This window comes from Marinobacter profundi (genome assembly GCF_002744715.1).
Classification (GTDB): Bacteria; Pseudomonadota; Gammaproteobacteria; order Pseudomonadales; family Oleiphilaceae; genus Marinobacter; species Marinobacter profundi.
The window spans coordinates 1-101,204 of the sequence record NZ_KZ319376.1 but is presented as its reverse complement, the minus strand read 5'-3'; the positions used below and the strand labels follow the sequence as shown (position 1 = coordinate 101,204).

Sequence of the window (101,204 nt, the reverse complement as noted above, 5' to 3'; positions counted from 1 at the left end):
ATTTGCCGGTTAAAACCAAGATCGGCAAAAATCAGCGCTTATTCAGACCTTCCCTAGGCCGGGAGTTCATTAGGCTGCAAATATCGAAAGCCATAGAACGCTATCGATCTGAACTGGAACAGAAATCGGCAACGTTAAAGACCGAGCTCTCAATTTACGCCCATGAACAAAACGTTGGCCTATCTCGCCTAGACGAGCAACGCTCCAAAGCAATACAAAAAATATACGGGTTGGCCATGAGGTGGCACGATGTTTATATGGAGATATGCCAACCCGATGAGCCAAGCTTTCCGACGGCAGAGATGAAGCTGCAAAAATACTACAATTGGTCTACGAATCTCGTTAAAGCTGCTGAAGATATCTCCGTTGAGTCCAGAGATTCGGCAATTTTCTTTCAGCAAGACAGTTACGCCGTGATAGCCAATTTTGGTATGGCAGCAATGGATCTTAGCTGCGAGTTCTACGACAACACCTTTGGCAAGGTAGATATGTCTAAAGATCCTGATTACAACGTGCTCTTTCCTATGATTGAGCAAGAACGAAGATCTCTAGCAAGCACCTCACAGGAAGAATTCAAGCAATTGCGAGATCTTCTCGTCGCAGAGTTCCGGAAACTGATGAAAGCTGAAAGGGAGCCAAAAGTCGGCCAATGAGCTTTTCAGCTAACAATCACAGGCACGGCGACGTCTACTACATTGCGGCTTCGCCTCCATTCCGCAGCCGCGCGTGCTGTTGGCGTTAGAGGTTTTCATGAAACATTGGCGCACAGAATGGATGGCTACAAAATCGAATATTGCGCTGAAACTAGCGCAGGGAGACTGTGGCGCCGGGTATGCTGAGTCAGTAATTATTCTATGTTCCGCTATCAGCGCTGTTGCCGCTGAGCTTTGGCCAGGTAAAAGAAAGGACAGAGCAAGATTCATTGAATTAATAGTGCATAGCACACCAAGCTCAGGCCGTCTGGTCAGTGTTCCACTTCTGCTTGAAATTTTGAAAGGTGAAGGGCGTACTCAGGAAATTCAGTTGTTGAACGATCAACTTGGGCGGTTCCAAGAAACTCGGGTTTTAACTAGTGAAGATATTGATTTAAAAGAAGAAGAGGTATTCGCCTCGGTACCGAACCTTTCCTTGAAAGCGGTGCGTTCTTGTAGTTACGCGAACCTTCTATACGATGAAATTCGGTCCTCATACGTTCACCAGTATGATCCTGGTAATCGGGCAAACCCTTGGCCAATGTCTTCCCGAAAGACATCTCCAGCTAGCTACGTGAACGTATTAAATAGACCGCGTGAAATACATTTTCATGTTGAGTGGCTTGCGAATATTGCCCATCAGGCAGCCGTATTTGCAGACGGCTTACCGAGTGTGCCGTTAACAGATCCTGATTCTTGGTGGATACACGGTGAACCCGGCAACCTCTAACAAGTGGGTGAAGCTGACCGGTACTACGCTGCGCTTCGCACCGGCAGCTTACCCAAGGCGTTAATTGCCAAGGAGAGGTATGGCTATCAGCTTTCAGGTGAATCATCCCATTACCACTGACCAGTTCATCGGTTTGTTGGAGAGTTCGACCCTTGGGGAGCGTCGGCCAATTCACGATCGAGACTGTATGGAAGGGATGATATCCAACTCCAATCTCGTCGTAAGCGCCTGGGATGATGATTTGTTGGTCGGCATCGCTCGCAGTGTCACGGATTTTCACTATGCCTGCTACCTGTCAGATTTGGCGGTTCATCAGAACTATCAAAGATCAGGAATAGGCAAACGATTACAGTCACTGACCCAGGAGCAACTGGGGCCGCTCTGCAAATTGATACTCATCGCAGCACCTGCAGCCAATTCGTACTATGGTCACATTGGTTACACGCACAATGATCGCTGCTGGGTTCTTGATGCTGGGGTGACCATTGGCAATTAACAAGGCCAGGCACGCGACGTCTACTACATTGCGGCTTCGCCTCCATTCCGTAGCCGCGCATGCTGGCTGGCGTTAAATTCAGGGAGGAAACGCAAACATGGAGAAAGTTGTCACAGGCCTGCTGGTGCTCGTAGGCATTATTCATCTCTTGCCCGTTTCTGGGGTTCTGGGCGTGGAGCGGCTGGCCGCTTTGTATGGCGTTTCCCTGGGTGAGCCCAATATTGAAATCCTGATGCGCCACCGGGCCATCCTATTCGGGCTTCTCGGTCTGTTCCTGGTGTATGCAGCANCGCGATTGCGTGGTCAGTTGGCGGGTACAATGAGTCCGTTCGCAAGGTCGTCATCGCAGACATTATCGCCATCGTGGCGCTCATTGCTGCAGGGGTAATCCGTGTCGTCGGCCGCAACCAAATTTAACAAGGCGCATCAATACGCGGCCTGCGGCCGCGCCTCCATTCCAAGGGCGCCGTTGTGCGCTGGCGTTAGGACAGATACATGCGAAATGAAGACCGAACTTTCTGCAAAGACTGTCACTTTCAGCTTGATGAAGCGTTAGCAGCTAACAAAAATTATTCATGTCCGAGCTGTGGTTCAACGGAAAGATATATAAATATGTCGATTTTTGAAGGAGTTAATCTCTACGACTCATGGGGTGCTCAGTCCAAAGATCCCAAGTATCCCGGAAAAAGAAAAGTTCGGTGGGAAACGTTCGTTGGGTGGCAACGGAGCCATAAATTACAAAGCATGGTTCATAAAACGAGAACTATCGACCGTGACAACGATACGTACCAAGAAATTGTGACGGATCCAAAAACCGGAGAGATTATTCACCGTTGTGAAGAGCCGCTCTCCAAACACTTTGGCCATGGCTCAGCAAAGTCGAAGTCCTAACAATCGGCTGTTGTCGCCCCTGCGGGGCTGGGACGGCCTTTCCGCCGCTTCGCGGCTACAAGCCCGCCCCAAAGGCGGGCGTTAGGCATAAATAAGGATGAACCGTGAAAATTGAGAAAATTAGGATAAAAAATTGGAGATCATTAAAGGCGCAGGAACTCCAAGCACAAGATCTAATGGTGATTATTGGGCAAAACAACCACGGCAAATCCAATTTATTGTCTTCGATACTATTTTTCTTCGGAGAGATAAAACATCATGATCTAGATTTTCACCGTGGCTCTACAGAACTATATGTGGAGCTGCAATTCGGGAATCTTGATGATACGGACAAAACAACATTCAAAAAATACCTTACTTCCGAAGGAAAGATTCTAGTCAGGAAAACCGCTTTCCTAGGAGGTAGCTTTGAATATCGAGGCTACATAGAAAATCCTTCCGAAGAGTGGCTGCAAGAGGCGAATGCCAACGCATATACGAAGAGAGAGTTAGCAAATAGCCTACCTTTTCATCCGTTTCTCCCTGACGCTGGTAGACTTACAAAGCAAAATATCATCGACGCGCAAGCCGCTTATATTGCTCAAAACAGAGATGACATCAATTTTAGTTTCGAGCTAGAACATACAAACTTTCTAGGGCTTAAGTCAGTAGCTACGGGTATTTTTGGTGAAGTGTATTTTATTCCGGCGGTAAAAGAGGCGTCTGATGACTTCACATCGAAGGATTCAAGTGTTTTTGGAAAAATGTATGCCGATGTTGTAGCTTTGATGTCAGAGCACAATGATGACTGGAAAATAACGAAAGAAAATCTCGGTAAACTTTTTGCAACGTTGAACAAAAAAGATGTCGATGGAAATGACAATCTAGATCGCCCACAACAACTTTCAGAATTTGAAGAAGAATTAGCTGTCGAACTGATTTCATGGGGAGCTAGGGTCGAAGTTGAAGTAAGCCCTCCTGATATTGAAAGCGTTTTTAAAGCGAATACACAAGTCTGGATTGATGATGGCGTAAGAACAGACATTAAAAGAAAAGGTCATGGCTTGCAGCGAGCGTTAACCGTTGCACTTATACAAGTAGTAGCAAAAAGAGCAATTGCCGCCGCCGCGAATGATGTTGATGAAAATAATCGCGCAAGAAAAGTTTCTAACTCAAGATTCTTTATCTTTGAAGAGCCTGAATTGTATTTGCACCCCCAAGCACAAAGATCACTTTTCGACTCATTTGCTGGCTTGTCTGAATCTGGCAGTCAAGTAATTCTATGTACTCATTCAAGCGGATTGATCGATGTTGAAAGATACAAATCCATCTACATTGCAACGAAAGAAAATGGCTCCGACGAAACTAAAGTAAAGCAATGTACCGATGATTTGTTCGAGGGCGACTCCAAGAAGGATTTCAATTTGTCGTATTGGATAAATCCGGATCGAGGTGAGCTTTTTTTTGCTAGCAAGGTTGTCCTGCTTGAAGGCGCTACAGAAAAAACAATTTTTCCTCTTTTAGCCAGAGAGCTAGGAGCGTTTAGATATGATTACACCCTCATCGATTGCGGCTCAAAGGATAATATTCCACTATATATCAAGCTGTTGAATAAGTTCCAGATTCCATATGTGGCCGTTTATGACCGTGACCATCAAGCGCATAAAAGTGCAGACGCGATTGCCTCGGCGGATACGTCTACTCAAAAGATTGAATCTGAAATCAACGCGAATACGGGATCTTCAATTGTGTTGATTAATGATATTGAAGAAGAGTTAGGGCTTCCAAATGGGGGAAGCAGCAAGCCTTATGTGGCATTGAATCATATAACTTCAGAGGGGTTCACGATAAGTGAATCAATGAAAACAAAAATTCGGAGAGTGTATGATGCTCAAGCCTAACAAAGCGCTGCTGTCGGACAAATTTTCCGCTGCGCTCCAAATTTGCCGCAGAGCGCGGCGTTATGCCGGACCAACTTAGACTAAGGAGTTGACTGAAAATTGGCTGATGAAGTCCAGTGGCTTACCCCCTCAGTAGTTGTGCCCGCTGTATCAGTGCTTGTGGCCTCCGTAATTGTGCCCTTGTTGCTGCACTGGCTTAGGGGCCGCCGTGAGCAAGCAGCTCGCGTGTTTGAGGTGAGGCGTGAAGTTTACAGTCAGTACTTCAAGAAGTATGAAGAGGCCGCTGTTGCCGTTGGCAATGATTATGAAGAATTTTCACAGGTCACGTTGAAGCAAGAGTTCTATAAGCTTCTGCAAGCCGGTAATTCGCCGGAAGCTGTCGTGGCTTTCCAGTCTGCTGTCGGAGAATTCCCTCACAAGATTCAAGATGCTCATAGGCGCGCAACCGAAGAGACAACCGTAGTGAAAATTCTGGGATCTACCGAGCTTCTAAAGCTGACCCAGGAATTCGAGGAACTCAATCACGAAATTCTTAAGATGAGTTCAAAGTGGCTAGCGGAACTCCAGGAAACACTATCCAACCCCGATATGGAGGGGCCTGTGGCGAAGGAGATGCAGCGTAAAGGCCGGGATGCCGCAGAGTTAAAAGAAAAAATTATTGCTCAGATGCGCGCAGAGCTGGGTGTTGGTAAATAAGCTATGGCATAACAAACCGCTGTTGCCGGACAATTTTTCCGCCGCTTCGCGGCTTCAAAATTGCCGCAAAGCTTCGCGTTAAATGCCGGTGATAGCCAGTTTCAAAGCTCCAACAATCTGGTCTCTGAAATGTGAGAGGGAGCCAACAGGGCTCTTGAGATGTTTTTCAGGCACGGAGGAAATTTGTGGAGTTAACAGCAGCAGCTCCTGATCGGCAAAGCTGATTTCCGGAGTGAGCCCTTGCATGGCTTCGCCACCGAAGGCATAACGGTTGCCCAAAGGGATAACAATGCGAGTTGCCAAATCGCTCAGAAGGCTGCTTTGAATATCCACAAGGTAAGGGTAGTGAGCCTTGCTGATTTTGCTCGGGTTGGGGTACACATCGAACTGTGCCATCAGAACTCTCTGAATTCGTCGCCGAAGCATCCATGTTGTTCGACGAAATCGTTGTAGCTTTTTATCGCAGCGCGATTTTCTTCAACCCATTGTGCGGCTTCGTGTTTCGAAAGCTCTTCTTTCAGAGCTCGTTCCAGGGTGGCAGACAAGTTAATGTTCAGTTCCCGGGTTCTACGCAGAAGATCGCTATTGATTGAGAGGTTTGTTGCTTTTTTGGGGGCGGCTGAATTATAGAGTTCGGCCATGAGGGCCCCCAGGTAGATGTTTAATGCACAGTTTGATGTTATGCGCATGGTAATGCGCATGCAAGCCTTTAACCAATTGCTGTTGTCGGCCGTGGGTGCGCTGGCGCTCCGGCACGCGGCAAAGCCAAGTTTTTAGAAGAACGCCAAGGAAGCGGAATGAATACATTTGAGATTCTTGTTGAGAATATTCGGTCTTTCCTAGAAAAAACGGTTGGAGCCAATCCGAACTCGCTAGAAGATCAGGCGTGGGCCAAAAAACCGTGAACAATATCGTATCCAATCGCGATGAATCTGCCTCCACCCAAATATCAACTGTGGAAGCTATTGCTAAAGTTTTTGGGGTTTCAACAGCGCAGCTGATGAGTCAGGATTTGGGGTCAACATCTGCTATGGACTTACCTCAGTCCAGCAAATCACATCGCCGGGATTTTGACTGGCATCAAGACGCCTCCAGTGCCGTGTTCTAGACTGACTCCAAGGTTCTAATTTCCAATCAGGAGCAAACCAATGACCCTTGAAAAACACGATCTGTTGCACGAGATTCCCGAGTCCCGCGAGGCGATCCACGCACTGAAGACCGGCAGTGAGCACTTTGCCCGGCTGTTCGATGAGTATCACGAGCTGGATCATGAAATTCATCGCATCGAAACGGGAGTCGAGTCCACCTCTGACGAGTACCTGGAGACACGCAAGAAAGCGCGGCTGAACCTCAAGGATCAGCTGTACGCGATGATTCGTGAATACGAGGCGGCGATGGCTAGCTAATACGCTGGCACCAGGCCGGGGGCTTAGGGGTACTGGCATACCCAAAGCCCCCGTGCCCGGGCTGTTTCAGGAAAGCCGGGCGACCATCCCGACCGGCAGTCGCTTGAGCAGGAAACCCAGGGGAGTCCAGGGCCAGCCCGGTACAAAGGCTTCGGCGGGCTCTTTCTCGATGGCGGCCACCAACGCCCGGCAGCCGGTTTCCAGGTCCACCCGGAACGGTGCGTTGCGAACCTCCCGGTTGATGTCGGTGAGGATATAACCCGGGAACAGGGTGGACACCTTGATGGGGGTGTTCATCACGTCCATGCGGATACCCTCCGCCAGGTTGGCGAGGCCGGCCTTGCTGGCGGCATAGACCGACATGGCGCCCCGAAATCCCCGCACCGCGCTCACCGACGAGATGGCGACCAGATGGCCGCTGTTTTGTTGGCGGAAGATCTCCATGGCGGCTTCGCACTGGGCCAGGGCCGCCACAAAGTTGGTCTCTGCGGTCTGGCGGTTGGCGTCAAAATTACCCGTACCAATCGGGGCGCCTTTGCCAATACCGGCGTTGACGATGACCCGGTCGAGCCCCCCCAGGTCATCGCGAAAGGCGCGGAATACCTCGAACACCTGCTCATGGTCGCACACGTCCAGCGGGCGGACGCATACCCGGATCTGGGGATAGCGGTTTTCCAGTTCTGCCTTGAGGGCATCGAGCTGGTCAGTACGGCGGGCGCACAGGGCGAGGTTGCAGCCGCGTTTGGCGAACTCGCGGGCCATGCCCTCGCCAAGGCCGGAGCTGGCGCCGGTAATCAGCAGGTTCTTGCGCATCGTTAACTCCTGAATGGGTCATTCCCGAATCGTTCACGATTGACTGGATCGCTCGTGGATACGGCTCAGATTGCAAAGCCGCCGAGTTTGGTTTCCAGGTACTCTTCGATCCCCTCGGCAGCACCTTCCCGCCCGAGGCCACTGTTCTTCATGCCACCAAAAGGCGCCGCAGCGCTGGTCGGGTTGATGTCATTGATGCCGATGATGCCGAAATCGAGCGCCTCAAAGGCACGCATGGCGGTGGCCAGGTTGTTGCTGTATACATACGCCGCCAGGCCATACTCGGTGTCGTTGGCCATCGCCAGCACATCGTCCTCCGAGCGGTAGCTGATCACCGGGGCGACCGGACCGAAGGTTTCTTCCCGGTAGATCCGCATGTCGGCGGTGACGCCGGCCAGCACGGTGGGGGCGTAAAAGCAGCCGTTTGCCAGCTCACCTTCCGACAGGCGTTTGCCACCGCTGGCAATCCGGGCACCTTTGCTGACGGCATCCTGCACCTGATTATCCACCTTCTGAATGGCCCGTTCATTGATCAGTGGGCCGATGCCGGTCCCGTCGGCCAGGCCATTGCCGACAACCAGACGATTGACCCGGCTGGTCAGTTCCGTGAGGAAAGGTTCGAGCTGATCTTCATGGACAAAGATCCGGTTCGGGCTGATGCAGGCCTGGCCGGTATTTAGAAACTTGACCAGCGCCAGCCCCTTGGCGGCGTGGACGGGGTCAGCATCGGGGAACACGATCGCCGGCGCATGGCCGCCGAGCTCCATGGAGACCCGCTTCATGTTCGCGGCGGCAAGGGCATTGAGTTGCCGGCCGACGGCGGTGGAGCCGGTAAAGGTGAGTTTGCGGACCCGGGGGTCGCGGCAGAATGCCTCACCCACCGGTGCCGGGTCGCTGACGGTCAGCAGGTTCACCACCCCGGGCGGAAAGCCCGCTTCCTCGAAGATCTCCACCATGGCCCGGGCGCACAGGGGGGTGCTCTCCGCCGGCTTGAGAATTACCGTGCAACCGGCGGCCAGGGCCGGTGCCAGCTTGCGGGTAATCATCGAGACCGGGTAGTTCCAGGGCGTGATGGCACCCACTACACCCACCGGTACTTTCTGTACCATGAAGCGCTGATTGTCCCGCGCAGAGGGAATGCTGTGGCCGTAAACCCGTTTGGCTTCCTCGGCAAACCACAGCAGGAAGTCGGCGCCATACTGGACCTCATTGAGGGACGCCTTCAGGGGTTTGCCCTGCTCGCGGGTCATCAGCTCGGCCAGTTCCCGCTTGCGACGGATCATCAGTTCCCAGGCCCGGTACAGCAGTTGGGCACGGTGGTAGGCCGTGGTTTTGCGCCACTCGGCAAAAGCCGCTTCGGCCCCGGCGATGGCGGCTTCGATGTCGCTGTCGGTACAGTCCGGCACTTCGCCGATGGTCTCGCCGGTGGCCGGGTTGGTCACCGGGAATACGGCGCGGTCGGTTAGCCATTGACCATTGATGTACATGGTATCTCCGTCCTCAGGTTCTGGCAGTGGAAGACCGTCAAAATACCATGTTTGGCGGAGGTGTGGCTGCGTCCGACCCGGTTCCGCGGTAAAAGAGAGGGTGGTCAAAAAACAGTCATGACCGCGTAACCCGGATGGTGAACACTGCAGCGGCAGTATCATTCATTTCACAAGGAGCTTGTTATGAAGTTACGCAGCTGGATCGGGTTAGTGCTGGGGTGTTCGCTGGGATCGATTGTGGCCGCCGCACCGGTGGCCAAGGCGGATGCGGACTGGGTGCCCCGGGGACTTGCCCAGTGGCAGGAAGTAAAACAGGGCGCGGGTGACGGCGCCCGGCAGGTGGATCTCGGGCCGCGGCCACAGTGGCTGGTCGACGATATGGATGAGGGGGCACTGAAGGCGCAGCTGCAGGCCTGCCGCACCCAGAACCTGAAGCCGACGGAATTCTCCATTGGTCACCGCGGTGCTCCGCTCCAGTTCCCGGAGCATACCCTGGAGTCCTATGTGGCCGCGGCCGGCATGGGAGCCGGTATTGTCGAGTGCGATGTGGCATTCACCAAGGACCGGCAGCTGGTCTGCCGCCATGCCCAGAACGATCTGCACACCACCACCAACATCGTCACCATTCCCGAACTCAACGCGAAATGCACCCAGCCCTTTGTCCCGGCGGATCCGGCCAGTGGTACGCCGGCGCAGGCGGAGTGTCGCACCAGCGATATCACCCTGGCCGAGTTCAAATCGCTGCAGGGCAAGATGGATGCCTTCAACCCGATGGCCACCACGCCGGAAGCCTACATTGGCGGCACCGCCGATTGGCGCACGGATCTGTACGCCAGTCGCGGCACCCTGCTCACTCATCGCGAGAGCATCGAGCTGATGCGCACGCTGGGCGTGAAGTTCACACCGGAGCTGAAAACCCCGGTTGAAGAGATGCCGTACGAAGGCGACTACAGTCAACAGGACTATGCCCGACAGATGATCCAGGATTACATCGACGCCGGGGTGAAGCCGGAGGATGTCTGGCCACAATCCTTTAACCTGGCGGACGTGCTGTTCTGGGTGAACGAGATGCCCCGGTTTGGCCGTCAGGCGGTGTTCCTCGACGAATCCGCCCATACCCCGGAGAACAGTTCCCTGGCCTTTATGGAGAGCCTGAAAGCTCAGGGGGTAAATATCCTGGCGCCGGCCATCTGGAAGATGCTGACCCTGGATGGTCACCAGCAGATCGTGCCCTCCGACTATGCCCTGAACGCCCGCGCCGCCGGCCTCGACCTGATCGCCTGGTCGATGGAGCGCAGTGGCCCGCTGGCCAACGGTGGCGGCTGGTACTACCAGAGTGTCAGCGATGCCATTAACAACGACGGTGACATGTTGACGGTGATCGACGTGCTGGCCCGGGAGGTCGGGGTGATCGGCATTTTCTCCGACTGGCCGGCGACCACCACGTTCTATGCCAACTGCATGGGGTTGGTGAGCAGTCGCTGAGCTAAGCGTTGCCGGAAGCTCCAGATTCGAACGTTCTGAGCGCGAATTTGGCGCTTCCCGGCACCTGCCGAGGAGAGATGTTGTCCGGATGGTTCACCACGGCACAGGGACTAATCCTGAGCTTCTGTCAGATTTCTTTACAGGCTCTTTAATACCCGTCAGCCTTTTGGGAACCCTTTCAGGCAGATACCGATCTGGCACTGAATATGCTGCCTCCATGACAGTCCCCGCCCTTGTTCAGGGAGATCACTGTCATGGGTCCGCTTGCCTCGTCTTTTCTGTTCCGATTCCGTTGGTCTGTCTGCAGTTTTCCGCTCCTGCTGTTATGGACGACTGCCATCCTGCTGCTTCCGGCACGTCTGCCGGCTGCCGAGTTGCTGGTTTCGCTGGCGCCTGATCGCAGCGCCCCCCAGAGTCTGGACGCGGCCCCGCTGACGGATCTGGCGTACATCTTTGTTGCCGGTGCGGATAACCTTGACCAGGTGCGTTTCGATCTCGATGGCAGCGAGGTTAAAACCGAGAATCAGCCGCCCTGGGATTTTGCTGGTACCACTCCGGATGATCTGGCGATCGGCTATGACACCCGCAACCTGGTGGATGGCAACTACCAGGTCCGCGCCCGGCTGTATCAGGGCGGGGTGCTGGTCGAGACCTTGCAGGGGCTGATGCAGGTGGCCAACCAGCCGCCGCCCGCGCCTGGTGGTGACGCCGCCCAGCTCCATATGGGCTGGCAGGATGATCCGGCCAGTTCGCTGGCGATCGTCTGGTTCAGCCCTCTGGCCACAACACCGGCTGCGGTAAGCTACCGTCGCGCGGGGACCACGGCCTGGCTGGAGGCCAGTGGTGCGGTGAATCATGTCACGGCGGATGGTCGTTACCTCAAGGTCAGTCTCGGTAACCTGTTGGCGGAGACCGGATATGAGTTCCGCGTTGCGCTGGCGCCGGAGGTCTGGAGTCGGGTCTACCAGGGCCGCACTGCGCCGGCAGCGGGCGCGGCGGATTTTGATGCCGTTTTTGTTGCCGATACCGGGCTGGTCGGCAGGCTGGATGGTTTGGCGACCGGCACGGCCGACGTCATCGCGGCGGTCGCCGCCCGTTCGCCAGACGTCGTGCTGCTGGGCGGTGACTATGCCTATTTCGACACGGACAAGCGCTACGTCACCCTGGAGCGGACCATTGCCGCCTGGTTTGACCAGATGGCGGCGGTGGCAGGGCAGAGCCCGCTGATGCCGGTCTATGGTAACCATGAGGTGCTGCTGGGGGAGGGCTATGACACCTGGGTGCGCTATTTTCCGACACCCGAGGGCTGGAACAACCGTCGCATGTACAGCTTCGATGCGGGTGACATCCACTTTGTTGCCATTTTCGGACTGAACGAATACGAGACCCTGCCCCAGGATGCCCTGGACTGGCTGACCGGCGACCTGGCCGAGGCGACCAGCCGTGGTCAGCGCTGGCTGGTGCCCTACTTCCATGCGGCGCCGTTCTCCGAAGGCACCAACCATTCGTCCGCGTTACCGCTGCGCGGCCAGTTGGGCCCGATCTTCGAAGCCGCCGGCGTTCAGGTGGTGCTTACCGCCCATGACCAGTCCTATGAGCGGACCTTTCCACTGGTCAACGTGCCAGCCGGCAACACGCCAACCTCGGACCTGCGCCACTGCTACGGCCCGGGGGACGGGGTCAGCTGGTTGAAGATCGCGCCCGGCGGCAAGCTGAGCAACATTTCCAAGGACTTCTCGCCATGGAAAACGCCGGAACCGCCATACTGGACGGTGTTCCGTGATAACTCGCTCCATCATTTCGCCCACCTTGCCGTATCTGCCACGGGTACGCTGGATGTGGAGGTGTTCGGTGTTGCGGGGGACGGTTCGCCCCCCCTGCGCATCGACCGGGTCAGGTACTCGGTCAACGGCTGCGAACCGGAACTTGCCGCCCTGCCAGCGCAAGTCTCCTTCAGCGTCGAGCCCGGTGAGGTCGCGAGCCAGCTGCTGCAGGTGGCAAGTCGGGACGGTGCGGCACAGCTCTTCGAGGTTTCCCAGGTGCCGGACTGGCTGTCACTGTCAGTCCTGGGCGGGCTGACCCCGGCCAGCGTCGAGCTGGTAGCGGACAGCACCGGGCTGGCACCCGGGGACTATCGCGGTATCCTCGAGATTGCCGCCGGCGAGGACAATGCCACCTGGCTGCCGGTTAACCTGCGGGTGGGGGGCACCGGCTACGGCCTTTGGGTATCCGACAACCCGCAACGCACCGGAGCGCGGCCGCTGGAAAGCGCCCAGTTGCAGGGTGAGCAGTATGTATTCACCAGCCCGGACACCGACGTCACCCGGGTCCGCTTCTACCTGGATGATGTCAGCGGCACCGGAACGGTGACCAAAACCGAGAACCTCGCACCGTTTGACCTGGCGGGAACGGCGCCTGATGACACCGCGTACCCCTACGATACCGCGGCGCTGGCCGACGGCAATCATGAGCTGGGGGCCCGGCTCACCCTGGCGGGTGGACTGGAGATTCTGGTCGGTGCCGGTTTCGTGGTTGCCAACGATGGACCACAGCTCGCGGTATCACCGGACAGCCTGTTGTTCGAGCTGACGCCACCGCAGATCCTGGCGGAAGCCAGTCTGCAGGTGCAGATGTCGGACGGTGGTGCGGTGGCCGTTGCCAGCCAGACCACTGCCGCCTGGCTGACGGCGGTGCCGGAAACATCGCTAACACCGGAGATCCTCACCGTTGCGGTGGATGCCGGTAATCTGACACCGGGGCAGTACCAGGGCAGCATTATGCTGACGGCAGGCTCTGGTGAGCAGACCACCGTACCGGTGACGCTGATATATGACCTGCCGTCGCCGTACAGCCTGATGGTGAGCCAGTGGCCGGACCGCAGTGCGCCGGTGGCACTCAGCGGCGCACTGCTGGCAGGGGATGTCTATATCTTCGTGCCGGAAATAGCGGGCATCAAGAAAGTCCTGTTCTTCCTCGACGATCCCGACCGCCTGAACAGCCCGCTGAAAGTGGAGAACAATGGCCCGTGGGATTTTGCGGGGACGATCACCAAGCCACCACGGTATGCCTACCCCTTCAGCTTGCAGGGCCTGGTAGGCCAGCACGTGGTCACCGCGGTGGTCAGTGGCGACAGCGGTGAGGAGGTTATTCACGGGGTCTTTGAGGTCAGCCCCTGACGCGGATGGCGGCCCTTTCCGGCAGATGAAATGATTGTAGTTCTTGTTTAACCCCCCGGGGGGCTCATAACCGTTAGGCTGGGTTTCAGTGATCGGCGTGTTTTGCGCCGGTCACGTCCAAGAGAATGGATTTGTGAATGGATTTGCGAATGGATTCGAAGGAACTCAGGAGGATGACAGGTTATGAACCATAAAGTCAGTCTTGCATGTGCCACCGTTCTGTCCGCCGCGGTACTGGCGGCCCCGGGTGCCTGGGCGCAGGGGCGGTCGGCCGGGGATGAATCCGGATTCTTCATCGGCGGCAGTTATGGGGGTTACAAGTCCCACGATGGCGAGTTCAGGGATGAAAACGATTTGCTGGGCCTGTCCGCGGGTTACCAGTTCAATCCCTTTTTCGCCCTGGAGGCAGAGTATCTGGATTTCGGCGAGTTTGGCCGGGACAAGGATGAGATTGCCGGTGAGCTGAAGGGGGTGGCCCTGGGGGTTCGCGGTCGCTTGCCATTGACCGAGACGTTCGGCGTCTATGCCAAGGCCGGTGCGTTCGCGTCGTCGTTTGATGTGGATGCCTTCGATGAGAGCGAAACCTACGATGAGGTCAATCCTTACGTCGGTGCCGGGGTGGATTTCCTGGTGGCTCCGCAACTGACCGCGTTTGCCGAGTACGACCGCTATAACGTGGATATCGACGAGAGTGATTTTAACGGCCAGGTGACCAACGATGGGCCCGCATTCGATACCGCCCGGGTGGGGGTCCGCTTCCAGTTCTGAAGCTGCGACCATTACTGAACCCCGTTAATCACGGAGCTCTCAATAATCATGGAGCTCTCAATAATCAGGGAGCTCTCACCAATCGCTGAACTCTGGATGACCATGCGCCGCAGGCAGTTAAGCCTGCGGCGCATGGTGCCTGCAGGGCGGACCCGCGTTACTGCACCATTTCCTGGTCGCTGAACATGCCGTCAAACAGTGCCGTGGACAGATACCGCTCGGCGGAGTCGGGCAGAATCACTACGATGTTCCGGCCTTTATGCTCGGGCTGCTTGCTCACCCGCACCGCCGCGGCAACCGCTGCACCGCAGGAAATACCACACAGGATGCCTTCTTCCTGCATCAGCCGGTGGGCCATTGCCATGGCCTCGTCGTTGCTGATGGTTTCCACCTGGTCCACCAGGTCCAGGTCGAGGTTCTTCGGCACGAAACCGGCACCAATGCCCTGGATCTTGTGAGGAGCGGGCTTGGGCTGCTCACCGTTGAGCACCTGGGTGATGATCGGCGAGTCGGTGGGTTCGACCGCTACCGTGGTGACGGCCTTGCCGCGGGTCTGTTTGAGATAGCGTGAGACACCGGTCAGCGTGCCACCGGTGCCAACGCCGGCCACGAAAATGTCCACATTACCGTCGGTATCGTTCCAGATCTCCGGGCCGGTGGTGTCTTCGTGGATCCGCGGGTTGGCCGGGTTCTCGAATTGCTGGGGCAGGAAGTGGTTGTCCGGGTCTGCCGCCACCAGTTCCTCGGCTTTGGCAATGGCGCCGGGCATCCCCTTGGCCGGTTCGGTCAGTACCAGCTCGGCACCGAGTGCCTTGAGGACCTTGCGGCGCTCCAGGCTCATGGAGGCGGGCATGGTAAGCACAAGCTTGTAGCCCCGTGCGGCGGCCACGAAGGCCAGTGCGATGCCGGTGTTGCCGCTGGTGGGCTCGACGATGGTCATGCCCGGCTTGAGCAGGCCACGCTTCTCGGCATCCCAGATCATCGCCGCACCGATGCGGCATTTGACCGAGTAGGCAGGGTTGCGGCCTTCAATCTTTGCCCAGATGGTCGCCCCGTCACTGACCCGATTCAGTCGCACCAGCGGGGTGTTGCCGATGGACAGGGAATTGTCGTCGTAAATCCGTGCCATGATGATTCTCCTGAGGTTTTTCGCATCATCATAACACGCACAGCCGCCTTCCAAGACGGCGAATTTACGGTCTGTGGGGCCTCAGCCGAGCTGGCCGCGGAGCCAGGCACTGAGCTGGGACGCGGACATGGCGCCGCTCTGCCGGGCTACTTCGCGACCGCCACGGAACAGGATCAGCGTCGGAATGCTGCGAATGCCATATTGTGCGGCCGCCTGCTGAGCCTGTTCGGTATTGAGCTTGGCGAAGGCCACGGTGCCGGCCCAGTCCCGGGCTGCACTCTGGAACTCCGGTGCCATGGCCTTGCAGGGGCCGCACCAGCTCGCCCAGAAGTCCACCAGTACCGGCAAGTCTGATTTGGCGAGGAAGCCCGCCATGCCGGCATCGGACAGCTCGGCAATATCGCCGCTGGCCAGTGGCTTTTTGCAGGCGCCGCAGTTGGGGCGGTCCTGAAGCCGTGAGGCCGGTACCCGGTTGGCTTTCTGGCAATGAGGGCAGACAATATGGACAAGCTCGGACATGGACGGCGCTCCGCTGAAGGTCTTTATTCCTGGGCAGGTCTTTCTTCCTGAATAGTGTCGCAATGCCGGGATATCAAGCTCGGAACACAAAAGAGGTGTTATGAATCGCAACCCGTCTATCGACTGGACCGCCACACCGGCCGCCGTCTGGCGCCGCCATCGCCAGGGCCTGCGGGCTATCCGCCGGCTCGATCCCATCGGTTGGGGCGACCTGACCGGTATCGAGCGGCAGCAGCTGGAGCTGGCCCGCAATACCGAGCGTTTCCTGGCCGGTGAACCGTCCAATAATGCTTTGCTCTGGGGTGCCCGGGGCACTGGCAAGTCTTCGCTGATCAAGGCACTGCTGAACCGCTACCGGGCCAGTGGGCTGCGGATGATCGAGGTTGACAAGGACGACCTGGTCAACCTGCCGGAAATCGTTGATGACATTGCCGAGCAACCGTTCCGTTTCGTGATCTTCTGCGACGATCTGTCCTTCGAGGTGGGTGAGTCCGGCTACAAGGCGCTGAAGAGCGTATTGGAAGGGTCCCTGGAGCTGCCGCCGGAGAACGTCCGGGTCTATGCCACCTCCAACCGCCGCCACCTGATGCCGGAGTTCATGGAAGACAACCTCAAGAACGAATTGCGTGGTGGTGAGATTCATCCGGGCGAGGCGGTGGAAGAGCAGGTGTCGCTGGCGGACCGCTTCGGTCTGCAGCTGTCGTTCTACGCCTTCCCGCAGGACGTTTACCTGCAGGCCATCGACGCGTTGTTCCCGCAGGTGGCGGACCGGGACGAGCTGCACCGGCAGGCACTGCGGTTTGCGACCAGTCGTGGGGTCCGTAACGGACGTACCGCACAACAGTTCTACCGGCAGTATGCCGGGTCGGCATTCGGCGCCTGAGCCTGAGCCGCCGGTGCTGCCGGCGTGCTACTGGTGCCTGGCCATACGGATGAAGCGGTGATGTACGGCCCGAACGCCCAGGAATACCAGCAGCAGCACCACCGGGATCGACAGTCCGGTCACCAGCGACTTGTCGAAGCTGACACCGCTGTCGTAAAGCGCATCGAGCGCCAGTTTGATCAGGCCTACCAGGTAGTAACTGATGGCCACCACCGAGAAGCCTTCCACAGTGTGTTGCATCATCAGCTGGATCTTGGAACGCCGGTCCATTGAAGTGAGCAGTTGCTGGTTCTGGCTCTGGATGGCCAGTTCTACCCGGGTCCGCATCATGTCCGAGGCCCGGTCGACGCGGCGGGACAGGTCTTCGAGCCGGTCACTGACGGATTCGCAGGTTTTCACCGCCGGCGTCAGCCGCCGGGTCATGAATTCGGTGATGGTCAGGTGGCCGGACAGTTCGTCCTCCCGTAATTCGTCCAGACGGGTCAGCACCAGCTGGTGATAGGCCCGGGTCGCGGAGAAGCGGAAGGTCGAATGGGCACGGAAGGCTTCAATGCGTGCCGCGATGTTGGTCAGCTCGGCGAGGATCTGTTGTTCGTCGATGTCGTGATTGTCCGCCAGGGTCTGGGTGATGACGGCCATCTGCTGGTCCATCTCGTTCAGCGCCGGGGTAATCTGCCGCGCCAGTGGCAGGGCCAGCAGCGACATCAGCCGGTAAGTCTCGATTTCCATCAGCCGCTGGGTCAGCCGGCCAAGCTGGCTGTCGGACAGGCTGTGGTTGAGCACCATGAAACGGCCGAACTGGTCGCTGTGCAAGCGGAAGCTGCCCCATACCCGCGCCTTGCCGTCCTGCGGGTTGCTGCCCACCAGGCGCAGGCCCTCGAAGTAGGGGCGGACCTTGGCGAGGTCCGTGGCCGGGCCGTTGGCGGTGTTTTGCAGGTCGAGGTGAAAAGCGGCAACCACCGTACCCTGCAGGCCTTCCAGCCAGCCATCCGGTAGCGGGCTGATGCCGGTTTCACGGAAGGGCTGGTGGTGGTCCGGCGCGCCCAGGTTGATGAAGGTGTAGGCGGTGAACTCCATGTGGATTTCCCGGCGAACCCGCAGGGTGCCAAAGTTATCCTCGAAGCAGCTGACTTCCTGCTCCGGTGCCGGCACCCCCAGCCGTTCGTGGAGTTCCTGCAGGTGGCGGAACTGCGCCGCCCGCTGCTCATCGGTGGTCAGCAGGGCGATATGGGTGACCTGGGCCGGGCAGGGCAGAACCTGGAATGGCCGCGAGTGCAGCTCGTTATAGAGCTGGTCCCGCAGCGGGTGGAAGGCGAGTTGCGATGATGACTGGTTCAACTGGGGTTCCTCTGTAATCCCGGCCCGGCGACACCCGGTGGTATCAATGCCACCTTAAACGGCGCGACACCTCCGCCGCCAGACGACAATCGACTTACGACCATTGCAGGAGCAGGCATTCTGAAAGATTGCCGCAGGCGCGGCAAGCGGCTGCGTCAGATTGTCCCGGGCAGGGTGACGCGGAACACCACGCCGCCGGCAACATTGCTGGCGCTGACCTGGCCGCCGTGGTGTTCGGCAATCAGCCGCACAATCAGCAGGCCCTGGCCGAGGTGGCCGTCGGCCCCGGTATCACGGATCGACACGAACGGGCTGAAGATTTCACTGGCCAGGTGCTCCGGCAGGCTGGAGCCCTCATTGAACACCGCCAGTTCCCAGGTCGGCGCGCCCCGGCCTGCGGCGGCACTCAGCCGGGTTTCGATCCGGGCGCCGGCGGGGGTGAAGTCCCGCGCGTTATCCACCAGCTTGTCCAGCAACTGGACGATCAGCTCCGGCGAGCCGTGACAGGGGCAGCCATGGTCCGGGCCCTGGTAGCGGATGCGATGGCCGGGATCCAGTTGCTGGTAGGCAGCGGTCGCCTGTGCGATCACCTCGGCCAGATCGAAGGTTTCCTTCTCGGCGTGGTCGAAGCTCTGCTCCAGCCGGGCGGCCTCGCTCATGCCCTGGAGAATCTGGCTGAGTCGGTCGGTGGCACGGCTGGCCCGGTTGATGTAGTTGTTGCGGTCGACCTCGGAGGTGGCATGCCCCAGGTTTTCCAGTGACGACCGGACCACCGCCACGGGGGTTTTCAGCTCGTGGGAGAGCCGGCGGGAGAAACTCTCCAGGTAGCGGTTATAACCCTGCACGCGATCCACCATCTGGGCGAAGTGGCGGCCCAGGTCTGCCAGCTCGTCCCGCCCGCGCACCTTCGGCATTGCGGCGATGATCCGGCCATCGTCATCGACACTGGCGTTCACCGCCCGCTGCAATCGGGTGATGCGCCAGGACAACCAGCTGGCGTAACCGAGCAGGACCAGCATCAGGCCGATGACCAGCAGCGTACTGCGGCTGATTACCCGGCCCAGGGTGTTACCGGACAGGGTCAGCAACTGGTCGAGGGATTGCTCCAGCACCAGCAGGCGGCCCTCCGCCAGAGGTTGACTGACCAGCAGGAAATCACCACCGCCGGCATGCCGGACCAAGCCTTCCCGTGGCAGGTCAGCGGCGGCCATGCGGGTGGCCCGGTCCGGCATGACCGCAGGTTCGGGCTGGTGCCAGCGCACCAGTTGCCGCAAGCCATTGAGCGCAATCTGCTCGACGATCTGCAGCGGACTGAGCAGATCAAACTCCGGAACCGGTTCCTCTGCAGCCCGAGCCGCACGGCCGCGCACCCAGCCCGATGATTCGATGACGGTGGCTTGCTGTCCCCCGGTGAGCTGGCCGGCCAGTTGGCGTTCGAGCCCGGTGATCCGCGACACCAGCAAGGGCTGGCCGGTGGGTAAAGGCTCGCTTACCTGATAGGCACCGTGCGCCGGCGGGTTTGCTGTCAGCTCCCCGGCCCGGGGTGAGAAGATCCGGAGCCCCAGTTGGCTTCCCGCTGGCGGCATGGGGAGTCGGAGTTCCACCTGGTAGCCACCGGCAACGCCCTGCCAGCCGCCGGTTACCCGGTAATCGTCGCGCCAGTCCTGCCCGGGATTGAGGCCGGTTACCGCGCCTGGACCCGAGGTACGGATTGCCCATTCCTCGAGCTGGTCATTCCGCTGCTGTTGGAGCACCAGGTGTTCGTACGGCCGTGCCGGCGCGCCGGGATCGTAGTAGCGGGGTTGTCCGTGAGGCACACGAATCAGCAGGAACAGGTGGCGACCGTCGGTCAGGGCGTGCCATTCGGCTGTGCGGCCGCTGAGTGAGGTTGATTCCTCCTCCTCGTAGCCCGGCCACTCATCGGCATAGCCATCCATCCGCATCGGGTAGGTCACCGGTTGGGCATAGAGCACCGGATGCCCGCCCGGAACCGTCGGAATGCCCGCCAGTGCCGGCCTGGCCTCCGTGGCCATTCGTGCCACCTGGTTGTTCAGCTGGTGGATGGCCTGTTCCCGCAGCGCATTGTCCAGATCGAGCACAAACTGCAGGCCCGCCCAGGGGATCAGCAGCATCAGCAGGCTGGCAATGAGCAGCTGGCGTTTCAGGGTCAAGACTCAGGCCTCACGGGCATTCCAGCGGTAACCCATGCCGTAGGCGGTCTGGATGGCGTCAAAGTTGTCATCGAGCTGCTGGAATTTGCGCCGGATCCGTTTGATATGGGAGGTGACCGTGTTGGCTTCGAGATAGGTGCGGGCGGCTTCCATCAGTTGATCACGGTTGCGCACATGGCCGGGATGCTGGATCAGCGAGTGCAGCATCCAGAATTCGGTGACCGTCAGCTCCACCGGCCGGTCGTCCCAGGCTACGGTCATCCGGTCCAGGTTCAGGGTCAGCCGGCCGCGGCGCAGGATTTCATCCGGTTGCTGCAGGGTTTCAGCCCAGGCATCGGCCCGTCGCAACAGCGCGGTAATCCGGGCCAGCAGGTGATCCAGACTCATATCCTTGGTGACATAGTCATCGGCTCCCAGCCGCAGGCCATGCACGGTGTCCACATCACTGTCCCGCGCGGTGAGGAAAATCATCGGCAGGGTTGCGGACAACTGGCGCAGATCCCGGCACAGGGTAAAACCGCCGTCCGGTTCATCGCCGAGCCCCACATCGATAATGGCAAGGTCCGGCAATCCCGTACGCAGGGCCTGGAAGGCGCTGTGACGGTCGCTGTAGGCGGATACCCGGTACCCGCGTCGTTCCAGGGCATCGCGATAGTTTTCGCGGATGGCCGGCTCGTCTTCAATGAGGGTGATGTGTCGTTTCATGGGGTCCTATTTAAGCACGCTGGCCTACCAGCACAAGTCGGGGACGGGCAATTGCCACAATTGATCATTTTGTTGTGGCCAGTTTGCCCGATTGTGCCACCGGTTGGCCGCTTGGGCAGGCTGAAATACGGCATGTGAAGGCTCACGCCCCCATCCGTCTTTCAGGGAATCCAACCATGTTGCTATCCGTCCTGCTCCCCGCTCCTGATGTTCGTCCGGCACCTGCCGCCCGTCCGTTGTCCCGCCGTCCCCGGCGCTCGTTGCGCTGGGTGGAAGGTGTCAGTGTCTGGCTGGTGATGCTGTTGCTGTTGTTCGTGCACCCGCTCTATGCGGAAGCGGCCGATGAGCCGCGCCCGGAAACCGGCGCCAGCTTTCATTTTCTCAGTGCTGACGGGCGCTGGCAGGCACCGGCCATGGTGCTGACCACGGACTACCGGGTGACAGTCACGGGCATGGTGGCGCAGACCCGCCTGCGCCAGGAGTTTGCCAATACCGGTCGGGAGTGGCGCGAAGGCGTCTTCGTCTTCCCGTTGCCGGCGGATGCCAGTGTCCATGGTCTGACCATGGTGGCCGGCGAACGGCGGATTGTTGGCGAGATCCAGCCCAGGGAAATGGCGCAACGGGCCTACGAGGCGGCGCGGGACCATGGCCAGCAGGCTGCCCGGGTCGATCAACAGCGGCCGAACCTGTTCACCACCCGGCTGGCGAACATACCGCCGGGGGAGTCGGTGACTGTGGAGTTGCAGTATCAGCAGTTGGTCCGCTACCAGTCCGGTGAGTTCGAACTCAGGCTGCCGACCACGCTCACCCCCCGCTATATGCCGGGCCGCCCGGCCAGTAATCCATCGCGCCAGTGGCAGGAGGGCTGGGCGGTTGCCACCACCGAAGTAGCGGATGCCGAGCGGATCAGCCCGTTTACCGTGGCGACCGCCGATGTCGCCGACGCCAGCCATCGTGCCCGGGTAGCGGTGACGGTCAACGCCGGCCTGCCGGTTGCCCGGGTGACCAGCCCCAGCCACGCCCTGACCACGACCTGGAACGGCTCCGCCGTTACCGTCACCCCGACCGAAGAGCTGGTCACCATGGACCGGGATTTTGTCCTCCGCTGGCAGCCGGTGCGCAGTGCGGAACCGGCTGCCGCAGTGTTCCGGGAAACCTGGCAGGGCGAGGAGTACCTGCTGGCCATGCTGGTGCCGGGGCTGGATAACGGCCAGTGGCTGGCTCGGGAGCTGGTGTTTGTGATTGATACCTCCGGCTCGATGGCCGGCGAATCGATCCGTCAGGCCCGCGCCGCGCTGCTGGAGGGGCTGGCCACCCTGACACCCGATGACCGCTTTAACGTGATCCGCTTCGACAGTGAAACCCGCTCCCTGTTCATCGACAGCGTAGCGGCCAGTGCCAACAACCTGGCCCGGGCCCGTCGCTATGTCATGGCCCTCGAGGCGGACGGTGGTACCGAGATGGCGCCGGCGCTGGATGCGGCGCTTGGCAGCGAAGGCACCCCGGGCCTGGTGCGCCAGGTGGTGTTCATCACCGATGGCGCGGTGGGTAACGAGGCAGCGCTGTTTGCCCGCATCCGCAACCAGCTGGGCAACAGTCGCCTGTTCACCGTCGGTATCGGCAGTGCCCCCAATATGCACTTCATGCGCGAGGCGGCACGTTACGGTCGCGGCACCTACACCGCGATTTCCGATCTGGCCACCCTGGCGGAGCCATTGGCCGGACTGTTCGGCAAAATGAAAGCGCCGGTGCTGACTGACCTGCAGGTTCAGTGGCCCGGCGCTGACAGCGGTGAGGCGGTCTTTCCGCGGCGCCCCGGCGACCTGTTTGCCGGCGAGCCTCTGCTCCAGCTGGCGAAGGATAAGGGCGCGAGCGGCGAGCTCATTGTCAGCGGTCGCCTGCCCGATGGCAGCCAGTGGCAGCAACCCCTTGATCTGGACCAGGCTGCGCCGGGCAGTGGCTTGCACCGGTTGTGGGCACGGCACAAGGTCGACAGCCTGCAGGACCAGAACTTCGATGGCCAGGTCAGTGACGCAGTACGGCGGGAAATCACCGGAATTGCCGTACGTCACCAGCTGATGACCCGCTATACCAGCCTGGTGGCGGTGGACAAGAGCCCGGCGCGGCCGTTGGAGGAGGATCTGGTTGCCGAGTCGGTGCCCACCCTGTTACCGGCGGGCAGCACAACCGGAATGCTTCGCTATCCGGCAACCGCGACTGCCGCACCCCTGTTGATCGGCCTGGGCCTGACCGGGCTGATGTTTGCCCTGGCCGCTACGATGTTGCGGCGGAGGGTGTTTCAATGAGCCGGTTGATCCTGTTGTTGCTGGTCGTGTCGGCCGGGGTACTCGGCGCCGGGCTCTGGATACCCTTGAAAGCGCTGGTCGCCCAGGAATTGCTGACGCTGGCCTGGGCGGAGAGTGAGGCCCGTCAGGCGCAGATCCGGCCCTGGCCGTGGGCGGATACCTGGCCGGCGGCCCGGCTGGCCCTGCCTGCCGAGGAACGGCCGATGGTTGTGTTGGCAGGCGCCCATGGCGAAAGCCTGGCATTCGGGCCGGGCCTGGTGGTGGCCGGTGAGCGTGGCCGCGGCCCGGTAGTGATTGCCGGGCACCGTGATACCCACTTCCGCGCCCTGAAAGAGCTGAGCCGGGGCGCGCAGGTAAGGCTGCAGCACCCCGGCGGCCGCTGGCAGGGATTTCAGGTGGTGGGTACGCGGGTGGTCGACAGCCGCTACGAGATGATCAGTACCGCGGACCTTGCCGAAGACGTGCTGTTGCTGGTGACCTGTTACCCGTTTGACAGTGTCGACAGCAATGGCCCCCTGCGCTATGTGGTTGAAGCACGGGAACTGCCACACATTCCGGCAGGCTCGACACCCCTGGTGACTGTTGCCGGGCAGTGATTTTGGCATACACTTGTGCGCCAAATTGATTAAGCAGGGTTGTCCCGATGGGTGTAGTAAGAGAACTTCTGGCCTGGTTGCTGGTACCGGTCATCTGCCTGGTTGCACTGTTTTTTTACCTGGTGCGGCCATTTAACCCGGATAATAACCGGATTCTGGGCTGGTACCTTGCCCGGGCCGGCCGTGGTGTCCTGGGCATGAAGCGTCCCCTGGAGGGGGCGGAAAACATGCCGCGGGACCGCCCCACCGTGGTGATCGCCAATCACCAGTACAATGATGACCTGTTCGTCCTGGGTGATCTGCTGCCGCCCCGTACCGTCACTGTGGGCAAGTCGGCACTGGCCTGGCTGCCGTTTTTCGGCCAGGTGTTCTGGCTGGGTGGCAACGTGATGATCAACCGCGCCCAGTCCCACCGGGCGATTGCAATGATGCAGGTGACCACCGAGGCGATCGCCCGCGATCACAAGAGCCTGTGGGTATTTCCCGAAGGCACCCGCAGCAAGGGACGTGGTTTGCAGAAACTCAAGAAAGGCGCGTTTCACGCCGCGGTTGCTGCCCAGGCACCAATCACCATGGTCTGTGCCGGTGTCTACGACAACCGCCGCCGCGGCTTGCTGGGCGCACGCCGGCCGGTTGCGGTCCGCATCCTGCCGCCGGTCGAAACCCGTGGCCTGACCAATGCCGATATTCCCCGACTGATGGAGCAATGTCGCCAGCAAATGGCAGAGACCATTGCCGATTTGACGGACCAGCATCGCTGACTGTCCGCCAGGTGCTTGAAGCAACTGCGGAAACAGGGCAGTCTTTGGGCGTTGCGGGATGTCCCGCCTCTAATCCGGACTGTGCAGGGAGATGCATATCATGAATCTGATTCTGTTCCTCATTATCGGTGGTGTTGCCGGCTGGCTGGCCGGTCTGATCATGAAAGGCCGCGGCTTCGGTGTGCTGGCCAATGTGGGTATCGGTATTGTCGGCTCCATCATCGGTGGTTTCCTGTTCCGTCTGCTGGGGCTGGCGTCACAGGGTGCGGTGGGTGAACTGGTCACCGCAACGGTAGGGGCCGTGGTATTACTGGCCATCGTCAGCAAGATCAAGAAGGCGTAATCAATGATTGTTCCGATGTCGGCGGTGTTTGCCAGCCTGACGGCACTGCTGTTTCTGGCATTGTCGTTTCGCGTGGTTATGTTCCGTCTCAAGTACCGCAAGGGGATGGGCATCACCGACGACCTGGATTTCCAGGCGGCGGACCGCGCCCAGGCGAACCTGGTGGAGTATGCGCCGTTTGCGCTCATTCTGCTGGCGCTGGGTGAATTGAACGGGGTTGCCAGCCAGTTGGTGTACTGGGTTGGCGTGGCGTTCATTGCCGGGCGGGTGCTGCATGCCTGGGGCATGATCAGTGGTCGTGGTGGGCCACACAAGGCCCGTATGGCAGGAATCCTGCTGACCTGGCTGACCATCCTGGTGATGATTGGCCTGGTATTGTGGAACGTGTTCCAGGTGAACGGCTGACACGTGGTTACAGAGCGGCTCCGGCCACTCTGTAACCGCATCTCCGGTCGGGGCCGGAGGGTTCTGGCTTACTGGGCCCGGGCCATCTGCCGGGCCAGGTATTCGATTTCCAGCCGGCGGTTCGCTGCATGATCTTCCGGACGTGCCAGTGGGCGGGTGCTGCCCCAGCCGGTCACCACTATCCGCGACTCCCGCACCCCTTCGGCCTGCAGCAGTCTGGCTGCGGCACTGGCCCGCAACCGCGACAGGAACGCGTTGTATTCCTCGGCGCCAAAATTGTCGGCATGGCCATGAATGTGCACCGACACATGGGGGTTGGCCCGCAGGTAAGCGGCGTGTTCCCGCAGAATGCTCTCGTCTTCCGGGTTCAACCGGTGTTTGTTGAAACCATAGTGGAATCGCTGTCGATGCGGCTTGCGGGGGGTGTTAGCGGTAACAGCAGCAATCAGCGGGGCGGTTTCCAGGGCGGCAGACTGTGCCAGTAGGTCCGGATTGTCCAGTACGAGTGTCGTCATGTCGGTTTCCTTGCTCACGTGTCCGGTTCTTGTTGTTGTCCCCTCCACTATTGGTGGTCCTCGGGACAACGACAATTGGCTAAAAGTCGATAACGGGTGGCTCCAGCCTCTCGCACAGATTGAATGTCATCTATGTGAACAGCATGTGACAAGGCGGCGCCTTCCGGTTTGCGAGTTACCTCACGTCAGTGAAGCTCAATTCCTATTTGAACGCGAAAAGCTGGCCGCGCTGTGGTAAAAAACGGAGTTTCAGGGACAGATTATGATGAATTGTGACCGCCCATGCTGATTATCCCCGCCGAGAATGCCGTTAACTGGAAGCGCCCGCCCTGGGTAACCCTCGGCTTGATCATGACCTGCCTGCTGGTTTTCCTGTTTTACCAGGGTGGTGACAGCCGGTTGCTGGACCGGGCGGTGGAGCAGTACCTCGACGACGGGCTGCTGGAGCTGGAGGCCCCGGTCTATGAAGACTACCTGAGCCGCGAAATCCGCCTGCAGGGCCGGAGCGACCGGGTTTATGACCTGCAGGCCTTCCAGCAGGCGCGGGAAGGCGGCGAGCCCTTCTGGCTGGCGGTCAGTTTGCTGTCCGACCCGGAGTTCTACCAGTACATGACCGACAACCGTGACTTGCTGCTGGCGCCGGCGCAGCGGGCAGACTGGCTGGCCCGGCGGGTGCCGATCCAGGAGGAGTTGATCGGCCGGCTCAGTGCATTCCGTTTTGGTCTGGTGCCCGCCCGGCTGGACGTGTACACCCTGGTGACCTACCAGTTCCTGCACGGTGGCTGGGGCCACATCATCGGTAACCTGCTGTTTCTCTTTTTGCTGGGATATACCGTGGAGAAGGCCCTCGGGCCAGGGCGGTTCCTGTTGGCGTACCTGGTGTGCGGGGTGCTCTCCGGCCTGGTGTATACCGGGTTTTCCCTGGGTAGCCAGGTGCCGTTGGTAGGTGCCTCCGGCTCGATTTCGGGGCTGATGGGGATGTACGTGGCCATCTACGGCCTGCGCAAGATCCGCTTCTTCTACTTTATCGGCTTCTACTTCAATTACTTCCGCGCGCCCGCGCTGGCGCTGTTGCCGGTCTGGCTGGGTAAGGAAATCTACGATTACTGGTTTGCCGGTGCCACCGGTATTGCCTACATGGCCCATGCCGGCGGGCTACTGGCCGGTGCCGGCCTGGTGTGGTTGTTGGGCAAGAGCTGGTTCCAGGTCCGCGAGTCCTTTTTCGAGCCTGACGAGAGCGCATTGGATGACCGCTTCACTACCGGCTATGCCCAGGCCATGGGCAGCTTGGAACGGATGGAGTTCGAACTGGCCCGGCACCAGTTTGAGGCCCTCAGACAGCATTACCCCGGGCGTCTCATCGTGCTTGAGCATCTCTATCAACTGGCCCGGTTGCGGCCGGACCTGCCGCGGTTCCGCGAACTGGCCCGCGAGCTGATGGCCGAGGCAGCAAATCATCACCAGCCTGAACGGATGGTAGCGGTCTGGCAGGAATATCTCGCTGAGGGGGAATCCTTTACGCCGTTGGAGGCCGAAGATCATAACCGGGTGCTGTTTGCCAGCCTCCGTCATAATGACCTCAAGGCAGCGGAGAAAGCCTTTGAGCGGCTGCGCCAGCTTGGTAACGACGTGCTGACCAGCGAAGCCTGCCGGCTGCTGGCCAGTGAGTTCGACAAGCGCCAGATGTCAGGCCGGGCCCGCTATTACCAACAGCTCATGCAGGCCTGAGCCGGTTTCCCCGGCACCTGTTTTCCCGGGATCTAGTCAACCGCGAAGGTTGCCCGCGGACCTTTCAGTGGTTCCCGGTTACCGGCCTGGGCCAGGTAACTCTCGATCTGGCTGTGCAGCGGGTGACCGGTACAGCGTTTCTGGATGAAGGTGAGGAAGGCGGTCGCTTTCTCCCACTGGCTCAGGCCATTGGCCAGGGTTTGTGCCATCAGCAGGTAGGCAGGAGCCAGCTGGTCGCTGTCCGGAAAGTGCTTGTGAAAGTCCCGCAGCAGGTTGATGACCTGCGCAAAGCGGCCGCGGTGATAGAGCACCCGGGCGCAACTCACCGCCAGGCCGGGATCGTCAAGACGAAAGCCGGTATGTTCGGCCGCGGCGGCCTGCAGCACAGTGGCAATGCCATCGGCGTCGTTACGGCTGGACAGCCAGCCCAACAGGTCCTTGTGGTAGCGGGTCAGCTCGGCGGTGTCATTGCGGGCGGCACACAGCCGGTACAGTTGTTCGAGACGCTGGCCGTTATCCGGGTCCCGGGCGAGCGCATCTTTCAGCAAGACCAGCACCCGGTGGTAGTTGCCGTCCTTGAGGTTCATGTCAATATCGGCGTCCAGACGCAGGCTGCGGTCAGGCTGGCGCTGGCTGGCCGGTCCCTGATCACCGTCCTGCAGGTCGCTGGCGAACCCCAGCTCCTCCTGATACTGGAACAGCAGGTAACCCAGCATGTGGAACAGAATCAGGGTGAAGGTACTGTTGAGAAAGCCGGCCAGCGGCTGTGCCAGCCAGGGCGAGAAATGGTTGACCGCAAATTCCTGGGCGGCACCGGAGGCCACGGTCAGCAGGATCAGGTAGCCATACAGCAGGAAGTAGGGCCAGCCGATCCGCGAGATCAGCAGGGCCAGCTGCATCGGGTTGACCGCTGCCATCACCGAGTGCTCCATGGCCAGAATCATGATGCTGGCAGGCAGTGCCAGCATCAGGAAAGCGACGGCCAGCATGGTCAGAATCGGACCGCCGATCATCGCCGCACTGAATACCAGTCCGCCCATCAGCACAAACACCAGAATCTGCAGGAACACGATTTCGAAGCCGCCCCCGCTGAAGGCGGTGGCTAGCGGGGGCGGAGTCATGTGCCCCTCGGCGGTGCGACTGATTACCGCGTAGGTGTACTTCAGCAGGGCGACCGCCAGCAACAGCGTCACCGCCAGGCCAACGAGGTCCGGCTGCAGCAGCAGCGGCACCAGGGTGCAAATGGCAATCACCGCCAGCGGATCCAGGTGGAACGGGTAGCGGAAGAAGGCGCCCAGCCGGTTCCAGAACGGCACTACGTCGGTGGCGGCACCCAGGTAGCGCATGGCCCGGTTGCAACGGGGACAGAGACCATGGCGCTTGCGGGTATCGGCATCGGGCATGCAGCGGGCACAGTAGTCGATCTGGCACTGGCTGCAATGCCAGCGGGCTGGCTCGGCGGGGTGGTAATGGCAATCGTGTTTCAAGGTTGTCGGTGTCCTGGTCCGTCAGCAGTCAGGGCACAATGATGACAGAAGTACGTGGTAATCGCAGCCGGCACGGAAAAGGGTAGACTAATCTGTGACCGGCTCCGTAATTTCCCTTCAGGTCAGCGAGTTCGGAGGATTCTTGGACCCATCTGCAGACACAGCTCCGGCCCCGGCGGAGCCAGCAAACCGCCCGCGGGAGTATCGGTGGCGGGACATTTTTGCCCTGGCGCTGAGGCACCGGCCGCGCTTGGTGCGGGCGAACCTGCTGGCCATCTGTGCCACCGTGGCCAGCGTGCCCATCCCGCTGCTGTTGCCCGTGCTGGTGGACGAAGTCCTGCTGGCGGCGCCCGGCCCCGTATTACCGGCGATGGACCGGTTGCTACCGGCCGCCTGGCAGCAGCCGGTGGTCTACATCGCGCTGATGGTGCTGGCCGCCCTGCTGCTGCGACTCCTGGCGCTGGCCTTCAACGTGTTGCAGTCGCGGGAATTTGCGAAGATCTCCAAGGACGTCATCTTCCGTATCCGCGCCCGCCTGCTGGGACGCCTGCAGCGGGTGTCCATGGTGGAGTATGAAACCCTGGGGTCCGGTGCGGTGGGCAGCCACCTGGTGACCGACATGGACACCATGGACCAGTTCCTCGGCACCACCATCAGCCGGTTCCTGGTAGCCAGCCTGACGGTGGTCGGCACCGCCGGGGTGCTGCTCTGGGTGCACTGGCAGCTGGCGCTGCTGATCCTGTTATTCAACCCCCTGGTGATCTACACCACCATGCTGATCGGCAAGCGGGTCAAGGAGCTGAAACGGCGGGAAAACAGCGCCTACGAGGTCTTCCAGGGCGCACTGACCGAAACCCTCGATGCCATTCACCAGCTGCGCGCGGCCAATCGCGAAGACCACTATCTGCGCCAGCTGATCGGACGGGCCCGCGATGTGCGGGATCACGCCATCCGCTTCCAGTGGCGCAGCGATGCCGCCACCCGTGCCAGCTTCGCGCTGTTCCAGTTCGGGGTGGATGTGTTCCGTGCCGCCGCGATGATGACGGTTCTGCTGAGTGATCTCAGTATCGGCATGATGTTCGCGATCTTCGGCTACCTGTGGTTCATGCTGACGCCGGTGCAGGAGATGCTCAACATGCAGTACGCCTTCTATGCCGCCAATGCCGCGCTGGGACGGATCAACCGCCTGTTGTCGCTGCGCGAGGAACCACGCTACCCGGCACTGGAGAATCCCTTCCGTGGCCGCCATACGGTGCGCCTGACCCTGCGGGATATCCACTTCTGCTATGACCGCGACGAACCGGTGCTGCAGGGTATCAACCTCGACGTCCGGCCCGGGGAAAAGGTCGCTGTGGTAGGGGCCAGTGGCGGCGGCAAGTCCACCCTGGTGCAGGTGATCCTGGGCATGTACACCCCGCAGCGGGGCGAGGTGCTGATTGACGGGGTGCCGTTGCAGCGCATCGGGCTGCCCTGCCTGCGGGAGCACGTCGCCACGGTGCTGCAGCATCCGGCGCTGTTCAATGACACCATCCGGCAGAACCTCACCCTGGGGCGGGACAAGCCGGACACCGCGCTGTGGGAGGCGCTACGGATTGCCCAGCTTGACCGCACGGTGGCGGAGCTGCCCCGGCAACTGGATACCCTGATCGGCCGGCAGGGAGTGCGGCTGTCCGGAGGTCAGCGCCAGCGCCTGGCGATTGCCCGGATGATCCTGGCGGAGCCGTCGGTGGTGATTCTCGATGAGGCCACCTCGGCACTGGATGCGGAAACCGAGTACCAGCTGCACCGGGCACTGGAAGCCTTTCTCAAGCAGCGCACCACCCTGATCATTGCGCACCGGTTGAGCGCGGTTAAGCAGGCAGACCGTGCCGTGGTGTTCGAAGACGGGCGGATTATCGAAGAGGGCGCCCATGACGAGCTCATTGCCCGCGACGGCCTGTATGCCCAGCTGTATGGCGAGCGCCAGAGCTGATCATTCAGCGGCTGAATAACGAATATAGCCGCGCCCGCGGTTGAACTCCGGCCAAACAGTGCAATAGTTAATACTGGTTTCAGCTCAGTTTGCCTTTGCATCCGTCTGTTGTCCGTCGGTCGCCTGCCTGCAGTCCGGCAGCGGGCGCGGACTGATCCAAAGGCTGCACTACCCGGCCTGACCTTTCGACGGACCATCCAGATGAAGGAGGCACTCCATGTCGCACGACAGTTTGACTACGCTTTCCAGCCTGCAAGCCGGTGGCAGCACCTACCACTACTACAGTCTGCCGCAGGCCGCCGATACCCTTGGCGATATCAGCCGCATGCCGTTTTCCCTCAAGGTATTGCTGGAAAACCTGCTGCGCAACGAAGATGGCATCACCGTTGATCGCAGCCACATCGATGCCATGGCGCAGTGGCTGGACAAGCGCTGTTCCGACACCGAGATCCAGTTTCGGCCGGCGCGGGTGCTGATGCAGGATTTTACCGGGGTGCCCGGCGTGGTGGACCTGGCGGCCATGCGCGAAGCGGTGCAAAAGGCGGGCAAGGATCCCGCGTTGATCAATCCGCTGTCGCCGGTGGACCTGGTGATCGACCATTCGGTGATGGTGGACAAGTACGGCAATCCGGCCGCATTCCGGGACAACGTGGCCATCGAGATGGAGCGTAACCGGGAACGCTACGAATTCCTGCGCTGGGGCCAGCAGGCCTTTGACAACTTCCGCGTGGTGCCGCCGGGTACCGGCATTTGCCACCAGGTCAACCTGGAGTACCTGGGCAAGACCGTCTGGCAGAAGGAGGTGGACGGCAACACCATCGCCTATCCGGACACTCTGGTGGGCACGGATTCCCACACCACCATGATCAATGGTCTGGGCATTCTGGGCTGGGGCGTCGGCGGTATCGAGGCGGAGGCCGCCATGCTGGGGCAGCCAGTGTCGATGCTGATTCCGGAGGTGGTCGGCTTCAAAATGACCGGCAAGCTGCGGGAAGGCATCACCGCCACCGATCTGGTACTGACCGTGGTGGAAATGCTGCGCAAGAAAGGCGTGGTGGGCAAGTTCGTGGAGTTCTACGGCGATGGCCTGCAAGAGATGCCGGTGGCGGACCGCGCCACCATTGCCAATATGGCGCCGGAGTATGGCGCTACCTGTGGCTTCTTCCCGGTGGACGAGCAGACCATTAATTACCTGCGACTGACCGGCCGTGACGAGGCCCAGCTTGAGCTGGTGGAAGCCTACGCCAGGGCCCAGGGCCTGTGGCGTGAGCCGGGCCATGAGCCGGTCTACACCGCCACCCTGGAGCTGGATCTGGGTGAGGTGGAAGCCAGCCTGGCCGGCCCGAAACGGCCCCAGGACCGGGTCGCCTTGAAGAACATGAAGGCCGCCTTCGAGCTGCTGATGGAAACTGCCGAAGGTCCGGCGCAAAGCCAGGAAAGCAAGCTGGAATCCGAAGGCGGCCAGACCGCCGTAGGTGTTGATAACAGCTACCAGCACGCAGCCAGCCAGCCCCTGGAAATGAACGGCGAGAAAACCCGCCTGGACCCCGGTGCGGTAGTGATTGCGGCGATTACATCCTGTACCAATACCTCCAATCCCAGCGTGATGATGGCCGCCGGGTTGATCGCCCGCAAAGCCGTTGAAAAGGGCCTGGCCACCAAACCCTGGGTGAAAACCTCGTTGGCGCCGGGCTCCAAGGTGGTGACCGACTACCTGAAAGTGGCCGGCCTGCAGGATGACCTGGACAAGCTGGGTTTCAACCTGGTGGGTTACGGCTGTACTACCTGTATCGGCAACTCCGGCCCGCTGCCGGATGCAGTGGAAAAAGCCATTACCGACGGCGACCTCACCGTGGCGTCGGTGCTCTCCGGAAACCGCAACTTTGAAGGCCGGGTACACCCGCTGGTTAAAACCAACTGGCTGGCCTCACCACCGTTGGTGGTGGCTTATGCCCTGGCCGGCAACGTGCGGCTGGATCTGACCAAAGACCCGTTGGGGACCGCCAAAGACGGCAAACCGGTGTACCTGAACGACCTCTGGCCCAGCCAGGCGGAGATTGCCGAAGCGGTCGAAAAGGTGAAAACCGACATGTTCCGCAAGGAATACGGCGAGGTGTTCGACGGCGACGACATCTGGAAGTCCATCAAGGTGCCGGAAAGCAAGGTGTACGAGTGGAGCGAGCAATCCACCTACATCCAGCACCCACCGTTCTTCGAGGGCATGGGCGAGCACCCTGAGCCCATCGACGATATCAAGGATGCCAACATCCTGGCCCTGCTGGGCGACTCGGTGACCACCGACCACATCTCCCCGGCCGGCTCGTTCCGGGCCGACACCCCTGCCGGCAAGTACCTGCAGGAACACGGGGTGGCGCCGCAAGACTTCAACTCCTACGGCTCCCGCCGGGGCAATCACGAAGTGATGATGCGGGGCACCTTTGCCAATGTCCGTATCCGAAACGAGATGCTTGACGGCGTGGAAGGCGGTTTCACCCGATTCGTCCCCACCGGTAAGCAGATGACCATCTACGATGCCGCCATGGAGTATCAGGCGCAGGGCATACCGCTGGTGGTGATTGCCGGCAAGGAGTATGGCACTGGCTCCAGCCGGGACTGGGCCGCCAAGGGTACCCGGCTGTTGGGGGTGAAAGCCGTGGTGGCGGAATCCTACGAACGGATCCACCGTTCCAACCTGATCGGTATGGGGGTGATGCCGCTGCAGTTTGCGGCAGGCACGGACCGCCACAGCCTGCGCCTGACCGGAGCGGAAACCATCTCCATCAGCGGGTTGTCCGGTGATATCAGGCCGGGGCAGACGCTGGAAATGACCGTGACCTATGCCGACGGCACGACCACCCGTTGCGAGTTGCTTTCCCGCATCGACACGGCCAATGAGGCCACCTACTTCCGTCATGGTGGCATCCTGCACTACGTTATCCGCGAGATGATCGGGGCTGCCTGAGGCCAGCCCGCGGCGAGCGAAGGGCGCGGCGTGGGGGTCGCGCCCGATACGCGCCCCGGCTTCTATCGCAGACCGCCTTTCAGGTAAGCTTGTGGACACGTCGAGCTTTTTTTGGAGGTCTACACGCCATGACATCCCCGCTGTCCCGGGACGAACTGAAAACCAGGCTGAACCTGGAAACCTCACAGATCTGCTGGCGTGACCTGCAGACCTACTATGCCCGCGGCCATGTGGTGCGGGTGGCTCCCGGCCTGGACCTGCTGGATGTGGGTGCCGAACTGGCGGCGGACAACAAGTCGCAGTTCGAGGCATGGATGGCGGCCGACCAGGTCGGTGAGGTGGCGCCGGAACTGGCGCAGGCCTGGTACGATCGCAACGCCGAGTTGTGGGCGGTCGTGATTGCACCCTGGGTTCTGGTCCAGGACCGGGATGCCCGTGGCCTGCACTGAGCCGGCTGGTCGCGGCCGGGGCCCGCGATGAAGCTGCACTATTTCCATGGCCGCAGCCCGCTTCGTGCCCTGGTGATGATCCGCCAGCAACGGCGGGTCGAGCTGCATATCAAGGCAGTGGGCGATGAAGCCTGGATGGTGGTTGCGCTTAGTGGCATCCATGGCAGCACTGTCGGTCAGCCGGAAAAACACCGCTGCCAGGGACCTTATGGCTCGGTTGCCGGCGCTGAATCCGCCATGCGCCGGCTGGCCGGGTCCCTGATGGGCGAAGGTTTTGAACCCTGCCCCGGGGAACATGTAGTATGGCCGGTTATTGCCCAGCGCCTCGCCCGCATGGTCCGTACAGATGGGGCCATGAGCCGCGGCGACGGACATTTTGATCCCGACCGGTACGAGCCCATCGGCTGACATACCTCGCCTTTTCCCCTGACCGCTAACCCCTGACCCATATTGCTGACTGAGGACTCCATGCTGGCCGGCGCATTGCTGATTCTGGTTCCCCTGTTCCTGGGCTTCGCCCTCGCCCTGGACAACCGCCGGCTGATGTCGGTGATCCATCACAGTGTCGAGGGCCTGGTCTATTTCATCCTGGCGCTGCTGGGCCTCGGCCTGGGCCAGATGGAGCGGTTGTGGGAGCAACTCGGGGCCATGGCCGGGCAGGTCGCCATCCTGGTGTCCACGCTGTTGGTCGCCAACATGGCAGGATTGTGGCTTTGGCATCGCTGGCAACCGATGGTGGTCACCAGGGAGGCCGCCACTGCGCCGGCCAGTTACCAGCGGCTGTTCCTGGCTGCAATCAAACCGTTGTTGGCGGTGGTGGCCGGGGTGCTGGCGGGCTATTTCCTGTTGCCCGCCATTGCCCTGGTGGATCAGCTCGCCACCGGGGCGCTGATGCTGTTGTTGTTCCTCATTGGCCTGCAGTTGCGCAACGCCGGTCTGTCACTGCGCCGGTTGTTGATGAACCGGCAGGGGGTCGGGGTGGCGGCTGCCCTGGTTGGCAGTTCATTGGTCGCCGGCCTGGTGGTGGCGCCTCTGCTGGGGCTGCCCTGGCACGACAGCCTGGCGCTGGCGTCAGGCTTTGGCTGGTACTCGCTGTCCGGTATTGTGATTGGCGATGCCCTTGGCCCGGCCTGGGGTGGGGTAGCTTTTCTCAATGACGTGCTGCGCGAGATCATCGCCCTTGCCATCATCCCGCTCATCATTGGCCGAAGCCCGGCCATGGCGATCGGCTATGGCGGTGCTACTGCCATGGATTTCACCCTGCCGGTCATCCGCAGCAGTGGGGGACTAAGCTGTGTGCCGGTCGCCATCGCCTCGGGCTTCCTGCTGTCGTTTATCTCGCCGGTGCTGATGGGAATGTTCCTGGCCGCCGGTTAGGACTGCAGAAGCCGGACAGATGTGGTAAAAAATGCCGTAATTATGTACGCATTCGGGCAGTGCAGGCAGACAAGAGCGTTACTTGATGGATCGGCGCAGTTTTCTGGAAATCATGATAGCGACAGGCCTGCTCGGCGCCGGGCTTCCCGGCTGTTCTTCGTCACAGCCCCTGCGAATGGGGCTGCATCCCTGGATCGGCTACGAATCCCTCTACCTGGCTGAGGAATTTGGCTGGCTTCCGCAGCGGGTTCGCCTGCTGCATGGTGCCTCGGCCACCGACTCCCTGCAGGGACTGGCGGACGGCCAGTTGGATGCAGCGGCGCTGACCCTGGATGAAATGCTTCGAGCCCGCAACGGGGGCCTTCCGCTGGTGGCCGCGCTGATCATGGATGTGTCTGCCGGCGCCGATGTGCTGATGGTGCATCCGGCTATCAGCCGCTTGCCTGAACTGGCCGGCAAGCGGATCGCAGTCGAACCGTCTGCCCTCGGGGAACTGATGCTGCAGCGTGCGCTGGAGCGGGCAGGCCTGGCGGCCTCTGATATCCAGCGGGTCGACCTGCCGGTCAACCGGCATCTTGAGGCCTGGCAGCAAGGTGCTATCGATGCATCGGTCTGTTACGAGCCGGTGGCGTCGTTGCTGGCGGCAGCCGGCGGTGAGCGGTTGTTTGACAGCCGGCAATTGCCCGACACCATTTTCGATGTGCTGGCGGTCAATGCCGAGCGGGGGGCCAACCGCTCGCAGGACGTCACCGAGCTGATCTTGGCGCACTTTCGCGGCCTGGATCATCTGGTGCGTAATCCTCACGATGCGCTGTATCGGGTGGCGAGCCGTCAACAGGTCAGTGTGGCGGTGGTCCGCCGGTCGCTGGCGGGCATCATGCTGCCGGACCTCGCTGCGAACCACCGCTACCTTGCCGGCGATTCCCGGATCGAACGGGCGGCCAGCCAGATGATCGGGTTGGCGAGTGATTCTGACACTTCGGACGCGAAGGTCGGTGAATTCTATTCGGCCCGCTGGCTGCCGCGGAGGTTGCCATGACCCCGAGGACCGCCCGGTTCCGTTGCCTGGCCCTGGCATTGCTGTTCGGATTGCTGGCGACGGAAGCGTTGGCTGCCCAGGCCCTGAACCTGGGTATCTTCGCCTATCGCCCAACCCAGGTACTTGAAAGCCGGTTCCAGCCGCTGGCGGATTATCTGGGGGCCCAGCTGGGGGTGGAAGTGCGCCTCCACATCCTGACCCAGGAGCAGATGAACGAGGCGCTGGCCCGCAATCAGCTGGACCTGTTTTTTACCAATCCCAGTCATTTCCTGATGATCCGCAGTGAACGCAGCCTGGGCGGTGCCATTGCGACGCTCATCCGGCGGGGGCCGACGGCAAACACCTCCAGTCTTGGCGGGGTTATTCTGGTGCGTGGTGGTGACAGTCGCTATGACTCGCTCAGTGACCTCCGCAATGCCACGATCGCGGTACCGGGGCCGTATTTTCTCGGCGGCTTCCAGACCCAGCTGTTTGAATTCCGGGAGATTGGTATCGACCTGCAGCGCACCGCGCGGCTGCGGGTGCTGGGCAGTCACGACCGGGTGGTGCGGGCGGTGCTTGAGGGGGACGTCAACGCGGGCTTTGTCCGCACCGGCATCATCGAGCAACTGGTGGAGGAGGGGCGCTTGCAGCGGGATGATGTCCGCGTTCTGCACCCCCAGGAACTGGGCGAGTTTCCCTTTGTTGTCTCCACCCGGCTCTACCCGGAATGGCCGTTTGTCGCCTTGCCTCACGTCGACCAGAAACTGGTGCGCCGGCTTGCATCCTCGCTGTTCGCGCTGGCCGAGGATCATCCCGCTGCCCGGGCCGGTGACATTGCGGGCTTCGCACCGCCCGCCGATTACCAGTCGGTGGAGTTGCTGGCCCGCTCCTTGCGGGTGCCGCCCTATGACCGGGTGCCCGCTGTCACCTGGCTGGATGTCCTGCAGCAGTACCGCTACTGGATCTTCGCTGTGGTACTTCTGATCAGTTTACTGGCCCTGACGGCAATCTGGCTCTGGCGCCAGCGCAAGCGCCTGGTGCGGGAACAGCGCAGGCTGTCGGCGATGGTCGAAACCTGGCCCGAGCCCATGCTGATCATTCGCCGCGGGCTGTTTGTCGAGGCCAATTCCGCTGCCTTGCAGCTGCTGGGTTACCACCGTCGGGAGTCGCTGGCCGTGCAGGGCCTCGCGGGCGTATCGCCACCGTTCCAGCCGGATGGCGAGCCCTCGCTGGAGAAAAGCCGGGCCCTGCTGCAGGCAGTGATGGACCAGGGGGTACAGGCCTGTGAGTGGCGCTGCCTGCGCAACGACGCCAGCGAGCTATATGTTGACCTGACGCTGGCGCGGATCGGCCAGCATGACGATGGTGAACCGGCCATCCTCTGCGCTCTCCACGACATCACCCGGCGTAAACGTGCGGAGGCCCAGCAACGGCTGGCCGCAAGTGTGTTTTCCCATGCCCGGGAAGGGATTTTCATCACCGATGTCGAGGGTCGGGTGATCGACATCAACGATGCCTACCAGGTCATCACCGGCTACAACCGTAACCAGTCCATCGGCTCGCTGGTTGAACTGCCCGACGAGGGCGTCAGCGTGTTGATGTATGCCCGTACCCATGGCCGCTGGGTCGGCGAATTCCGCAGCCGGCGGCAGGATGGCGAAGCCTATATCAAGGCGCTGACCATCACCGCGGTGCGGGACGACCGGCAGCGCTTGACCCACTTCGTGGGTATCTTCAGCGACATTACCCGGCTGCGGGAACAGGAAAACCGCCTGACCCGCATGGCCCATTACGATGCGCTGACCGGCCTGCCTAACCGGGTATTGCTGGCCGACCGGATGCAACAGGCCATGGCCCAGGCCCGGCGCCAGGGTTACCGGCTGGCGGTGGCTTACATCGACCTGGACAAGTTCAAACCGGTTAACGACGCCTTTGGCCATGAGGCGGGCGACGAGTTGCTGGTGACCCTGGCCGGGCGGATGCGCACGGCATTGCGGGAACAGGACACCGTGGCGCGCCTGGGCGGGGACGAATTCGTCGCGCTGCTTGTGGACATTCCGGACCGGGCGCTGGGCGAAACGCTGTTGCAGCGTTTGCTGACGGTGATTGGCGAGCCGGTGTGGGTGGCGGGTCACAGTGTACAAGTGTCGGCCAGTATCGGCGTGGCGCTGTATCCGGGCCGGCAGGAGCTGGACGGTGACCAGCTCCTGCGGGAGGCTGACCAGGCCATGTACCACGCCAAACAGCTGGGTCGGAACCGCTACTGGATCACGGCGTCGGACCAGGGCGGTGACGCCTGGTCCCCCTGAGCGTCAGCGGGTGACTTGTGGCCGCAGCCGGGTCGCCTTCAGCCACTGGTGCAGCAGCCGGCGGCTGGCGCTCAGGTCATCCAGCACCGCTTCGCCCTGCGGAATGGAGACGGCGCGCCGTACCATCAGGTTGAGCAGGCCAGCCTTGAGCGCCTGATACACCGGTTCCGCCTCGTCGAGCAGTTGTTCGGGAACGGTGTGCGGGTCCATGGCGGCTGCCAGCAGATCAATGAAGTGCTTCATGTCCGCGGCCAGCGGGCCACCGGCCAGCTCCTGTCCGGCACTGCGCACGGCCAGCAAGTGGCCGGCCAGGGTGACCGCGTCGCTGAGGTAGCGACATGTCCGTACCACCCATGTCAGTTGTTCCACCAGATCGTCCGGCAGCTTCTCGGCACGGACTTTCGCGACGTAATCGGTAATGGCCTGATTGAGTTGCTGACAGGATTCGATCTGGGGCGTCAGCAGGGCGGGCTTCAGGTCTTCCCGATGCAATGCGGCCCGTAGCACACCGTTCACCAGACCGTACAAACGCTTCATTTCCTGACCCAGCGCCGACACCGCGAGCTCCGGGGTGCTGACCAGGGTGTCGTCGAGATGCCGCGGACGGGCGTTGTCTTCTTCGGCACTGCGGAACAGCCGCCCGAGATAGTGGGCGATGCGCGGGGCGAAAGGCAGCATCATGGCGGCCCCGAAAATATTGAACAGGGTATGGAACAGCGCGAGCGAGATCGCCGGGCTGGCCTCCAGCGTCAGCCACCGGGCCAGGGCGTTTACCAGCCACAACATGGCCGGCAGCATGACCAGTGCGATCAGTCCGGTGACCGCGTTGAAGCCGATATGACCCACCGCCAGGCGCCGGGCGTTGGCGGTGGCGCCGATGGTGGCGAACGCGGCGGTTGAGGTGGAGCCCAGGTTGGCGCCGATGACAGCAGCGGCGGCGGACTCCAGTTGCAGCAGGCCACCCGCGGCGGCGGTCAGCACCATGGCGAGCGCAGCGCTGGAGGACTGGGTCACGACGGTGAGGCCAAAGCCGATGCCCAGAAACACCAGGGGATGATACGAATTGGCCAGCAGGGCCTGGGCTTCACTGCCCTGGGCGGCGCTGCCGAAGGTGGACTGCAGCAGTCCCAGCCCGAGGAAAAACAGGCCAAAACCGGCCAGCGACTCTCCCAGAGACTGCAACCGGTGGCTGCCGGCCATCAGCTTCATTGCCACACCTGCGGTGAGGATCGGCAGTGCGACCCGCTCGACGTTGAAACCGAAGCCCACCAGGCTGACCAGCCAGCCGGTCATGGTGGTACCGACATTGGAGCCGAACACCACGCTGAGGGCATGCTTGAGTGACAACAGGCCGGCGTTGACAAAGCCGATGGTGGCGACGGTAACCGCGCCGGAGGACTGCACCACCGCAGTGATCAGTGCCCCGGCTGCCAGGCCCCGCAACGGCGTGCGGGTCCAGTTGCCGAGCAGGTTGCGCAGCTGCGGGCCGGCAAAGGCCTTCAGGCCGTTGGTCATCATTTGCATGGCAAGCAGGAACAGGGCGAGTCCACCCAGTCCCTGGAAGACCAGTGCTGTGGTCATTCGGCGTTTCCCTTTCCCGGTCGCAACGAAGCCGGCGGCATGGGCAGTGGTCAGTTGCTGAAGAAGGTACGGATACTGTTACGGTAGGTCGTGGCGACGACCTCTTCCACCGGCAGTTCCTTGATCTCGGCAATCTTTTCCGCGACAAACGGGATATAGAATGGTGCATTTTCCCTGCCGCGATAGGGTACCGGCGTCAGAAAGGGCGCGTCGGTTTCCAGCAGGATCTGCCCGATCGGGGCCATCCGGACGATGTCGCGGACATTCTCCGCCTTGTTGAACGTGGTGATGCCGTTAAAGCCGAGGCACCAGCCCTGGTCCAGGGCATAGCGGGCCAGGCCCGGTCCGGAGGTGAAGCTGTGGATCACGCCGCGGCGCTGCAGAGGGCCTTCGAACTCCTGCAGGATCGTGATGGTGTCGTCGTCGGCATCACGGCTGTGGATCACCACTGGCCGGTCATGGTCACAGGCAATCTGCAGCTGGCGGCGGAACACCTCGCGCTGGATACCGCGGTCGGCATTGTCGTAGTAGTAATCGAGGCCGATCTCGCCCACTGCGACAATCTTGTCGTCGCCGGCATGGCTGCGGATCTCCGCCTCAACGTCGTCGTTGTACAGCTCCGCATCGTGGGGATGGATGCCCTGGGTGCCGTACAGCCAGTCCGCGGACTGGCTCAGTTCCCGGACCCGCGCCAGGTTGTCGGGAGACACGGCAATGGTAATGACCTTCTCGATATTGACCCGCCGGGTTTCCGCCAGGATGTCTGCCAGCGGCTGGTCCTTGAGATAGTCCAGGTGACAGTGGGTTTCAATGATCGGATGGTCGAAAACCGGAATCTCGCGTTTCTTTCGGCTCATCGGGGTCCTTCGGGTGCTAATCTGGGAATGAATGGCTTGCCGGCAGTTTAACACTTGCCGCCGGGCCAACCCCATACTGCAATGGTAAGGATTTCAACGGATGACGGATAACGGGTTCACCCGGCGCTGGCTGTACGACCCGGCCCGGCCGCGGCTGGCGGATTACCCCACCGAGACCGGCGACCATGGGCTGCCGGTGCTGGAAACGGCCCTGGAACAGATCGGTGAATACCAGCGCCGGCTCTGGGCTAATCGCAACAGGGCTGTCCTGCTGGTGGTTCACGGCCCGGATACCAGTGGCAAGGACAGCCTGATCCGGACCCTGGCGACCTATGTCGACCCCGCCGGCTTTCATGCCTGGTCATTTTCCCGTCCCCAGGGAGCGGAGGAACGCCATGACTTCCTGTGGCGGGTGGTGCCTTACCTGCCCGCCTACGGCGAGATGGTGGCGTTCAACCGTAGTCATCACGAAGCGGTGATGGCGGAGCGGGTGTGGCCGGTGCGGGATCCGCAGAGCTATGACTGGGACGCCCGCTATGCGGCTATCCGGCACTTTGAGCAGCACCTGGTGGCGGAGGGCACCACCATTCTCAAGGTCTGGCTGAACCTGTCGGAAGACGAACACCGGGAGCGTCTGCTGCGACGGCTGGACAAGCCCCGCAAGCGCTGGAAATTCACGGTGGCGGACATTGACGGCTGGGAGCAGCGGTCGCAATACAACCGGTATGCCGAACAGGCCCTGGCGAGGACCCATACCGAGAGCGCACCCTGGCTGGTGGTGCCGGGTGATCACAAGCCCCGGGCCCGGGCCATTGTGGCCCGGATGCTGGCTGACCGGTTGCAGCAGCTGGCCCCGGAGTACCCCGCCGAGGATGCGCAGGTGCTGGCCCATTACCGTCAGCTGCTGGCAGAGCGCGGGGTAGGATAAACGAGAGCAGGATAAACGAGAGCAGGGTGAACGAGAGCAGGGTGAACGAGAGCAGGCTGAACGGGGTCCCGGCGCAGCGCGGGATCCCGCCGGATCCCGCAAGGTACCAGGAACTACGGAGAAGGATTGAGTCATGCACATTGCAGTTGTCGGCGCCGGTGTGGTGGGGATATCCACCGCCTATGAACTGCAGCGCCGGGGTCATCAGGTCACCGTGCTGGAGCGCCATGACGGACCCGGGGAAGAGACCAGCAAGGGCAATGCCGGCCAGCGTTCCTATGGGGTGGTGTATCCCTGGGCCTCGGCGGCGATGGTGCGCAAGGCACTGCCCTGGCTGATCCGTACCGACGGCCCCGTCAAACTGCGGGTGCCGCCGTCTCCCGCGACTGTTCGCTTCCTGCTGGCAACACTGCGCTACGCCTTTGCGCCCGGCGTCTATGGCCTCAACAAGCGTGCCATGCTGCGGCTCGGGATGTTCAGCCGGCAGTGCTTCCTGGCCATCGAAGAGGAGCTTGCCCCGGCGTTCGACGGTGGCCATGGTGGTTTGTTGCACCTTGCCAGCACCCCGCAGGCAATGACGGAGTACCACGATACGGCAGCGCTGCTCACCGAACTGGACATTCCCTGCAGTTTGCTGACGCCGGCCCAGGTGCGGGAAGTGGAGCCGGGGATGACCGGCGAGGGGCCGCTCTATGGCGCGCTGCGTTATGACACCGACGGTACCGGTGACTGCCACCGGTATTGCCGGGCGCTGGCAGCGGCGTGCGAGGCGGGAGGGGCGGCTGTCCGTTACGGTGTCGAAGTGGAGCGGCTGCTGGCCGATGAGCGTCAGGTATACGCGGTGGCGTTGCGCAATCCTGATGGCGGGGCAGAACAGCTGGCGGTCGATGCGGTTGTATTGGCGGCCGGTTGCTGGTCGGGCTCACTGCTGGCGCCGCTGGGCCTGTCGTTGCCGGTCTACCCGGTGAAAGGATACTCGCTGACCGCACCGTTGACTGATCCGGCACGGGCACCGGTGTCTACCGTCCATGATGACAACTACAAGGTGGTATCCACCCGGCTTGGAGACCGGTTGCGGGCCACCGGATTCGTGGAACTGGCGGATTTCCGCCGGGACATTCCGGACAGCCGGTTGGCCACCATCCGCAAGTCGGTGGCGTCGCGCTTTCCCGGCTGTGCTGACCTGGACGCCGCCGAATGCTGGACCGGATTTCGGCCGATGACTCCCGACGGCCCGGCCATTATCGGTCGCGGACCGCGGGAGAACCTCTATCTCAATACCGGCCATGGCACCTTTGGCTGGACCCTGTCAGCCGGCAGCGCTGCGCTGGTTGGCCAGCTTGTTGATGGCGAACCTCCGGCGCTGAACCTGGATGCCTTCCGGCCGGGGCGTTTCCGGGACTGATCCGGCATCTTCAACAGCCAGGCCCGGCGTATGGCCGGGCCTGGTCGGTCAGGCGTCGGGGCTGGCGCGTCGCTGGCTGCCGAACAGCTTCTGGATGACCACAAAGAACAGCGGAATAAAAAAGATGCCGAGGAAGGTGCCCACCAGCATGCCGCCGAGTACCCCGGTACCGATGGCCTGCTGCGCACCGGAGCCGGCTCCGGAGGCGATGGCCAAGGGCAACACACCGAGACCAAAGGCCAGCGACGTCATGATAATGGGGCGCAGCCGGTCGCGGACCGCCCGCATGGTGGCGGCTACCAGTTCCATGCCGCTCTCCAGGTTGGCCTTGGCGAACTCCACAATCAGGATCGCGTTCTTGCTGGTCAGTCCCACGGTGGTCAGCATCGCAACCTGGAAGTAGACATCCTGTTCCATACCGCGCAGGGTGTTGGCCAGCACGGCGCCGAGAATGCCCAGCGGAGCCACCATCAGCACCGCCGTCGGTACCGTCCAGCTCTCGTAGAGGGCGGCCAGGCACAGGAACACGATCAGCAACGAAAGGGTGTACAGCATTGGCGTCTGGTCACCGGCCTGGCGCTCCTGGTAGGACAAGCCGGTCCAGGACACCCCGTAGTTGCCCGGCAGTGTGGCGGCCAGCCGTTCGATTTCGGCCATGGCTTCGCCGGTACTTGTCCCCGGCGCGGCTTCGCCCTGGATCTCCATGGCGGCAATGCCGTTGTAGCGTTCCAGCCGTGGTGAGCCATAGTCCCAATAGGTGGTGGCGAAGGCGGAGAACGGCACCATCTCGCCGGTGGCGTTCTTCACCGACCACTGCAGGAAGTCATCGGGGTTCATCCGGAAGCGGCTGTCAGACTGCAGGTAGACCCGCTTGACCCGGCCCCGGTCCATAAAATCATCGATGTACTGACCGCCCCAGGCCGTCGACAGGGTGGCATTGATCTGGGCAATGGAAAGCCCGAGGGTCGCTGCCCGCTCGACGTCTACGCTGATGCGGAACTGCGGGGTATCTTCCTGACCATTGGGGCGGACCTTGGCCAGCAGCGGGCTCTGGTTGGCGGCGCCCAGCAGCTGGTTACGGGCCGCCACCAGGGCATCGTGACCCTGGTTGCCATTATCCTGCAGGAAGAAGGTGTAGCCCGAGGCGGTGCCCAGTTCCGGCATGGCCGGCGGCGCAAAGCTGAACACCATGGCATCCCGGAGTCCGCCCCAGGCACCCATGGCACGGCCGGCAACCGCCATTACGCCCTCGCTGTCCTCGGTGCGCTCGGCCCAGTCCTTGAGCTTGATGAAGGCAATACCGGCATTTTGTCCCGAGCCGCTGAAGCTGAAGCCCTGCACGGAAAAAATGGATTCCACGGTTTCCGGTTCGTTGGTGAGGAAGTGGTCTTCAATCTGGTAGATGGTTTCCATGGTACGGCCCTGGGTGGCACCGACCGGAGCGGTCACCTGGGTAAACAGCACCCCCTGGTCCTCCTGGGGCAGGAAGGAGCCGGGGAGGCGCAGGAACATATACACCATGACGCCGCACAGCAGGGCAAACAGCAGCATGAAACGGCCGCGCCGGGCCAGGATGCCCTGCACGCCCCGCTGGTAGGTGCTGCTGGTACGCTCGAAGGTGCGGTTGAACCAGCCGAAAAAGCCGCGGGTGCCGTGGTGTTCGCCCTTGTGCAGGGGCTTGAGCATGGTGGCGCACAGGGCCGGGGTCAGCACGATGGCAACCAGCACCGACAGGGCCATGGCGGACACGATGGTGGCCGAGAACTGGCGGTAGATAATGCCGGTGGAGCCGCTGAGAAAGGCCATCGGGACGAAAACGGCTGACAGCACCAGGCCGATGCCCACCAGCGCGCCGGTAATCTGGTCCATGGATTTACGGGTGGCTTCCAGGGGTGACAGGCCCTCTTCGGACATGATCCGTTCGACGTTTTCCACCACCACAATGGCGTCATCCACCAGCAGGCCAATGGCCAGTACCATGGCAAACATGGTGAGCATGTTGATGGAGAAACCGAGCGCCGCCAGCACGCCGAACGTCCCCAGCAGGACAACCGGCACCGCAATGGTGGGGATCAGCGTGGCGCGGAAGTTCTGCAGGAACAGGAACATCACCAGGAACACCAGCACGATGGCCTCGGCCAGGGTCTTGATCACTCCCTTGATGGAGACCTTGACGAATGGTGTGGTGTCAAACGGCACCACGGCCTCCAGACCCTCCGGGAAATAGGGTTTGCGGTCTTCCAGCAGCTCGGCGACGGCCGCAGCGGTTTCCAGGGCGTTGGCGCCGGTGGCGAGAGAGATGGCGACGCCGCTGGCCGGCTGGCCGTTGAAGCGGGTGATGTAATCGTAGTTCTCCGCGCCCAGTTCCACCCGGGCGATGTCGCCGAGCTTGAGGGTTGAGCCGTCGGTGTTGGCACGGATGACGATGTTGCGGAACTGTTCCGGGGTTTGCAGCCGGTCCTGGGCGGTGATGGTGGCGTTGAGTTGCTGATCCTCGATCTGCGGCGTGCCGCCCAACTGGCCTACCGCTACCTGGGCATTCTGCGCCTGAATGGCGCTGATGACTTCGGAGGTGGACAGGCTGAAGGTGTCCAGCTTGAGCGGATTCAGCCAGATGCGCATGGCGTACTTGGCGCCGAACACCTGCACCGTGCCCACCCCGGGCACCCGGCTCAGCGGCTCGGCAAGGTTGGCGCCGACGTAATCGGAGATGTCGGCCCGGGTCATGCTGCCATCAGCAGAGACGAAGCCGACCACCTGCAGGAAGCCACTGGAGGACTTGCTGACCTTTATGCCCTGCTGCTGGACGGTCTGGGGCAGCAGGGGCATGGCCAACTGCAGTTTGTTCTGGACCTGGACCTGGGCGATGTCCGGATCGGTGCCGCTCTCGAAGGTCAGGGTGATCCTCGACTGTCCGGTCCCGGAGCTGTTTGAGGAGAAATAGATCAGCCCATCCAGTCCGGTCATGTTCTGCTCGATCACCTGGGTCACCGAGTCTTCCACCACCTTGGCGGAGGCGCCGGGATAGGTGGCGCGGATCTCCACGGTGGGCGGTGCAATGGTGGGATACATGGACACCGGCAGGGTGAAGATGGCGAGGCCACCGGCCAGCATGATGATAATGGCGATTACCCAGGCGAATACCGGGCGGTCGATAAAGAAACGGGCCATGCCGGTAACCTCAGGAGTTGGTGTCTGACGGAGTGGAAGCCACGACGGTGACCTGAGCGCCGGGGCGGATCTTCTGCAAACCCTCGATGACTACCCGGTCGCCGGCGCCAATGCCGGACTCCACCAGCCAGTCATCGCCGATGGTCTGGCTCACCCGGATGGATTTCTGCTCGATCACGTTGTCACGGTTGACCACCATGACGTAGGTCTGGCCGGTCGGATCCCGCATTACCCCGCGCTGGGGTACCAGGACGCCGTCTGTACGTTCACCGAGGCTGATGACTGCACGCACGTACATGCCCGGCAGCAGCAGGTCGTCCGGGTTTGGCACCTCGGCCCGCAGCGCGAAACTGCCGGTGGTCGGATTGACGGTGACATCGGCAAAGGCCAGGGTGCCCTGGTAGCTGTATTCGCTGCCGTCTTCCAGCAGAAGCGTCACCGGCACGTCATCGGCTGCCGTCAGTTCGCCGGAGGCCAGCTGCTGGCGCAGGCTGAGCCATTCGGTGGCCGACCGGGTGAGGTCGACGTACATCGGGTCGAGCTGCTGGATCGTGGCCAGCGGGCTGGCCTGGTTGGCGGTGACCAGGGCGCCGCGGGTTACCGCGGACTTGCCGATACGGCCACTGATCGGCGCGGTGATGCGGGCGTCGTCCAGGGTGACCTGGGCGCCTTCCAGGGTGGCCTGGGCCACCGCGACGCTGGCTTTGGCCTCAAGATAGGTCGCGGTAAGCTCGTCGTGGTCCTGCTGGCTGATGGCGCCGGTTTGCTTCAGCCGGTCGGCCCGCTCCTTGGTCAGTCGGGCCGATTCCAGGCTGGCCCGGGCACGCTCGAGGGACGCCCGGGCGCTGTTGACCTCGGCCCGGTAGGACGCATCATCCAGCTGGTAGAGGGCCGCACCCGCCTCGACCCTGCCGCCTTCGGTAAACAACCGCTCCTCGATCAGACCGCTGACCTGCGGTCGCACTTCCGCTACCAGGTAGGGGGTGGTGCGACCCGGCAGTTCCCGGCGCAGGGTGACCGGTTCGCTGGTCAGGGTCACCACCGCAACTTGCGGCACCGGCTGGGCCGGTGCGGTGCCGGGGGCTTCGCTGCAGGCCGCCAGTAACGTGGCGCCGAGTACGAGGGGGAACAGAACAGGACGAAACGGAATGGTCATGGCAATCCCTTTGAGCGAAACGGTGGCAGATTGATGCTCGGTTAGCAAAAGCAGATCGGGTAGTTTACATTCATGCATGAATGTATGTAAAATGCTTTTTAGATCAGCACAACTACGAATTGTTTCATAACCCGTCAGGACACCCGTCCGCGGTTAGCTCCCGGCGGGGCGTTGGCAGGAGAAGGTATGGCCAGGCGCAGTAAGGCAGAGGCTCTGGAAACCCGGGAAACCATCCTGGATGCAGCCATCGAAGTGTTCCACCAGCACGGCGTTGCCCGCCCCTCGCTGACCGAGGTGGCCCGCTTGGCGGGGGTTACCCGCGGCGCGGTGTACGGTCACTTTCGCAACAAGGCGGACCTGTTCAATGCACTCTGCGACCGAATCCGGCTGCCGGCCGAGACGCTCTGCGAGGGGCTCGACCGACTGTACGAGGAAGACCCGCTGGCACTGTTGCGGGAGCGCTGGGCGTTCGTGTTCCGTACCCTCAATGACAACCACCAGTGGCGGCAGATCATGGAGATTGTGTTCCATCGCTGCGAGCTGGTTACCGAAAGCGGGGAAATCCGTGAACGTATCCTGCTGTCCCGTGGGGAGGGGGACGAGCACATTGCCCGCCTGCTGAACCGTGCGGTCGAGCTGGGCCAGTTACCGCAACAGCTGAATGTCGCCATTGCGGCGCCACTGCTGCACAGTTCGCTGATCGGTATCCTGGAAGACTGGGTGCTCCAGCCCCGGGATTACAGCCTGGCGGAGGTGGGGCCGGACTATCTGGAAGCCTTGCTGGATATGCTCAGGCTGTCGCCCTCGTTGCAACGGCACCCGGCGCCGTCAGTCTGAGCGGCCCCGCTGCAGCACCCGCTCAATGTTCTGGCACAGGGTGTGGACAAAGCCGACATCGCGGCCATTGAGCAGGGGCAGGCGTTCAAACAACCACTGGGACAGTTTGCCATCTGCCGGGGTATCCAGCTGGGGCAGCAGGGTTTCCAGGCGGGTCCGTAAGGCGCCCAGCCGGGCTCCGTCCTGAACCTCGGCCGCGGTGTCATCGGTCGCCACTGTTTCTGGCCGGTCCGTCAGACCGGACATCTCCCAGGCATAGAGCATCACTGCCTGGGCCAGGTTGAGGGAAGGGTAGCTCACTTTCATGGGAATGCCCGTGAGCAGGTCACACAGGGCCAGTTCGTCGTTGGACAGGCCGCGATCTTCCCGGCCGAAGACCAGCGCGGCTGTCGCCACCGCCTCGCCCTTGCTGACCAGGACCTTACGCAGCTCCCCCGGAGGGTGCCAGTCGGTGCGACTGTGACGGGGTTTGGCCGAGGTGCCGATCAGCAAGTCTACGGAGTTTCTTACCGCCGCCAGATCAGGGAAAATGCGCGCGTTATCCAGCAGGTGCTGACTGCCGTGCGCCAGCCAGCCGGCTTCCGGCCGGGTGTGCTGGTCACTGTTGACCAGCCACAATTCGGCGAAGCCCATGGTGCACAGGGCACGGGCAGCGGCGCCGACGTTTTCGGGTACCTTGGGTTCGATCAGGACAAAGGCCAGTTGCATGACATTACCTCCGCCGCAGAGTGTACACGACACTGCCCGTTCGTTTCACAGCCATTGGTGTGAGCTCGATGGCTGGTTGCGGGCGCACCGGGTGTTCTGGCAGCAGGCACCGTTCACCACGCCCGCCCCGGCGTGGCTGGGCGAAGCGGTGCAGCTGGGGCGCTGGGTCGAGGGCCTGAGTGACAGCGACTGCCAGCAGTTCGAGGATGATCCTGAGCGGTTTGCCATGCTGGCCGCAGAACGACTGCCCTCCTTGCGAGCGCGGGAGGAACTGATCCGCCTGCCGGCGCTGGACGGCCCGCACCTCGCCCTGGCGGAGGTTGACGCAAGGGACATGCCCGGGCGGAAACGGCTGCAGGCGGGCGCGTTTGCCGGCGCCGTGCGCCCGCTGCGCCATGACCTGCTCGACTGGTGTTGTGGCAAAGGGCATCTGGCACGGACCCTGGCACCCTGGACTCCCGGCCGGCTGGATGGGTTTGAGTGGGATCCCGATCTGGTGGCCGACGGCAACCGGCTCGCCCGTGCCACGGGTGCGTCCGTCACCCTGCATGCCCAGGATGTGCTGGCGGAGGACTGCCCGCTGCCTGCAGCTGTCCACGGGGTGGCCCTGCACGCCTGCGGCGACCTGCATCGCCGGCTGATGACCCGGGCAGCCGCAGCCGCTCTGCCCAGGCTGAGTCTGTCACCTTGCTGTTACCACCTGACCGCGAGCGGTACTCACCAGCCCATGTCAGCCCGGGTCCGGCAGCGGTCCGGGCGTTGTTGTCCCGGTCGGGAGGAGTTGCGGCTGGCGGTGCAGGAGACGGTCACCGCGCCGGCGCGAGTGCGGCAACAGACCCTCAAGGTCAGCAGCCGGCGGCTCGGCTTCGATGGGTTGCAGCGTCAGTTGCGTGGCGTTGACGAGTATTTGCCGGTGCCCTCCCACCCGCCGGCACTCAATGCCGGCAGTTTCGCGGATTTCTGTCGCTGGGCCGCGCAACGCAAGGGCCTGACCCTGCCGGAATCACTGATGTTTGACGGCTGGGAGGACTATGGCCGCCGCCGGTGGCACCAGGTCCGGCGCCATCAACTGGTCCGCCACCTGTTTCGTCGACCGCTGGAGCTCTGGCTGGTACTGGATTATGCGCTGTTTCTCGAGGAGCAGGGCTATCGGGTTCGCCTGGGTACCTTCTGTGACCGCAAGCTGACTCCCCGCAACATTCTGCTCGATGCCACCCTGGATCACCGTACCGCCAGTGCCGGCTGATGCCGCCCGGCGGCAGACCCCGGCTGGGTCTGTTCAGGGCTTGCGGTATTCTACGCTCTCGACACAGCCGTCGCGAAAATACACGTAGGTAAGTTCATACAGTTTGTCGTAGTAACGGGTCTGGTAGACCCAGGTTTCCTGGGGCACGGTATGGGTTTCCGGTGGCCGGCCGAAGGCGTTGAGCACGTGGTCGCGGGTCATGCCCCTGACCACCTGGTTGCGGGCAAGGTAGGTGCGCAGGTTGGTGGAATTGATGAACCGGCAGGTGGCCGGACGTTCTGCAGCGGGTTTGCGGCGGTCGGAGTCGTCCGCCGGCGGCGTATCAGGGGCCGGCAAGTTATCCGCCAGGCTGCCACCCACCCGGTTGTCCCGCACGGTTACCGTTTCGGCATCAGCGCCACAGGGCTGGTCGGCGAACACCACGCCGCTGGCGGTCTGGCAACGGTAGATTTCGGCGTTCGCCGGTCCGGGTAATGCTACCAGCATCAGGGCAACGACTGGCAATGCTTGTCTGATCATGGTGACGGTTCCCGCAAGAGCGTAAGAGCAAGCCCTGAAACATGAAAAAAGGCGCCCGCAGGCGCCTTTCCCTTGATCCGGTTGCCGCGGTTACCGGCGAACCTGGATCCGCGCTTCCACGCGGCGGTTTTCGGCACGACCGTCGGCGGTGCCGTTATCGGCGACCGGCTCGGCTTCACCGTAACCCACCGCGGTGACACGATCGCTGGCGACACCGAGGGCATCGGTCAGCCTCGCGGCCACGGCTTCGGCGCGGCGCTGGGACAGCATCTGGTTGTAATCAGCGGCGCCCAGGCTGTCGGTGTGACCGGCGATCTCCACGGAAGTTTCCGGATACTCTTCCATGAAATCGGCCACCCGGCGGATTTCGTCGTCGTAGCGGTCATCGATCACAGAGCTGTTGGTGGGGAAGTTCACTTTCAGCTCAATGGTTTCGATGGTTTCGGCGACCCCTTCACAGCCGGTGTCATCCACGGTAGCGCCAGCGCGGGTATTCGGGCACTGATCACGGCTGTCGACAACGCCATCATTGTCACTGTCGAGTTCGCAGCCCTGACTGTCGACCCGGGCACCCGCGGGTGTTGCGGGGCACTGGTCAAGACGGTCAACGACACCGTCGCTGTCACCGTCCAGTTCACAGCCACTGCTGTCGACCGTTGCGCCCGCCGGGGTGCCCGGACACTGGTCGTTGTTATCCGGAACGCCGTCGTTGTCGGCATCGGCCGGCGCGTCCTTGGTGCCCACGGTGCGACCGAAGGCAAAACTCAGTCCCAGTGAGGCCTGGGTATCGAAGGTGCTCTCGTCGATGCCGTGGAACTCGCGCAGATCCGCACGCAGGGAAATCAGGTCGGAGAGGTTGTAACGCACACCGGCGCCCACGTTGACGCGGGTTTCGTCATGGTTGGTGCCGGAGGTGTTGACCGGGCCGGGGCCGAAATCCGCATGGCCTGCGCCCAGAGCCAGGTAGGGATTCCAGGTTTCATCCGGGGTGCCGAAGTAGTACAGCCCGTCGAGTCGCAGTTCCTCGAACTCGCTGCTGCCGGGCACGTTGTTCTTGCGGTCAATGTCGCCGCGGGTATACACCGCCTCCACCGCCCAGCGGGGCAGGAAGCGGTACTCTACGCCCACGCCGTAAAGGTCGCTTTCGCTGAGATCCCGCTTGTCATCAAAATAGGAATAGGCGGCGAACGGATTGAGATAGATATGCTCCTGGCGTTCTTCGGCCAGTGCCGGTGTTGCGACAGCGGCAGCGAGTGCTGCCAGAGTAATAGGACGCATGACGCTCATGCAGAACCTCCTGTTCATTCGTTTTTTAGGGTGGCTGTGTCTTGCCTGAACGGCTGCACACTATTGTTGTTGGGGTAAGGCTATACGGTTAAGTGTAGATGAACGATCAAAAAAGGAAAAAAGATTCATTAATTTTCAGTTAATTGGCGAGAAGTACAGGTGTGCGCTCTTCTTGCTGAAATTGAGCTGGTCGCCGTTGTCGAAACGGACTTCGAACGAACTCTCGTCTTCGCTGGTCACCGAGCCGGCACCGAAGATCACATGTTTGAGGCGGGGGCGGGCCCAGAGCGGTCCACCGTTGGCGGGCATGGTGTTGCCGCCACTGAGGGTAACCTGTTCACGGGCCGCGTAGCGCAGGCTCACCGGTGTCAGCTGCTCGTCCAGGGTCAGGCTGGCGTCCTCGGGCGAGCGGCGTTCATCGAGCCAGCGTCCGAGGGCGTCAGACAGCGGAAAGCACAGCTCGGACACAAACCGGCTCTGGCCCTGGTCACCCTCCAGGTGCGGCCGGTCGCCCGCGGGCCGGGTGATCAGGTGCAGCTCATTGCGGGTGCGGGTGATGGCGACATAGAGCAGGCGCCGCTCACTTTCCACCAGGGCTCTGAGGTCATCACTCTGGCGCGGGCGGTAGGGCAGGTACTTCTCCAGCAGCCCCGGAATGATGACCCGGGGCCACTCCAGCCCTTTGGTGCGGTGGATAGTGGACAGCAGGACACCGTCCTGCCGGTCCTGGCTGGCCTGCTGGCGGAGGGCTTTCAGGTGGCTGAGGGCACCGGCGGCATCCACGTCGAGACTGGCCAGGTATTGCCGGAAGCCGGCAATGGTATCGATACGCTCATCGGCGCTTTCATGTGTCAGTGCAAGGCTGCGAATGCCTTCGTACAGTTCGGTGTGTTCGGCGTAGAGCCGGATCAGCCCTGCCACCGGGCCATGGTAACCGTCCAGTGTTTCGAGGATCTCGCCGAGTTTCCGCAATTTGCGGGCCGCCATTGGTGCCAGGGCGTCAAAATCCATGGCCAGCAGCCTGGCGCCCCAGTCGCGGTCAAAGTTGGCGAGGAAACGGGCCAGGTTATCCAGCTCGGGCTCCTTCAGACCAACATGGGGAAAGCGCAACAACTGGCGGGCCAGCGCCAGGCGGTCGGTCTCCGGCACCTGCTGCAGCTGGCCGGACACGACCTGTAACAGGCCGGTAATGGCCTGGACCTCACGACTGAACAGGGCGCCCTTGCCGGCGTCGATGCGATAGGGAATCTGCCGTGCCAGCAGTTTCAGCTCGATCGGCACACTCTGGCTCCACACCCGGAACAGAATGGCGGTTTGGGCCAGCGTTTCCCCGGGCTCATCCCGCAGCAGGCCGAGGATGACATCGGCGTCGTTATCCTGTTCGTGCAGGGTGATCGAAGTGGCAGGCGTGGAACTATGGGCATGGCAGAGGACGTCTTTGCGGCCGGTGTTGTGACAGATCAGGTGATCGGCCAGCAGGGCGACCCGATGGCCATAGCGAAAGCTGTAGCTGAGAGTCTGCTCCAGCGGGCTGTCGAACTCGGCGCTGAAACGGCTGAGAATGAACTCCGGGCGGGCCCCGCGGAACTCGTAGATGGTCTGGTCCGGATCACCCACCACGGTAACCCGTGCCCGCTCGCCGGCGACGTAGCGCAACAGCAGGTGCTGGATCTCGTTGGTATCCTGATACTCGTCCACCAGCACCAGGTCCATCTTGTTGGCAATCAGTCGCTGCAGCGGCGGATTCTGGTGAATGGCCATCACCGGCTCGTACAGCATGTCGGCATAGCTGATCCGGCTCTGGGATTTGCGCCACTGTTCGAAGCTGTGGAACAGATCGATCAGGTAGCGGTGCTTGTCGGAATAGCCGAGCTCCTCGAAGACCACATCCACCGGCGACAGACTGGTCTTGACCAGATCGATGAAGCTTACGGCAGTTTCCACAAAATCCTTCTTGTTGCGGCGGATTTCGTCGGCCAGGTCCTCGGGGGCAAGGCGCCGGGTCAGCTGCCAGGCCTGGTAGCTGATTTCCTGCTCGCTGAGGATGCTGTCGGAGAAGGGCGGCAGGTAGCCTTCGCGGATAAACCGCTTGTAGAGCCGCAGTCCCATGGCGTGGTACGTGCGGATTTCCGGCAGCGCCAGCCCGCTGTCGCGGGTGACCTCCCGCAGTTTGCGCTCGAAATCCAGCCGTGCACTGCGGTTGAACATCAACACCAGGATGCGTTGCGGGTCGTGGCCCTGCTCCAGCAGGTAGCGAATGCGCCAGGCCAGGGTCGAGGTCTTGCCGCTGCCGGCCACCGCAGTGATCAGGGCATGTTCGAAGCCGGCAGTGACAATTGCCCGTTGCTCGTCGGTGAGGTAATCGGGGAGCTGGCTGGCCGCCCGGGAGGTCTGGTCGTTTATCATCGCGCTATTGTAATCGGCAACTGGCACCGGGGTAACCCGTCCACCATAATGTCGGGCTGATGGGAAATAACCGGGAAAACAGGGGCTGGCAGATGGGAGTGCGCACGACGGAGAGGCAGTTCACGCCGCCGGATTCCGCCCACTGGTGCCGGTTGCAGCGCCAGCTGACGGCCGCCGGCCAGCGCCGGTTGGTGGTGGTCGCGGGGGAGCGGAGCCTGGCCCTGGCCTGGCTGCAGGCCTTGTTGCCCGCGTTGGCGTTGACCAATGGCCTGTGGACGGGGCCGCAGGCGGATTGCCCGTTGCCGGGGCTGCAACCGGTGCGGCCCGGTGACGGGCGGCAGTGGCTGGGCCGGGAGATTGATCTGCTGGTGTGGGATGGCTGGCAGGGCAATCCGCCGGACAGTCTTGCGGCGTTCAGCGGTACCCTGAAAGCCGGCGGCCTGCTGTTCTGGCTGATGCCGCCGCTGCCTGCCTGGGACCGTTTCGAAGACCCGGATTACCACCGCACCGGCCTGGCTAATGCTGCCACCCATCCTTTTGCCGCCCGGCTGGCCGGTATCCTGGCGAACGATCCACAGGTGATCCGGGTTGAGCTGGGTGTGGGTGCCACCACCTCGCTATCGTTCCCCGGGTTACCGGAGACTCCCTTCGCCGTCGGTCCGACAGCCGGGCAGCGACAGCTGATTGATGACATCGTCCGTCTCGGGCATGGCCGGCGGCGTCGCCCGCTGGTGATTACTGCCGATCGTGGCCGGGGCAAGTCGGCTGCACTGGGAATGGCGGCAGTGCGGCTGCTGCAGGAGGGCCGCAGGCGGATTGTGGTGACGGCGCCATCGCCGGAGGCAGTCGCGACGCTGTTTCACCATGCCCGGATTGCGGCCGCGCAGCCGCAGCCGCAGCGGCCGTCCGATCCGGTCGCACCGGTCCGGCTGCCCGACGGCGCCGTGCTGGAATTTCTGCCGATTGATGTGCTGCTGGCGGAACGGCCCGAGGCTGAACTGGTGATTGTCGATGAGGCGGCCGCGATACCTGCCCCGTTGCTGAAGTCGGTCCTGCTGGGCTGGCCACGGCTGGCCTTTGCTACCACAGTGCATGGCTATGAAGGTTCCGGGCGTGGTTTTGCTATCCGCTTTCGCGGCATTCTGGACCATCACACCCCCCACTGGCGCGGGGTGACCCTGGATGAGCCGGTGCGCTGGGCTGCGGGGGATCCGCTGGAGGCGGTGGTCCGCAAGCTGTTCCTGCTGGATGCCGAATCAGTCCCGGTGGAGCCGGTGGGTAGCAGAATTACAGTGAGCCGCTGGCATCCCGCCGAGGCCAGTGAACGGGAGCGGGCGGAAGCCTTCGGATTGCTGGTGGATGCCCATTACCGGACGTCGCCCGGCGATCTGCGGCAATGGCTGGACGACCCCCACAGTGTCAGCTGGAAGGTGTGCTGCGACGGCCAGTTGGCCGGGGTGCTGTGGGGGACTGTGGAAGGCGGGCTTGATCCCGCACTTGCCGAGCAGGTGATGCTGGGCCGTCGCCGCCTGCGGGGGCAGTTGCTGCCGCAATCGCTGGCCAGCCACAGTGGTTTTGCCGAGGCCGCGACCCTGCGGGTGCTGCGGGTGGTACGCGTTGCCGTGCACGCTGCGGCACGGAACCGCGGGCTGGGCCGGCAACTGGTGGCGGCGGCCCGTGATTACGCCCGCGCCGGGGGGCTGGATGGGATCGGTACCAGCTTCGGTGGCAGTCCACCGCTGGTGCGGTTCTGGCAAGGCTGTGGTCTGGCGCTGGTGCGGCTGGGCATCCAGCGGGAAGCCAGCAGCGGCGAGTACGCGGTGCAGATGCTGGCGGGGCTCCGCCCGCAGGCCAGCGCGTTGACGGACCGGATGGCCTGCCGGCTGGCCGGTCACTGGCCGGTGCTGGTGCCGACCGTCTGGCCCGCGCTTGATCCGGAACTGTTGCTGCTGCTCTCTGCCCGGCTGCCTGCGTCGGCGCCATGGTCGGCCGACGATCAGCGTGACCTGCACAGCTTTGCCACCGGCAGTCGCGGCTTCGAGCTGGTGCTCCCGGTGTTACGCCAGCTGAGCCTGCGCCCGGGCGTGGCGGCTGCGCTGCAACGTCGTAAGGGAAATGAGCTCTGGGTCCGCGGGGTGATGCAGGGGTGGTCCTGGCGGCAACTGCAGGACGCCGGTCTGTGCCGGGGGCGGCGGGATGGTGAGGCGCAGCTGCGGGAACTGGCACGGAACTTTTTGTAACGGTTTTTTACCGTGTCGGCCAGACTTGTGATCCGCTCGCTGTAAATGGCGGCGCTTCCTGCGCAGAATAACCGCACAAAATGATCGAGATACCGTTATGGCCCAAGGATCCGGCGCCCGCGCCCCAATGTTCGTTCTTCTTGCCGTCTCATTAGGTCTTGCGGCCTGTTCCGCGGTGCCGTTGCCGGCCAACCTGAACCCGGCATCGGCAACCCGGGCCGAGACCCCGCTGATGGCGGCGGTCAGTGGCGGCCATATCGATGATGTGCGCAGCCTGGCGGAAAGCGGCGCGGCACTCAATACCCTGACCGAAAGCGGCACCCCGCTGGCCGAAGCGGTACGCCGGGGTGAGGAGCGTATTGCCTGGTACCTGTTAAGCCAGGGCGCTGCGCCGGACCTGGCGGTGGCGGGGCAACCCACGCCACTGATGGTGGCGGCAGAAGCCGGCGCTGGCCGACTGGTGCGGTTGCTGCTGTCGGCGGGCGCGAACGTCAATGTGGTCAGTGCGGAGGGCGCTACCCCGGTCATTCTGGCGGCCCGCAATGGCCACCTTTCGGTGGTCAAGGCATTGCTGTCCGCCGGGGCGAACGTCAATGTCAGTCAGGGCGGACAGTCGCTGTTGATGATGGTGGTGGGCGGCGGCGATTTGCTGACCGCGGAAATGTTGCTGGCCGCCGGCGCGGAGGTGAATTACCGTTCCCCGGATGGCCAGACCGCCCTGGATGTGGCCCGCGCCCGTCGCAATCCGGATCTGGAAATGCTGCTGGTCCAGGCCGGGGCAGAGCTCTGACGCCGGCGTCGCACCAGCCCGGGCAGAGTCTGCTCAGGGCAGGTCCAGGGGAGAGCCGTGTGCCGGCCAGGGCGCAATAAAGTGATCGGCAACCACGTCCGGGGTGACCCCGGACAGCGAGTCGAAGCGCCAGGCGGGCCTGTTATCCCGCTCAATCAGCCGGGCCCGGATGCCCTCGCGGAAGTCCGGGTTGCGGACGCAGTTTGCGGCCACCACCATCTCCATTTCAAAAATGTCTTTCAGTGACATCTGCCGGGCCCGCTCCAGTTGCTCGTGAACCAGCCACAGGCTGGTCGGGCAGGCCTCCCTCAGACCGGTCATGCAGGCCTGCCACCAGGGCGACGGGTCCGCTTCCGCCAGCAGGCTGGCAACCAGTTCCGGCAGGTCACCGCCATGACAGGTGCGGCCGATTGCCTGCTCGCAGCCGGCCAGTTCGCTGGCCGGCAGTGAACGGGCTGCGGGGGTGTCCAGCTGGTTCAGCAGGCGGTACAGCCGGTTGTCATCTGCGGCAACATCACCGCTCCAGCGTTGCTCCTGCAGTTGCGCCAGCAGCGTGTCGCGGCCGTCCTGGTGGACGGCCAGGTCAGCGAGACCGATTCGCAAGGTGTCGGTGGCATTGAGGCGAGCCCCGGTCAGGCCGAGAAACAGTCCGATGCCTTCGGGCAGGCGATTGAGAAACCAGCTGGCGCCGGTATCCGGGAACAGTCCGATGCGGGTTTCCGGCATGGCCACCACGGCATCCGGCGTGATCAGCCGGTAGCGACAACCGGACAGCAAGCCCAGCCCGCCCCCCATGATGATGCCGTGGGCCCAGCCGATCACCGGCTTGGGGTAGCGATGAAGGGTAAAATCAAGCCGGTATTCGCGGCTGAAAAAGTCGGTGGCCCCCCGTCCGTCGCCGGTCGCGGCCATTGCGTTGTACAGCTCGCGCAGATTGCCCCCGGCACAGAACCCCCGTTCGCCATTACCCTGCAACAGTACCAGACAGACCCGGCTGTCAGCGGCCCAGGAGTCAAGCGCGGCCTGGATGCCGTCCACCATGTCGAGGGTCAGTGCGTTCAGGGTAGCGGGTGAGTCGAGAGTGATCACTCCGACCACGCCTTCTCGGCAGTCAAGTTCCTGGACCAGGATGGACATGGTGGCGTCTCCGTGTATCGACCAGCGCTAGGTTGTTTTGCTGATGGCACTTTGTCGCCAACGGCGAATAATTGGAAGAGGACAAACGTCGAAAAGCGACGTATTTCATTACGATTATCAAGTATTGGCCCGGGAAGGCGACTTGATTTATCGCATTTGGCGTTCCCGGACGCTATGTTATAAGGGTGTTCCAAAGTACCGCATGGCCTCGGATCGGGCCGGGTATTCCCAAAAGATGAGAGGGTAGAATCTATGAAAATGAAAAGCTATGCCGTTGCCGGCATCTTTGCTCTGAGTGCGGCGCTGCCGGCACTCGCCACTGCTGCCGACGCCGAGGCCGGTAAGGCCAAGGCGGCTGTATGCGCCGCTTGCCATGGCGCGAATGGCATTGCCCAGATCCCGGGTTATCCCAACCTCGCGGGCCAGAACGAAGCCTACCTGGCGTCGGCCCTGAAGGCCTACCGCGCCAAGCAGCGTAACGGTGGTCAGGCAGCGGTCATGCAGGGCCAGGCTGCTGCGCTGAGTGATGACGACATTGCCAACCTGGCCGCTTACTACGCCAGCCTCCCTGCTGGCGGCAAGTAACCGGTAACCGACAGCGGAGCCGGCGTTACGCCGCTCCGCTGACAATCCGGTAGCTGGGCTGATAGGCGGAGGCGCCCGGTAACTTCATCCGGTTCTGCGCCACAAACGACTGCAGCATCTGTTCCAGCGGCGCCAGCAGGCTGGGATCGCCGGCAATCTCGAACGGCCCCTTCTCGGCAATCTGCCGGATTCCCTGCTCCTTCACGTTACCCGCAACAATACCGCTGAACGCCTTGCGCAAATTGGCCGCAATCAGGTGGGGCGGCTGCTCGCGATGCAGCTCAAGGGCGCGCATGCTCTGGTGGGTCGGCTCGAAGGGCAGCTGGAATACCGGGTCAATCTTCAGCATCCAGTTGTAATGGTAGGCGTCCTGCATGGCGCGCCGGAAGGTTTCCACGTCGACCATCCCCTGCTTCATGGTGCGGGCGACCTCGGCCGGGTCTTCAAGAATGATCCGGTATTTTTCGGCCGCTTCCTCACCGAGCGCATTGCGGATAAAGCGGTCAATCATTTCAAAATACGCACCGTTTTCCCGCAGCCCGGTGAAGACCACCGGGAACGGCAGGTCCCGGTTGTCCGGGTGCAGCAGAATGCCCAGCAGGTAGAGAATTTCCTCCGCCGTTCCGACCCCGCCGGGAAACACCACCACGCCATGACCGGCACGGACGAAGGCTTCCAGCCGTTTCTCGATGTCCGGCATGATCACCAGTTCGTTGACAATGGGGTTGGGCGCCTCGGCGCCGATGATTGCCGGCTCGGTGATGCCGATATAGCGACCGTTTTTGACCCTTTGCTTGGCGTGCCCGATGGTGGCGCCCTTCATCGGACCCTTCATCGCGCCCGGTCCGCAGCCGGTACAGATGTTCATGGCGCGCAGGCCGAGCTGATGGCCGACCTCCTTGCTGTACTCGTATTCTTCGCGGTTGATGGAGTGACCACCCCAGCACACCACGAGGTCGGGCGCACGGCCGGCTTCCAGCACGCCCGCATTGCGCAGGATATAGAAAATAATGTTGGTGATGTCGTCCGGACTGAATTTCGCAATGGAGGCGGCCCGCACGTTCGAGTACAGCAGGTCGCGCAGCGCCGAAAACAGGTGCTCCCGGATACCGTGCATCATCTGGCCATCCACGAAAGCGCTGGCCGGGGCGTTGAGGAGCTCCAGCTTGAGGCCCCGGGGCTGGGGCACCAGCCGTACATCAAAGTCAGAATGCGCTTCCATCAATTGCTTGCAGTCGTCGGTTTCAACGCCGGTGTTGAGGACGGCGAGTGCACACTGCCTGAATAACCGGTACAGGCCGCCTTCGCTTTTGTCCTTGAGGCGTCGGACTTCCTGGCTGGAAAGGATTTCAAGGCTGCCTTCGGGCGAGACCAGTGCGTTGATGGTGGCAGGTCGGGTCATTGACGAAAAAACTCCTGGTGGTGTTGTCGGCCTGTTTCGGAAACGCCGGATTTTGAGGCAACAGGCTAAACCGTTACACTAAGCGCTTTCCAGTCATTACGCCACCCAGCTGAATTCCGACCATTCCCTATGAAACTCCTGATTCGTCCCGCTCCGGAAGTTGCCATCAAAAGCAAGCCGGTACGCCGCCAGCAGATGCGCCACCTGCGGCAGAACATCCGTAAAATCCTTGCCCGTCTCGATCCGGACATCCGGGTCGACGGCTCCTGGGACCGGGTCGATGTCGATGTCCCCGACGGGCGCGCCCTGATGGGGCAGGTCATCGATGAGCTGATGCGGGTACCGGGAATTTCCACCATCCAGGAGATTGGCGTGTTCCCGCTGGTGTCGATGGATGATGTCGCGGAGAAGGCACTGGTGGCGTTTGCCGCGCGCCTGAAGGGTCGCTCCTTTGCGGTGCGGGTGCGCCGTCAGGGCGATCACGGGTTCCGTTCGCTGGACCTGGAGCGTCATGTGGGGGCTGCGCTGTTCCAGGGCTCGGAGTGTCGCGGTGTCGACCTGCGTAACCCTGAGGTGGAAGTGCGTATCGAGATCCGCGACGACGTTTTCCATATTGCCCACCGCCGTCACCGCGGCCTGGGGGGGTATCCCCTTGGCAGCGTCGAGTCGGTGATGACCCTGATCTCCGGTGGTTATGATTCCTCGGTGGCGTCGTACATGCTGCTGCGGCGCGGCCTGCGCAACCACTTCCTGTTCTTTAACCTGGGCGGTGCGGCCCACGAGGTGGGCGTCCGCCAGGTGGTGCATTACATCTGGCAGCGTTATGGCTCTTCCCACAATGCCAAATTCATTTCGGTGCCCTTCGACGGTGTGGTGGCAGAGATCATGCGCTCGGTGAATCATCGCCACTGGGGCGTGGTGCTCAAGCGGATGATGCTGAAGGCGGCGTCGCAGATTGCCGCCAAAAACAACGCCCATGGTCTGGTGACCGGAGATGCGGTCGCCCAGGTGTCGAGCCAGACCCTGACCAACCTGAACGTGGTGGACCGGGCCAGCGAGCAAGTGGTGTTGCGCCCGCTGATTGCGATGGACAAGCAGGAAATCATCCGGATCGCGCGGGACATCGGTACCGAATCCTTCTCCCGCAACATGCCGGAATACTGTGGTGTGATTTCCCAGAAGCCGGCGACCCGCGCCAGGCTGGAACGGGTCGAAGCGGACGAGGCCCTGATGGACCTCGCCGTGCTCCAGCAGGCTATCGACCAGCGCGAAGAAACCCAGGTGCAGGCGTTACTGGACTCGACACTGACCCCGGAGGAAGTGGAGCTGGTGCGCACGCCGGACGTCGATGACATCATCATCGACGTCCGTCATCCGGACGAGGGTGAGCGCTCGCCGCTGACGCTGACCAATAACCGGATCATTCATATTCCGTTCTACGAACTGAACCAGCAGATCGGCGCACTGCCGGACGACCGTCAGTACCTGTTGTACTGCGATCGCGGCACCATGAGCCGGATGCATGCCGGTCACCTGAGGGCCGAGGGCCACACCAATATCAAGGTGTACGCCCCCGCCTGACCGGGTCAGCCATTGAGTCCCTTGAAGAACTGCTGGACGTTGGCGCTGAGGGCTTCAAGGTCGTAACCGCCTTCCTGAACCACCAGGGTGGGCAGGCCGGTGCGGCGAATGTGGTTGCCGAGCCGGCAGAAACCTTCCGAGGTTACCGCAACCTTGGCCTGGGGGTCGTTGTGGTAGATATCAAAGCCCAGTGGCAGTACCAGGGCATCGGGCTGGAACAGCCGGATTGCGGCCAGCGCTTCGTCCAGCCTGGCGAAGAAATGCTCCTCGGAAGAGCCGTGGGGCATGGGCAGATTGATGTTATAGCCGTAGCCCTCGCCCTCGCCCCGCTCATCCTCGAACCCGCTGACCACCGGATAGAAATTGGTGGGATCGCCGTGAATGGACACATACAGCACGTCCCGGCGTGAATAGAAAATTTCCTGGATGCCCTGGCCGTGGTGCATGTCGGTATCCAGAATGGCGACTTTCGGAAACCGTGCCGTCAGTTTCTCTGCCGCGATGGCGGCGTTGTTGAGATAGCAGAACCCGCCCGCGGCATCGCGTCGGGCGTGGTGGCCCGGTGGCCGGCACACCGCGTAGGCAACACGCTCGCCGGCCATCAGGGCGTCGGCGGCCCCCAGGGCGGTCTGGGCCGACCAGTAGGCGGCCTCCCAGGTATTGGCGCCAACCGGACAGCTGCCGTCGGCCAGGTAGTTTGCTGCTTCGGCGAGAATGCCCCGCATCGGATTGGGGGAGCGGACGAAGATGTTCGACATTACTTCATCGCCCCAGTCTTCGGGGATTTCCATCCAGCGCCGGTGGGCTGACTCGAGGAAGCGGAGATAACCCAGGTCATGCACCCTGGATATCGGTCCGGCTCCCTGGTCGGACGGCTGTAACACCGGGATGTCCATGGCCTTGAGTCCTTCCAGCATCTGTCCGGTGCGGTCCGGCACCTCCTGGGGCTGGCGCATCTGGCCCCGGGTAAAGTAGGTCTTCGGGATGTGCTGGTCCTGCAAGGGATGAAAAAACGCTTTCATGGTCCGGCCTCCTGAATCGGTTGTTCTCCGAGTATAGGCGCCATGGCCGGGGGGTCAAAACCGCGGGCCGGGCAGGTACCTGCAACCCTGCCGTTCGCTTTACAGGGTTGGTATCAGAGGCCACTATGGTTGTGATCCCATGTTGTCACAGCGAACCAGAAGGAGCCGAGATGATCGAGTCCCCCCTGTTGAAGAGCATGACTGGCTACATTGGCGGTCGGTGGTCAGTGTCACCGGCCGGAAATACCTTTGATATCTACAATCCGGCCACCGGCGAGGTGATTGCAAAGGTGGCGTCGATGGCGGAAGACGAAATCCGCGCTGCGGTCGACGCCGGCAAGGGTGCCCTGCAGCTGACCCGCCCCTATCCGCTTGAAACCCGCCGCAGGTGGCTGGAACAGATTCGTGACGCCCTGCAGGCCAACCGGGAGGAGATCGGGCGGATTCTCTGTCTGGAACACGGCAAACCGCTGCCGGAAGCCTGTGGTGAGGTGGATTATGCCGCAGGATTCTTCGATTACTGTGCCCGCAACATCCAGGCACTGGAGCCTCATACCCTGAGCGAGCAGCCGCGGAACTGCAGCTGGACGGTCCATTATCGGCCGGTGGGTGTGGCCGGCCTGATTACACCGTGGAACTTCCCGATCGGCATGATTGCCAAGAAGCTGTCGGCCGCACTGGCGGCCGGCTGTCCGTCGGTGATCAAGCCGGCCAGTGAGACCCCGCTGACGATGATCGCCCTGTTCACCCTGCTGGATGAGCAGGTGGAGCTGCCGGATGGCATGGTGAACCTGGTGATGGGCAAGGCCAGTGTGATTGGCAAGGTGCTGTGCGAGCACCCGGACGTACCGATGTTGTCGTTTACCGGCTCCACCGAAGTCGGGCGCATGCTGATTCGGGACACTGCTGACCAGGTCAAGAAGCTGGCCCTCGAACTGGGGGGCAACGCGCCGTTTATCGTTTTTGACGATGCCGACCTGGACGCTGCCGCTGATAACCTCATTGCCAACAAGTTCCGCGGCGGTGGCCAGACTTGCGTATGCGCCAACCGCATCTTTGTCCACGAGAAGGTGGCGGATGCCTTCGGCGAGAAACTGGCGCAGCGGGTCAACCGGATGACGGTTGGTGATGGCATGACCGAGGGCGTTGATATCGGTCCGCTGGTTAATCAACAGGGCTTCGACAAGGTCAGGCGTCACCTGCAGGATGCCCTGGACAAAGGCGCGCAGCTGGTGGCCGGCAAGCCGCCGGCTGAACTGGGTGACGGGTTGTTTTTCCCGCCCACGGTGGTCCAGGGGGTGAATCGCGATATGTGCTGCTACCAGGAGGAAACGTTCGGCCCGCTGGTGCCCATGGCCCTGTTCCGCACCGAGGAGGAGGTCATCGAAGCCGGCAACGATACCGAGTTTGGTCTGGCGTCCTATGTGTTCACTGCCGACGTCGACCGCGCCCAGCGGGTTGCTGCGGGCCTGCGCTTTGGTCATGTGGGCTGGAACACCGGCACCGGGCCGACTCCGGAAGCGCCTTTCGGCGGCATGAAGGCGTCCGGGATTGGCCGTGAGGGGGGGCTGGAAGGTCTGTTCGAGTTTGTCGAACCGCAGACTGTGCCGCGGGGCTTCTGACTCTGTGCACTATCACGCTCATACAGCCCGTGACCCTGGTGCCTGAGCTCGGGTGAGACGGCGGCTCAGGACACGCTACAAGTACATCCATGTGGGCTCGGCGGCGGCCATCCCTGGCCGCCGACGGTCCTGATCCGCCGTCTCACCCGACCTCTGCGACTGTTCAGAGGGCTTATCTGCTGATCCTTCAGCGTGCGTTTCCGGTGACGAAAGAGGGCTATCCACGGCCCGACAACCGGCACTTTGTCCTGTTATACTCTCCCACCTGTTCATTTAACCAGTAGCGAACGACTGTCTATGGATGTCTCCTCGATCATCGATCCCCTCAACGATGCCCAGCGTGAAGCGGTGACGGCACAGAACGATCATTTACTGGTGCTGGCCGGGGCCGGCAGTGGCAAGACCCGGGTGCTGGTGCACCGGATGGCGTGGCTGATGCAGGTGGATCAGGTACCGCCGACGAGCATCCTGGCGGTGACCTTTACCAACAAGGCGGCCAAGGAGATGCGCTACCGGATCGAGCAGATGATGAACCTGCCGACCCGCGGCATGTGGTTTGGTACTTTCCACGGTATTGCTCACCGCTTGCTGCGCTCGCACTGGAAGGATGCCGGCTTGCCGGAAAATTTCCAGGTCCTGGACAGCGATGACCAGTTGCGGCTGGTCAAGCGGGTGATGCGGGAGAACCAGATTGACGAGAGCCGCTGGCCGCCGAAACAGGCGCAGTGGTTTATCAACAGCCAGAAGGATGAGGGGCTGCGGGCGGAGCATATCCAGGAGAATCCGGGGGATCACTTCACCTCGACCATGCTGAAGATCTACCGCCAGTACGAGGCGCTGTGCAACCAGGGCGGGCTGGTGGATTTCGGCGAGCTGTTGCTGCGGTCCCATGAATTATGGCTGCACCGGCCGGAGCTGCTGAGTCATTACCAGAGCCGGTTCCGGCACATTCTGGTGGATGAGTTCCAGGATACCAACACCATCCAGTACGCGTGGTTGCAGGTGCTGGCCAGTAACCGGGTGCCGCTGACGGTGGTGGGGGACGACGATCAGTCCATCTACGGCTGGCGTGGTGCGAAGATCGAGAACATCCAGCAGTTCCAGCGGGACTTCCCGAACTCGCGGCTGGTGCGGCTGGAGCAGAATTACCGCTCCACCCGGCTGATCCTGAAGGCGGCCAACTCGGTGATTGCCAACAACCAGGGCCGCCTGGGCAAGGAGTTGTGGACGGATGGTCCCGAGGGGGAGCCAATCAGCCTGTACGCGGCGTTCAACGAGCAGGATGAAGCCAACTACATCGCCGACTCCATCACCAGCTGGGTGCAGGAAGGGAACCTGCGCAGCGAGTCGGCGATTCTGTACCGTTCCAACGCCCAGTCCCGGGTGCTGGAGGAGGCGCTGGTACGCCAGGGGATTCCATACCGGGTCTACGGCGGCCTGCGCTTTTACGATCGCCAGGAAATCCGCAACGCGCTGGCCTACCTGCGGCTGGTGCATTATCGCCGCGATGACGCAGCGTTCGAGCGGGTCGTCAACATTCCGACCCGGGGTATCGGTGCCAAGAGCCTGGCGGAGTTGCGGGAGTATGCCACCGAACAGGGGATTTCCCTGTGGGAATCCGCCGAGCGCCTGCTGGAGGCGGGCCACGTCAAGGGCCGGGCGAAGACCGGTCTGCAGTCGTTTATGGGGATCATCCGGTCGCTGACCGAGATGGTGGACCATGCCACCCTGCACGGCCTGATGAAGGAAACCATCGAGGCCAGCGGGCTGAAGGATTACCACGCCAGTGAGAAGGGCGAGAAGGGCCAGGCGCGGCTGGAGAACCTGGAGGAGCTGGTCAATGCGCTGGCCGACTTCGAGGTGGAGGACGGTGTTGATCCGCTGGCGGAGTTTCTCGCCAATGCGGCGCTCGATGCCGGCGAAGCCCAGGCCGAAGCCCATGAGGATGGCGTCCAGCTGATGACCCTGCATGCTGCCAAGGGCCTGGAATTCCCGCTGGTGTTCCTGGCCGGGGTGGAGGAAGGGCTGTTCCCCCACAGCATGTCACTGGAGGAGCCGGGGCGGATGGAGGAGGAGCGCCGGCTGGCCTACGTCGGTATCACCCGGGCAATGAAGAAGCTGGTGCTTACTTACGCCGAATCCCGCCGCATGTACGGCCAGGAAAAGTTCAACGCACTGTCGCGGTTTGTCCGCGAGATTCCGGCGGACTGTATCCAGGAGGTGCGGTTGCGTAACACCGTGACCCGTCCGGCCCTGGTCCAGCGCCCCAACGAAAGCCTGTTCAGCCAGGAGGCCGCCAGCCAGGCGGGCTTCAGTCTCGGTCAGCGGGTGCGTCACCCCAAGTTCGGTGAGGGTATTGTGATGAACTGCGAGGGCAGCGGGCACCATACCCGGGTGCAGGTCAATTTTGACGACGGCGCGAAGTGGCTGGTGCTGGCCTATGCACCGCTGGAAGCCTGTTAGTTCCCGATTTTCGTCATCAACGTAACCAGAGAGTTTAGTCCGTGATTGAAGTACTGGTTCTGGCGGTTGCCCTCAGCATGGACGCGTTTGCCGTGTCGATTGGCCTGGGTTCGAAGCACAAGAAGAAAGCGTCGTCCCTCGCGGTAATGGCGGCATTATATTTCGGCCTGTTTCAGGGGCTGATGCCGCTGATCGGTTACCTTGGCGGCAAGGGGGTGCTGGGCTGGGTCGAGGCCTACGCCCCGTGGATCGCATTTGTCCTGCTGGCGCTCATTGGCGGCAAGATGATCTACGAGGCGTTTGCCGAGGGGGTCGAGGAGGACATCGCCATCATCACCCACCGGGTCATGCTGATGCTGGCCATCGCCACCAGCATTGATGCCATGGCCGCCGGATTTGCCCTCACCCTGCTGGATGTCGCGCCCTTGCTCGCTTGTCTGATCATCGGGGTGACGACCCTGCTGTTCAGTGCCGCCGGGGTTTATATCGGTACCCGCAGTGGCACTTTCCTCGAGGGCAAGGCGGAATTTGTCGGTGGCGTGGTGATTGTGCTGATCGGCCTCAAGATCCTGTTCATGTAATCCTGGGGCCGTCGGGGTGGCTGTTGCGAGTGCAGGCTCCGGGCGCAAGCCGGAGCCTAATCCGGAAACCGGTCCCGGGTTTTGTTGGCAATCCGCACCAGTACCAGCATCAGCGGCACCTCCACCAGCACCCCGACCACCGTGGCCAGCGCAGCCCCGGATTGCAGTCCGAACAGGGCGATAGCCGCGGCCACGGCGAGTTCGAAGAAATTGCTGGCACCGATCATGGCGCCGGGTGCGGCAATGCAATGGCGCACTTTCCACAACCGGGCCCAGCCGTAGGCCAGGAAGAAGATCAGGAAGGTCTGCACGATCAGCGGTACCGCAATCAGCGCAATGTGCAGGGGGTTGTTCAGGATCACCTCACCCTGGAAGGCGAACAGCAGCACCAGGGTGACGATCAGTGCCGCTGGCGTGACCGGCCCCAGCCGTTTCATGAACACCTCGTCATACCAGCGCTGGCCGTGGCGGGCAATCAGGATGCGGCGGGTCAGGTAGCCGGCGGCAAGCGGAATGACGATGTACAGCACCACCGACAGCAGCACGGTATCCCAGGGCACCTGGATGTCGGAAATGCCCAGCAGGAACACCACGATCGGTGCGAAGGCAAACAGCATGATGAGGTCGTTCAGGGATACCTGCACCAGAGTGTAGGCGGCATCGCCTTTGGTCAGGTAACTCCAGACAAAGACCATGGCGGTGCAGGGTGCCGCGCCCAGCAGAATCGCACCGGCCAGGTATTCGCTTGCCAGCTGAGGTGAGATCAGCGGCTCGAACACCACGGTGAGGAAAAACCAGGCAATGGCAAACATGGTGAAGGGCTTGATCAGCCAGTTCACGGTCGTGGTGATGGCCAGCCCTTTCGGTTCCCTGCGTACCCCCACCACCGCACTGAAATCAATCTGCGCCATCATCGGGAAGATCATCGCCCAGATCAGGAGGGCGATGGGGATGGACACCTGGGCGTATTCGAAGCGGGACAGGGTTTCCGGCACCGCCGGAGCCAGTTGTCCCAGGGCCACGCCGGTAACAATCGCCAGTGCCACCCAGACCGACAGGTAGCGTTCGAAAATTCCCATGCCGCCGGATGAGGCGTCAGCGGTCAGTTCGTTACTGCTCATTGAACATCCTTAAATGGAACGTTGGTTCACACGCTTCGACAGTTGCTCCGCGCTTTCCTTGCGCTCGGAATAGCGGTCGGTCAGGTACTCACTGCGGTCACGCACCAGCAGGGTGAACTTCACCAGCTCCTCCATCACATCCACAATCCGGTTGTAAAAGGGCGAGGGCTTCATGCGGTCGTTGTCGTCGAACTCCATGAACGCCTTGGGCACCGAGGACTGGTTGGGGATGGTCACCATGCGCATCCAGCGGCCCAGTACCCGCAACTGGTTCACCACATTGAACGTCTGGGAGCCACCACATACCTGCATCACCGCCAGGGTCTTGCCCTGAGTCGGGCGAACGGCACCCATGGCCAGTGGAATCCAGTCAATCTGGGTTTTCATGACGCCGGTCATGGCGCCGTGGCGTTCCGGGGAGCACCACACCATCCCTTCACTCCACTGCACCAGGTCGCGCAACTCCTGAACCTTGGGGTGGGATGCATCCTCGGCATCGGCCAGGGGCAGGCCGCGCGGATTGAAAATGCGGGTTTCGGCGCCCATGGCCTCCAGCAGGCGGGCGGCTTCCTCCACCGCCAGGCGGCTGAAGGAGCGCTCCCGCAGTGAGCCGTAGAGCAGCAGAATTCTCGGCCGGTGGTTTGAAGGCGCTGCGGCAAACAACTCCTCGTTGGTGGGGGCCCGGAACAGCTCGGTATCAATGTTCGGCAGATCAGATGGATTCATGGTCAGCGTCAGGTTTCCTGTAAACGGATTCAGCCCAGAAGTTTCTTGATGTCGTCGGCACTGGCCACCTTGCCTTCCACCGCAACCTCGCCGTCGACGGCCAGGGCGGGGGTGCGCATGATGCCGGCATCAATGATGTCGTTCACGTCGGTCACCTTTTCCACTTCGTAGTCCAGCCCGAGCGCCTTGGCCGCTTCCTCGGCGTTGGTGGTCAGTTGTTTGCACTTGGCGCAGCCACTGCCATAAATGGTGAATTTCATCGTCCTCTCCTTCGCGTATGTGCGGCAGGTTTATACCTGCCAGTTTCCGTAGATAAAGCCGGTGATGGTGGCCATCACCACCACCAGACCACAGTACACCAGGGTTTTCCGGGTGCCCAGAATGGTGCGGATCACCAGCATATTGGGCAACGACAGGGCCGGGCCCGCCAGCAGCAGCGCCAGGGCCGGCCCCTTGCCCATGCCGGAGCCCATCAGGGCTTCGACAATGGGGACCTCGGTCAGGGTGGAGAAATACATCAGGGCGCCCAGTACCGAGGCCAGAATAGTAGAGAGCAGCGAGTTGTCACCCACGGCAGCGGCCACCCATGCCGAGGGAATCATGCCTTCATGGCCGGGGCGGCCGAGGGCGAAGCCCGCCACAAACACCCCGGCCAGCAGCAGCGGCAGGATCTGTTTGGCGAAATCCCAGCTCTGCAACGGCCACTCCCGGTCTTCATCCCGCAAGCTGGCGATCAGCATCAGGCCGCCAATACCGATCACGAAAGGCAGTTCCGGCATGGCCGGAGCCAGGGTGGCCACGATGGCAATCACCGCTGCCAGAATCAGCAGTTGACGGGGTGGCCAGTGCCAACGCCAGACCAGTAGCACGCCCAAGGCCGCAGCCAGGACGGCAGTGATTGGCCATTTCAGATCGTAGACGGCCATCCAGGCGCTGTTATCGGCGGCGGTCCAGTTGGCAAACACCAGAATGCCCACCATCAGGGCAAAGAACAGGGTAATGATCCTTACGGGTTGGTCTGAGTCGTCGCCGCCGAAGCCCCGGGCGCTGCTCACCGACCGTTCGGCTTCTTCCTTGCGGTAGATCAGGTGCATGATGGCCCCGATCACGACCGCGAACACGATGGCACCAATCGCCCGAGCCAGGCCGATTTCCGCACCCAGCACCTTGGCGGTGACCACAATGGCCATGATGTTGATGGCCGGGCCGGAATAGAGAAAGGCCACGGCGGCACCCAGGCCTGCCCCCCGACGGTAAATGCCGCCAAACAGCGGCAGTACGGTGCAGGAGCACACGGCCAGCAAGGTGCCGGATACCGACGCCACACTGAACGCCACCGGCTTGGAAGCGGAGGGACCAAGATAACGCATCACCGAACCCTGGCTGATATAGACCGCCATCGCCCCGGCAATCAGGAAGGCGGGCAACAGGCACAGGATCACATGCTCGCGGGCATACCAGTTGGTCAGCCGGAACGCTTCCAGCACGGCGTTGTCAAAACGTTCGGTACCGGCGGGCATGAAGAAGATGGCCAGGAAGGCGAGGATCATGGCAAACAGCAGGTTGCCTTCCCGCTGATTGTTCCGATAGATCTCCAGCAGTTTTTCTGTCATGGCCCTTTCCGATGTCCTTTGACGGGTTATCCAGCGCTGGCCTTTTACAGGCCGCAGCGTGGGTTACTGTCTTTACTCTGTCACAGTTGAAGGCTATTATCGCAAAAACTGAATATATGGCAATTCGAATATTCGGAAATTCGTATGAAAAGAAGAGTCCTGTTTGTCTGCACCGCCAACAGCGCCCGCTCGCTGATGGCGGAAGCCCTGCTCCGGCACATGGCCGGTGACCGTTTTGAGGTGGCCAGTGCCGGTACCGAGCCTTCGCGGCCCCACCCTCTGGCACTACAGGTGTTACAGGAGGCCGGCATTTCCACCGTAGGGCTGTACAGCAAGTCGGTGGCGGAGCTGCAGGGTCAGTACTGGGATTACGTGATCACCCTGTGTGAAAAGGCCGCCCGGGAGTGCACGCTGGTGGCCTCGGGGGCCCAGCAGATCGCCTGGGATTTTCCGGACCCCGCCGAGGGTAACCGTCACGCCACTTTTGCTTTGACCCTCAAGGAGCTGAAAGAACGCATCGGCCTGTTCACCCTGGTTCACCAGAAAGAGACCGGCCTGACACCGGCCCGCTACCACCCGGTGACCGTGTTCAAGGCGATGGCAGAGGAGCTTCGCCTGGCCGCCCTGTTGCTAATCAGGGACCAGGAAAAGCTGTGCGTATGCGAGCTGACCGAGGCTTTCGACGTATCGCAACCGAAAGTCAGCCGTCATCTGGCCTCGCTGCGGGATGCCGGCCTGCTGGAAACCGAGCGCCGGGGCCAGTGGGTCTATTATTCCCTTGACCCGCACCTGCCGGACTGGGTACTGAGGGTGCTGGATGAAACCGCCCACAACAATGCAGAACTGATCGGGCCGCCACTGGCCAGACTTCAAGCCATGGCGGACCGCCCGGTTGCGCAATGCCCCTGACGAGCCACATACAGATTAGCGAACGCGCAAGGAGACCATCATGAGCAAGATCAAAGTAGGTATTAACGGGTTTGGCCGCATCGGGCGGCTGGCCCTGCGTGCAGCCTGGGAATGGCCGGACATGGAGTTTGTTGCCATCAACGACCCGGGTGCCGATGCCGCAACTCTGGCACACCTGCTGAACTTTGACAGCGTGCACGGTCGCTGGAGCCATGAGGCCGCTGCGGACGGCGAGGATATGGTGATCGGGAGCCAGCGGATTCGTGTCACCCGCAACAAGACCATTAGCGATACCGACTGGTCCGGTTGCGATCTGGTGATCGAAGCCAGTGGCAAGATGAAGACCGTGGAAGTGCTGCAGGGCTATCTGGACCAGGGCGTGAAGCGCGTGGTGGTCACCGCCCCGGTCAAGGAAGCCGGCGCCAAAAACATCGTAATGGGCGTGAACGAAGACATCTTCGACCCCGCCAACGACCGTATTGTGACCGCTGCCTCCTGCACCACCAACTGTCTGGCGCCGGTGGTGAAGGTGATCCACGAGAACCTGGGCATCAAGCACGGCTCCATCACCACCATCCACAGCCTCACCAACACCCAGACCATTCTGGACGCGCCCCACAAGGATCTGCGCCGGGCCCGGGCCTGTGGCAGCTCGCTGATCCCCACCAGTACGGGCTCGGCGACGGCGATTGTCGAGATTTTCCCCGAGCTCAAGGGTCGGCTCGACGGCCACGCGGTGCGTATCCCGCTGACCAATGCTTCGTTGACCGATTGTGTCTTTGAAGTGGAGAAGGCCACCGATCGTGAGACCGTGAACAAATTGCTCAAGGAAGCATCCGAGGAGGAACTGAAAGACATCCTGGGCTATGAAGAGCGCCCGCTGGTGTCCATTGACTACAAGACCGACCCGCGCTCGTCCATTGTCGATGCCCTGTCCACCCTGGTGGTCAACGGTACCCAGGTGAAAATCTACGCCTGGTACGACAACGAGTGGGGTTACGCCAACCGCACCGTCGAGCTGGCGCGAAAGGTAGGTTCTGCCTGATATGACCGCTGCCATCCGCCAGTACCTGGTCATCACCGGCAACTACTGGGCCTTCACCCTGACGGATGGCGCCCTGCGGATGCTGGTGGTGCTGCACTTCCACCAGCTGGGCTATTCGCCGCTGGAAATTGCCCTGTTGTTCATCTTTTACGAGTTCTTCGGGGTGGTGACCAACCTGGTCGGCGGTTACCTGGGCGCCCGCATGGGCCTGAACCGCACCATGAACATCGGGCTGTTCCTGCAGATTGTCGCCCTGGCCATGCTGGCGGTACCGGCGGCGATGCTGACGGTACCCTGGGTGATGGCGGCCCAGGCGCTGTCCGGCATCGCCAAGGATCTCAACAAGATGTCCGCCAAGAGTGGCATCAAGCTGCTGGTGCCGGATGAGCAGCAGGGCACCCTGTACAAGTGGGTGGCGATTCTCACTGGTTCCAAGAACACGCTCAAGGGTGTGGGCTTCTTCCTCGGCGGTGTACTGCTGATGGCGGCCGGTTTTACCGGTGCGGTGATCATCATGGCAGTGGGTCTGGGTGCTGTCTGGCTCGCCAGCCTGTTTCTGCTGGGGCAGGACCTGGGCAAGAGCAAGGCCAAGCCGAAATTCAGCGAGATTCTGTCCAAAAGCCGGGCCATCAATGTACTCTCGGCCGCGCGGATGTTTCTGTTCGGTGCCCGGGACGTGTGGTTTGTGGTTGCCTTGCCGGTCTACCTGCACACGGTGTTCGGCTGGGACTTCTGGCAAGTGGGGGGCTTCATGGCCAGCTGGATTATCGGCTATGGCTTTATCCAGACCATCGCCCCGAAACTTACCGGCCATTCCAATGGCAAATCCGGTGCCGTGCTCTGGGCGGCAGGCCTGGCACTGATTCCAGCCGCCATCGCCGTTGCCCTGGTGGCAGGCTGGCCGGCGCAAACCGTGGTCGTCGGCGGCCTGTTGCTGTTCGGCGTCCTGTTTGCCGTCAACTCCTCCCTGCACAGCTACCTGATTGTCAGCTATGCCCGGGGCGACGGGGTGTCGCTGGACGTGGGTTTCTACTACATGTCCAATGCCGCCGGCCGGCTGCTTGGCACCGTCCTCTCTGGCTGGGTCTATCAGGCCTACGGCCTCGAGGCCTGTCTGTGGATATCCGCGGGACTGGTGGCGACTGCGGCACTGCTATCGCTGATGCTGCCGGAGCGACGGCCGGCGATTGCCTGACGGCAAGGCGCCCACCTGATGAGCGGTCGGGTGCCCCGCGGGTCAGGTTTCCGCGATATAGTGTGCGCAGATTCTAGCCCTTCGGGTAACGGCCAGTGGGTATCGTGAAAACACAGTCTATGGAGTGGTTATGTCTGAATCTGGCGCTGGAGAACAGCGGGGTGTTCCGGCACGGCAACGGCAAGCAACTGCCCCGGTGAGCCGGCTTTGACGGGCCTGTTACTGGAAGATGTCAGCATTGGCGGGCTGCGCGAAGTATCCCTGGCGGTGCCGGGCGGGCAGGTGGTGTGCCTGTCTGGCCCCTCCGGCAGTGGCAAGAGCCGGCTGCTGCGGGCAGTGGCGGATCTGGAGCCTCATGGCGGCCGGGTTTCCCTGAATGGTACTGACCAGCAGGATGTGCCGGCTCACCAGTGGCGACGGCAGGTGGTGATGGTGCCGGCAGACAGCCAGTGGTGGTTTGATGAGGTGGGCGCCCACTTTCCCGACACTGCGGGCGGCCAGTTTCCTGCAGCGTTGGGCTTCCCGTCGGAGGTCATGGGCTGGTCGGTCAGCCGGCTGTCTTCGGGAGAGCGGCAGCGGCTGGCACTCTGGCGGGCGCTGGTTCTGGAGCCTGAAGTGCTGTTGCTGGATGAGCCCACCGCCAATCTGGATAGCGACTCTACCGAGTCCATGGAGCACTGGTTATCAGGGGAAATCCGCCGGCGACAGATCGCCACCCTGTGGGTTGCCCATGACCCGGCCCAGATTCACCGGGTAGCAAATGCTCACTACCGGATTCAAGGGGCTGCCCTGGAGCTTGTCCATGGAAGTGATTGATCTGGCCTGGTGGAAGTTGGGGCTGGCGGCGCTGTTGGTTCTGGCGCTGGCCGCCACCGGCTATCGGAGCCGTTTGGGCATCAGCCGTAGCCTGTTGATTGCGACCGTGCGAACAGTAATCCAGCTGGCGTTGATCGGCCTGGTACTGGAAGCGCTGTTTGCTTCCTCGGCGTTTTACTGGATTGCACTGCTGGCGCTGGTCATGTTGCTGGTGGCGGGCAGGGAAGTGGTGGCCCGTCAGGGCCGGCGACTGAAAGGCTGGTGGGCCTTCGGCATTGGCACCGGGGCGATGTTTGTGTCGTCTTTCACGGTCACTGTGCTGGCCCTGACGGTGGTGATCGGGCCGGAGCCCTGGTACACCCCGCAGTATGCGATTCCCTTGCTGGGCATGATGCTGGGTAACACCTTGACCGGCGTCAGTCTCGCGCTGGATCGGCTGAATGACGCGGTCTGGCGCCAGCGGGCGGTGATCGAGAACCGGCTGATGCTGGGCCAGACCTGGCAACAGGCACTGGAGGATATCCGCCGTGACGCCATGCGCAGTGGCATGATGCCGTCCATCAACGCCATGGCCGCCGCCGGAATTGTCAGCCTGCCTGGCATGATGACCGGCCAGATCCTGGCGGGCAGTCCGCCGGCGGTGGCCGTGAAGTACCAGATTCTGGTGATGCTGATTATCACGGTGGGTACCGGCTTCGGCGCGGTGATGGCTGTCAGCTGGGGTGGTCGCCGGCTGTTTGATGAACGGGAACGCCTGCGTCTGGAGCGGTTGTTAAAGCCCTGACCGGGCACCAAAGTCGCATGGGTAAATGGCGGGTTTTCGGGCTAGGCTTGGATATCCGTCAGCAACAAAGACAACAAGATGACCGGCCTACTGCAACGTTATCCCCTGCCAGTAATCGTACTGGCGCAACTGTTCGGCACTTCCCTCTGGTTCAGCATCAATGGGGTCTGGCTGTCCCTGGCCGGTGAGCTCGATTTGGCGGAGTCTGATCTGGGACGGCTCACGCTATCCGTTCAGGCCGGGTTTATTGCCGGTACGCTTGCACTCGCCGTTACCGGGCTGGCGGACCGCTTTGGCGCCAGCCGGATTTTCCTGGTCTCAAGTCTGCTGGGTGCTCTCGTTAATGCCGGTTTTGTCCTCGTGGCCGGGGTGTTCCCGGTGGACAGCTTGCTGCGGTTCTCCACCGGCCTCTGCCTGGCCGGCATTTATCCCCTTGGCATGAAAATGGTGATTGCCTGGACACCCAAATACGCCGGTGCGGCCCTGGCCTGGCTGGTGGGTATGCTCACGCTGGGTACCGCGTTGCCCCACCTGATGCGGGGCGCGACGCTGGGCCTGCCCTGGGAGTGGCCACTACTTGCCGCTTCAGGCCTGGCGCTGGCGGGAGGGCTTCTGGTATTCCTGCTGGGGGACGGTCCGCACCTGCCAAAAACCAGTGGCCGACTTCCGCTCAGCCAGGGGCTGGCTGCACTGCGCATCCCCCGTTTCCGCGCCGTTGCCGGCGGCTACTTCGGCCACATGTGGGAACTCTATGCTTTCTGGACGCTTACGCCCTTGCTGATCGGTCGGGAGTTGCAGCGCCTGGATATGGGTGAGGCACTGATTCCCTGGCTGGCTTTTGCGGTGATTGGTATCGGCGCCGCCGGCTGTGTCGGTGGCGGCAGGCTCAGTCGTACCCTGGGGAGCGAATGGGTGGCCCGGCGGGCACTGATGGTATCAGGCGCAATTTGCCTGCTCTACCCCTGGCTGAGTGGTTTACCCCCGGTTGTGCTGATTTCGTTGCTGCTGGTCTGGGGGGTTGCGGTGGTTGCGGATTCGCCACAGTTTTCGGCGCTGGCCGCGGCGACGGCACCCAAGGCAACGGTGGGTTCATCCCTGGCGGTGATGAATGCGGTCGGCTTCGGACTGACCTTACCGGCGATCTGGCTAACCAGCGGGCTGTGGGGCGAACTGGGTGTCTGGGTGGTGCTACTGCTGGTTCCTGGCCCCATATTCGGGCTCTGGTCTTTGGGCCGCGGTCAATCTGGATCTGATTGACCCCATTATCGTCGACACGGATGTATAGTGGTCGCCATCTCGAGCAGCTTTGTGAGAATGTCAGGAAATGGGACTGGAGCACCTGAACGAAGATTGTTTCTGCCTGAGCCTGGATGAACAGGCTCTGGCGGCGGCACTGGAGAGTGAACTGGGCGATGCGGGCCTGGCCGAGCGGGTTCGCGAGCGCTGCCCCTATGTTTTTTCCGCCCGGCCGGTGTTTCTGGCGCAAGGCCAGATCCGGCGCATGAACGAGGTGGTCGAGGCGGTTGAAGAAGTGGTTGCCCTGCCGGCCTGGCAGGATCGGGTGCTGGCAGGGTGTTCCGACGCCAGTCGGCATGCTCAGGGCTCGTCCAGGGGGGCATTTCTGGGTTTTGATTTCCACGTTCGTGGCCACACTCTGGGGCTGATCGAGATCAACACCAACGCCGGCGGTGCCATGCTCAATGCGGCTCTGGCCCGTGCCCAGCGGGCCTGCTGCCCGGAGATGGAGAGCCTGGTGCCGACGCTGGCCTCGGCGCTGCAACTTGAACAGGACATTGTCGGGATGTTCCGGCAAGAGTGGGCGTTGGCCGGTCAGCAATGCCCTTTATTGTCCATCGCCATTGTCGATGAAGCCCCGGAAAACCAGTATCTGTACCCCGAATTTGTCCTGCTTCGCCGACTGTTCGAGCGCCACGGCATTACCGCGGTCATCGTTGGCCCGGAGCAGTTAGTATTGCGGGACGGCCGGTTATGGCATGGTGAGCTGGCTATCGATCTGGTCTACAACCGGCTGACGGATTTTCTGCTGGAGCAGCCGGAGCACAGGGTATTGCGATCCGCCCTTCTGCAAGATGCCGTGGTCCTGACGCCAAGCCCCCGCGCCCACGCCCTTTACGCCGATAAACGGAACCTTACCATCCTGACCGACGACACTGAATTGGACGCTCTGGGCGTGCCTGCCGAGGTTCGGGAGATACTGCTGGACGGAATTCCCCGGACCGAGCTGGTCGGTGCGGACAATGCAGACCGGTTGTGGAACGAGCGCCGCCGGCTGTTCTTCAAGCCGGCCGCCGGCTATGGCAGCAAGGCGGCCTACCGGGGCGACAAGCTGACCAAACGGGTCTGGGGTGAGATTCTGGCCGGAGACTATGTGGCCCAGGCGCTGGTGGTGCCCGGTGAGCGTCGGGTAGATCCGGATATTGAAGGCAGTGCGCTGAAATTTGATGTGCGCAATTACGTGTATAACCGCCATGTGCAGTGGCTGGCGGCCCGCCTTTACCAGGGACAGACCACCAATTTCCGAACCCCCGGTGGCGGTTTCGCACCGGTCTATGGCTATCCCGACCGCAGGAGCCTCGCCGATGTGTGAATTGCGGGCCCTTGGGCAAGGCAGGATTGTCGGTCGCACAGATTCACGTTCAAGGAGCAGGAACTGATGGCTCATGATCACGGGCATGACCACGCCCCGCATAACTTTGGCCGGGCCTTTGCGATTGGTGTCACGCTGAATCTGGCATTTGTGGTGATCGAAGCCCTGTACGGCTGGCAAACCGGATCGCTGGCATTGCTGGCGGATGCCGCCCACAACCTCAGTGATGTGGGTGGATTGCTCCTGGCATGGGCGGCCTTCGGTGCCGCGCAATTACATCCGAATCTGCGGCACAGCTATGGCTGGCGTAAAGGCTCGATCCTGGCCAGCTTTGTGAATGCGGTGGTGCTGCTGGCGGCAATGGGGTATCTGGCCTGGGAGGCAATTGAACGGCTGCAAACCCCGTCGCCGGTGGCGGCGGTAACCGTCATGGTTGTAGCCGGCATTGGCGTAGTGATCAACTCGATCACCGCCTGGTTGTTTCTGGCCGGCAGCAAGGGCGATCTCAACATCCGCGGTGCCTTCCTGCACATGGCCGCCGATGCCCTGGTATCCCTGGGGGTGGTGCTCGCGGGGGCCGTGTACCTGTGGCAGGGATGGGGCTGGATTGACCCGGTCATGAGCCTGGTGATTGCGCTGGTGGTCGTAGTGGGTACCTGGTCCTTGTTCCGGCGTTCGCTGCACCTGTTGTTTGATGGTGTTCCGGAGGAGATTGACCTGGCCGAAGTGCAGGCGGCCCTGCTGGAGTTGCCGGGGGTGACATCCGTTCACGACCTCCACGTCTGGGCCATGAGCACCCGGGAAAACGCCATCACCGCCCATCTCGTGTTGGCCGCGCAGGACATTGACCGTGATCAGTTGTTGGCAGTGGCAACGGAGATGTTGCATGACCGTTTCGACATTCTCCATGCGGTGTTGCAGCCGGAAAGCGAATCCTATGCGGCAAACTGTCCCACCGCTTGCGGCTGTTAGGGGCGCCCTGTCTCTGGATAACGCACCTGATGCCCAGGCCTGGGAGCCGTTACATTACGCCCGCCTGCTGCGAGGCTGGCAGTCTTCCCGGCGGGAGCAATGAGTGACAATCACCTAACGGCAAAGGCATCGAATGCTCCGGGAAGGCATTCCGGGGAAGGCGATACCCTTCGGGTTTGCAGACCTCAGGCAGTCTGCTCGGGCACTTCCCGGATACGGCCATGCTCATCAATGGCGACGTACACAAACAGGCCTTCGGTCACTTTACGGGGATTGCGGGCGCCACGGTCCAGGGTCCACACTTCCACGCTGATCTTCATGGAACTGCGGCCGATATCCACCAGTTCGCAATAACAACCCACCTGGGAGCCGACTCGCAGCGGTGACAGGAATTCCATCCGGTCCATCGCGACCGTCGCATTACGGCCCCGGGAAATACGTCCGGCCATGGTGGCAGCGGCAATATCCATCTGCTTCACCAGCCAGCCTGCGAAGACATCACCGTTGGCATTGGTGTCAGAGGGCAGGGGTACTACCTGAATAGTCAGTTCGCCGCGGGGTTTGGGTTTGTCATCATCATACGCAGTCATGGAGCCTACCTTATTATTAGCCTGAAATTGTTTTACCCCGCATGTTAACGGCCTTTGGCTGTGCTGCAAGCAAATTTGCAGTCCCTGGGCTATATTTCGAAGGTTGTAACAAAGCTGTCACAGAGTCGCTTTATCTTGCATTCATCGGTAAAGCAAATCCGCTAACAAAGTCCTCTGGACGTATGGAGACTCAACGTGATCAAACTGAAATCTGCTCTTGCTACCTTGGCGCTGGCTGGCAGCATCGCTGCTGTGTCTGCTCCGGCCATGGCCCGTGATACCGTTAACATCGTGGGTTCCTCCACTGTTTACCCGTTCGCCACCGTGGTTGCCGAGCGCTTCGGTCGCAACACCGACTTCCCGACACCCAAGCTTGAGTCCACCGGCTCCGGCGGCGGCCTGAAGCTGTTCTGTGCCGGTATCGGTACCCAGCACCCGGACATCACCAACGCTTCCCGTCGCATGAAGAAGAGTGAGTTCGAGCTGTGCCAGAGCAACGGCGTCAAGGAAATCACCGAGGTCAAGATCGGTTCCGACGGTATCGTGATTGCCAATTCCAAGAAGGCCGAGAAGATGGATCTGACCCTCGAGCAGATCTTCCTGGCCCTGGCGAAGGAAGTGCCGGATCCGAAGGGTGGTGACAAGCTCGTCGCCAACCCGTACAAGAACTGGAGCGATATTGACGCAGGTCTGCCTAACAAGCCGATCAGTGTAATGGGGCCGCCCCCGACTTCCGGTACCCGCGATGCGTTTGTTGAAATCGCGATGGAAGGCGGCTGCAAGAAGTACGACTTCATCGCCAAGATCAAGGGCGAGGACAAGTCCAAGTACAAGTCCATCTGCCACAGCATGCGTGAAGACGGTCCGTTCATCGAAGCGGGCGAGAACGACAACCTGATCGTTCAGCGCCTGGCCCAGGACACCGATACGCTTGGCATCTTCGGCTACAGCTTCCTGATGGAAAACGAAGGTCAGATCCAGGCTTCAACGGTGAATGGTGTCGAACCGACTCCTGATACCATCGCTGCCGAAGAGTACCCGGTTGCCCGCTCACTGTTCTTCTACGTCAAGAAGGCACACGTAGGTGTGGTTCCGGGAATCCAGGAATACGTGCAGGAGTTCACCACCGAAGGTGCCTGGGGTGATAACGGTTACCTGGTGGATGTGGGCCTGATCCCGAACCCGCGTGACGTGCGCATGCAGACTGCCAAGAACGTGAAAGAGCTCAAGGCCATGACTGGCCAGGAACTCTAAGCACTACAGCTGGATCGTCAGGGATGATGTGAAGAACGCGGGCCGGGCTGGTCCGCGTTCTTTTGTTACATTTTTGTGAATATTTTCAGTTGGCAAGCTGGCAAACTAGCAGCCCTTGCCAACGAACATGTAATCAAAACAGAGACGGTTATGCAGACGGCCAATCTATTGCCCCTGGTTCTGGTTCTCGCAGTTGTGGCTTACGGGCTAGCCTATATGCGCTCCCGGGCTGTTGCCGAACCCCTTGGCGGTATCCGCAATCTCAAGTCCCTTCCTTTCTATTACGCCGCCCGGGCAGCGCTATGGTCGGCGATCCCTGCGCTGATTGTGCTGGCGCTCTGGGCCAGCTTCGAAGGCAAGGTGATCCAGAATGTCGTCATGGGGTCCTTGCCCGCCGACCTGGCGCCCCAGTCTGAAGGCCAGGCCAGCCTGACCCTGTCCCAGATCAGTAACGTGGCTGCGGGCAAGCTTGATCCCGCCCTGGTGCCGGAGGGCATTGCCGGAGCCGCGGGACTGCTGGATTCCCTACGTGCCCAGAGCAGCCAGTTCAAAGCCATCCTGGTGTTGCTGATTACGGTGCTGGGTGCGGCGTTTGCCTGGACCCGGGTGATGCCCCATATCAACGCCCGGGAAAATGTCGAGCGCACCCTGCGTGGCATTTTCTTCTTTTGCGCCGCCGTTGCCATTCTCACCACCATTGGTATCGTTTTTTCGGTGATCTTCGAAACCGTCCGGTTCTTTGGCAAGGTCCCCATCAGTGAATTCCTGTTTGGAACCAGCTGGAGCCCGCAGACGGCTCTGCGGGCCGACCAGGTGGGCTCAGACGGTGCCTTCGGGGTGATTCCGCTGTTTACCGGCACCCTGATGATCTCCGCCATTGCCCTGCTGGTGGCGGTGCCGATAGGCCTGTTGTCAGCGGTTTATCTTTCCGAGTACGCCACCAGGCCGGTACGCGCAGTGGTCAAGCCGCTGCTGGAAATGCTGGCGGGGGTTCCCACCGTGGTCTACGGCTTCTTCGCCGCACTGACGGTGGCTCCGTTCATTCGTGATGTGGCCGAGTTGATCGGCCTGGAAGCGTCGTCCCAGAGTGCGCTGGCCGCCGGTCTGGTGATGGGCATCATGATTATTCCGTTTGTGTCGTCGTTGTCCGATGATGTGATCAACGCGGTGCCACGAGCCCTGCGGGACGGTTCACTGGCGCTGGGCGCCACCCAGTCGGAAACCATGAAGAACGTGATTTTTCCGGCTGCCCTGCCCGGGATCATGGGCGGTATCCTGCTGGCCGCTTCACGCGCCATTGGCGAAACCATGATTGTGGTGATGGCCGCCGGACTGGCCGCCAACCTCACCGGCAATCCGCTGGATTCTGTCACCACGGTTACGGTGCAGATCGTTACCCTGCTGACCGGCGACCAGGAATTCGACAGCGCCAAGACCCTGGCGGCCTTCGCCCTCGGTATGCTGCTGTTCATCGTGACCCTGATCCTCAACGTCTTTGCACTGAAGATTGTCCGCAAATATAGGGAACAGTATGACTGACCAACGCTCCCAGGCGGAGATCGTCCGCCAGTCACTGAAGCGCCGTTACCGCAAGGAGCGCCGCTTCCGGTTCTATGGCATCGCCGCCATCGGTGTCGCCCTGTTGTCACTGGTGATCCTGTTCACCGACATCATTGGCAAGGGCTATACCGGGTTTATCAAGACCACCATCACCCTGGACGTCGTGCTGGATGGTGAGGTCATGTATCTGCAGGATGCCGCCGATCCCGAGCAGCTGGATATGGCGGATTTCCAGGCGCCGATTATCCGGGCACTGCAGCAGTATTTCCCGGAAGCCCAGGACCGCCGTGATGTTCGTGAGCTGAGCCGGCTGGCAGGCAGTTATGCCAGCAATCAGGTCCGCGACCTGCTGAAGGCGCAACCGGAACTGCTGGGTACCACCCAGACCCTGGAGTTTCTGGCCCACGACTCGGTATCGGTATATGTGAAGCACGCCGACAATCCCAGCTATTCGATCCGCCTGTCGGAACAGCAGCAGCGCTGGGTCGACCAGCTGGTGGCAGACGGTGTAATCGACACGGCCTTCAATGACGTGCTGTTCAGTCGTGGTGACTCCCGGGAGCCGTCCAATGCCGGTATTCTCGGCGCCATTGTCGGCTCCTTGCTGACCATGGTGGTTACCCTGGTGATTGCCTTTCCGGTGGGGGTGGCAGCGGCCATCTACCTGGAGGAATTTGCGCCGCAGAACCGGATCACTGATTTTATCGAGGTCAATATCAATAACCTCGCGGCGGTTCCCTCCATCATCTTCGGCCTGCTGGGTCTGGCGGTCTTTATCGGATTGTTCGGTATGCCGCGTTCCGTGCCGGTAGTCGGAGGCCTGGTGCTGGCCCTGATGACCTTGCCTACCATCATTATTTCCAGCCGTGCCGCCATCAAGAGTGTGCCGCCATCGATCCGGGAAGCGGCAGAGGGTATTGGTGCCTCCAAGATGCAGGTGGTCCTGCACCATGTGCTGCCGCTGGCGATGCCGGGCATGTTGACCGGTTCGATCATCGGTATGGCCCAGGCCCTGGGCGAAACCGCGCCTCTGCTGCTGATCGGCATGGTGGCCTTTATTGTTGAAGTGCCGGATGGCTTCTTCAGCTCGGCAACGGTCCTGCCGGTGCAGATTTATCTTTGGGCGGGCAGTGCGGAGCAGGGATTTGTCGAACTGGCCTCTGCCGGCATTATGGTCCTGCTCACTTTCCTGATCAGTATGAATGCACTCGCCATCTGGCTCCGTAAACGTCTTGAGCGCCGGTGGTAAGGAGAAATACGATGAATACCCTGAATTCAACCATTACCAGTGAAGCGAACCTGCCTGAAGAGACCAGGGCGCAGAAATATGATGACAAGCCGGCCGAAACGGTTATCGAAGAGGGCCGGACCGTTGGCAAGCCCCTTGCCAGTGACCCCAAGTTCAAGCTTCGCAATGTCGAAGTGTTCTATGGTGAAGCGCGAGCCATCAAGAACATCAGCCTGGATATCGGCCGCAACGAGGTGATCGCGTTCATTGGCCCGTCGGGCTGCGGTAAATCCACGTTCCTGCGGTGCCTGAACCGGATGAACGACAGCATTGATATCTGCCGCGTCAAGGGCTCGCTGCAGCTGGACGATCAGGATATCTACGATCCCAAGCGGGATGTGGTGGAGCTGCGCGCCCGGGTAGGCATGGTGTTCCAGAAGCCGAACCCGTTCCCCAAGTCGATCTATGACAACGTGGCCTACGGCCCCCGCATCCATGGCCTGGCCAACCGCAAGTCGGACCTGGACGATATTGTCGAGAGTAGCCTGCGCAAGGCGGGTCTGTGGGACGAGGTCAAAGACCGGCTGGACGCCTCGGCGACGGGTATGTCCGGTGGCCAGCAGCAGCGCCTGTGTATCGCCCGTGCGATTGCGGTCAGTCCGGAGGTGGTGTTGATGGATGAGCCCTGTTCGGCGCTCGATCCGATCGCCACGGCCAAGGTGGAGGAACTGATTGCCGAGCTGTCAGCGAGCTACACCATTGTGATCGTCACCCATTCCATGCAACAGGCCGCCCGGGTATCCAACCGCACCGCCTATTTCCACCTCGGCCACCTGGTCGAAGTGAACGACACCACCAAAGTGTTCACTTCGCCAGAGCATGAGTTGACCGAGTCCTACATTACCGGCCGTTTCGGTTAATCCGGGCCTTTGCTGAACAGGGGAGAACAGGCATATGCCAACCAGAAAGGATGATGTTTACGGCGATCACATTTCGCACAAGTTCAACGATGAGCTGGCGGAACTGAAGACCCAGTTCCTGAAGATGGGTGGGATGGTGGAGTCCCAGGTCGACAAGGCGCTGATTGCGCTGGTCGACAACGATGGCCACCTGGCGGAGGAAGTACGTGCCGGTGATAAGGCGGTCGACAGGATGGAAGTCGACATTGATGAGGAGGCCACCCTGATCATCGCCCGCCGTCAACCCACCGCCCGGGACCTGCGCCTGGTGATTTCGGTGATCAAGATGGTGGCGGACCTGGAGCGGGTGGGTGACGAGGCGAAGAAGATTGCCAAGCTTGCCATCAAGCTGTCGGAAGAAGGCCAGGCACCACGGGGCTACGTCGAAGTGCGTCACATCGGCAACCACGTACTGAGCATGCTGCACGATGCCCTGGATGCCTTCGCCCGTCTCGATTCCGAGCAGGCCCTGCGTATCATGAAGGAAGACAAGCGGGTGGACGAGGAGTATCAGGCGGCCGCCCGGACCCTGCTGACGTTCATGATGGAGGATACCCGGAATATTTCCCGCTGCATGTCCGTAATGTGGGTGCTGCGTGCCCTTGAGCGCGTCGGCGATCACGCCTGCAACATCGCGGAAAACGTAATCTTCATGGTGAAGGGCGAGGATGTCCGTCACACCCCGGTCGAAGAAGCCGAGAAGGTGGTCGGGCGCTAGGCCTGGATGCCCGCTGTCGCCAGCGGGCCGGGGACAACGGGGTCAGAGCGAGAGTTCTGACCCCGTTTTTTTTGGCTGTCTTACCGAGCCTCAGGCCTGCTTCATCTTGTCGGTATAGGGTGGCCAGCCAAAGGGCTTGCCTGCCAGCAGATGCAGGTGGATGTGGAAGACCGTTTGCCCTGCGTTCTCACCGCAGTTCATTACCACCCGGTAGCCGCTCTCGGCAAAGCCCATTTCTTTCGCCAGCTTGGCGGCCACCCAGTACAGGTGGCCCACCAGTTGGCGGTCGTCTTCTTCAATGTCATTGATGGTTGCGATGGCCTTCTTCGGGATGACCAGCAGGTGAACCGGCGCTTGCGGGTTGATGTCGCTGAACGCCAGGCTGAGATCGTCTTCGTAGACGATGTCTGCCGGGATCTCGCGGTTGATGATCTTGGTGAAAATAGTCTCCGACATGATGTTTCCTTCTGGTTAGCGGTTACCCCCGTCTCGCTTCTGGCAGGGGGAATTAAAGGTGGCTGGCCCCGGGGATCCGCGCCGCGAGCTGGCGGATCAGCGGTGGCAAATCTTCCTCGATACCCATGGCGTAGCGGGCGACCTGGTTGCGGGCAAAGGGCAGCGCGCGGGCGGCGCCGAGGCCGAGATTGCGCAGCAGGTGCAGCGGCGGAATGCGGTTACTGAACAGGTGGTAGAACAGGTCCATTGCCAGCATCATCCGGCGGTTGGCCGGGCGCCGTTGCTGTTCATAGGCGGCGAGCCGCTGCGGGACGGCGAGATCCTCCCCCGCCCGACGTGCCTCGCGGATAATGGCCTGCAGGCACTGGGCGTCCTGGAAACCGAGGTTGACGCCCTGGCCGGCGAGGGGATTGATGGTGTGCGCGGCATCGCCCACCAGTACGATGCGGCCGCGGGCGTAGTCCCGGGCATGCTGGCGGGCAATGGGAAAGCTGGCGCGGGCGTCGACGTGGGTCAGCGCTGGCAAATCGGCCGGGAAGGCCCGCTGAACCTCCGCGAGGAAGCTCGGCGCATCCAGGGCCTTGAGCCGGGCCAGGGTGGCCGGCGCGTCGTACCAGACCAGCGACGCCCAGCTTTCGCCGGGATGCGACGGGCCGGCGCTGTGCAGCGGCAGGAAGGCGCGTGGCCCGCTGGGGTGGAACGCTTGCCAGGTGATGTCCTCGACCGGGCCGCGGTAACGCACGGAGGCGACCAGGGCCTGTTGACCGTACTGATCCCGGCTGACCCCGATGCCGGCCATGTCGCGCAGCCGGGACGTGGCGCCATCGGCCGCAATCACCAGCTGGCACGCCAGCCGGGTGTTGTCCTCCAACACTACGACGGCCTGCTCGCTGCCCTGTTCCACGGCCGTGACGCCGTTACCGGACAACAGGGTAACCGATGGCTGTTGTGCGGCACTCTGCCAGAGAGCGCGCTGGGTGATCCGGTTTTCCACGATGTGGCCGAGATGGCTGGCGCCCAGGTCAGCCGCATCAAACACTACTTCACCAAGGCGGCGGGGCAACAGGGCACCCAGGGGGTGACTGGTCTGGTCCCAGACCGCGAGACGGCGATACGGGGTAATGCCCATCGCCGCCATTTCGGGCCAGGCTCCCAGGGACCTCAGGTAACGTTCACTGCCGGCACTGAGGGCCGATACCCGGATATCGGGAGCGCTGCCTGAGGCAACGTCCGGTGCGGTTTCCCGGTCGACCAGCGCGACCCGGAAGCCGTTCTGGCCTAACCCGGTGGCAAGGGCGGCGCCGACCATACCGGCGCCTGCAACAACAACGTCAAACTCTTGGGTCATAGCAGATTCCTGTCTGAAGCCCCCAGTTTACGCGATGGGGGATTTCAGACAAGCGGCCGCCACCTCAGTAACCTGCAGCTCCCGTGGCCTGACGGTCGGTTGCCAGGGTGGCCGGCTTGCGGTTGCGATTGCGGGCCAGCCAGGCGGGCTTCTGGTTGCCGGGACGGGTGAACCCGGCGTTGATCACCATCGGTTTGACCAGGTTGAGGAAATCGGCCGTCTTCATGTGGATGGATTCGGTGTGACTGCCGGCGGCGAAAGCCAGTTCGGGTTGTTCGCTGAGCGCTTCGCTGCAGTAAACCGTCATGCCAAAGAGGTTGCCGAACGGCGGCATGGCGCCAACCTCACAGTCCGGGAAGCGGTCCTGAAAGGCCTGCTCATCGGCCAGGTCGACAAAGTCGGTTTCCAGCACCCGGCTCAGGCGATCCCAGCGTACCCGCCAGGTTGCCGGCATCACCAGCATGGCCATCTTGCCGTCGAGTTCGACGATAACCGTTTTGACCACCCGGTCGCCGGCAATCCTGACATGATGGGCCAGTTCCTGGGCGGTGAAAGCCGGAGGGTGGGACAGGCACATGTAATCGACGCCCGCCTGGTCAAGGTATTCTTTTAACTGCTGTACCGGCATAGCAACAACCTCCTACCAGCAATGACAGCTTGCCCGGAGGCTCGGTTGATCGGGATTGAAGCGGCCTCCGACGGGAGCGGGAGAACCTGCGGCTTGCCGGTTATCCCTAAGCGTCAGCTTAGACGAGGATGGGCTAAAAGCGAAACCTCCGATTGGAATCTGAGACATTTGTCCCGAAATCGGTGGAAGTCATAGCGAAGAAGGGCAGGGCGTGGAGCCGGCGAATCCGGCTCCACGGAGGCAGCAGGCCGGCGATCAGTCGGCCTTATACATATGCACGTCCCGTTGTGGGAAAGGGATGGAAATGCCTTCGGCATCAAAGGCTTTCTTGACCCGCTCCTGCATGTCCCAGTAGAACGGCCAGAGATCGGCAGACTTGGTCCAGACCCGCACGGTCAGGTCAACCGAGCTCTCGCCCAGGGCGCCGACCACCACCAGTGGCTCGGGATCTTTCAGGGCGCGCTCGTCTTCCTCGATCAGGCGCTTGCAGACGGCCTTGGCCTTGTCGATGTCATCGCCATAGCCGATGCCAAAGGTCATGTCGCAACGGCGGGTAGGGTAAGCGCTGAGGTTGGTCAGGCTGGAGTTGGACAGGTCACCGTTGGGAATGACGATGCGGCGGTTATCGAAGGTATTGACGATGGTGTAGAGAATCGAGATCTCTGCCACGGTGCCCAGGTAGCCCTGGGCCTCGATCGCATCACCCACCTTGAACGGCTTGAAAATCAGGATCAGTACACCACCGGCGAAGTTCCCCAGGCTGCCCTGCAGGGCCAGGCCGATGGCCAGGCCGGCGGCACCGATAATGGCGACGAAGGAGGTGGTTGCGATGCCCACCATGGAAGCCACCGAGATCAACAGCAGAATCTTCAGGACCGCACCAATCAGTCCGCACAGGAACTTGTTGAGGGTCGGATCCTTGGCGCCCAGTTTCTTGTCCAGCACGCCAACGAAGCGGTTGATCAGCCAGAGACCAATGATCAGGGTGACAATGGCCAGGATCACCTTGGGGGCGTATGTCATGATCATGGCTATAGCCTGATCAAGCAGTTCCGAGGGATTACCGTTCTTGCCAAACAGCTCTTCCATTCAAAGACTCCTTGTGCCTGTTTCTGATTTTTGGTGAGTTTAGCCCAGCAGCCGCTAAATACCAGAAAAGATTGAAAATCCGGTCAGGTCCGGGCCGCATCCAGCAGCTGCTCGGGGCCTCCCCGCAGGATGATGCGACCCTGTTTCTGGCTCAGCTGGTAGTCGTACATCGGGTCGTAGTAGTCCTCGAGCAGACCGCGAATCCAGTCATGGTGAAGGCTCAGGTCGCCGTAGCTGTGCTGGCGGTCGAGTGCCGCGGTCATCATCGCGCGCAGGTGCTGGTGACGGTCGCCGCCGAGGCGCTTGCGAATGCGGTCGAGTGCGCTCAGCAGGTAATCACAGAAGTTATGCCAGCCGGCAGTGTCACCGTCGCGGGCGATATAGTCGGCCAGCATGCTTTCGACATAGTCCTCGCGAATGATTGCGATCCGCTCTTCCAGTGGGCGCTCCAGAATCAGCAGCGGGGCTTCTGCCATCCGGGCCCGCAAGGTCTCGGGCAGGGCACAGCGGCCGACCAGCCGGCTCTCATCCTCCAGGTAAACCGGACCCTGGTGGTGATGGGTGGCTTTCAGCATGGCGACTGCCAGCCGGTTTTCGAAGTCGATCTGGGTGGGCTGGCCGGTGACCTGGCGCCCGAAACTGGAGCCCCGGTGATTGGCAAGGCCTTCGAGATCCACCGGGTTGGGCAGCTGGTTGAGAACCCGGGTTTTGCCGGTGCCGGTCCGGCCGCTGAGGATGCGGAAGTCGGCACTGGCAATCGCTGCGTCGAGGGCATCGATCAGGAACCGGCGCAGGGCCTTGTAACCTCCCTTGACCAGCGGATAGTCAATGCCGGCGTCGCGCAGCCATTGCTGGGTCAGCCGGGAGCGGAGGCCGCCGCGGAAGCAGAACAGGTAGCCGTCGGGGTTGGCCAGGGTAAAGCGCTTCCAGGCCTCGATCCGCTGCGCCTTGATATCTCCGGCGACCAGCTGGTGTCCGAGGACGATTGCGCTGTCCTGGCCCTGCTCCTTGTAGCGGATACCGACCCGGTGGCGTTCCTCGTCGTTCATCAGCGGCGCGTTCACCGCGGTCGGGAAGCTGCCCTTGCTGAATTCCACCGGGGCCCGCACGTCCATCAGCGGGATGTCGTTGAGAAACAGTGACAGGTAGTCGTCGGTATCGGGTCGTGACGTCATTTCGGCTCTGCGGGGACTGGTAAAATGAGCGCGCAGTATACCGGAAGCGGGCATTTTTTGCGCGCCACCGGGTGCCTGGAGCTGACGCTCCGGCTACAATGGCGGGCCTTTTGCAGCCATCGGGTGACGCCATGACCCCAGAGATTCTTGACCGGCACTTACAGACCACACTCAGTCGCGGCCGTGTCGCCCGCTCCCGTCCGGCCGCCTGTCCGGAAATTGAATTGTGGCTGTTTGATCCGGCGGTACTGGAAGGCCCCCTCAGCCATGACGAGGCCCAGGCGGTGGTTGCCGAGCCGGCCTACTGGTCGTTTTGCTGGGCCAGTGGCCAGGCCCTGGCGGCGTGGCTGCTGGCCCATCCGGAGGCGGTCGCCGGTAAGCGGGTACTGGATTTCGGCAGTGGGTCCGGGGTGGTGGCGGTGGCTGCTGCGATGGCCGGTGCCGCCGAGGTGACGGCCTGCGATATCGATCCCGCGGCTCTGGCCGCAGCCCGTGCCAATGCTCGCCTCAACGGAGTTACGGTGAGCTGCTGCGAAGACTGGCAGCAGCGGCCGGAGGGAATCGATGTGATTACCGCCGCAGATGTGCTCTACGATCCGGACAACCGGCCGTTATTGGCAACCTTCCGCAACGCGGCAGCCAAGGTGTTGCTGGCGGATTCGCGTGTCCGTGACCTGGGGGATGAGGCTTATCGCCGGCTTACCGTCCTCGAAGGCAGGACCTGGCCGGATCTGGGCGAATTCGAGGAGTTTAATCGGGTGCGGATTTATCAGGCGGGCCACTAGAGCTGGCCAATAAAAAAGGGCAACCATCCTGGTTGCCCTTGCGTCGGAACAGACTACCGCTTCCCTGGGTATCTGGCGAACATCCTTTCGCCTCTCTGACCTGCAATCCCGCAGGGCTCTGGCCAGCTCCGTGGCACCGGCTTCCGGGCCGGTTGTCCAAATTAGGTTTCCCTTAAGCCTGATCTCCCTGTGATCCTTGCTTCTCCCCGCGTCCTGTTGCGGAGGTGCATCCGTTGCGTCTTCCTTTCCTTGCCATCCCTGACACCTTCACTATAGCAATCCGCAGATGAATTTCCCGTGACAGTCCGGCAAGAGTTTCTTTATGTAACCGCGCGTTTCTGCGGGGTTGTCTTTTAAAACAATCAGTTGAGGATTTAGTGCGGGGATATTTTACGAGTTCGTACATGTTGTCACCGAAAACTCTCACACGCTTGTGAGATATTTCGCACAACAAAAATGGTCGATCTCTCTAATCCATTAGTCAGAGAAAGGTTGGTCGGGTCGGCCCCGGTATCTGCGGTTCAGTCCTGGCCACGGCAAGAGCCCCAGAGCAATGCCACTGGCATCGGCAATCAGGTCACCAAGGGCAAAGTCCCGGTAAGGCAACTGGGACTGGATCATTTCGATGGCCAGGCCGAAGGCGAGCAGCGGTAATGCCAGCCAGCCCAGCCGTAACCCGGGCCAGCTGAGCCGGGCCAGGATGGTGAGCTCGACAAACGCGATCAGGTGGTTGACCTTGTCGCTGCTGGATGCGGGCACCGGGTAGTCGTCGCTGGTGGTGGCGAGGAACAGAATTGCCAGGATCGAGACGGCAAGGAGGAAGCGCCAGAGGGTTTGCTGGTCCAGCAGTGTGTGGATCCGTTGCCTGAGTGTCTGCATAGGGCCTTCGGGCTGTGGAGGTGACGGCAACATGATATGCTTTGCGCCCCGTCACTGTCATCGAAGTAATCGCCAGCGGAGGTCTGCACGCCATGCTCAAGGGGAATTTCTTTCAGGGCCTGGGCTATCTGGGGGAGGGCTTCGGGCTGATTCGCCGGCCCGGTTTGCGGTTGTTCGTGATCATTCCCCTGGTCCTGAATATTCTGCTGTTCGGTGTGCTGTTCTACTTTATGGCGGAACTGTTCGCCGGGCTGATCGCCATGGCGATGGGCTGGTTACCCGACTGGGCCTGGTTGCAGAGCCTCGACTGGCTGTTCTGGCTGTTATACGGCGCGGTGATTCTGCTGATGCTGGCCTATGGTTTTGTCATCCTGGCCAACCTGATCGGCTCGCCATTCTACGGTTATCTCGCGGAACTGACCGAAAAGGAGCTGACCGGCCAGGCGCTGGATACTGGCGGCGGCTGGATGCAGATCCTGCGCGACATTCCCCGCGCGCTCTGGCGCGAGGTGCAGAAGATTCTCTATTACCTGCCACGGGCGCTGGGGTTGCTGATTCTGGGCTTCATCCCGGTGGTCAACCTGTTGGCGGCCCTGCTCTGGTTTGCGTTCAACTGCTGGATGATGGCACTGCAATACGTCGATTATCCAGCCGACAACCACCGCGTCAGTTTCCCCGCCCTGAGGCGTGGCCTGGGCGCGCGCCGGCTGTCGGCGTTCGGCTTTGGTCTGCCCGTCGCCCTGCTGGCCATGGTGCCGGTGGTTAACCTGTTCGTTGTGCCTGCGGCGGTATGCGGAGCAACCGCTTATTGGGTCAGGGAAGCACACATTGCTGAAAAGTGATCTCTCGGAGGTTTTTTGGATACATCGGATTTTGTAATCGGCCAGCGTTGGGTCAGCCACAGCGATACCGGCCTCGGGCTTGGTATCGTCACCGAAGTGGCCGGTCGCCGGGTTACCTTGGGGTTCCCCGCGGCAGACGAGGAGCGTACCTACGCCATCGATAATGCGCCGCTGTCACGGATCGTCTATCAGATCGGTGAAGAGATCGAAACCTTTGACGGCGAGCGGTTTATTGTCCGCGCAGTGGAGGACCTCGGTGGCGTGCTGCTTTACCATGCCGATGACGGTGGTGCGGACCTGCGCCAGATTTCCGAAGTGAAGCTCAGTGGTGCGGTGAATTTTTCGGCGCCCCATCAGCGGCTGTTTGCCGGCCAGTTCGACCGTAACGGGGCGTTCCGGCTGCGGGTAGCCACGTTGCAGCACCAGGACCGGCTGCGGGCCTCGCCGGCCCAGGGCCTGATTGGTGCCCGCACCCAGCACCTCGCCCATCAGATCTACATCGCCCATGAAGTGGCGAAACGTCACGCCCCTCGGGTGTTGCTGGCGGACGAAGTGGGCCTTGGCAAAACCATCGAAGCGGGGCTGATCCTCCATTACCAGTTGCACACCGGCCGTGCCCGGCGCGCCCTGGTGGTGGTGCCGGACTCCCTCATCCATCAATGGCTGGTGGAAATGCTGCGGCGCTTCAACCTGCGTTTCTCCATCGTTGACCAGAGTCGCTACGATGCGCTGCAGGACAGCGAGGATGAGGTGGATGCCCTGGTCAACAAGATCTTTGGTGACGACACCGCGGAAAACCCCTTTGAAACCGATCAGCTGGTGCTGTGCAGCTTGGATTTCCTGCGCCGCAGCGAGACGGCGGCGCGGGATGCCCGCCGCGCCGGCTGGGATCTGCTGGTGGTCGATGAGGCCCACCACCTGGCCTGGACTCCGGAGACGGTCAGCCCTGAATATCAGTTGGTGGAGGAGCTGTCCCGCGCCAGCCGTGGCTTGCTGTTGCTGACCGCCACGCCGGAGCAGGTCGGTGTGGCCAGTCACTTTGCCCGATTGCGGCTGCTGGATCCGGCCCGCTTCCACGACCTTGAGGCATTCCGCGAGGAAGAGCAGCAGTACGAAGCGATCAATGCCGTGGTCCGGCGCCTGCATGCGGGCAGCCCGGCCATTGACGCCGCCGACCGCCAGGCACTGGCGGGTTGGCTCGGCGACGAGCTGGCGCAGTTGCTGGCCGGAGAGGATCCGGCCCGAGCGGTGATTGACGCCCTGTTGGACCGCCATGGTACCGGGCGGGTGCTGTTTCGCAATACCAGGGCTGCCATCCAGGGCTTCCCGGAGCGCCGGCCCCGGCCGGTGCCGCTGGCATGCCCGTCGCTCTATGAGGGGCTGGGCGCCGGCGAGCAGGGCCTGACTCCCGAGCTCGACGTCGCCGAAGAGCGCTGGCTGGCGGACGATCCGCGGGTGGCCTGGCTGGAGAAAACCCTGGTGAGCCTGCGTCCGGCCAAGGTGGTGGTGATCTGCGCCGCCGCCGAGACCGCGATGGCACTGGAGAATTACCTGCAGTTACGGGCTGGTATCCGCAGTGCCGCGTTCCACGAACACCTCAGTCTGGTGGAGCGTGACCGGGCGGCTGCCTATTTTGCCGATACCGAGCAGGGTGCCCAGGCGCTGATCTGCTCCGAAATCGGCAGCGAGGGCCGTAACTTCCAGTTTGCCCACCATCTGGTGCTGTTCGACCTGCCGGCCAATCCCGACCTGCTGGAGCAGCGGATCGGCCGACTCGACCGGATTGGCCAGACCGAGGCCATCGACATCCATATACCCTATCTCCTCGGCACCGCCCAGGAAGTGCAGTACCGCTGGTTCCAGGACGGGCTGAATGCGTTTGCCGAAAGCTGTGCGGTGGGGGTGGCGGTGCAGGACAAGGTCCGCGAGCAATGGCAGCGCGCCATTGCCGGTGATGGCGCCGTGACCGCCGGGCTGCTTGCTGCCTCGGCGGACGAAGCGTCACGACTGCGCACCCTGCTGCAGCATGGCCGTGACGCCCTGATTGAGCTGAACTCCTGCCGCCGCGACGTGGCCGACGCGCTGATCGCGGGCATTGAGCAGGAGGAGGGTTCGGCGCAGGTACGGGACTATATGGTGGAGGCCTTCGATATCCTCGGCGTTGATATGGAGGACCATTCCGAGCACTCCGATGTGTTGCGACCCGGCGAGCACTATCATGCCGGCCACGTTGCCGGACTGCCGGAGGATGGTCTTACGGTGACCTGGAGCCGGCAGCAGGCGCTGGAACGGGAAGACCTGGCCTTCATGAGCTGGGAGCACCCGCTGGTGACCGGTGTGATGGATTCGGTCACCAGTTCCGGGCTCGGCAAGGCGGCCCTGGCGAGCCTCTCGGTCAAGGGATTGCCACCCGGCACGCTGATGCTGGAGGCATTGTTTACCGTTCACTGTCCGGCGCCGGAGGCGTTGCAGCTGTCCCGTTATCTGCCGGTGTCGCCGCTGCGCCTGCTGGTGGATGTGAATGGCCGGGATCTGTCGGCGGTACTGGACCACGATCGTCTCAACGACCTGTGCTCCAACATCCGCCGCCGCACGGCCCAGGCCATCGTGCCGCAGATCCGCCCCCAGGTGGAAACCATGGTGGATCATGCCGAGCGCCTGGCGGCGCCGAACCTCGAGCCGCTGAAAGCCAGGGCCCTGGAGCAGTTGCAGGCGCTGCTGGGTCCGGAACTCCGGCGCCTGGAGGCCTTGCGCCGGCTCAACCCGGCAATTCGCGAGGAAGAACTCGACTTTTTCCGTGATCAGCTGGCGGCCGGCGAAGCGGCAATCCGCCGCGCCAGTCTGGCGCTGGAGGGTATCCGGGTGATTGTAACTGCCTGACATCGCTGTTTATCTGGCGGGTAACCATCCGTTCAGGTACCTTGGGCGTAACGACTTGTAATCTTCGACATTCCGCAACCATGGATGAAAAAGGGTGCTTATGATGACATTCGTACTGCTGGTGATTGCCATTGCCGGGCTGCTGATGGTGATGACACGCGAGGCCGGGGCAAAGGCCGCCATTGGCGTGATGGTGGGGGTTGGAGTTGCATCCCTGCTGTTTGGCTCCGGCACCCTGGCGCTGGTGCTGTTCATTGCCGCCGCGGTGACCGCGGCCGCCGGTCTGCCGGGGTTCCGGCAGGGCTGGCTGACTCCGCGGGTGTTCACGATGTTCAAGAAAGTGGCGCCCAAGGTTTCGGATACCGAAAAAGTGGCGCTGGAAGCTGGCACGGTGGGCTGGGACGGCGAACTGTTCACCGGGCGACCGGACTGGCACAACCTGCTGATCAACCGCAACACCGGGCTGACGGACGAGGAACAATCGTTTCTCGACAACCAGTGCACCCAGGCCATTGCCATGTGCAACGCCTGGGATATTGCGGTGGAACGGGCCGACCTGCCCGCCGAGTTGTGGGAGTTCATCAAGACCGAGAAGTTCCTCGGGATGATTATTCCGAAGGCCTACGGCGGCCTGGAGTTCTCCGCGCGGGCCCAGTCAGCGGTCCTGCAGAAACTCGCTGCCAACGAGTCGCTGATGGTATCGGTGGGCGTGCCCAACTCCCTGGGGCCCGGTGAACTGCTGCTGAAATACGGTACCGAAGAGCAGAAAAATCATTATCTGCCGCGGCTGGCGGACGGTCGCGAGATTCCCTGTTTCGGCCTGACCGGTCCCCGTGCGGGCTCGGATGCCACCTCGCTGCCGGATACCGGCATCGTGTGCAAAGGCGAGTTCGACGGCAAGGAAGTGATCGGCCTGAAACTCAATTTCGATAAACGCTGGATCACGCTGGCCCCGATCGCCACCGTAGTCGGGCTGGCGTTTCGCATGTTCGACCCCGATGGCCTGCTGGGGGAGCAGAAAGATTACGGGATTACCTGTGCGCTGATCCCCCGCGACACCAGGGGCATGGAAATCGGACGCCGTCACTGCCCGATTGGCAGTCCGTTCCTCAATGGCCCGATCCGGGGCAAGGATGTCTTCATCCCGCTGGATTACATTATCGGTGGGCTGGACATGGCCGGCCAGGGCTGGCGGATGCTGGTGGAGTGCCTGTCGGTCGGGCGCTGTATCACCTTGCCTTCCGGCGCGGCCGGTGCCGCAGCCTATGCGGTGGGCACGGCCGGTGGCTTTACCCGCATCCGGCGCCAGTTCAATACCCCGGTCGCTGAAATGGAAGGGGTGCAGGAACCGTTGGCGCGGATCGCGGCGAGCACCTATATCGCGCAGGCGGCGGTTAACCACACCGCTAACATGATCGACAAGGGTGAAAAGCCGGCGGTACCGTCTGCAATCCTCAAGTACCATCTCACTGAATTCCAGCGCAGCGTGCTGACCGATGCCATGGATGTCCATGGTGGCAAGACGGTTACCCTGGGGCCCCGTAACTATCTCGGCATCGGCTATAGCGGTGCGGCGGTGTCGATCACCGTGGAGGGTGCCAATATCATGACCCGCAGCCTGATGATCTTCGGCCAGGGTGCGATCCGTTGTCATCCCTACGTGCTGCAGGAACTCGCGGCCAAGGACAACGACGATATCGAGGCATTTGACGAGGCCTTCTTCGGCCATGCCGGGCTGATTTTTGGCAATGCGGCCCGCGCGCTGACCCAGGCACTGGGTCTGGGCCGTCCCGAGGTGCCTTTTGACAGCGAAAGCCGCAAGTTCGCCCAGGCCGTTGCCCGCTTCAGTGCGGCGTTCGGCCTGTGCGCCGATGCGGCGATGACCACCCTGGGCTCCGAGCTGAAAATGCGTGAGCTGATTTCGGCGCGGCTCGGGGATATGCTGTCAAACCTTTACCTGGCCTCCATGGTGCTGAAACACTGGCATGAAACCCGACCGGTGGAAGGCGAGCGCGAACTGATGCAGTACAGTCTGTGTCTGCTGCTTAATCGCACCGAGACCGCGTTGCATGAGTTTCTCCAGAATCAGCCCAACCGCCCGGTGGCGCTGACGCTGCGAGCGGTTACCCTGCCGCTGGGCCGGCGCTGGAACAAGCCGGCGGACGGTCTCGCCCGTACCCTGGCCCGCACGATCTCTACCGCGACCCCGGTTCGTGACAAGCTGCTTGCCGGGATCTGGCATACCGACAGCGACGGACCGGTGGAAAATCCCGTGGCCCGTTATAATGCCTTGCTGAAAGACTATGACAAGGCGGAGCAGCTCTATCGCAAGGTGACCAAGGCCTATGCCAGGGGTGAGCTGCCGTTGACTGCGCTGCATCCGGAAGAACGCTTCGAGGCGGCACTGGCGGCTGGTGTGTTCAGCAAGGAAGAAGCGGAGTTCATGGCCGAGTATGAAGCCGGCGTGCTGGACATGCTGACCGTCGATGACTTCCCGTTCGACGAGTTCGCCCGCAATAAGGACACGGTGATTGACCATAATCCCGCCTGAGCGGCTAGAGCAGATAGCAGGTGGCCCGGCGGTCCGGGCCTGCAGCCAGGCGTGGGATGACGGACAGGTAACGAGGTACGATTAGCGCATGTGGTGGTCAGTACTGGCAGTAAGCGCGGGAGCAGTAATCGGCGCCAACCTCCGCTGGGCTCTGGGGTTGTGGCTCAACAGCACCTATCACGCGATTCCGTATGGCACGCTGGCGGCCAATCTTGCCGGTGGCTGGCTGGTTGGCCTGCTGATCGGCTACTTTACCCAGGGCTCCAGCCTTGCGCCGGAATGGCGGTTGTTTGCCATTACCGGGTTGTGCGGCGCGCTGACCACTTTTTCTACCTTTTCGCTGGAGATGTTCGCCGCCCTTCAGGAGGGCAAGCTGGCCGTCGCCATCACCGGCATTCTGGCCCATGTTGTGGGGTCCCTGCTGATGACTGCAGCGGGCTTTTACACCTTCAGTTTGTTGCGGGGTTGATGGGTAACAGTACCTAGGCAAATTGTTGAAATTGGCCTTGGCAAGCCCCGGAATCAGTAGTAGAGTTGAGCTCGTAGGAAAGATTCAGCAAAGCACTTCATCAATGAGACGTACCTCCGCAGTTAGTAGTGACCGTCCTGTTTTTGATTCCGCGAGTTCTGTTTTTCCGTAAACGCTGACCAGATATCAGATGGGTGTCTGGCGGTAGATTAAATGATTGATTTCAGGAAGTTTAAGTATGTCTACTACTACCGGTACCGTTAAGTTCTTCAACGAAGCCAAGGGCTTTGGTTTCATCACTCGTGAGAACGGCCCGGACGTTTTCGTTCACTACAGCGCAATTCAGGGCAGCGGTTTCAAGACCCTGGCAGAAGGCCAGCAGGTTGAGTTCACCGTTACCCAGGGCCAGAAAGGTCCTCAGGCGGAAAATGTTGTTCCCCTGTAAATAACAGGCAGATGTCTAGTCCTGAAATAGGTTTACACCTTTTTCTATCGGAACGCCCGGTGCACCGCATCGGGCGTTTCGTATTTTAGGGCCAGATGTGGCCGCCTTGTGTTATAGATCTGCACAGACTGATCGACCATCTTTTGAGCTTCAGCCAAGTCTTTGGGAAGCACTAGTAAGAATTCTGTTTTTAGTATCCCGTTCACCCTCTCGGCCAGCGCATTCTGGTAGCAGTCGTAGCCATCTGTCATTGAACAACGAATGCCGTGTTTGGCATGGAGTTGTTGGTATTGCTTGGAGCAGTACTGGACTCCCCGATCCGAGTGATGAACAAGCCCTCCAGAGTATTGCCTTCCTTTCAATGCCTTCTGTAAGGCTTGTATCACGGACTCCGTATGGAGCGAGTCATGGACGTGATGGCCCACGATTTTGCGTGAGAAGGCATCCGTAATCAGGCTGAGATAGGCCGAGCCCTGATGTGTCGGCAGTAGAGTAAGAGGCAGGGCGTAGTCGAACTATCTCCCTGCCTCTCCTCTCCG

The 101,204-nt window shown here is 61.7% G+C and carries 87 protein-coding genes and 2 pseudogenes; 55 read left to right on the top strand and 34 right to left on the bottom strand.

All coding sequences use genetic code 11. The features are described from left to right. The 6 genes from CLH61_RS18470 to CLH61_RS16460 form a co-directional block, all read left to right on the top strand. Positions 1–653 (top strand): hypothetical protein (locus CLH61_RS18470; RefSeq protein ID WP_170003769.1); only part of this gene is annotated, 653 nt, incomplete at its 5' end. A 97-nt stretch (positions 654–750) separates the two neighbouring features. Then, a complete protein-coding gene (locus CLH61_RS18370) occupies positions 751–1,422 on the top strand; it encodes a hypothetical protein (RefSeq protein ID WP_143752167.1) in 672 nt (223 codons plus the stop codon). A 79-nt stretch (positions 1,423–1,501) separates the two neighbouring features. Continuing rightward, positions 1,502–1,918, top strand: a complete 417-nt coding sequence (locus tag CLH61_RS16480) for a GNAT family N-acetyltransferase (RefSeq protein ID WP_099615859.1) — start codon at positions 1,502–1,504, stop codon at positions 1,916–1,918. A gap of 495 nt (positions 1,919–2,413) precedes the next feature. Next, complete coding sequence (locus CLH61_RS18365) at positions 2,414–2,809, top strand: zinc ribbon domain-containing protein (protein WP_143752165.1); 396 nt, start codon at positions 2,414–2,416, stop codon at positions 2,807–2,809. A 104-nt stretch (positions 2,810–2,913) separates the two neighbouring features. Beyond that, positions 2,914–4,689, top strand: a complete 1,776-nt coding sequence (locus tag CLH61_RS16465; RefSeq protein ID WP_099615858.1) for an ATP-dependent nuclease — start codon at positions 2,914–2,916, stop codon at positions 4,687–4,689. Between the two features lie 99 nt (positions 4,690–4,788). Then, entirely contained in the window at positions 4,789–5,385 is a 597-nt protein-coding gene (locus CLH61_RS16460; RefSeq protein WP_099615857.1) for a hypothetical protein, read from the top strand. 78 nt (positions 5,386–5,463) lie between these two features. Here CLH61_RS16460 and CLH61_RS16455 read toward each other — a convergent pair whose 3' ends face one another. Both CLH61_RS16455 and CLH61_RS16450 read right to left on the bottom strand, forming a co-directional pair. Continuing rightward, positions 5,464–5,781, bottom strand: a complete 318-nt coding sequence (locus CLH61_RS16455) for a CcdB family protein (protein ID WP_099615856.1) — start codon at positions 5,779–5,781, stop codon at positions 5,464–5,466. Next, positions 5,781–6,026: a type II toxin-antitoxin system CcdA family antitoxin gene (locus CLH61_RS16450; protein ID WP_099615855.1), complete on the bottom strand. Its 246-nt coding sequence runs from the start codon at positions 6,024–6,026 to the stop codon at positions 5,781–5,783. Before CLH61_RS16450 ends, CLH61_RS16455 begins: the two co-directional genes overlap by 1 nt. Positions 6,027–6,241: 215 nt before the next feature. On the opposite strand from CLH61_RS16450, the pseudogene CLH61_RS18690 reads away from it, so the two are divergent. Both CLH61_RS18690 and CLH61_RS16440 read left to right on the top strand, forming a co-directional pair. Continuing rightward, positions 6,242–6,493: pseudogene (locus tag CLH61_RS18690) on the top strand (helix-turn-helix domain-containing protein); the annotation flags it as partial. A 40-nt stretch (positions 6,494–6,533) separates the two neighbouring features. After that, positions 6,534–6,791 (top strand): HP1242/YdcH family protein, encoded by a 258-nt coding sequence (locus CLH61_RS16440; RefSeq protein WP_099615853.1) that lies wholly within the window; start codon positions 6,534–6,536, stop codon positions 6,789–6,791. 66 nt (positions 6,792–6,857) lie between these two features. On the opposite strand, the gene CLH61_RS16435 is transcribed toward CLH61_RS16440, so the two are convergent. Together CLH61_RS16435 and CLH61_RS16430 are read right to left on the bottom strand one after the other, a co-directional pair. Further along, on the bottom strand, positions 6,858–7,604 hold the full coding sequence (locus CLH61_RS16435) for an SDR family oxidoreductase (protein WP_099615852.1): 747 nt from the start codon (positions 7,602–7,604) through the stop codon (positions 6,858–6,860). A gap of 65 nt (positions 7,605–7,669) precedes the next feature. Continuing rightward, positions 7,670–9,091, bottom strand: coding sequence for an NAD-dependent succinate-semialdehyde dehydrogenase (locus tag CLH61_RS16430; RefSeq protein WP_099615851.1), 1,422 nt, complete (start codon positions 9,089–9,091; stop codon positions 7,670–7,672). Between the two features lie 183 nt (positions 9,092–9,274). On the opposite strand from CLH61_RS16430, the gene CLH61_RS16425 reads away from it, so the two are divergent. The 3 genes from CLH61_RS16425 (at position 9,275) to CLH61_RS16415 (ending at position 14,520) form a co-directional block, all read left to right on the top strand. Further along, positions 9,275–10,576, top strand: a complete 1,302-nt coding sequence (locus CLH61_RS16425; RefSeq protein ID WP_099615850.1) for a glycerophosphodiester phosphodiesterase family protein — start codon at positions 9,275–9,277, stop codon at positions 10,574–10,576. 254 nt (positions 10,577–10,830) lie between these two features. Continuing rightward, positions 10,831–13,752 carry a fibronectin type III domain-containing protein gene (locus CLH61_RS16420; protein ID WP_099615849.1) on the top strand — a complete coding sequence of 974 codons (2,922 nt, stop codon included), beginning with the start codon at positions 10,831–10,833 and terminating at the stop codon, positions 13,750–13,752. A 183-nt stretch (positions 13,753–13,935) separates the two neighbouring features. Continuing rightward, positions 13,936–14,520 (top strand): porin family protein, encoded by a 585-nt coding sequence (locus tag CLH61_RS16415; RefSeq protein WP_099615848.1) that lies wholly within the window; start codon positions 13,936–13,938, stop codon positions 14,518–14,520. A 157-nt stretch (positions 14,521–14,677) separates the two neighbouring features. On the opposite strand, the gene cysK is transcribed toward CLH61_RS16415, so the two are convergent. Next, complete coding sequence (gene cysK, locus CLH61_RS16410; protein WP_099615847.1) at positions 14,678–15,649, bottom strand: cysteine synthase A; 972 nt, start codon at positions 15,647–15,649, stop codon at positions 14,678–14,680. A gap of 81 nt (positions 15,650–15,730) precedes the next feature. Further along, entirely contained in the window at positions 15,731–16,168 is a 438-nt protein-coding gene (trxC, locus tag CLH61_RS16405; RefSeq protein WP_099615846.1) for a thioredoxin TrxC, read from the bottom strand. Positions 16,169–16,268: 100 nt separating this feature from the next. Between trxC and CLH61_RS16400 the strand changes: the two genes are divergently transcribed. Then, positions 16,269–17,051 (top strand): ATP-binding protein, encoded by a 783-nt coding sequence (locus CLH61_RS16400; protein ID WP_099615845.1) that lies wholly within the window; start codon positions 16,269–16,271, stop codon positions 17,049–17,051. 27 nt (positions 17,052–17,078) lie between these two features. On the opposite strand, the gene CLH61_RS16395 is transcribed toward CLH61_RS16400, so the two are convergent. From CLH61_RS16395 to pdsR, 3 genes are all read right to left on the bottom strand, one after another. Beyond that, on the bottom strand, positions 17,079–18,389 hold the full coding sequence (locus tag CLH61_RS16395; protein ID WP_099615844.1) for a DUF3422 family protein: 1,311 nt from the start codon (positions 18,387–18,389) through the stop codon (positions 17,079–17,081). 155 nt (positions 18,390–18,544) lie between these two features. Then, on the bottom strand, positions 18,545–20,560 hold the full coding sequence (locus tag CLH61_RS16390; protein ID WP_099615843.1) for an ATP-binding protein: 2,016 nt from the start codon (positions 20,558–20,560) through the stop codon (positions 18,545–18,547). Positions 20,561–20,563: 3 nt separating this feature from the next. Then, the gene (gene pdsR / locus CLH61_RS16385) at positions 20,564–21,265 is read right to left on the bottom strand and encodes a proteobacterial dedicated sortase system response regulator (RefSeq protein ID WP_099615842.1); all 702 of its coding nucleotides are present in this window, start codon (positions 21,263–21,265) and stop codon (positions 20,564–20,566) included. A 176-nt stretch (positions 21,266–21,441) separates the two neighbouring features. Between pdsR and CLH61_RS16380 the strand changes: the two genes are divergently transcribed. The 5 genes from CLH61_RS16380 (at position 21,442) to CLH61_RS16360 (ending at position 25,676) form a co-directional block, all read left to right on the top strand. Beyond that, positions 21,442–23,571, top strand: a complete 2,130-nt coding sequence (locus CLH61_RS16380) for a marine proteobacterial sortase target protein (RefSeq protein ID WP_099615841.1) — start codon at positions 21,442–21,444, stop codon at positions 23,569–23,571. Then, positions 23,568–24,167 carry a class GN sortase gene (locus tag CLH61_RS16375; protein WP_099615840.1) on the top strand — a complete coding sequence of 200 codons (600 nt, stop codon included), beginning with the start codon at positions 23,568–23,570 and terminating at the stop codon, positions 24,165–24,167. The genes CLH61_RS16380 and CLH61_RS16375 overlap by 4 nt, the downstream gene beginning before the upstream one ends. A gap of 47 nt (positions 24,168–24,214) precedes the next feature. After that, on the top strand, positions 24,215–24,928 hold the full coding sequence (locus CLH61_RS16370) for a lysophospholipid acyltransferase family protein (RefSeq protein ID WP_099615839.1): 714 nt from the start codon (positions 24,215–24,217) through the stop codon (positions 24,926–24,928). Positions 24,929–25,028: 100 nt separating this feature from the next. After that, entirely contained in the window at positions 25,029–25,271 is a 243-nt protein-coding gene (locus CLH61_RS16365) for a GlsB/YeaQ/YmgE family stress response membrane protein (RefSeq protein WP_099615866.1), read from the top strand. 3 nt (positions 25,272–25,274) lie between these two features. Beyond that, complete coding sequence (locus CLH61_RS16360; protein ID WP_099615838.1) at positions 25,275–25,676, top strand: MAPEG family protein; 402 nt, start codon at positions 25,275–25,277, stop codon at positions 25,674–25,676. Between the two features lie 68 nt (positions 25,677–25,744). Here CLH61_RS16360 and CLH61_RS16355 read toward each other — a convergent pair whose 3' ends face one another. After that, positions 25,745–26,191, bottom strand: coding sequence for an OmpA family protein (locus CLH61_RS16355; RefSeq protein ID WP_099615865.1), 447 nt, complete (start codon positions 26,189–26,191; stop codon positions 25,745–25,747). A 282-nt stretch (positions 26,192–26,473) separates the two neighbouring features. On the opposite strand from CLH61_RS16355, the gene CLH61_RS16350 reads away from it, so the two are divergent. Continuing rightward, positions 26,474–27,919: a rhomboid family intramembrane serine protease gene (locus CLH61_RS16350; RefSeq protein WP_099615837.1), complete on the top strand. Its 1,446-nt coding sequence runs from the start codon at positions 26,474–26,476 to the stop codon at positions 27,917–27,919. A 32-nt stretch (positions 27,920–27,951) separates the two neighbouring features. Here CLH61_RS16350 and CLH61_RS16345 read toward each other — a convergent pair whose 3' ends face one another. Then, positions 27,952–29,406 (bottom strand): hypothetical protein, encoded by a 1,455-nt coding sequence (locus CLH61_RS16345; RefSeq protein ID WP_099615836.1) that lies wholly within the window; start codon positions 29,404–29,406, stop codon positions 27,952–27,954. A 142-nt stretch (positions 29,407–29,548) separates the two neighbouring features. Here CLH61_RS16345 and CLH61_RS16340 point away from each other — a divergent pair, with 142 nt between their 5' ends. From CLH61_RS16340 to CLH61_RS16310, 7 genes are all read left to right on the top strand, one after another. Then, a complete protein-coding gene (locus tag CLH61_RS16340) occupies positions 29,549–31,378 on the top strand; it encodes an ABC transporter ATP-binding protein (RefSeq protein ID WP_099615864.1) in 1,830 nt (609 codons plus the stop codon). Positions 31,379–31,595: 217 nt separating this feature from the next. Continuing rightward, positions 31,596–34,340, top strand: a complete 2,745-nt coding sequence (gene acnA, locus CLH61_RS16335; protein ID WP_099615835.1) for an aconitate hydratase AcnA — start codon at positions 31,596–31,598, stop codon at positions 34,338–34,340. Positions 34,341–34,468: 128 nt separating this feature from the next. Then, the gene (locus CLH61_RS16330) at positions 34,469–34,789 is read left to right on the top strand and encodes a DUF2288 domain-containing protein (protein WP_099615834.1); all 321 of its coding nucleotides are present in this window, start codon (positions 34,469–34,471) and stop codon (positions 34,787–34,789) included. Between the two features lie 27 nt (positions 34,790–34,816). Beyond that, complete coding sequence (locus CLH61_RS16325; RefSeq protein ID WP_099615833.1) at positions 34,817–35,197, top strand: PA4575 family protein; 381 nt, start codon at positions 34,817–34,819, stop codon at positions 35,195–35,197. Positions 35,198–35,257: 60 nt separating this feature from the next. Then, a complete protein-coding gene (locus CLH61_RS16320; RefSeq protein ID WP_099615832.1) occupies positions 35,258–36,166 on the top strand; it encodes a LysO family transporter in 909 nt (302 codons plus the stop codon). 85 nt (positions 36,167–36,251) lie between these two features. Further along, the gene (locus tag CLH61_RS16315; RefSeq protein WP_099615831.1) at positions 36,252–37,205 is read left to right on the top strand and encodes an ABC transporter substrate-binding protein; all 954 of its coding nucleotides are present in this window, start codon (positions 36,252–36,254) and stop codon (positions 37,203–37,205) included. Continuing rightward, positions 37,202–39,496, top strand: a complete 2,295-nt coding sequence (locus CLH61_RS16310; RefSeq protein WP_099615830.1) for a diguanylate cyclase domain-containing protein — start codon at positions 37,202–37,204, stop codon at positions 39,494–39,496. The genes CLH61_RS16315 and CLH61_RS16310 overlap by 4 nt, the downstream gene beginning before the upstream one ends. A gap of 3 nt (positions 39,497–39,499) precedes the next feature. Here the strand turns inward: CLH61_RS16310 and CLH61_RS16305 are convergent, their stop codons facing one another. Next, positions 39,500–41,077: a Na/Pi cotransporter family protein gene (locus tag CLH61_RS16305; protein WP_099615829.1), complete on the bottom strand. Its 1,578-nt coding sequence runs from the start codon at positions 41,075–41,077 to the stop codon at positions 39,500–39,502. Between the two features lie 50 nt (positions 41,078–41,127). Further along, complete coding sequence (locus CLH61_RS16300) at positions 41,128–41,934, bottom strand: TatD family hydrolase (RefSeq protein ID WP_099615828.1); 807 nt, start codon at positions 41,932–41,934, stop codon at positions 41,128–41,130. Between the two features lie 100 nt (positions 41,935–42,034). Between CLH61_RS16300 and CLH61_RS16295 the strand changes: the two genes are divergently transcribed. Then, entirely contained in the window at positions 42,035–42,862 is an 828-nt protein-coding gene (locus tag CLH61_RS16295) for a polyphosphate kinase 2 family protein (RefSeq protein ID WP_099615827.1), read from the top strand. A 133-nt stretch (positions 42,863–42,995) separates the two neighbouring features. Then, positions 42,996–44,267 carry a D-amino acid dehydrogenase gene (locus CLH61_RS16290; protein ID WP_099615826.1) on the top strand — a complete coding sequence of 424 codons (1,272 nt, stop codon included), beginning with the start codon at positions 42,996–42,998 and terminating at the stop codon, positions 44,265–44,267. 48 nt (positions 44,268–44,315) lie between these two features. On the opposite strand, the gene CLH61_RS16285 is transcribed toward CLH61_RS16290, so the two are convergent. Further along, complete coding sequence (locus CLH61_RS16285; RefSeq protein WP_099615825.1) at positions 44,316–47,438, bottom strand: efflux RND transporter permease subunit; 3,123 nt, start codon at positions 47,436–47,438, stop codon at positions 44,316–44,318. A 10-nt stretch (positions 47,439–47,448) separates the two neighbouring features. Further along, complete coding sequence (locus CLH61_RS16280; RefSeq protein WP_099615824.1) at positions 47,449–48,594, bottom strand: efflux RND transporter periplasmic adaptor subunit; 1,146 nt, start codon at positions 48,592–48,594, stop codon at positions 47,449–47,451. Between the two features lie 186 nt (positions 48,595–48,780). Here CLH61_RS16280 and CLH61_RS16275 point away from each other — a divergent pair, with 186 nt between their 5' ends. Next, positions 48,781–49,431 carry a TetR family transcriptional regulator gene (locus CLH61_RS16275; protein ID WP_099615823.1) on the top strand — a complete coding sequence of 217 codons (651 nt, stop codon included), beginning with the start codon at positions 48,781–48,783 and terminating at the stop codon, positions 49,429–49,431. Here the strand turns inward: CLH61_RS16275 and CLH61_RS16270 are convergent. Beyond that, complete coding sequence (locus CLH61_RS16270) at positions 49,423–50,139, bottom strand: tRNA/rRNA methyltransferase (RefSeq protein ID WP_099615822.1); 717 nt, start codon at positions 50,137–50,139, stop codon at positions 49,423–49,425. The two genes, CLH61_RS16275 and CLH61_RS16270, sit on opposite strands and share 9 nt — an antisense overlap. Here CLH61_RS16270 and CLH61_RS16265 point away from each other — a divergent pair. Further along, positions 50,138–51,385: a methyltransferase gene (locus CLH61_RS16265; protein WP_099615821.1), complete on the top strand. Its 1,248-nt coding sequence runs from the start codon at positions 50,138–50,140 to the stop codon at positions 51,383–51,385. The genes CLH61_RS16270 and CLH61_RS16265 overlap by 2 nt on opposite strands. 33 nt (positions 51,386–51,418) lie before the next feature. On the opposite strand, the gene CLH61_RS16260 is transcribed toward CLH61_RS16265, so the two are convergent. The 3 genes from CLH61_RS16260 to CLH61_RS16250 all read right to left on the bottom strand — a co-directional run bounded on the left by CLH61_RS16260 (position 51,419) and on the right by CLH61_RS16250 (position 55,597). Further along, complete coding sequence (locus CLH61_RS16260; RefSeq protein WP_099615820.1) at positions 51,419–51,904, bottom strand: DUF4124 domain-containing protein; 486 nt, start codon at positions 51,902–51,904, stop codon at positions 51,419–51,421. Between the two features lie 90 nt (positions 51,905–51,994). Then, the gene (locus tag CLH61_RS16255; protein ID WP_099615819.1) at positions 51,995–53,191 is read right to left on the bottom strand and encodes an OmpA family protein; all 1,197 of its coding nucleotides are present in this window, start codon (positions 53,189–53,191) and stop codon (positions 51,995–51,997) included. Between the two features lie 135 nt (positions 53,192–53,326). Beyond that, positions 53,327–55,597: an ATP-dependent helicase gene (locus CLH61_RS16250; RefSeq protein ID WP_099615818.1), complete on the bottom strand. Its 2,271-nt coding sequence runs from the start codon at positions 55,595–55,597 to the stop codon at positions 53,327–53,329. A 98-nt stretch (positions 55,598–55,695) separates the two neighbouring features. Here CLH61_RS16250 and CLH61_RS16245 point away from each other — a divergent pair, with 98 nt between their 5' ends. Both CLH61_RS16245 and CLH61_RS16240 read left to right on the top strand, forming a co-directional pair. Then, positions 55,696–57,837 carry a tRNA(Met) cytidine acetyltransferase TmcA gene (locus tag CLH61_RS16245; protein WP_228152676.1) on the top strand — a complete coding sequence of 714 codons (2,142 nt, stop codon included), beginning with the start codon at positions 55,696–55,698 and terminating at the stop codon, positions 57,835–57,837. 97 nt (positions 57,838–57,934) lie between these two features. Further along, on the top strand, positions 57,935–58,627 hold the full coding sequence (locus tag CLH61_RS16240; protein WP_099615816.1) for an ankyrin repeat domain-containing protein: 693 nt from the start codon (positions 57,935–57,937) through the stop codon (positions 58,625–58,627). 33 nt (positions 58,628–58,660) lie between these two features. On the opposite strand, the gene CLH61_RS16235 is transcribed toward CLH61_RS16240, so the two are convergent. Further along, positions 58,661–59,764, bottom strand: a complete 1,104-nt coding sequence (locus CLH61_RS16235; RefSeq protein ID WP_099615815.1) for an enoyl-CoA hydratase/isomerase family protein — start codon at positions 59,762–59,764, stop codon at positions 58,661–58,663. 252 nt (positions 59,765–60,016) lie between these two features. On the opposite strand from CLH61_RS16235, the gene CLH61_RS16230 reads away from it, so the two are divergent. After that, complete coding sequence (locus tag CLH61_RS16230; protein ID WP_099615814.1) at positions 60,017–60,349, top strand: c-type cytochrome; 333 nt, start codon at positions 60,017–60,019, stop codon at positions 60,347–60,349. Between the two features lie 25 nt (positions 60,350–60,374). On the opposite strand, the gene ppnN is transcribed toward CLH61_RS16230, so the two are convergent. Further along, complete coding sequence (gene ppnN / locus CLH61_RS16225) at positions 60,375–61,751, bottom strand: nucleotide 5'-monophosphate nucleosidase PpnN (RefSeq protein ID WP_099615813.1); 1,377 nt, start codon at positions 61,749–61,751, stop codon at positions 60,375–60,377. Positions 61,752–61,880: 129 nt separating this feature from the next. Between ppnN and thiI the strand changes: the two genes are divergently transcribed. After that, a complete protein-coding gene (gene thiI / locus CLH61_RS16220; protein ID WP_099615812.1) occupies positions 61,881–63,332 on the top strand; it encodes a tRNA uracil 4-sulfurtransferase ThiI in 1,452 nt (483 codons plus the stop codon). A gap of 5 nt (positions 63,333–63,337) precedes the next feature. Here thiI and CLH61_RS16215 read toward each other — a convergent pair whose 3' ends face one another. Then, a complete protein-coding gene (locus tag CLH61_RS16215; RefSeq protein WP_099615811.1) occupies positions 63,338–64,354 on the bottom strand; it encodes a histone deacetylase family protein in 1,017 nt (338 codons plus the stop codon). 170 nt (positions 64,355–64,524) lie between these two features. Here CLH61_RS16215 and CLH61_RS16210 point away from each other — a divergent pair, with 170 nt between their 5' ends. From CLH61_RS16210 to CLH61_RS16200, 3 genes are all read left to right on the top strand, one after another. Beyond that, positions 64,525–65,976 carry an NAD-dependent succinate-semialdehyde dehydrogenase gene (locus tag CLH61_RS16210; RefSeq protein ID WP_099615810.1) on the top strand — a complete coding sequence of 484 codons (1,452 nt, stop codon included), beginning with the start codon at positions 64,525–64,527 and terminating at the stop codon, positions 65,974–65,976. A 297-nt stretch (positions 65,977–66,273) separates the two neighbouring features. Continuing rightward, positions 66,274–68,439, top strand: coding sequence for a DNA helicase II (gene uvrD / locus CLH61_RS16205; protein ID WP_099615809.1), 2,166 nt, complete (start codon positions 66,274–66,276; stop codon positions 68,437–68,439). A 41-nt stretch (positions 68,440–68,480) separates the two neighbouring features. Continuing rightward, on the top strand, positions 68,481–69,020 hold the full coding sequence (locus CLH61_RS16200; RefSeq protein ID WP_099615808.1) for a manganese efflux pump MntP: 540 nt from the start codon (positions 68,481–68,483) through the stop codon (positions 69,018–69,020). A gap of 56 nt (positions 69,021–69,076) precedes the next feature. Here CLH61_RS16200 and arsB read toward each other — a convergent pair whose 3' ends face one another. The 4 genes from arsB to CLH61_RS16180 are packed head-to-tail and all read right to left on the bottom strand — an operon-like array spanning position 69,077 to position 72,480. Then, positions 69,077–70,141: an ACR3 family arsenite efflux transporter gene (gene arsB, locus CLH61_RS16195; protein WP_099615807.1), complete on the bottom strand. Its 1,065-nt coding sequence runs from the start codon at positions 70,139–70,141 to the stop codon at positions 69,077–69,079. 9 nt (positions 70,142–70,150) lie between these two features. Next, on the bottom strand, positions 70,151–70,867 hold the full coding sequence (arsH, locus tag CLH61_RS16190) for an arsenical resistance protein ArsH (protein ID WP_099615806.1): 717 nt from the start codon (positions 70,865–70,867) through the stop codon (positions 70,151–70,153). Positions 70,868–70,896: 29 nt separating this feature from the next. Then, positions 70,897–71,127: a thioredoxin family protein gene (locus CLH61_RS16185; protein WP_099615805.1), complete on the bottom strand. Its 231-nt coding sequence runs from the start codon at positions 71,125–71,127 to the stop codon at positions 70,897–70,899. Between the two features lie 30 nt (positions 71,128–71,157). Next, a complete protein-coding gene (locus CLH61_RS16180) occupies positions 71,158–72,480 on the bottom strand; it encodes a permease (RefSeq protein ID WP_099615804.1) in 1,323 nt (440 codons plus the stop codon). A gap of 144 nt (positions 72,481–72,624) precedes the next feature. Between CLH61_RS16180 and CLH61_RS16175 the strand changes: the two genes are divergently transcribed. From CLH61_RS16175 to CLH61_RS16140, 8 genes are all read left to right on the top strand, one after another. Then, complete coding sequence (locus CLH61_RS16175; RefSeq protein ID WP_099615803.1) at positions 72,625–73,389, top strand: metalloregulator ArsR/SmtB family transcription factor; 765 nt, start codon at positions 72,625–72,627, stop codon at positions 73,387–73,389. A gap of 40 nt (positions 73,390–73,429) precedes the next feature. Next, the gene (locus CLH61_RS16170; protein ID WP_099615802.1) at positions 73,430–74,434 is read left to right on the top strand and encodes an ArsJ-associated glyceraldehyde-3-phosphate dehydrogenase; all 1,005 of its coding nucleotides are present in this window, start codon (positions 73,430–73,432) and stop codon (positions 74,432–74,434) included. 1 nt (position 74,435) lies between these two features. Next, the gene (gene arsJ / locus CLH61_RS16165; RefSeq protein ID WP_099615801.1) at positions 74,436–75,629 is read left to right on the top strand and encodes an organoarsenical effux MFS transporter ArsJ; all 1,194 of its coding nucleotides are present in this window, start codon (positions 74,436–74,438) and stop codon (positions 75,627–75,629) included. A 207-nt stretch (positions 75,630–75,836) separates the two neighbouring features. Then, a complete protein-coding gene (locus CLH61_RS16160; RefSeq protein ID WP_099615800.1) occupies positions 75,837–76,445 on the top strand; it encodes an ABC transporter ATP-binding protein in 609 nt (202 codons plus the stop codon). Beyond that, entirely contained in the window at positions 76,432–77,229 is a 798-nt protein-coding gene (locus tag CLH61_RS16155; RefSeq protein ID WP_099615799.1) for an ABC transporter permease, read from the top strand. The genes CLH61_RS16160 and CLH61_RS16155 overlap by 14 nt, the downstream gene beginning before the upstream one ends. A 78-nt stretch (positions 77,230–77,307) precedes the next feature. Continuing rightward, positions 77,308–78,486 (top strand): MFS transporter, encoded by a 1,179-nt coding sequence (locus CLH61_RS16150; RefSeq protein ID WP_099615798.1) that lies wholly within the window; start codon positions 77,308–77,310, stop codon positions 78,484–78,486. Between the two features lie 67 nt (positions 78,487–78,553). Then, complete coding sequence (locus CLH61_RS16145; RefSeq protein WP_099615797.1) at positions 78,554–79,837, top strand: hypothetical protein; 1,284 nt, start codon at positions 78,554–78,556, stop codon at positions 79,835–79,837. Positions 79,838–79,903: 66 nt separating this feature from the next. Next, positions 79,904–80,809: a cation diffusion facilitator family transporter gene (locus CLH61_RS16140; RefSeq protein WP_099615796.1), complete on the top strand. Its 906-nt coding sequence runs from the start codon at positions 79,904–79,906 to the stop codon at positions 80,807–80,809. A 185-nt stretch (positions 80,810–80,994) separates the two neighbouring features. Here the strand turns inward: CLH61_RS16140 and CLH61_RS16135 are convergent, their stop codons facing one another. Next, complete coding sequence (locus tag CLH61_RS16135; RefSeq protein WP_099615795.1) at positions 80,995–81,399, bottom strand: acyl-CoA thioesterase; 405 nt, start codon at positions 81,397–81,399, stop codon at positions 80,995–80,997. Between the two features lie 195 nt (positions 81,400–81,594). On the opposite strand from CLH61_RS16135, the gene CLH61_RS16130 reads away from it, so the two are divergent. From CLH61_RS16130 to phoU, 5 genes are all read left to right on the top strand, one after another. Then, the gene (locus CLH61_RS16130; RefSeq protein WP_099615794.1) at positions 81,595–82,653 is read left to right on the top strand and encodes a substrate-binding domain-containing protein; all 1,059 of its coding nucleotides are present in this window, start codon (positions 81,595–81,597) and stop codon (positions 82,651–82,653) included. A 150-nt stretch (positions 82,654–82,803) separates the two neighbouring features. After that, complete coding sequence (gene pstC, locus CLH61_RS16125) at positions 82,804–84,192, top strand: phosphate ABC transporter permease subunit PstC (RefSeq protein WP_099615793.1); 1,389 nt, start codon at positions 82,804–82,806, stop codon at positions 84,190–84,192. Further along, entirely contained in the window at positions 84,185–85,462 is a 1,278-nt protein-coding gene (gene pstA / locus CLH61_RS16120) for a phosphate ABC transporter permease PstA (RefSeq protein WP_099615792.1), read from the top strand. Before pstC ends, pstA begins: the two co-directional genes overlap by 8 nt. Before the next feature lie 11 nt (positions 85,463–85,473). After that, positions 85,474–86,361, top strand: a complete 888-nt coding sequence (pstB, locus tag CLH61_RS16115) for a phosphate ABC transporter ATP-binding protein PstB (RefSeq protein WP_099615791.1) — start codon at positions 85,474–85,476, stop codon at positions 86,359–86,361. Positions 86,362–86,395: 34 nt separating this feature from the next. Further along, positions 86,396–87,118: a phosphate signaling complex protein PhoU gene (gene phoU, locus CLH61_RS16110; RefSeq protein WP_099615790.1), complete on the top strand. Its 723-nt coding sequence runs from the start codon at positions 86,396–86,398 to the stop codon at positions 87,116–87,118. A 90-nt stretch (positions 87,119–87,208) separates the two neighbouring features. Here phoU and CLH61_RS16105 read toward each other — a convergent pair whose 3' ends face one another. The 5 genes from CLH61_RS16105 to mnmH form a co-directional block, all read right to left on the bottom strand. Next, on the bottom strand, positions 87,209–87,574 hold the full coding sequence (locus tag CLH61_RS16105; RefSeq protein WP_099615789.1) for a histidine triad nucleotide-binding protein: 366 nt from the start codon (positions 87,572–87,574) through the stop codon (positions 87,209–87,211). Between the two features lie 52 nt (positions 87,575–87,626). Further along, positions 87,627–88,922: an FAD-dependent monooxygenase gene (locus CLH61_RS16100; protein WP_099615788.1), complete on the bottom strand. Its 1,296-nt coding sequence runs from the start codon at positions 88,920–88,922 to the stop codon at positions 87,627–87,629. Between the two features lie 64 nt (positions 88,923–88,986). Beyond that, complete coding sequence (locus tag CLH61_RS16095; RefSeq protein WP_099615787.1) at positions 88,987–89,550, bottom strand: aminoacyl-tRNA deacylase; 564 nt, start codon at positions 89,548–89,550, stop codon at positions 88,987–88,989. A gap of 255 nt (positions 89,551–89,805) precedes the next feature. Then, positions 89,806–90,639 (bottom strand): mechanosensitive ion channel family protein, encoded by an 834-nt coding sequence (locus tag CLH61_RS16090; RefSeq protein WP_099615786.1) that lies wholly within the window; start codon positions 90,637–90,639, stop codon positions 89,806–89,808. A gap of 83 nt (positions 90,640–90,722) precedes the next feature. Continuing rightward, a complete protein-coding gene (mnmH, locus tag CLH61_RS16085; RefSeq protein WP_099615863.1) occupies positions 90,723–91,814 on the bottom strand; it encodes a tRNA 2-selenouridine(34) synthase MnmH in 1,092 nt (363 codons plus the stop codon). Between the two features lie 131 nt (positions 91,815–91,945). Here mnmH and CLH61_RS16080 point away from each other — a divergent pair, with 131 nt between their 5' ends. Beyond that, entirely contained in the window at positions 91,946–92,599 is a 654-nt protein-coding gene (locus CLH61_RS16080) for a 50S ribosomal protein L11 methyltransferase (RefSeq protein WP_099615862.1), read from the top strand. A gap of 477 nt (positions 92,600–93,076) precedes the next feature. Here CLH61_RS16080 and CLH61_RS16075 read toward each other — a convergent pair whose 3' ends face one another. Continuing rightward, a complete protein-coding gene (locus CLH61_RS16075; protein ID WP_099615785.1) occupies positions 93,077–93,478 on the bottom strand; it encodes a VanZ family protein in 402 nt (133 codons plus the stop codon). 92 nt (positions 93,479–93,570) lie between these two features. Between CLH61_RS16075 and cysZ the strand changes: the two genes are divergently transcribed. The 5 genes from cysZ to CLH61_RS16050 all read left to right on the top strand — a co-directional run bounded on the left by cysZ (position 93,571) and on the right by CLH61_RS16050 (position 100,665). Beyond that, on the top strand, positions 93,571–94,320 hold the full coding sequence (cysZ, locus tag CLH61_RS16070) for a sulfate transporter CysZ (protein WP_099615861.1): 750 nt from the start codon (positions 93,571–93,573) through the stop codon (positions 94,318–94,320). Between the two features lie 15 nt (positions 94,321–94,335). Continuing rightward, on the top strand, positions 94,336–97,200 hold the full coding sequence (gene rapA, locus CLH61_RS16065) for an RNA polymerase-associated protein RapA (protein WP_099615784.1): 2,865 nt from the start codon (positions 94,336–94,338) through the stop codon (positions 97,198–97,200). A gap of 103 nt (positions 97,201–97,303) precedes the next feature. Then, positions 97,304–99,751: an acyl-CoA dehydrogenase gene (locus tag CLH61_RS16060; RefSeq protein WP_211289137.1), complete on the top strand. Its 2,448-nt coding sequence runs from the start codon at positions 97,304–97,306 to the stop codon at positions 99,749–99,751. 88 nt (positions 99,752–99,839) lie between these two features. Further along, the gene (gene crcB, locus CLH61_RS16055) at positions 99,840–100,220 is read left to right on the top strand and encodes a fluoride efflux transporter CrcB (RefSeq protein ID WP_099615782.1); all 381 of its coding nucleotides are present in this window, start codon (positions 99,840–99,842) and stop codon (positions 100,218–100,220) included. Positions 100,221–100,458: 238 nt separating this feature from the next. Next, a complete protein-coding gene (locus tag CLH61_RS16050; RefSeq protein ID WP_099615781.1) occupies positions 100,459–100,665 on the top strand; it encodes a cold-shock protein in 207 nt (68 codons plus the stop codon). A gap of 44 nt (positions 100,666–100,709) precedes the next feature. On the opposite strand, the pseudogene CLH61_RS16045 reads toward CLH61_RS16050, so the two are convergent. Then, a pseudogene (locus CLH61_RS16045) lies at positions 100,710–101,162 on the bottom strand (IS3 family transposase); the annotation flags it as partial. Positions 101,163–101,204 lie beyond the last annotated feature (42 nt).

Excerpts from the sequence above, each read along its gene's own strand:
- mnmH (WP_099615863.1), bottom strand. The coding sequence starts at position 91,814 with ATGACGTCACGACCCGATACCGACGACTACCTGTCACTGTTTCTCAAC.
- CLH61_RS16330 (WP_099615834.1), top strand. The coding sequence starts at position 34,469 with ATGACATCCCCGCTGTCCCGGGACGAACTGAAAACCAGGCTGAACCTG.
- CLH61_RS16145 (WP_099615797.1), top strand. The coding sequence starts at position 78,554 with ATGGGACTGGAGCACCTGAACGAAGATTGTTTCTGCCTGAGCCTGGAT.
- CLH61_RS16230 (WP_099615814.1), top strand. The coding sequence starts at position 60,017 with ATGAAAATGAAAAGCTATGCCGTTGCCGGCATCTTTGCTCTGAGTGCG.
- CLH61_RS16285 (WP_099615825.1), bottom strand. The coding sequence starts at position 47,438 with ATGGCCCGTTTCTTTATCGACCGCCCGGTATTCGCCTGGGTAATCGCC.
- CLH61_RS16140 (WP_099615796.1), top strand. The coding sequence starts at position 79,904 with ATGGCTCATGATCACGGGCATGACCACGCCCCGCATAACTTTGGCCGG.
- CLH61_RS16370 (WP_099615839.1), top strand. The coding sequence starts at position 24,215 with ATGGGTGTAGTAAGAGAACTTCTGGCCTGGTTGCTGGTACCGGTCATC.
- CLH61_RS16260 (WP_099615820.1), bottom strand. The coding sequence starts at position 51,904 with ATGATCAGACAAGCATTGCCAGTCGTTGCCCTGATGCTGGTAGCATTA.
- CLH61_RS16310 (WP_099615830.1), top strand. The coding sequence starts at position 37,202 with ATGACCCCGAGGACCGCCCGGTTCCGTTGCCTGGCCCTGGCATTGCTG.
- CLH61_RS16050 (WP_099615781.1), top strand. The coding sequence starts at position 100,459 with ATGTCTACTACTACCGGTACCGTTAAGTTCTTCAACGAAGCCAAGGGC.
- CLH61_RS16355 (WP_099615865.1), bottom strand. The coding sequence starts at position 26,191 with ATGACGACACTCGTACTGGACAATCCGGACCTACTGGCACAGTCTGCC.
- CLH61_RS16300 (WP_099615828.1), bottom strand. The coding sequence starts at position 41,934 with ATGAGCCGAAAGAAACGCGAGATTCCGGTTTTCGACCATCCGATCATT.
- acnA (WP_099615835.1), top strand. The coding sequence starts at position 31,596 with ATGTCGCACGACAGTTTGACTACGCTTTCCAGCCTGCAAGCCGGTGGC.
- CLH61_RS16080 (WP_099615862.1), top strand. The coding sequence starts at position 91,946 with ATGACCCCAGAGATTCTTGACCGGCACTTACAGACCACACTCAGTCGC.
- CLH61_RS16180 (WP_099615804.1), bottom strand. The coding sequence starts at position 72,480 with ATGACAGAAAAACTGCTGGAGATCTATCGGAACAATCAGCGGGAAGGC.
- cysK (WP_099615847.1), bottom strand. The coding sequence starts at position 15,649 with ATGGCACGGATTTACGACGACAATTCCCTGTCCATCGGCAACACCCCG.
- arsB (WP_099615807.1), bottom strand. The coding sequence starts at position 70,141 with ATGAGCAGTAACGAACTGACCGCTGACGCCTCATCCGGCGGCATGGGA.
- CLH61_RS18370 (WP_143752167.1), top strand. The coding sequence starts at position 751 with ATGAAACATTGGCGCACAGAATGGATGGCTACAAAATCGAATATTGCG.
- ppnN (WP_099615813.1), bottom strand. The coding sequence starts at position 61,751 with ATGACCCGACCTGCCACCATCAACGCACTGGTCTCGCCCGAAGGCAGC.
- CLH61_RS16240 (WP_099615816.1), top strand. The coding sequence starts at position 57,935 with ATGGCCCAAGGATCCGGCGCCCGCGCCCCAATGTTCGTTCTTCTTGCC.
- CLH61_RS16095 (WP_099615787.1), bottom strand. The coding sequence starts at position 89,550 with ATGCCGGTACAGCAGTTAAAAGAATACCTTGACCAGGCGGGCGTCGAT.
- CLH61_RS16155 (WP_099615799.1), top strand. The coding sequence starts at position 76,432 with ATGGAAGTGATTGATCTGGCCTGGTGGAAGTTGGGGCTGGCGGCGCTG.
- CLH61_RS16060 (WP_211289137.1), top strand. The coding sequence starts at position 97,304 with ATGACATTCGTACTGCTGGTGATTGCCATTGCCGGGCTGCTGATGGTG.
- pstC (WP_099615793.1), top strand. The coding sequence starts at position 82,804 with ATGCAGACGGCCAATCTATTGCCCCTGGTTCTGGTTCTCGCAGTTGTG.
- CLH61_RS16235 (WP_099615815.1), bottom strand. The coding sequence starts at position 59,764 with ATGTCCATCCTGGTCCAGGAACTTGACTGCCGAGAAGGCGTGGTCGGA.
- CLH61_RS16270 (WP_099615822.1), bottom strand. The coding sequence starts at position 50,139 with ATGCAACTGGCCTTTGTCCTGATCGAACCCAAGGTACCCGAAAACGTC.
- CLH61_RS16105 (WP_099615789.1), bottom strand. The coding sequence starts at position 87,574 with ATGTCGGAGACTATTTTCACCAAGATCATCAACCGCGAGATCCCGGCA.
- CLH61_RS16090 (WP_099615786.1), bottom strand. The coding sequence starts at position 90,639 with ATGGAAGAGCTGTTTGGCAAGAACGGTAATCCCTCGGAACTGCTTGAT.
- pdsR (WP_099615842.1), bottom strand. The coding sequence starts at position 21,265 with ATGAAACGACACATCACCCTCATTGAAGACGAGCCGGCCATCCGCGAA.
- CLH61_RS18365 (WP_143752165.1), top strand. The coding sequence starts at position 2,414 with ATGCGAAATGAAGACCGAACTTTCTGCAAAGACTGTCACTTTCAGCTT.
- CLH61_RS16135 (WP_099615795.1), bottom strand. The coding sequence starts at position 81,399 with ATGACTGCGTATGATGATGACAAACCCAAACCCCGCGGCGAACTGACT.
- arsH (WP_099615806.1), bottom strand. The coding sequence starts at position 70,867 with ATGAATCCATCTGATCTGCCGAACATTGATACCGAGCTGTTCCGGGCC.
- cysZ (WP_099615861.1), top strand. The coding sequence starts at position 93,571 with ATGCTCAAGGGGAATTTCTTTCAGGGCCTGGGCTATCTGGGGGAGGGC.
- CLH61_RS16290 (WP_099615826.1), top strand. The coding sequence starts at position 42,996 with ATGCACATTGCAGTTGTCGGCGCCGGTGTGGTGGGGATATCCACCGCC.
- CLH61_RS16210 (WP_099615810.1), top strand. The coding sequence starts at position 64,525 with ATGATCGAGTCCCCCCTGTTGAAGAGCATGACTGGCTACATTGGCGGT.
- CLH61_RS16400 (WP_099615845.1), top strand. The coding sequence starts at position 16,269 with ATGAATCGCAACCCGTCTATCGACTGGACCGCCACACCGGCCGCCGTC.
- CLH61_RS16480 (WP_099615859.1), top strand. The coding sequence starts at position 1,502 with ATGGCTATCAGCTTTCAGGTGAATCATCCCATTACCACTGACCAGTTC.
- CLH61_RS16175 (WP_099615803.1), top strand. The coding sequence starts at position 72,625 with ATGAAAAGAAGAGTCCTGTTTGTCTGCACCGCCAACAGCGCCCGCTCG.
- pstA (WP_099615792.1), top strand. The coding sequence starts at position 84,185 with ATGACTGACCAACGCTCCCAGGCGGAGATCGTCCGCCAGTCACTGAAG.
- CLH61_RS16250 (WP_099615818.1), bottom strand. The coding sequence starts at position 55,597 with ATGATAAACGACCAGACCTCCCGGGCGGCCAGCCAGCTCCCCGATTAC.
- CLH61_RS16305 (WP_099615829.1), bottom strand. The coding sequence starts at position 41,077 with ATGACCACAGCACTGGTCTTCCAGGGACTGGGTGGACTCGCCCTGTTC.
- CLH61_RS16275 (WP_099615823.1), top strand. The coding sequence starts at position 48,781 with ATGGCCAGGCGCAGTAAGGCAGAGGCTCTGGAAACCCGGGAAACCATC.
- CLH61_RS16380 (WP_099615841.1), top strand. The coding sequence starts at position 21,442 with ATGTTGCTATCCGTCCTGCTCCCCGCTCCTGATGTTCGTCCGGCACCT.
- CLH61_RS16430 (WP_099615851.1), bottom strand. The coding sequence starts at position 9,091 with ATGTACATCAATGGTCAATGGCTAACCGACCGCGCCGTATTCCCGGTG.
- CLH61_RS16315 (WP_099615831.1), top strand. The coding sequence starts at position 36,252 with ATGGATCGGCGCAGTTTTCTGGAAATCATGATAGCGACAGGCCTGCTC.
- CLH61_RS16215 (WP_099615811.1), bottom strand. The coding sequence starts at position 64,354 with ATGAAAGCGTTTTTTCATCCCTTGCAGGACCAGCACATCCCGAAGACC.
- uvrD (WP_099615809.1), top strand. The coding sequence starts at position 66,274 with ATGGATGTCTCCTCGATCATCGATCCCCTCAACGATGCCCAGCGTGAA.
- CLH61_RS16255 (WP_099615819.1), bottom strand. The coding sequence starts at position 53,191 with ATGAGCGTCATGCGTCCTATTACTCTGGCAGCACTCGCTGCCGCTGTC.
- CLH61_RS16185 (WP_099615805.1), bottom strand. The coding sequence starts at position 71,127 with ATGAAATTCACCATTTATGGCAGTGGCTGCGCCAAGTGCAAACAACTG.
- CLH61_RS16455 (WP_099615856.1), bottom strand. The coding sequence starts at position 5,781 with ATGGCACAGTTCGATGTGTACCCCAACCCGAGCAAAATCAGCAAGGCT.
- CLH61_RS16170 (WP_099615802.1), top strand. The coding sequence starts at position 73,430 with ATGAGCAAGATCAAAGTAGGTATTAACGGGTTTGGCCGCATCGGGCGG.
- arsJ (WP_099615801.1), top strand. The coding sequence starts at position 74,436 with ATGACCGCTGCCATCCGCCAGTACCTGGTCATCACCGGCAACTACTGG.
- phoU (WP_099615790.1), top strand. The coding sequence starts at position 86,396 with ATGCCAACCAGAAAGGATGATGTTTACGGCGATCACATTTCGCACAAG.
- thiI (WP_099615812.1), top strand. The coding sequence starts at position 61,881 with ATGAAACTCCTGATTCGTCCCGCTCCGGAAGTTGCCATCAAAAGCAAG.
- crcB (WP_099615782.1), top strand. The coding sequence starts at position 99,840 with ATGTGGTGGTCAGTACTGGCAGTAAGCGCGGGAGCAGTAATCGGCGCC.
- CLH61_RS16320 (WP_099615832.1), top strand. The coding sequence starts at position 35,258 with ATGCTGGCCGGCGCATTGCTGATTCTGGTTCCCCTGTTCCTGGGCTTC.
- trxC (WP_099615846.1), bottom strand. The coding sequence starts at position 16,168 with ATGTCCGAGCTTGTCCATATTGTCTGCCCTCATTGCCAGAAAGCCAAC.
- CLH61_RS16420 (WP_099615849.1), top strand. The coding sequence starts at position 10,831 with ATGGGTCCGCTTGCCTCGTCTTTTCTGTTCCGATTCCGTTGGTCTGTC.
- CLH61_RS16365 (WP_099615866.1), top strand. The coding sequence starts at position 25,029 with ATGAATCTGATTCTGTTCCTCATTATCGGTGGTGTTGCCGGCTGGCTG.
- CLH61_RS16450 (WP_099615855.1), bottom strand. The coding sequence starts at position 6,026 with ATGGCCGAACTCTATAATTCAGCCGCCCCCAAAAAAGCAACAAACCTC.
- CLH61_RS16435 (WP_099615852.1), bottom strand. The coding sequence starts at position 7,604 with ATGCGCAAGAACCTGCTGATTACCGGCGCCAGCTCCGGCCTTGGCGAG.
- CLH61_RS16100 (WP_099615788.1), bottom strand. The coding sequence starts at position 88,922 with ATGACCCAAGAGTTTGACGTTGTTGTTGCAGGCGCCGGTATGGTCGGC.
- CLH61_RS16280 (WP_099615824.1), bottom strand. The coding sequence starts at position 48,594 with ATGACCATTCCGTTTCGTCCTGTTCTGTTCCCCCTCGTACTCGGCGCC.
- CLH61_RS16265 (WP_099615821.1), top strand. The coding sequence starts at position 50,138 with ATGACATTACCTCCGCCGCAGAGTGTACACGACACTGCCCGTTCGTTT.
- CLH61_RS16415 (WP_099615848.1), top strand. The coding sequence starts at position 13,936 with ATGAACCATAAAGTCAGTCTTGCATGTGCCACCGTTCTGTCCGCCGCG.
- CLH61_RS16075 (WP_099615785.1), bottom strand. The coding sequence starts at position 93,478 with ATGCAGACACTCAGGCAACGGATCCACACACTGCTGGACCAGCAAACC.
- CLH61_RS16325 (WP_099615833.1), top strand. The coding sequence starts at position 34,817 with ATGAAGCTGCACTATTTCCATGGCCGCAGCCCGCTTCGTGCCCTGGTG.
- CLH61_RS16425 (WP_099615850.1), top strand. The coding sequence starts at position 9,275 with ATGAAGTTACGCAGCTGGATCGGGTTAGTGCTGGGGTGTTCGCTGGGA.
- CLH61_RS16295 (WP_099615827.1), top strand. The coding sequence starts at position 42,035 with ATGACGGATAACGGGTTCACCCGGCGCTGGCTGTACGACCCGGCCCGG.
- CLH61_RS16350 (WP_099615837.1), top strand. The coding sequence starts at position 26,474 with ATGCTGATTATCCCCGCCGAGAATGCCGTTAACTGGAAGCGCCCGCCC.
- CLH61_RS16360 (WP_099615838.1), top strand. The coding sequence starts at position 25,275 with ATGATTGTTCCGATGTCGGCGGTGTTTGCCAGCCTGACGGCACTGCTG.
- pstB (WP_099615791.1), top strand. The coding sequence starts at position 85,474 with ATGAATACCCTGAATTCAACCATTACCAGTGAAGCGAACCTGCCTGAA.
- CLH61_RS16440 (WP_099615853.1), top strand. The coding sequence starts at position 6,534 with ATGACCCTTGAAAAACACGATCTGTTGCACGAGATTCCCGAGTCCCGC.
- CLH61_RS16150 (WP_099615798.1), top strand. The coding sequence starts at position 77,308 with ATGACCGGCCTACTGCAACGTTATCCCCTGCCAGTAATCGTACTGGCG.
- CLH61_RS16375 (WP_099615840.1), top strand. The coding sequence starts at position 23,568 with ATGAGCCGGTTGATCCTGTTGTTGCTGGTCGTGTCGGCCGGGGTACTC.